Annotated in this window: 98 protein-coding genes, 2 pseudogenes and 1 riboswitch (1 of these 101 running past the window's edge); of the genes and pseudogenes, 38 read left to right on the forward strand and 62 right to left on the reverse strand. The window is 71.8% G+C overall.

Features of this window, described 5'->3' with window-relative positions:
- The first annotated feature begins 562 nt into the window (after positions 1-562).
- Entirely contained in the window at positions 563-1,012 is a 450-nt protein-coding gene (locus tag AB0P24_RS00005; protein WP_365789356.1) for a PTS glucose transporter subunit IIA, read from the forward strand.
- A 111-nt stretch (positions 1,013-1,123) separates the two neighbouring features.
- A complete protein-coding gene (gene ptsP / locus AB0P24_RS00010; protein WP_365790132.1) occupies positions 1,124-2,794 on the forward strand; it encodes a phosphoenolpyruvate--protein phosphotransferase in 1,671 nt (556 codons plus the stop codon).
- A gap of 69 nt (positions 2,795-2,863) precedes the next feature.
- Here ptsP and AB0P24_RS00015 read toward each other — a convergent pair whose 3' ends face one another.
- Together AB0P24_RS00015 and AB0P24_RS00020 are read right to left on the reverse strand one after the other, a co-directional pair.
- Positions 2,864-3,757 (reverse strand): hypothetical protein, encoded by an 894-nt coding sequence (locus AB0P24_RS00015; protein WP_365789358.1) that lies wholly within the window; start codon positions 3,755-3,757, stop codon positions 2,864-2,866.
- Positions 3,758-3,779: 22 nt separating this feature from the next.
- Entirely contained in the window at positions 3,780-4,988 is a 1,209-nt protein-coding gene (locus AB0P24_RS00020) for an MFS transporter (protein ID WP_365789360.1), read from the reverse strand.
- Between the two features lie 111 nt (positions 4,989-5,099).
- Here AB0P24_RS00020 and AB0P24_RS00025 point away from each other — a divergent pair, with 111 nt between their 5' ends.
- Positions 5,100-6,419 (forward strand): aminotransferase class I/II-fold pyridoxal phosphate-dependent enzyme, encoded by a 1,320-nt coding sequence (locus AB0P24_RS00025; RefSeq protein WP_365789362.1) that lies wholly within the window; start codon positions 5,100-5,102, stop codon positions 6,417-6,419.
- Between the two features lie 18 nt (positions 6,420-6,437).
- On the opposite strand, the gene AB0P24_RS00030 is transcribed toward AB0P24_RS00025, so the two are convergent.
- Positions 6,438-8,405 carry an acetoacetate--CoA ligase gene (locus AB0P24_RS00030; protein ID WP_365789364.1) on the reverse strand — a complete coding sequence of 656 codons (1,968 nt, stop codon included), beginning with the start codon at positions 8,403-8,405 and terminating at the stop codon, positions 6,438-6,440.
- 213 nt (positions 8,406-8,618) lie between these two features.
- On the opposite strand from AB0P24_RS00030, the gene AB0P24_RS00035 reads away from it, so the two are divergent.
- Positions 8,619-10,979 carry a glycoside hydrolase family 31 protein gene (locus AB0P24_RS00035; protein ID WP_365789366.1) on the forward strand — a complete coding sequence of 787 codons (2,361 nt, stop codon included), beginning with the start codon at positions 8,619-8,621 and terminating at the stop codon, positions 10,977-10,979.
- A gap of 10 nt (positions 10,980-10,989) precedes the next feature.
- On the opposite strand, the gene AB0P24_RS00040 is transcribed toward AB0P24_RS00035, so the two are convergent.
- On the reverse strand, positions 10,990-11,523 hold the full coding sequence (locus AB0P24_RS00040) for an NUDIX domain-containing protein (RefSeq protein WP_365789368.1): 534 nt from the start codon (positions 11,521-11,523) through the stop codon (positions 10,990-10,992).
- Between the two features lie 199 nt (positions 11,524-11,722).
- Between AB0P24_RS00040 and AB0P24_RS00045 the strand changes: the two genes are divergently transcribed.
- The 5 genes and pseudogenes from AB0P24_RS00045 to glpK all read left to right on the forward strand — a co-directional run bounded on the left by AB0P24_RS00045 (position 11,723) and on the right by glpK (position 16,241).
- On the forward strand, positions 11,723-12,169 hold the full coding sequence (locus AB0P24_RS00045) for a zinc ribbon domain-containing protein (protein ID WP_365789370.1): 447 nt from the start codon (positions 11,723-11,725) through the stop codon (positions 12,167-12,169).
- Positions 12,166-13,356 (forward strand): lipid-transfer protein, encoded by a 1,191-nt coding sequence (locus AB0P24_RS00050; protein ID WP_365789372.1) that lies wholly within the window; start codon positions 12,166-12,168, stop codon positions 13,354-13,356. The genes AB0P24_RS00045 and AB0P24_RS00050 overlap by 4 nt, the downstream gene beginning before the upstream one ends.
- Before the next feature lie 15 nt (positions 13,357-13,371).
- A pseudogene (locus AB0P24_RS00055) lies at positions 13,372-13,602 on the forward strand (diguanylate cyclase); the annotation flags it as partial.
- A gap of 327 nt (positions 13,603-13,929) precedes the next feature.
- Positions 13,930-14,667, forward strand: a complete 738-nt coding sequence (locus tag AB0P24_RS00060) for an MIP/aquaporin family protein (RefSeq protein WP_365789374.1) — start codon at positions 13,930-13,932, stop codon at positions 14,665-14,667.
- A 56-nt stretch (positions 14,668-14,723) separates the two neighbouring features.
- The gene (gene glpK / locus AB0P24_RS00065; RefSeq protein WP_365789376.1) at positions 14,724-16,241 is read left to right on the forward strand and encodes a glycerol kinase GlpK; all 1,518 of its coding nucleotides are present in this window, start codon (positions 14,724-14,726) and stop codon (positions 16,239-16,241) included.
- Positions 16,242-16,299: 58 nt separating this feature from the next.
- Here the strand turns inward: glpK and AB0P24_RS00070 are convergent, their stop codons facing one another.
- Genes AB0P24_RS00070 through AB0P24_RS00090 form a run of 5 tightly spaced genes read right to left on the reverse strand, consistent with a single transcriptional unit; the run spans position 16,300 to position 24,216 of the window.
- Entirely contained in the window at positions 16,300-16,905 is a 606-nt protein-coding gene (locus tag AB0P24_RS00070; protein ID WP_365789378.1) for an ATP/GTP-binding protein, read from the reverse strand.
- On the reverse strand, positions 16,886-20,521 hold the full coding sequence (locus tag AB0P24_RS00075) for a hydantoinase B/oxoprolinase family protein (RefSeq protein WP_365789380.1): 3,636 nt from the start codon (positions 20,519-20,521) through the stop codon (positions 16,886-16,888). The genes AB0P24_RS00070 and AB0P24_RS00075 overlap by 20 nt, the downstream gene beginning before the upstream one ends.
- Before the next feature lie 24 nt (positions 20,522-20,545).
- Positions 20,546-20,941 (reverse strand): DUF742 domain-containing protein, encoded by a 396-nt coding sequence (locus tag AB0P24_RS00080; RefSeq protein ID WP_365789382.1) that lies wholly within the window; start codon positions 20,939-20,941, stop codon positions 20,546-20,548.
- A 9-nt stretch (positions 20,942-20,950) separates the two neighbouring features.
- A complete protein-coding gene (locus tag AB0P24_RS00085) occupies positions 20,951-21,385 on the reverse strand; it encodes a roadblock/LC7 domain-containing protein (protein WP_365789385.1) in 435 nt (144 codons plus the stop codon).
- Entirely contained in the window at positions 21,382-24,216 is a 2,835-nt protein-coding gene (locus tag AB0P24_RS00090; protein ID WP_365789387.1) for a nitrate- and nitrite sensing domain-containing protein, read from the reverse strand. Before AB0P24_RS00090 ends, AB0P24_RS00085 begins: the two co-directional genes overlap by 4 nt.
- Positions 24,217-24,647: 431 nt before the next feature.
- Between AB0P24_RS00090 and AB0P24_RS00095 the strand changes: the two genes are divergently transcribed.
- Positions 24,648-25,130, forward strand: coding sequence for a hypothetical protein (locus AB0P24_RS00095; RefSeq protein WP_365789389.1), 483 nt, complete (start codon positions 24,648-24,650; stop codon positions 25,128-25,130).
- Between the two features lie 32 nt (positions 25,131-25,162).
- Here AB0P24_RS00095 and AB0P24_RS00100 read toward each other — a convergent pair whose 3' ends face one another.
- The 4 genes from AB0P24_RS00100 to AB0P24_RS00115 form a co-directional block, all read right to left on the reverse strand.
- The gene (locus AB0P24_RS00100) at positions 25,163-29,758 is read right to left on the reverse strand and encodes a hypothetical protein (RefSeq protein WP_365789391.1); all 4,596 of its coding nucleotides are present in this window, start codon (positions 29,756-29,758) and stop codon (positions 25,163-25,165) included.
- 40 nt (positions 29,759-29,798) lie between these two features.
- Entirely contained in the window at positions 29,799-30,668 is an 870-nt protein-coding gene (locus AB0P24_RS00105; RefSeq protein ID WP_365789393.1) for a hypothetical protein, read from the reverse strand.
- Between the two features lie 130 nt (positions 30,669-30,798).
- Positions 30,799-32,328, reverse strand: coding sequence for a hypothetical protein (locus tag AB0P24_RS00110; protein WP_365789395.1), 1,530 nt, complete (start codon positions 32,326-32,328; stop codon positions 30,799-30,801).
- 160 nt (positions 32,329-32,488) lie between these two features.
- Positions 32,489-33,184, reverse strand: a complete 696-nt coding sequence (locus AB0P24_RS00115; protein ID WP_365789397.1) for a GntR family transcriptional regulator — start codon at positions 33,182-33,184, stop codon at positions 32,489-32,491.
- 185 nt (positions 33,185-33,369) lie between these two features.
- On the opposite strand from AB0P24_RS00115, the gene AB0P24_RS00120 reads away from it, so the two are divergent.
- The 5 genes from AB0P24_RS00120 (at position 33,370) to AB0P24_RS00140 (ending at position 37,864) form a co-directional block, all read left to right on the forward strand.
- Positions 33,370-34,689, forward strand: coding sequence for an MFS transporter (locus AB0P24_RS00120; RefSeq protein ID WP_365789399.1), 1,320 nt, complete (start codon positions 33,370-33,372; stop codon positions 34,687-34,689).
- Positions 34,686-35,534: a putative hydro-lyase gene (locus AB0P24_RS00125; protein WP_365789401.1), complete on the forward strand. Its 849-nt coding sequence runs from the start codon at positions 34,686-34,688 to the stop codon at positions 35,532-35,534. The genes AB0P24_RS00120 and AB0P24_RS00125 overlap by 4 nt, the downstream gene beginning before the upstream one ends.
- Before the next feature lie 19 nt (positions 35,535-35,553).
- The gene (locus AB0P24_RS00130) at positions 35,554-36,312 is read left to right on the forward strand and encodes a 5-oxoprolinase subunit PxpA (RefSeq protein ID WP_365789403.1); all 759 of its coding nucleotides are present in this window, start codon (positions 35,554-35,556) and stop codon (positions 36,310-36,312) included.
- Between the two features lie 68 nt (positions 36,313-36,380).
- Positions 36,381-36,998: an allophanate hydrolase subunit 1 gene (locus AB0P24_RS00135; protein ID WP_365790134.1), complete on the forward strand. Its 618-nt coding sequence runs from the start codon at positions 36,381-36,383 to the stop codon at positions 36,996-36,998.
- A complete protein-coding gene (locus AB0P24_RS00140; RefSeq protein ID WP_365789405.1) occupies positions 36,995-37,864 on the forward strand; it encodes a biotin-dependent carboxyltransferase family protein in 870 nt (289 codons plus the stop codon). The genes AB0P24_RS00135 and AB0P24_RS00140 overlap by 4 nt, the downstream gene beginning before the upstream one ends.
- A 71-nt stretch (positions 37,865-37,935) precedes the next feature.
- On the opposite strand, the gene AB0P24_RS00145 is transcribed toward AB0P24_RS00140, so the two are convergent.
- From AB0P24_RS00145 to AB0P24_RS00165, 5 genes are all read right to left on the reverse strand, one after another.
- Positions 37,936-38,787 carry an SGNH/GDSL hydrolase family protein gene (locus AB0P24_RS00145; protein WP_365789407.1) on the reverse strand — a complete coding sequence of 284 codons (852 nt, stop codon included), beginning with the start codon at positions 38,785-38,787 and terminating at the stop codon, positions 37,936-37,938.
- Positions 38,784-39,989 (reverse strand): glycosyltransferase, encoded by a 1,206-nt coding sequence (locus tag AB0P24_RS00150; protein WP_365789409.1) that lies wholly within the window; start codon positions 39,987-39,989, stop codon positions 38,784-38,786. Before AB0P24_RS00150 ends, AB0P24_RS00145 begins: the two co-directional genes overlap by 4 nt.
- On the reverse strand, positions 39,986-41,116 hold the full coding sequence (locus AB0P24_RS00155; protein WP_365789411.1) for a glycosyltransferase family 1 protein: 1,131 nt from the start codon (positions 41,114-41,116) through the stop codon (positions 39,986-39,988). Before AB0P24_RS00155 ends, AB0P24_RS00150 begins: the two co-directional genes overlap by 4 nt.
- A 296-nt stretch (positions 41,117-41,412) precedes the next feature.
- A complete protein-coding gene (locus AB0P24_RS00160; protein ID WP_365789413.1) occupies positions 41,413-42,831 on the reverse strand; it encodes a HEAT repeat domain-containing protein in 1,419 nt (472 codons plus the stop codon).
- Positions 42,832-43,132: 301 nt separating this feature from the next.
- On the reverse strand, positions 43,133-43,525 hold the full coding sequence (locus tag AB0P24_RS00165) for an ankyrin repeat domain-containing protein (protein ID WP_365789415.1): 393 nt from the start codon (positions 43,523-43,525) through the stop codon (positions 43,133-43,135).
- A gap of 340 nt (positions 43,526-43,865) precedes the next feature.
- Here AB0P24_RS00165 and AB0P24_RS00170 point away from each other — a divergent pair, with 340 nt between their 5' ends.
- Positions 43,866-44,060 carry a hypothetical protein gene (locus tag AB0P24_RS00170; protein WP_365789417.1) on the forward strand — a complete coding sequence of 65 codons (195 nt, stop codon included), beginning with the start codon at positions 43,866-43,868 and terminating at the stop codon, positions 44,058-44,060.
- Between the two features lie 37 nt (positions 44,061-44,097).
- Positions 44,098-45,654: a hypothetical protein gene (locus tag AB0P24_RS00175; protein WP_365789419.1), complete on the forward strand. Its 1,557-nt coding sequence runs from the start codon at positions 44,098-44,100 to the stop codon at positions 45,652-45,654.
- A gap of 138 nt (positions 45,655-45,792) precedes the next feature.
- Here AB0P24_RS00175 and AB0P24_RS00180 read toward each other — a convergent pair whose 3' ends face one another.
- Positions 45,793-47,295, reverse strand: a complete 1,503-nt coding sequence (locus AB0P24_RS00180) for a PLP-dependent aminotransferase family protein (RefSeq protein ID WP_365789422.1) — start codon at positions 47,293-47,295, stop codon at positions 45,793-45,795.
- A gap of 101 nt (positions 47,296-47,396) precedes the next feature.
- On the opposite strand from AB0P24_RS00180, the gene AB0P24_RS00185 reads away from it, so the two are divergent.
- From AB0P24_RS00185 to AB0P24_RS00200, 4 genes are all read left to right on the forward strand, one after another.
- The gene (locus tag AB0P24_RS00185; protein WP_365789424.1) at positions 47,397-48,050 is read left to right on the forward strand and encodes a hypothetical protein; all 654 of its coding nucleotides are present in this window, start codon (positions 47,397-47,399) and stop codon (positions 48,048-48,050) included.
- A complete protein-coding gene (locus tag AB0P24_RS00190) occupies positions 48,047-48,814 on the forward strand; it encodes a glycerophosphodiester phosphodiesterase (RefSeq protein ID WP_365789426.1) in 768 nt (255 codons plus the stop codon). The genes AB0P24_RS00185 and AB0P24_RS00190 overlap by 4 nt, the downstream gene beginning before the upstream one ends.
- Positions 48,815-48,853: 39 nt before the next feature.
- On the forward strand, positions 48,854-50,200 hold the full coding sequence (locus AB0P24_RS00195) for an MFS transporter (RefSeq protein ID WP_365789428.1): 1,347 nt from the start codon (positions 48,854-48,856) through the stop codon (positions 50,198-50,200).
- Between the two features lie 255 nt (positions 50,201-50,455).
- On the forward strand, positions 50,456-50,830 hold the full coding sequence (locus AB0P24_RS00200; RefSeq protein WP_003977404.1) for an RNA polymerase-binding protein RbpA: 375 nt from the start codon (positions 50,456-50,458) through the stop codon (positions 50,828-50,830).
- 97 nt (positions 50,831-50,927) lie between these two features.
- Here the strand turns inward: AB0P24_RS00200 and fxsA are convergent, their stop codons facing one another.
- The 4 genes from fxsA to AB0P24_RS00220 form a co-directional block, all read right to left on the reverse strand.
- Positions 50,928-51,491: an FxsA family membrane protein gene (fxsA, locus tag AB0P24_RS00205; RefSeq protein WP_365789430.1), complete on the reverse strand. Its 564-nt coding sequence runs from the start codon at positions 51,489-51,491 to the stop codon at positions 50,928-50,930.
- 78 nt (positions 51,492-51,569) lie between these two features.
- The gene (locus tag AB0P24_RS00210) at positions 51,570-52,364 is read right to left on the reverse strand and encodes a polyprenol monophosphomannose synthase (protein WP_365789432.1); all 795 of its coding nucleotides are present in this window, start codon (positions 52,362-52,364) and stop codon (positions 51,570-51,572) included.
- Between the two features lie 627 nt (positions 52,365-52,991).
- Positions 52,992-54,596, reverse strand: coding sequence for an amidohydrolase (locus AB0P24_RS00215; RefSeq protein ID WP_365789434.1), 1,605 nt, complete (start codon positions 54,594-54,596; stop codon positions 52,992-52,994).
- A gap of 160 nt (positions 54,597-54,756) precedes the next feature.
- The gene (locus AB0P24_RS00220) at positions 54,757-55,197 is read right to left on the reverse strand and encodes an Lrp/AsnC family transcriptional regulator (protein WP_053759891.1); all 441 of its coding nucleotides are present in this window, start codon (positions 55,195-55,197) and stop codon (positions 54,757-54,759) included.
- 267 nt (positions 55,198-55,464) lie between these two features.
- On the opposite strand from AB0P24_RS00220, the gene AB0P24_RS00225 reads away from it, so the two are divergent.
- On the forward strand, positions 55,465-55,923 hold the full coding sequence (locus AB0P24_RS00225) for a hypothetical protein (protein WP_365789437.1): 459 nt from the start codon (positions 55,465-55,467) through the stop codon (positions 55,921-55,923).
- 602 nt (positions 55,924-56,525) lie between these two features.
- On the opposite strand, the gene AB0P24_RS00230 is transcribed toward AB0P24_RS00225, so the two are convergent.
- The 7 genes from AB0P24_RS00230 to AB0P24_RS00260 all read right to left on the reverse strand — a co-directional run bounded on the left by AB0P24_RS00230 (position 56,526) and on the right by AB0P24_RS00260 (position 63,209).
- Positions 56,526-57,698 carry an acyl-CoA dehydrogenase family protein gene (locus AB0P24_RS00230; RefSeq protein ID WP_365789439.1) on the reverse strand — a complete coding sequence of 391 codons (1,173 nt, stop codon included), beginning with the start codon at positions 57,696-57,698 and terminating at the stop codon, positions 56,526-56,528.
- A 272-nt stretch (positions 57,699-57,970) separates the two neighbouring features.
- Positions 57,971-58,096, reverse strand: coding sequence for a hypothetical protein (locus AB0P24_RS00235; RefSeq protein ID WP_365789441.1), 126 nt, complete (start codon positions 58,094-58,096; stop codon positions 57,971-57,973).
- 41 nt (positions 58,097-58,137) lie between these two features.
- Positions 58,138-58,797, reverse strand: coding sequence for a TetR/AcrR family transcriptional regulator (locus AB0P24_RS00240; RefSeq protein WP_365789443.1), 660 nt, complete (start codon positions 58,795-58,797; stop codon positions 58,138-58,140).
- Positions 58,798-58,862: 65 nt separating this feature from the next.
- Complete coding sequence (locus AB0P24_RS00245; protein WP_308310962.1) at positions 58,863-59,003, reverse strand: SCO1431 family membrane protein; 141 nt, start codon at positions 59,001-59,003, stop codon at positions 58,863-58,865.
- Positions 59,004-59,099: 96 nt separating this feature from the next.
- Positions 59,100-60,524, reverse strand: a complete 1,425-nt coding sequence (locus AB0P24_RS00250; protein ID WP_365789445.1) for a peptidase C39 family protein — start codon at positions 60,522-60,524, stop codon at positions 59,100-59,102.
- Positions 60,525-60,724: 200 nt separating this feature from the next.
- Positions 60,725-62,179: an amino acid permease gene (locus AB0P24_RS00255; RefSeq protein WP_365790136.1), complete on the reverse strand. Its 1,455-nt coding sequence runs from the start codon at positions 62,177-62,179 to the stop codon at positions 60,725-60,727.
- A 79-nt stretch (positions 62,180-62,258) separates the two neighbouring features.
- The gene (locus tag AB0P24_RS00260) at positions 62,259-63,209 is read right to left on the reverse strand and encodes a hypothetical protein (RefSeq protein WP_365789447.1); all 951 of its coding nucleotides are present in this window, start codon (positions 63,207-63,209) and stop codon (positions 62,259-62,261) included.
- A 247-nt stretch (positions 63,210-63,456) separates the two neighbouring features.
- On the opposite strand from AB0P24_RS00260, the gene AB0P24_RS00265 reads away from it, so the two are divergent.
- Positions 63,457-64,059 carry a hypothetical protein gene (locus AB0P24_RS00265; protein WP_365790138.1) on the forward strand — a complete coding sequence of 201 codons (603 nt, stop codon included), beginning with the start codon at positions 63,457-63,459 and terminating at the stop codon, positions 64,057-64,059.
- Between the two features lie 448 nt (positions 64,060-64,507).
- A complete protein-coding gene (locus tag AB0P24_RS00270; RefSeq protein WP_365789449.1) occupies positions 64,508-66,373 on the forward strand; it encodes an AAA family ATPase in 1,866 nt (621 codons plus the stop codon).
- Positions 66,374-66,557: 184 nt separating this feature from the next.
- Here AB0P24_RS00270 and AB0P24_RS00275 read toward each other — a convergent pair whose 3' ends face one another.
- From AB0P24_RS00275 to AB0P24_RS00320, 10 genes are all read right to left on the reverse strand, one after another.
- On the reverse strand, positions 66,558-67,646 hold the full coding sequence (locus tag AB0P24_RS00275; protein ID WP_365789451.1) for a hemolysin family protein: 1,089 nt from the start codon (positions 67,644-67,646) through the stop codon (positions 66,558-66,560).
- On the reverse strand, positions 67,643-68,971 hold the full coding sequence (locus AB0P24_RS00280) for a hemolysin family protein (protein WP_365789453.1): 1,329 nt from the start codon (positions 68,969-68,971) through the stop codon (positions 67,643-67,645). Before AB0P24_RS00280 ends, AB0P24_RS00275 begins: the two co-directional genes overlap by 4 nt.
- Positions 68,972-69,228: 257 nt before the next feature.
- On the reverse strand, positions 69,229-69,684 hold the full coding sequence (locus tag AB0P24_RS00285; protein ID WP_365789456.1) for a PH domain-containing protein: 456 nt from the start codon (positions 69,682-69,684) through the stop codon (positions 69,229-69,231).
- Between the two features lie 14 nt (positions 69,685-69,698).
- Complete coding sequence (gene hisG, locus AB0P24_RS00290; RefSeq protein ID WP_365789458.1) at positions 69,699-70,547, reverse strand: ATP phosphoribosyltransferase; 849 nt, start codon at positions 70,545-70,547, stop codon at positions 69,699-69,701.
- A gap of 58 nt (positions 70,548-70,605) precedes the next feature.
- Entirely contained in the window at positions 70,606-70,878 is a 273-nt protein-coding gene (locus AB0P24_RS00295; protein ID WP_016434182.1) for a phosphoribosyl-ATP diphosphatase, read from the reverse strand.
- A gap of 34 nt (positions 70,879-70,912) precedes the next feature.
- On the reverse strand, positions 70,913-71,398 hold the full coding sequence (ribH, locus tag AB0P24_RS00300) for a 6,7-dimethyl-8-ribityllumazine synthase (RefSeq protein WP_365789460.1): 486 nt from the start codon (positions 71,396-71,398) through the stop codon (positions 70,913-70,915).
- Between the two features lie 72 nt (positions 71,399-71,470).
- Positions 71,471-72,814, reverse strand: coding sequence for a bifunctional 3,4-dihydroxy-2-butanone-4-phosphate synthase/GTP cyclohydrolase II (locus tag AB0P24_RS00305; protein WP_365789463.1), 1,344 nt, complete (start codon positions 72,812-72,814; stop codon positions 71,471-71,473).
- Positions 72,811-73,461: a nicotinamide riboside transporter PnuC gene (gene pnuC / locus AB0P24_RS00310; RefSeq protein ID WP_365789465.1), complete on the reverse strand. Its 651-nt coding sequence runs from the start codon at positions 73,459-73,461 to the stop codon at positions 72,811-72,813. Before pnuC ends, AB0P24_RS00305 begins: the two co-directional genes overlap by 4 nt.
- A complete protein-coding gene (locus AB0P24_RS00315; protein ID WP_365789467.1) occupies positions 73,458-74,063 on the reverse strand; it encodes a riboflavin synthase in 606 nt (201 codons plus the stop codon). The genes pnuC and AB0P24_RS00315 overlap by 4 nt, the downstream gene beginning before the upstream one ends.
- A 156-nt stretch (positions 74,064-74,219) precedes the next feature.
- Positions 74,220-74,350: riboswitch (FMN riboswitch) on the reverse strand.
- Between the two features lie 273 nt (positions 74,351-74,623).
- Positions 74,624-75,949 (reverse strand): ROK family transcriptional regulator, encoded by a 1,326-nt coding sequence (locus tag AB0P24_RS00320; RefSeq protein ID WP_365789469.1) that lies wholly within the window; start codon positions 75,947-75,949, stop codon positions 74,624-74,626.
- 121 nt (positions 75,950-76,070) lie between these two features.
- Here AB0P24_RS00320 and AB0P24_RS00325 point away from each other — a divergent pair, with 121 nt between their 5' ends.
- Positions 76,071-77,285 (forward strand): MFS transporter, encoded by a 1,215-nt coding sequence (locus AB0P24_RS00325; protein ID WP_365789471.1) that lies wholly within the window; start codon positions 76,071-76,073, stop codon positions 77,283-77,285.
- Here the strand turns inward: AB0P24_RS00325 and AB0P24_RS00330 are convergent.
- Entirely contained in the window at positions 77,245-77,703 is a 459-nt protein-coding gene (locus AB0P24_RS00330; RefSeq protein WP_365789473.1) for a thioesterase family protein, read from the reverse strand. The two genes, AB0P24_RS00325 and AB0P24_RS00330, sit on opposite strands and share 41 nt — an antisense overlap.
- A gap of 86 nt (positions 77,704-77,789) precedes the next feature.
- Positions 77,790-78,263: pseudogene (locus AB0P24_RS00335) on the reverse strand (alginate lyase family protein); the annotation flags it as partial.
- 156 nt (positions 78,264-78,419) lie between these two features.
- On the opposite strand from AB0P24_RS00335, the gene AB0P24_RS00340 reads away from it, so the two are divergent.
- The 3 genes from AB0P24_RS00340 to AB0P24_RS00350 all read left to right on the forward strand — a co-directional run bounded on the left by AB0P24_RS00340 (position 78,420) and on the right by AB0P24_RS00350 (position 81,633).
- Positions 78,420-79,799, forward strand: coding sequence for a solute carrier family 23 protein (locus AB0P24_RS00340; RefSeq protein ID WP_365789475.1), 1,380 nt, complete (start codon positions 78,420-78,422; stop codon positions 79,797-79,799).
- Between the two features lie 123 nt (positions 79,800-79,922).
- Positions 79,923-80,609: a DUF5995 family protein gene (locus AB0P24_RS00345; RefSeq protein ID WP_365789477.1), complete on the forward strand. Its 687-nt coding sequence runs from the start codon at positions 79,923-79,925 to the stop codon at positions 80,607-80,609.
- 94 nt (positions 80,610-80,703) lie between these two features.
- Positions 80,704-81,633, forward strand: coding sequence for an LLM class F420-dependent oxidoreductase (locus tag AB0P24_RS00350; RefSeq protein WP_365789479.1), 930 nt, complete (start codon positions 80,704-80,706; stop codon positions 81,631-81,633).
- A gap of 30 nt (positions 81,634-81,663) precedes the next feature.
- Here AB0P24_RS00350 and AB0P24_RS00355 read toward each other — a convergent pair whose 3' ends face one another.
- The 7 genes from AB0P24_RS00355 to AB0P24_RS00385 all read right to left on the reverse strand — a co-directional run bounded on the left by AB0P24_RS00355 (position 81,664) and on the right by AB0P24_RS00385 (position 89,993).
- Positions 81,664-83,376 carry an NAD(P)/FAD-dependent oxidoreductase gene (locus AB0P24_RS00355; protein ID WP_365789481.1) on the reverse strand — a complete coding sequence of 571 codons (1,713 nt, stop codon included), beginning with the start codon at positions 83,374-83,376 and terminating at the stop codon, positions 81,664-81,666.
- A gap of 66 nt (positions 83,377-83,442) precedes the next feature.
- Positions 83,443-84,231 (reverse strand): carbon-nitrogen hydrolase family protein, encoded by a 789-nt coding sequence (locus AB0P24_RS00360; protein ID WP_365789483.1) that lies wholly within the window; start codon positions 84,229-84,231, stop codon positions 83,443-83,445.
- 261 nt (positions 84,232-84,492) lie between these two features.
- A complete protein-coding gene (locus AB0P24_RS00365; protein ID WP_365789485.1) occupies positions 84,493-85,968 on the reverse strand; it encodes an HAD-IA family hydrolase in 1,476 nt (491 codons plus the stop codon).
- A 94-nt stretch (positions 85,969-86,062) separates the two neighbouring features.
- Entirely contained in the window at positions 86,063-87,127 is a 1,065-nt protein-coding gene (locus AB0P24_RS00370; protein WP_365789487.1) for an ABC transporter ATP-binding protein, read from the reverse strand.
- Between the two features lie 6 nt (positions 87,128-87,133).
- A complete protein-coding gene (locus AB0P24_RS00375; protein ID WP_365789489.1) occupies positions 87,134-87,952 on the reverse strand; it encodes an ABC transporter permease subunit in 819 nt (272 codons plus the stop codon).
- Positions 87,937-88,836, reverse strand: coding sequence for an ABC transporter permease (locus AB0P24_RS00380; protein ID WP_365789491.1), 900 nt, complete (start codon positions 88,834-88,836; stop codon positions 87,937-87,939). The genes AB0P24_RS00375 and AB0P24_RS00380 overlap by 16 nt, the downstream gene beginning before the upstream one ends.
- Complete coding sequence (locus AB0P24_RS00385) at positions 88,833-89,993, reverse strand: extracellular solute-binding protein (RefSeq protein WP_365789493.1); 1,161 nt, start codon at positions 89,991-89,993, stop codon at positions 88,833-88,835. The genes AB0P24_RS00380 and AB0P24_RS00385 overlap by 4 nt, the downstream gene beginning before the upstream one ends.
- Positions 89,994-90,229: 236 nt before the next feature.
- Here AB0P24_RS00385 and AB0P24_RS00390 point away from each other — a divergent pair, with 236 nt between their 5' ends.
- The gene (locus AB0P24_RS00390; RefSeq protein WP_365789495.1) at positions 90,230-90,970 is read left to right on the forward strand and encodes a GntR family transcriptional regulator; all 741 of its coding nucleotides are present in this window, start codon (positions 90,230-90,232) and stop codon (positions 90,968-90,970) included.
- 179 nt (positions 90,971-91,149) lie between these two features.
- Here the strand turns inward: AB0P24_RS00390 and AB0P24_RS00395 are convergent, their stop codons facing one another.
- The 3 genes from AB0P24_RS00395 to AB0P24_RS00405 form a co-directional block, all read right to left on the reverse strand.
- The gene (locus AB0P24_RS00395; RefSeq protein ID WP_046726552.1) at positions 91,150-91,602 is read right to left on the reverse strand and encodes an Lrp/AsnC family transcriptional regulator; all 453 of its coding nucleotides are present in this window, start codon (positions 91,600-91,602) and stop codon (positions 91,150-91,152) included.
- Positions 91,603-91,760: 158 nt separating this feature from the next.
- Positions 91,761-93,203 (reverse strand): GuaB1 family IMP dehydrogenase-related protein, encoded by a 1,443-nt coding sequence (locus tag AB0P24_RS00400; RefSeq protein WP_365789497.1) that lies wholly within the window; start codon positions 93,201-93,203, stop codon positions 91,761-91,763.
- A 228-nt stretch (positions 93,204-93,431) separates the two neighbouring features.
- Positions 93,432-94,397 (reverse strand): Dyp-type peroxidase, encoded by a 966-nt coding sequence (locus AB0P24_RS00405; RefSeq protein WP_365789499.1) that lies wholly within the window; start codon positions 94,395-94,397, stop codon positions 93,432-93,434.
- A gap of 299 nt (positions 94,398-94,696) precedes the next feature.
- Between AB0P24_RS00405 and AB0P24_RS00410 the strand changes: the two genes are divergently transcribed.
- Together AB0P24_RS00410 and AB0P24_RS00415 are read left to right on the forward strand one after the other, a co-directional pair.
- Positions 94,697-96,004, forward strand: a complete 1,308-nt coding sequence (locus AB0P24_RS00410; RefSeq protein WP_365789501.1) for an MFS transporter — start codon at positions 94,697-94,699, stop codon at positions 96,002-96,004.
- Positions 96,005-96,059: 55 nt separating this feature from the next.
- Complete coding sequence (locus AB0P24_RS00415) at positions 96,060-96,650, forward strand: TetR/AcrR family transcriptional regulator (RefSeq protein ID WP_365789503.1); 591 nt, start codon at positions 96,060-96,062, stop codon at positions 96,648-96,650.
- An 80-nt stretch (positions 96,651-96,730) separates the two neighbouring features.
- Here the strand turns inward: AB0P24_RS00415 and AB0P24_RS00420 are convergent, their stop codons facing one another.
- From AB0P24_RS00420 to AB0P24_RS00430, 3 genes are all read right to left on the reverse strand, one after another.
- Complete coding sequence (locus AB0P24_RS00420) at positions 96,731-97,774, reverse strand: sugar-binding domain-containing protein (protein ID WP_365789505.1); 1,044 nt, start codon at positions 97,772-97,774, stop codon at positions 96,731-96,733.
- Between the two features lie 78 nt (positions 97,775-97,852).
- Positions 97,853-98,539 (reverse strand): ribulose-phosphate 3-epimerase, encoded by a 687-nt coding sequence (gene rpe / locus AB0P24_RS00425; protein WP_365789507.1) that lies wholly within the window; start codon positions 98,537-98,539, stop codon positions 97,853-97,855.
- A gap of 89 nt (positions 98,540-98,628) precedes the next feature.
- Positions 98,629-98,973 carry a hypothetical protein gene (locus tag AB0P24_RS00430; protein ID WP_365789509.1) on the reverse strand — a complete coding sequence of 115 codons (345 nt, stop codon included), beginning with the start codon at positions 98,971-98,973 and terminating at the stop codon, positions 98,629-98,631.
- Positions 98,974-99,072: 99 nt separating this feature from the next.
- Between AB0P24_RS00430 and AB0P24_RS00435 the strand changes: the two genes are divergently transcribed.
- Positions 99,073-99,666 carry a CGNR zinc finger domain-containing protein gene (locus AB0P24_RS00435; protein ID WP_365789511.1) on the forward strand — a complete coding sequence of 198 codons (594 nt, stop codon included), beginning with the start codon at positions 99,073-99,075 and terminating at the stop codon, positions 99,664-99,666.
- 33 nt (positions 99,667-99,699) lie between these two features.
- On the opposite strand, the gene AB0P24_RS00440 is transcribed toward AB0P24_RS00435, so the two are convergent.
- Entirely contained in the window at positions 99,700-100,548 is an 849-nt protein-coding gene (locus AB0P24_RS00440) for an MBL fold metallo-hydrolase (protein ID WP_365789513.1), read from the reverse strand.
- Positions 100,549-100,768: 220 nt separating this feature from the next.
- Here AB0P24_RS00440 and AB0P24_RS00445 point away from each other — a divergent pair, with 220 nt between their 5' ends.
- On the forward strand, positions 100,769-101,944 hold the full coding sequence (locus AB0P24_RS00445; protein WP_365789515.1) for an alpha/beta hydrolase: 1,176 nt from the start codon (positions 100,769-100,771) through the stop codon (positions 101,942-101,944).
- 2 nt (positions 101,945-101,946) lie between these two features.
- On the forward strand, positions 101,947-102,864 hold the full coding sequence (locus tag AB0P24_RS00450) for an alpha/beta fold hydrolase (RefSeq protein ID WP_365789517.1): 918 nt from the start codon (positions 101,947-101,949) through the stop codon (positions 102,862-102,864).
- A 177-nt stretch (positions 102,865-103,041) separates the two neighbouring features.
- Here AB0P24_RS00450 and AB0P24_RS00455 read toward each other — a convergent pair whose 3' ends face one another.
- The 4 genes from AB0P24_RS00455 to AB0P24_RS00470 form a co-directional block, all read right to left on the reverse strand.
- Positions 103,042-104,313, reverse strand: a complete 1,272-nt coding sequence (locus tag AB0P24_RS00455) for an aldehyde dehydrogenase family protein (RefSeq protein ID WP_365789519.1) — start codon at positions 104,311-104,313, stop codon at positions 103,042-103,044.
- Positions 104,314-104,555: 242 nt separating this feature from the next.
- A complete protein-coding gene (locus AB0P24_RS00460; protein ID WP_365789521.1) occupies positions 104,556-105,017 on the reverse strand; it encodes an alcohol dehydrogenase catalytic domain-containing protein in 462 nt (153 codons plus the stop codon).
- A 290-nt stretch (positions 105,018-105,307) separates the two neighbouring features.
- Complete coding sequence (locus AB0P24_RS00465) at positions 105,308-106,117, reverse strand: SDR family oxidoreductase (RefSeq protein ID WP_365789522.1); 810 nt, start codon at positions 106,115-106,117, stop codon at positions 105,308-105,310.
- Between the two features lie 198 nt (positions 106,118-106,315).
- Positions 106,316-107,737: an aldehyde dehydrogenase family protein gene (locus tag AB0P24_RS00470; protein WP_365789524.1), complete on the reverse strand. Its 1,422-nt coding sequence runs from the start codon at positions 107,735-107,737 to the stop codon at positions 106,316-106,318.
- Between the two features lie 159 nt (positions 107,738-107,896).
- On the opposite strand from AB0P24_RS00470, the gene AB0P24_RS00475 reads away from it, so the two are divergent.
- On the forward strand, positions 107,897-108,517 hold the full coding sequence (locus AB0P24_RS00475) for a TetR/AcrR family transcriptional regulator (RefSeq protein WP_365789526.1): 621 nt from the start codon (positions 107,897-107,899) through the stop codon (positions 108,515-108,517).
- Positions 108,518-108,908: 391 nt separating this feature from the next.
- Here the strand turns inward: AB0P24_RS00475 and AB0P24_RS00480 are convergent, their stop codons facing one another.
- Positions 108,909-109,853, reverse strand: a complete 945-nt coding sequence (locus AB0P24_RS00480) for an alpha/beta hydrolase (protein ID WP_365789528.1) — start codon at positions 109,851-109,853, stop codon at positions 108,909-108,911.
- Between the two features lie 570 nt (positions 109,854-110,423).
- Here AB0P24_RS00480 and AB0P24_RS00485 point away from each other — a divergent pair.
- Positions 110,424-110,585: a hypothetical protein gene (locus tag AB0P24_RS00485; protein ID WP_365789530.1), complete on the forward strand. Its 162-nt coding sequence runs from the start codon at positions 110,424-110,426 to the stop codon at positions 110,583-110,585.
- Here AB0P24_RS00485 and AB0P24_RS00490 read toward each other — a convergent pair.
- A complete protein-coding gene (locus AB0P24_RS00490; protein WP_365789532.1) occupies positions 110,558-111,169 on the reverse strand; it encodes a CGNR zinc finger domain-containing protein in 612 nt (203 codons plus the stop codon). The two genes, AB0P24_RS00485 and AB0P24_RS00490, sit on opposite strands and share 28 nt — an antisense overlap.
- 957 nt (positions 111,170-112,126) lie before the next feature.
- Here AB0P24_RS00490 and AB0P24_RS00495 point away from each other — a divergent pair.
- Positions 112,127-112,915, forward strand: a complete 789-nt coding sequence (locus AB0P24_RS00495; RefSeq protein WP_365789534.1) for an enoyl-CoA hydratase/isomerase family protein — start codon at positions 112,127-112,129, stop codon at positions 112,913-112,915.
- 36 nt (positions 112,916-112,951) lie between these two features.
- Positions 112,952-113,378, forward strand: partial view of a flavin reductase family protein gene (locus AB0P24_RS00500; RefSeq protein WP_365789536.1) — the 5' portion only. The gene runs 290 nt beyond the window's last position; 427 of the gene's 717 nt are visible here — the first part of the coding sequence; the start codon lies at positions 112,952-112,954; its stop codon lies beyond the right edge, outside the window.

Raw genomic sequence — 113,378 nt, forward strand, 5'->3', positions numbered from 1 at the left:
CTGAGCCAGGATCAAACTCTCCGTGAATGCTTTTCACGGGAGCGGAACAGCCGGAGGAATAATCCGACCGTTCACAGCGTCCTCGCTGTAATTTTCTTCAAAGGAACCTCGACCATCGGAATGTTTCCGACGGACGGGGTATCAACATATCTGGCGTTGACTTTTGGCACGCTGTTGAGTTCTCAAGGAACGGTCGCTTCCTTTGTACTCACCCTCTCGGGCTTTCCTCCGGGCTTCCCTTCGGTGTTCCAAACTCTATCAGCGTTTTTCCGTCCCTCTGACCACCGTCCCGCAGGCACACGGAAGGCGATCCCGAGTTGGGATCTGACAAGTTTGGATGCTGCCGGGTGGCGACGCCTTGCGCACCGCCTCACCTCAAGCAGGGGTACGACTGTACACGGAGCGTCGGAGGCCTTGCAAATCCAATAGACTGGTGGTCTAGACCACTTGCTGGTAGCTTCCCATGCGGAACCGCCACTTCATTTGACATACGCTGCTGCTCAGTGCCGTCCGGAACAGGCAGTGACGGCCCGTACGCAGCCCCACTTCTGGGAGGCTTCCCATGACCACCGTGACGTCCCCGCTAGCAGGACGTGCCATCGGACTGGCCGCGGTGCCGGATCCGGTCTTCGCCGGGGCCATGGTCGGCCCGGGCACCGCCATCGACCCTGTGCGTGAGCCTTCCGTGGTGGTGGCGCCCGTGGACGGAGTCGTCGTCTCTCTGCACCCGCACGCGTTCGTCGTGGTCGACGGCAGCGGTCACGGCGTCCTCACCCACCTCGGTATCGACACGGTGCAGCTCAACGGGCAGGGTTTCGAGTTGCTCGTCAACAAGGGCGACACCGTGAGCCGCGGGCAGCCCATGGTGCGCTGGAACCCGGCCGAGGTCGAGGCCGCCGGCAAGTCACCGGTGTGCCCCGTCGTAGCCCTGGAGGCCACGGCCGACCTGCTCTCCGACATCCGTGAGGACGGTGACGTGAAGGCCGGCGACACCCTCTTCACCTGGAACTGATTTCGTTCCGGACCGACGACCCCGCCACCGTGCCGTTGTACGACGGAGCAGGCGGCGACCATGACAACCACCGCGGCGGCGGGACCCGCCGCACTATCGGAGACGGGTGAGATGGAGACAACGCTGCGAGGCGTCGGCGTGAGCCACGGTGTGGCGATCGGCGAGGTTCGGCACATGGGAACAGCGGTGCTGGAGCCGCCTGCCAAGCAGATCCCCGCCGAAGAGGCGGAGCGGGAGCAGGGGCGGGCCCGGCAGGCCGTGGACGCCGTGGCCGCCGACCTGATGGCGCGCGGCAACCTGGCGGGCGGCGAGGCCCAGGCGGTGCTCGAGGCGCAGGCCATGATGGCGCAGGACCCCGAGCTGATGTCCGACGTGGACCGACGGATCGCCGTCGGCAGCACCGCCGAGCGTGCCGTGTACGACGCGTTCGCGGCGTACCGCGAGCTGCTGGCCGGAGCGGGCGAGTACCTCGCCGGCCGGGTGGCCGATCTGGACGATGTGCGGAATCGTATCGTCGCCCGGCTGCTGGGCGTTCCGATGCCGGGTGTCCCGGACAGTGACGAGCCGTACGTGTTGGTGGCGCGGGATCTGGCGCCGGCGGACACGGCGCTGCTCGACCCGGCTCTGGTGCTCGGTTTCGTGACCGAGGAGGGCGGGCCGACGAGCCACAGCGCGATCCTGGCGCGGGCGCTCGGTGTGCCGGCCGTGGTGGCGCTGCCGGGTGCCGGGGAGCTCGCCGAGGGCACCGTGGTCGCCGTCGACGGCAGCACCGGTGACATCTTCGTGAACCCGAGTGCGGAGAGGAAGGCGGCGCTGCGGGCGGCGGCCGCCGAGCGGAAGGCGGCGCTGGCTGCCTCGACCGGCCCGGGTGCGACCGCGGACGGGCACAAGGTGCCGCTGCTGGCCAACGTGGGCGGGCCCGCGGATGTGCCGGCCGCGGTGGAGGCCGGTGCCGAGGGCGTCGGTCTGTTCCGTACCGAGTTCCTGTTTCTGGACGACAGCAAGCGTGCTCCTTCCGAAGAGAAGCAGGTCGAGGCCTACCGTCAGGTGCTGGAGGCGTTCCCGGAGGGCCGGGTCGTCGTGCGGGTGCTGGACGCGGGTGCGGACAAACCGCTGGACTTCCTGACGCCGGCGGACGAGCCGAACCCGGCGCTTGGCGTGCGTGGTCTGCGGACGCTGCTCGACCACCCCGAGGTGCTGCGCACCCAGCTGACGGCGTTGGCGAAGGCGGCCGAGGGGCTGCCCGTCCACCTTGAGGTCATGGCACCGATGGTGGCGGACCGCGCCGACGCGAAGGCGTTCGCGGACGCCTGCCGGGAGGCGGGGCTGCGGGCCAAGTTCGGTGCGATGGTGGAGATTCCGTCGGCCGCGTTGCGGGCGCGCTCGATCCTCCAGGAGGTCGAGTTCCTGTCGCTGGGGACGAACGACCTGGCGCAGTACACGTTCGCCGCGGACCGTCAGGTGGGTGCGGTGTCCCGGCTGCAGGATCCGTGGCAGCCCGCGCTGCTGGACCTGGTCGCGCTGTCGGCGGAGGCGGCGCAGGCCGAGGGCAAGAGCTGTGGCGTGTGTGGTGAGGCCGCGTCGGATCCGCTGCTGGCCTGTGTGCTGACGGGTCTGGGTGTCACCTCCCTCTCCATGGGTGCGGCGTCGATTCCTTATGTCCGGGCGATGCTGGCCAAGTACACGCTGGCCCAGTGCGAGCGGGCGGCGGCGGCCGCGCGTGCCACGGACAGTGCGGAGGAGGCCCGCGTGGCGGCGCAGGCGGTGCTGTCCGGCGAGTAGTCGGCCGCGGCTGTGATCGGCTGTCTTTCCAGGGGCGCTCCACCGACGGGTGGGGCGCCCCTGGTGGTTTCAGTGGTGGTGCCCCGGGGCCGCCTCCTGGTCGCCGAGGTCGGGCGGTGCGCAGTAGTCGACGTCCGATTCCGGTGCGATGAGGTCTCCGGACTCGACGTCGGTGCAGTACGCGTCGAAGACCTCGCCGGCGGTGAGGGGGGCGAGGTTGTTGCCGCGCAGTCGCCAGCCGTAGACGCGGTCGGGGCTGGCGGGGGCGCTGGTGCGCATGACGAGTCCGCCGGGGCTGTTGGTGGCGAGGCCGAGGGCGAGGACGCTGGTGAATTCGAGGGCTTCGGCCTCGTCGAGGTCGGTGGTGCCCTCGCTGTTCTGGTCGGCGTGCAGGACGGTGACGAGGGTTTCGGGTGGTCCGGAGACGCTGCACACGAGGTGCCGGTTGCCCGCCGGGGCGGTCTCGAGGATGCGGGTCAGGAGGTGGGAGGCGCGGGTGAACGCGGCGCGTCCGACGTCCTCGCCGCAGGTGGGGCAGGGGCCGAGGCGGGCGAGGAGGGTGCTGGCGTACTCCCAGGTGGCCTGGCGTACCGCCTCGTCGACGAGGGCGGGGACGAGGTCGGTGAGGGGGCGGCCGTCGTACGGGACGGTGGCGCCGGTGGCCGCGAGGCGGGCGGTGAAGCGGGTGCGGCTGGCCGGGTTGTCCGGGTCGAGCCCGGTGGATGTGCAGAACTCGGCGTATTCCTCGGGGTCGAACAGGGCGAGTGTGGTGTGGGTGCCCTCGGCGGCGCGGGTCCTGAGGAGGGCCTCGATCTGACGGAGGTAGGTGAGGTGGTCGTCGAAGGTGAAGGTGCGGTAGCGCCGCATGGCGCGGAAGTCGTGTTCGTCGGTCAGCAGGCCGATGGTGCCCGCGATCTCGCGGCGCAGGACGCGTCGCATGGTCCGGTGGTCGGTGTGCGCCATGGTTCCCCCTGTGTGCGGTGGATCAATGCTCACTCACAGTAACCGGCGCCACTGACAATGCTCGGTGTGGAAGCCTGCCGCGGACCTGGCGGTGCTGAACTGCGCAGGTCAGGGCGATGAAGGTACCGAATGCGGCCCAGCCGAGCGGTCCGGTGGCGATGGCGGCGGTGACGGCGAGTGGGCCGATGCTGCGCTGGGCGGACTGGGCGAGTCCGTGGACCCCGAGGTAGGCGCCCTGGGCGGTGTCGGGTGCGAGGGCGACCGAAAGCTCCCAGGAGACGGTGGCGTGGAGCATCTCGGCGACGGTGAAGGCGGCGGCCGCGGCGGTGAGCAGGAGGCTGGCCGTGACGGTTCCGCCGGCGGCGGAGAGTGCCATGGTGAGGCCGCCGAGGGCGAACGCGGCGGAGAGCGGGACGAGGAGCCGGCGGGCGGCTTGGCTGGTGGTGCCGAAGCGGGCCAGGGGGACTTGGAGTGTCACCACCATCACGTTGTTGAGGACGAGCAGCAGCGGTGCCAGGCCGTGCGGTATGCGGTCGCCGTGGGCGATCCAGAGCGGCAGGCCGACCTTGAAGACGGCGTCGTCGAGGAAGAGGACGGTGTCGGTGGCGACGTACGCCAGGTAGGCGCGGTCGCGCCAGGGGTTGGCCGGTCTCGCGGTCTTCGGCCCGGCCTTCCAGTCGGCCACGACCCGGGAGGGCGATGGGGGTTCGCCGCAGCGCAGGGTGAGGAGTGCGGCCGCGACGAAGGAGAGACCGTCGCCCGCCAGGAGCCAGCGGTAGGCCGTGGTGGTGCCGAGGGCCAGGGCCGCGGCTGCGGCGAGGCCGCCGAGGGCCCAGCCCGCGTTGGCGATGGTGCGGTTGAGGGCCTGGTAGCGGACGCGGTCGGGCCCGGCGACGCGGGTGGCGTAGAGCTTGGTGAGGACGTTGGCCGCGCGGTCGCCGAGGGCGCCGACCGAGGAGACGGCGAGCAGCAGGGTGTAGTCGTCGGTGGTGAGCAGGGCGAAGGAGGCGAGGGCGCGCAGGAGTTGGAGTGCGATCAGCAGGCGGGTGAGGGGCAGTCGGTCGGCGATGCGGCCGCCCAGTGGGGCTCCGGCGATGCCGATGGCGCCCGATACGGCGGCGAGGGTGCCGACCTCGGCGAGGGAGAGTCCGGAGACGTAGGTGAAGTACAGGACGGAGACCGAGGCCCACAGACCGCTGCCGACGCGGTCCACCAGGGCGACGGCGAGCATTCCGCGTCCGTCGCGGCCTCCGGGTACACGTCCGAGCCGTGCGGTCGCACCTGGCTTGGTCTTCACTGCTCCCCCTTGCCGTCAATTATGTATTGATACATACTTGTCAACGTGGTAATACAATATGGGATCACCGGTACGACGGCCAAGGGGATTGCCGCGTCCGTGGAACGGGGCGTGGCGGAGGGCGCGTTGGCCCCGGAGGCGGCGCTGCCACCGGTGCGGCGGCTGGCGGACGAGCTGGGGGTGAGTCCGGGGACGGTCGCCACGGCGTACAAGGAACTGCGGCGGCGCGGGATCGTCGTCACGCGCGGGCGGGGCGGCACCGTGGTGGCGCCGGTTCCGGCGGTGGCCTCCCGGCGGCCGCCCAGGGTTCCCGAAGGGCTCCGGGATCTGGCCGGCGGGCATCCCGATCCCGCGCTGCTGCCCGGCCTGGTGCCGCCCTCGCGGCTCTCCCCCGGTGTCCGGTCGCACCGTTCGGCGCCGCGGCTCGCGCGGCTGGAGGAAGCCGTACGCGGCTGGCTGGGCCCGGACGGCGTGCCGGTGGAGCACGTGACGTTCGCGCACGGTGCCCTGGATCTGATCGGCCGGCTGCTGTCCGTGGAGTTGCGCCCCGGTGACACCGTCGCCGTGGAGGATCCCGGGTACCACCATCTGCTCGACCTCGTCCCGGCGTTGGGGCTGCGGACCGTGCCGGTGGCGGTGGACGACGAGGGGATGCGTCCGGACGCCCTGCGCACGGCGCTGCGCGCGGGTGTGCGGGCCGTGGTGTGCAGCCCCAGGGCGCAGAACCCGTACGGCGGCTGCTTCTCGGCGGCCCGCAGGGACGACCTCGTCGGGCTGCTGCGGGAGGAACCCGACGTCCTGGTGGTCGAGGACGATCACGCGTCCCGGGTGACCGACACCCCGCTGCGTTCGCTGACCGCCGCGGGACTCGCGCGCTGGGTGCATGTGCGCTCGGTGAGCAAGTTCCTGGGCACCGACCTGAGATGGGCGGCGGCCGCATGCGATCCGGTCACGCTGGCCCGGCACGACGGACTGCTGCTCCTGACCTCGGGCTGGGTCAGCCACCTGTTGCAGGAGACGGTGTACGGCCTGATGACGGACGTGGACACGCGCGCGTTGATGGCACGCGCGCGTGCGGCCTACGTACTGCGCCGCGAGACGCTGGCCGGGGAGCTGGCCCGACACGGGATCGCCTCGCACGGGGCGAGCGGGATGAACCTGTGGGTGCCGGTGCGGGACGAGTCGGCCGTGGTCAATGGCCTGCGGTCGTACGGCTGGTGGGTGGCGGCGGGGGCGCGTTTCCGGTTGTCGGCGGAGCCGGGCGTGCGGATCACGACCGCCGGGCTGGAGCCGGCCGACGCGGCGCGGCTGGCCTCGGACTTCGCCGCCGTCCTGGGCGAGTCCGAGGCCACCTACGGCGGATGAGCGCGGCGCTCGGGGAGGTCAGGCGCGCTTGCGGGCCAGGTCCTCGAAGTAGCTCAGCAGGTCGAGGTTGTCGATGGAGCCGGGATTGACGGCCTTCTCCAGGGGCGCTCCCTGGAGAAGGCGCTTGACGGGGACCTCGATGCGCTTTCCGGTGAGGGTGTGCGGGACGCCGGGGACCTCGATGATCTCGTCGGGGACGTGCCGGGGCGAGAGCTGTTCGCGGATGGCCTGCTTGATGCGGTTCAGCAGGGCCTCGTCGAGGACCGCGCCCGGTGCCAGGTGGACGAAGAGGGGCATCCAGTAGCCGCCGTCGGGCTGCTCGACACCGATGACGAGGGACTCCCTGATCTCGGGGAGGCGCTCGACGACCTCGTAGATGTCCGCCGAGCCCATCCGCACGCCCTGGCGGTTGAGCGTGGAGTCGGAGCGGCCGTGGATGATCACCGAGCCGCGTGCGGTGACGGTGATCCAGTCGCCGTGGCGCCACACACCGGGGTAGGTGTCGAAGTAGCTCTCGTGGTAGCGGCTGCCGTCGGGGTCGTTCCAGAAGCTGATCGGCATGGACGGCATGGGGTTGGCGACGACCAGTTCGCCCACTTCGTCGATGACGGGGTTTCCGGCCGGGTCCCAGGCCTGGAGGTCGGTGCCGAGCCCGGGTGCCTGCAGTTCGCCGGTGTACACGGGGAGGGTGGGTACGGCGCCCGCGAAGCAGGAGCACACGTCGGTGCCGCCGCTGACGGAGGCGATCCAGAGGTCGTCGCGGACCTCGTCGTGCAGCCAGCGGAAGCCGTCGGGGGGCAGCGGGGAGCCGGTGGTGGCGACGCACTTCACCCGGGAGAGGTCGTAGTCGCGGGAGGGGTGCACGCCGGCCTTGCGGCAGGCCATCACGTATGCGGCGGAGGTGCCGTAGAGGGTGGCTCCGGTGCGCTCGGCGACACGCCACTGGGCGCCGGTGTCGGGATAGCCGGGGCTGCCGTCGTACAGGACGATCGTGGTGCCCGTGAGGAGGCCGGAGACGAGGAAGTTCCACATCATCCAGCCCGTCGAGGTGTACCAGAAGAAACGGTCCGCTGGGCCCAGGTCGCAGTGCAGGCCGAGCTGTTTGAGGTGTTCGACCAGGATGCCGCCCTGGGACTGGACGATGGCCTTGGGCAGGCCGGTGGTGCCGGAGGAGTAGAGCACCCACAGAGGGTGGTCGAACGGAACCTGCTCGAATTCCGGCTCGGCGTCGGCGGAGGTCAGGGCCGACCACTCCAGGGCGCCTTCGGGGGCGGGGGTGGCGAGCAGCGGGATGTGGACGACGGCGCGCAGGGTGGGCAGTTCGCGGCGGAGTTCGGCGACGATCTCCCGGCGGTCGTGTTGCCTGCCGCCGTAGCGGTAGCCGTCCACGGTGAACAGGACGACGGGTTCCACCTGCTGGAAGCGGTCCAGGACGCTGCGGGCGCCGAAGTCGGGGGCGCACGAGGTCCAGACGGCGCCCACGGCCGCGGTGGCGAGGAGGGCGACCACGGCCTGCGGGATGTTCGGGAGGTAGCCGCTGACGCGGTCGCCGGGGCGGACGCCGAGGCCGCGGAGTTCCGCGGCCAGGGAGCCCACCTGACGGCGCAGCTCGGCCCAGGTGACCGGGCTGGGTTCGTGGGTCTCGTCGACGTACAGGAGGGCGGGTTCGTCCGCGCGGGTGGCGGCGGCGCGCAGGGCGTGCTCGGCGTAGTTCAGCCTCGCGCCGGGGAACCACTCGGCGCCGGGCATGGCACGGTCACCGAGCACGCGCGCGTAGGGCGTCGAGAACCGCACGTCGAAGTACTCCGTGACGGCCTTCCAGAAGGTGTCGAGGTGGTCGACGGACCAGCGGTGCAGGGCCGGGTACCCGCCGTCGGCGGGGGCCCCGTGGTGTTCCGCCGCCCAGGACTGGAAGCTGGTGATGCGTGCCTGGGCGATCCGCTGTGGATCGGGCCGCCAGAGCGGCTGGGGGACGGCGGTCGACATGGGGCGGCTCCCGGACTTCTGCGCTGGTGTGCGTGGGACGCGCACGGGCTGGGGTGTGCGCATGACGCGGCTGACAGGGACGATGCCATGTGATCGACTTCTACACCAGGGCGCGCTCCACATAGTCCGTGTCGTGAAGATGTGGTCCCGGCACGGGTGAACGGCAGTTGAACGGCACGCGCGTGTGGAGCGCTGAGTGGCAGGGTGAGCAGCATGGACGGTCGTGACCTGGTGCGTTCGGTAAGAGTGGTCGGTTCGGGTAAGGCGGCTCAGGGGTTGCGCACCGTACGGGCGGCGTGGCGCAGGCGGCGGATCGACGCCGCCGGGCTGCCCGCCCGGGGCGCGGAGCGGGCCCGGGTGCCGGGGCCGGTGCAGGGCGCGGAGCCGGGGCCGGGCGGTGGTGTGATCCGGTTCAGCCGGTCCGAGCTGCGGATAACGGTCGCCGTGAACGGGGCTGTCTTCTGGGGCTGGGACGGGGCCGGTCCCGAGCCCTCGTACGCCCTCGCGGGGCGCTGCCCGGAGCCGGATCCGCGGGCGGTCCTGGAACCGGACACGAACGGCGGCTGGCGGGTCGTGGCGGAGCGGGTGACGGTCAGCGTCTCGCGGCACGGGGCGGTGGAGGTGTGCACGCCCGGTGGCGTGATGCTGCGCAGGGATCTGCCGCCGCGCTGGTGGGAGCCGGTCGGCGGGGGTCCGGCGCGCTGGGTGCAGCGGTCGCAGGTGGCCGCGGACGCGCGGTTCTTCGGGCTGGGCGGGCGTGCCTCGGGGCCGCGGCTGCGGGACGGTACGTACCGGCTGTGGAACACCGATCCCGGCCGTGCCTTCGGGCCCGGTGACGATCCCCTCTACATCACCATGCCGGTCCTGCTGGTGGTGGCGGACGCGGCGGCACATCTGGTGTTCCACGACAGTTCGTGGGACGGGTCCGTGACGCTTCTGGAGGGCGAGGAGGGTGCCGGTTCCGGGCACGACCGGGCCGGGCGCTGTGAGCTGCGGATGGAGGGCGGTCCGCTGCGCTGCTGGGTGATGGCCGGCACCCCCGCGCGCGTGCTGCACACATGGGCCTCGCTCACGGGTGCGCCCGCGCTGCCGCCGGCGTGGGCGCTGGGCCACCACCACGCGCGCTGGGGTTTCGGCAGCGAGCAGGAGGTGCGGCGGATCGTCGAGGGTTACCAGGAGCGCGGCCTGCCGCTGGACGCCGTGCATCTGGACATCGACCACTACGACGCCCACCAGGTGTTCACCGTCGATCACGAGCGCTTCCCGAAGCTGCCGACGCTGGCCGAGGAACTGCGGCGGGACGGCATCCGGCTGGTGTCGATCGTCGATCCGGCGGTGAAGGCCGAGCGGGGCAACGCGGTCCACGACAGCGGGACGGTGGTCGACGCCTTCGTCCGTGACGCGTCAGGGCGGACGGTGGAGGGGGTGGGATGGCCCGGTGAGACGGTTTTCCCCGACTTCACCGACGCGCGCGTGCGCTCGTGGTGGGGCGGGCTGTACGAGGAACGGCTCACGCTGGGCTTCGCCGGTTTCTGGCACGACATGAACGAGCCCACGTCCTTCAGCGCCTTCGGCGAGTCGACGTTGCCGCGTTCGGCCCGGCACGCCCTGGAGGGGCGGGGCGGCGATCACCGGGAGGCGCACAACGTCTACGCGCTCTGCATGGCGCGGGCGGCCTACGGGGCGCTGCGCGAACTCGAGCCCAAGGAGCGGCCTTTCCTGTTCTCCCGCTCGGGCTGGGCCGGTATGCAGCGCTATGGGGGTGCGTGGTCCGGTGACGTCGCCACCGGCTGGCCGGGGCTGCGCGCGTCGCTGTCGCTGGTCCTGGGGCTCGGGTTGTGCGGGGTGCCGTACTCGGGGCCGGACGTGGGCGGTTTCGACGGGACTCCGTCACCGGAGCTGTTTCTGCGCTGGTTCCAGCTGGGCGCTTACCTTCCGCTGTTCCGTACGCACGCGAGCATGCGGGCGGGGCGCCGGGAGCCGTGGGAGTTCGGGGCCGAGGTGCTGGAGCACGCGCGCGTGGCGCTTCTCGAACGACGGCGTCTGCTGCCGTACTTCATGACGCTGGCGCATCTGGCCCGGCGCACCGGAGCGCCGTATGTGCGGCCGGTGTGGTGGAGTGCGCCGGAGGACCGGGCGCTGCGCGACTGCGAGGACGCGTTCCTGCTGGGCGATGCCCTGCTGGTGGCTCCGGTGTTGGATCCGGGTGCCGACCGGCGTGCGGTGCGGCTGCCCCGCGGGCGCTGGTACGACACGGTGACCGAGCAGGCGTACGAGGGGCCGGGGAAGGTGCTCGTCGATGCCCCGCTGTCGCGGATCCCGGTGCTGGCACGCGCGGGTGCCGTCCTGCCCGTGCGGGACGAGGACGGCGGGACGCGGCTGGAGGTGTGGGCGCCCGTCCGGGGGCGGACGGGACGCGGGCTGGTCGTGCTTGACACGGGCGACGGCTGGGACGAGCCGGAGGTCGAGCGTTACGTCGCCCGCTGGGAGGGCCGGCGGGTGGTCGTCCGGCGCGAGGACGAGAGCGGCGTGAGCGAGCCGTCCCGTCCCGTCCGAATCAGGGGACTTGGATGAGCCGGAGGGCTCAGTAGCGGCCCTCGAACCACGCGCGTACGGCCACGCTGTGCAACGGAAAGGCGAGCTCCTCGGGGCGGCGCAGCAGGTGCCAGCCCTCCGTCTCGTCGGTCGCGCCCGACGGCGGAAGGCCTTCGGCCGGGCGTTCCGGGAGGAGCCCGAACAGCAGCAGGTGCCCGTCGGGTGAGCTCATGGCGTCGACGAGCCGTACGTCGCGGGCGGTCGCGTCGATGCCCGTCTCCTCCTTGAGCTCGCGGACGGCGGCGTGCCGCCAGTCCTCGCGGTCGTCGACGTAGCCGCCGGGCAGCGCGACGCCGCCGCGCGCGGGGGCCACGGCGCGAGTGATGACGACCAGGGCGGTGCCCTTCGTGTCGTAGACGGGCTGAAGGGCGATCGCCACCGGCAGCGGGTTGCGGTAGGCGACGTGGCCGCAGGCCGGGCAGGTGCGGGGCCAGCCGGAGAGTCCCTCTCCGTAGGCCGCTCCGCAGCTCGAACAGTGCGAGCCCGGAGTGGAGTTGGCAATTGGGTGCGGATTTTCGGACACGCGCGGACTTTATCCGATCAGGAGAGCGACGTCTTACGGGCAGGGGAAGGCCTCATTCCGGAAGTGAACCGACATCTGGCGACCTGACACCGGGAGAACCGGGAGCCGGGCGGTGCGGTCCGCCGGCGCGGCCTGCCCAATTCCGGCGGCCCGTGACACACTTCTGACGTTCCGTCAGATCGGTTGCCCTGGAGGAGCTTTGTCGCGTACACGTACGCCGGCGGTCGCCGGCTGGTTCACCGGCGAGGGGGACGGATTCCGGCTGCTGGGGACCCGCTGTGCGGCCTGCGCCTCGGTCTTCTTCCCGCGCGAGGACGTCCACTGCCGCAACCCCGGGTGCGCGGGCGGCGAACTGGAGGAGGTCCCGCTCTCCCGGCGCGGACGGATCTGGTCGTACACCGACAGCAGGTACCGCCCTCCGTCACCCTATGTGAGCGACCCGGAACTTCCGTGGGAGCCGTACGCGTTGATCGCTGTGGAGCTGGAGTCCGAGCGGATCGTGGTGCTGGGACAGGCGGTTCCCGGGATCACCGCCGCGGATCTGGCGGTGGGCATGGCGGTCGAGGTCGTCCCCGGAGTTCTGGGCGAGGACGCGGAAACGACCTGGACGACCTGGCACTGGCGGCCGGCGGGGGTGACGGCATGACGGCGGACGTGGCGGTGCTCGGCGTGGGCATGCACCCCTGGGGCAAGTGGGGGCGCGGCTTCGTCGAGTACGGGACGGCGGCGGCCCGCGCGGCGCTCGCGGACGCCGGACTCGAATGGCGGGACATCGGCTCGATCGTGGGCGCGGACACGGTGCGTGGCGGATATCCCGGCTATGTGGCGGGCGCGACCTTCGCCAAGGCGCTGGGCTGGCAGGGCGCGCGGGTCGCGAGCGTGTACGCGGCGTGCGCGTCCGGGGCCCAGGCGGTGGCCGCGGCGCGGGCCCAGATCCTGGCGGGCCTCGCGGACGTGGTGCTCGTGGTGGGCGCGGACGCGGCGCCCAAGGGCTTCTTCCGGCCCGCCGGAGGAGACCGGCCGGAGGATCCCGACTGGCTGCGCTTCCGGCTGCTGGGGGCGACGAATCCGACGTACTTCGGGCTGTACGCGCGTCGCCGGATGGCGGTGTTCGGGGACACCACCGAGGACTTCGCCCTGGTCAAGGTGAAGAACGCGGCTCTGGGGGCGCTCAATCCGTACGCCCGCTACCGCAAGCGGGTCACCGCCGAGGAGGTCGCCGCCTCGCAGGTGGTCGCCGATCCGCTGCGGCTGCTGGACATCTGCGCCACCTCCGACGGCGGGGCCGCGCTGGTGCTGTCCAGCCTGGAATTCGCGCGCCGGCACGGGGCGGCGCGACCGGTGCGGATCCGCGCGGTGTCCACGGTCACGCCCCGCTATCCGAGCACGGTGCTGGACCTGCCGGACATCGCCACCGACTCCGCGGCGGCGGTGGCACCGTCACCGGAACCCTTCCGGGCGTCGATCGCACGCGCCGCCTACGAGGAGGCGGGCATCGGCCCCGAGGAACTGTCGCTCGCCGAGGTGTACGACCTGTCCACCGCGCTGGAGTTGCAGTGGTACGAGGATCTGGGGCTGTGCGGTGCGGGCGAGGCGGCGAAGCTGCTGCGCGAGGGCGCCACGGCCCTGGGCGGCCGGATACCGGTCAACGCCAGCGGCGGGCTCGCGTCCTTCGGTGAGGCGGTGCCGGCCCAGGCGATCGCCCAGGTCTGCGAGCTGACGTGGCAGTTGCGGGACGCGGCGGGAGACCGGCAGGTGGCGCACGCGCGCGTGGGGATCACGGCCAATCAGGGGCTGTTCGGCCACGGCTCGTCCGTGATAGCGGTGCGCTGACGGGACGCGTGTGACAGCACAGGGTGCCGTCCCGTCACGCTGTCCCTGGCCACCGTCGTGCGCGGTCCGGGCGGTGTGGCCGACCACCGGCAGGCGGCCGCGTGTCCGGCGCCGCTCAAGAAGGCCGCCAAGGCGCCGCGCGGGGCGAGCTGGGTGCCGGGGCGGGCGGGACTGCCGGGGCACGAGATCCGGCGCGGCTCGGGCGCGTACCCGGCACAGGACGGGTACGCGGCGGCGGAGCCGTGACAGCTGTCTCCCGGTGGGTCGCCTTTCATCGTCGCCGTCAGTTGCCGTCAGTTGCCGTCAGCGTCCTTGACGGCCCCCGAGTGCCGGTGAAAACTTCCGGTGTCGGTCGACATCGCCGTACATTCTCGGCGTATCCAGGCACTGCGCCATGGGCCGCTCCTGTCTCGAGGCCCGTTCCCCCATGGGCGATTCGGCTGCCACGGCACGCTCGTCACAGACGCCGGGCGGGGCGCGGGACCTTCCCTGCCTTCGGCTGACGTCGCCAAGGGAACCGTTCCTGCTCAATGTGCCGGGGCCGATCCCCCGGCCAGCGCCCTAGGAGCCGCCATGAGCAACGGAGACATCTTCGTCGGCGAAGTCATCGGTACGGCCATCCTGATCCTGTTCGGTGCCGGTGTCTGCGCCGCGGTCACCCTCAGGCACTCCAAGGCCAGGGCGGCGGGGTGGGTGGTGATCGCGTTCGGCTGGGGATTCGGTGTCCTCGCCGGCGCCTACACCGCCGCCCCGCTCTCCGGCGGGCAGCTGAACCCCGCCGTCACCATCGGCATCGCCGTCGACACCGGCGTGTGGGGCAAGGTCTGGGTCTACCTGCTCGGGCAGTTCGTCGGCGCGGTGCTCGGGGCCGCGCTGACCTACCTGGTCTACCTGGCCCAGTTCCAGGCCAATGTGCGCGACGAGGAGTCGGGAGAGGAGCCGACGCCGACGCTCGGCATCTTCTCCACCATCCCGGAGATCCGGAATCCGGTCGCCAACCTCATCACCGAGATCATCGCGACGATCGCGCTCGTCCTGCCGATCCTCGCGTTCGGACTGACCAAGGGGCTCGGCGAGTCCGGCACCACCGTGCTGATCGTCTCGCTGCTCGTCGTCGGCATCGGGCTGTCGCTCGGCGGCCCCACCGGCTACGCCATCAACCCGACGCGCGATCTCGGCCCCCGGATCGTGCACACCTTCCTGCCGATCCCCAACAAGGGCACCTCGGACTGGGGTTACGCCTGGATCCCGGTCGCCGGCCCATTGATCGGCGGGGCGCTCGCGGGCGTCATCTACAACGTGGCCTTCTGACTCGGCGCGGCCCTCCCATCCACGCAGCCTTCCGACCCAGCGACCAAGGGGTAGCCATGACGGACACCGCCGAGAAGTACGTCGTCGCGATCGACCAGGGCACCACGTCGAGCCGCTGCATCATCTTCGACCACGGCGGCGCGATCGTCGCCGTCGACCAGCGCGAGCACCGCCAGATCTTCCCCAAGCCGGGCTGGGTGGAGCACGACGCCACCGAGATCTGGTCCAAGGTGCAGGCCGTGGTGGCCGGTGCGCTCGCCAACGCGGGTCTGCGTCCCGGCCAGTTGAGCGCGCTGGGCATCACCAACCAGCGCGAGACGACCGTCCTGTGGGACCGCGTCACCGGCAAACCGGTGCACAACGCGATCGTCTGGCAGGACACCCGCACCGCGGCCCTGTGCCACGAACTCGGCGGCAGCGACGGCCAGGACCGCTTCCGCGAGCCGACCGGACTGCCCCTGGCCAGCTACTTCTCCGGCCCCAAGGCGGCCTGGCTGCTGGACAACGTCCCCGGGTTGCGGGACCGGGCCGAGCGCGGTGAGATCGCCTTCGGGACCATCGACTCCTGGCTGATCTGGAACCTCACCGGGGGCACCGACGGCGGCCGGCACGTCACCGACGTCACCAACGCCGGGCGCACCATGCTGATGAACCTGGAGACCCTCCAGTGGGACCCGGCCATCCTCGCCGCGATGAACATCCCCAAGGTGGTCCTGCCCGAGATCAGGTCGTCCGCCGAGGTGTACGGCACCGCCGTCGGCCAGCTCGCCGGGGTGCCGGTGGCGTCCGCGCTGGGCGACCAGCAGGCCGCGGTCTTCGGACAGGCCTGCTACGACGTCGGCACGGCGAAGAACACCTACGGGACGGGCAGCTTCCTGCTGCTCAACACCGGCAACCGGCCGGTGCCGTCCAAGAGCGGACTGCTGACGACGATGGGCTACAAGATCGGCGACGAGGCGCCGGTGTACTGCCTGGAGGGTTCGATCGCCATAACGGGCGCGCTCGTCCAGTGGTTCCGCGACCAGCTCGGCATCATCCGGACCGCCGACGAGATCGAGACACTGGCGGCGAGCGTCGACGACAACGGCGGTGCCTACATCGTGCCCGCGTTCTCCGGCCTGTTCGCGCCCTACTGGCGTGCGGACGCGCGCGGGGTCGTCACCGGGCTCACCCGGTACGTCACCAAGGCGCACCTCGCCCGGGCGGTGCTCGAGGCGACGAGCTGGCAGACGCGGGAGGTCGTGGACGCCATGTACCAGGACTCCGGCGTGCGGATCACCACCCTGAAGGTGGACGGCGGCATGACCGGGAACAACCTCCTGATGCAGCACCAGGCCGACGTCCTCGGGGTACCGGTGATCCGCCCCCGGGTGTCCGAGACGACCTGTCTGGGCGCCGCCTACGCGGCCGGCCTGGCCACCGGCGTGTGGAACGACCTGGACGAGCTCAAGTCCCACTGGCGCAAGGACGTGGAGTGGACGCCCGCCATGGCGGCCTCGGTGCGCGAACGGGAGTACGCGAACTGGCGCAAGGCGGTGGAGAAGAGCTTCGGCTGGCTGGAGGACGGCGTGTAACCGCCCCGGACCACGGCCCGTACCCCGGTCGGCGGGGGTACGGGCCGTGCGCCGCCGTTCAGGTGGTGACGGCCTGCCGGTGACCCGCCGTGTACGCCATCGCGTGCTGGACGACGCCGATGAGCACCGCCTTGACCGACTCGCGGTCCCGGGCGTCGCAGAGCACGACCGGTACGTCCGGGTCGAGGTCGAGGGCCTTGCGGACGGCCTCCACCGGGTACCGAGCCGCGTCCTCGAAGCAGTTGACGCCCACGAGGAAGGGTATGGAACGCCGCTCGAAGTAGTCGACGGCGGCGAAGCAGTCCTCCAGGCGGCGCGTGTCGGCGAGCACGACCGCGCCCAGCGCGCCCTCGGCCAGCTCGTCCCACATGAACCAGAACCGCTCCTGGCCGGGGGTGCCGAACAAGTACAGGACCAGGTTCTCGCGCAGGGTGATGCGGCCGAAGTCCATGGCGACGGTGGTGGTGTGCTTGCCCTCGACGCCGGAGGTGTCGTCGACGGGTCGCCCGGCCTCGGTGAGCAGTTCCTCGGTGCGCAACGGCCTGATCTCGCTGACCGCGCCGACCAGGGTCGTCTTGCCCACGCCGAAACCGCCGGCCACGAGGATCTTGAGCGTGACGGGCTCGACCGGGGGCTTGCCGCGCTCAGATCGCCCGAAGATCATCGTTTTCTTCTCCTGCTTGATGGGGTCGTTGAGGGGATCGGGTGCCGGGTGACGGGCGTCCATAGCCGCCGCCACCCGGGGTTTCGATGACGAGTACGTCGTCGGGGCCGACGTCCGCGGCATCGCTGCCGCCGAGTTCGGTGACCGTGCCGTCGGCCCGCTCCACCCGGTTGGCACCGAGCGCACCGGGCTCGCCGCCGGCCATGCCGTACGGCGGCACACGGCGGTGCTGGGAGAGGGTGGAGACAGTCATGGGTTCGAGGAAGCGGACGCGGCGGACCGCGCCGTCCCCGCCGTGCCAGCGGCCCGCGCCGCCGCTGCCCGGCCGTACGGCGAACTCGTCGAGACGGACGGGCAGCCGCCACTCCAGGACCTCCGGGTCGGTGAGCCGGGAGTTGGTCATGTGGGTCTGTACGACACTCGCACCGTGGAAGCCGTCGCCGGCACCGGATCCGGAGGCGACGGTCTCGTAGTACTGGTGGCGTTCGTTGCCGAAGGTGACGTTGTTCATGGTCCCGGAGCCCTCGGCCTGGACGCCGAGCGCCGCGTAGAGGGCACCGGTGATGGCCTGGGAGGTCTCGACGTTGCCCGCGACGACGGCGGCCGGCGGTTCGGGGGCGAGCATGGAACCGGGCGGCACAACGATGTCGAGGGGGCGCAGGCAGCCGTCGTTGAGCGGGATGTCGTCGGCGACGAGGGTGCGGAAGACGTAGAGCACGGCCGCGTTGACGACGGCGAACGGGGCGTTGAAGTTGGTGCTGAGCTGGGCGGAGGTGCCGGTGAAGTCGACGGTGGCGCGCCGCTTGTCGCGGTCCACGCGCACGCGTACCCGGATGACGGCGCCGGAATCGGTCTCGTAGGCGTACGCGCCGTCGTCGAGGGCGTCGATGACCCGGCGGACCGCTTCCTCGGCGTTGTCCTGGACGTGCCGCATGTAGGCCTGGACGACGTCCAGACCGAACTCCTCGATCATCCGGCCCACTTCGTCGACGCCCTTGTGGTTGGCTGCGATCTGGGCTCGCAGGTCGGCGAGGTTGGTGGGAATGTTCCGGGAGGGATGGCGGGCCTCGGCGAGCAGCCGGTGCGTCTCGGCCTCCCGGAACCGGCCGTTCTCGGTGAGCAGCCAGTTGTCGAAGAGGACGCCCTCCTCGTCGATGGTGCGGCTGTTCGCGGGCATCGAGCCCGGGGCGATGCCGCCGATCTCGGCGTGGTGGCCGCGGGAGGCGACATAGAAGAGGATCCGGTCACCCTGCGTGGTGAAGACCGGCGTGATCACGGTGACGTCGGGGAGGTGGGTGCCGCCGTGGTAGGGGTCGTTGACGGCGTAGGTGTCGCCGGGGCGCATCGAGGTGCCGCGGCGCTGGATGACCTCTTTGACGCTGGTGCCCATGGAGCCCAGGTGGACGGGGATGTGCGGGGCGTTGGCCACCAGGTTCCCGTCCGGGTCGAACAGGGCGCAGGAGAAGTCCAGACGCTCCTTGATGTTGACGGACTGGGCCGTCGACTCCAGGCGGGCGCCCATCTGTTCGGCGATCGACATGAAGAGGTTGTTGAACACCTCAAGTAGAACCGGGTCGGCTTTCGTGTCGAGATCGGAACTCTGCGTGACTGCCGCGCGTTCCATGACCAGATGCCCGTCGTCGCCCGCCGCGGCCCGCCAGCCGTCGTCGACGACGGTCGTGGCACCGGCCTCGGTGATGATCGCGGGGCCGGTGACGGATTCGCCGGGGGGCAGGTCCTCGCGGCGGTGAAGGGGTACGTCGCACCAGGTGCCGCCGGTGTGGAGGCGGACGGTCCGCGGGGCGGCGGGGGTGCCCTCGTAAGGGGCGAGGGCGGAGAGATCGGGGGGTTGGGTGATGCCGGTGGCTTCCACGGAGAGGGCTTCCACGACGACCGGGCGGTCGAGCGTGAAGGAGTACGTGGCGCGATGACGTTCTTCGAAGGCGTGTTTCATCGCGTCGGGCTCGGTGAGCTCGACGGTGAGGGTGGTGTCGGTACCGTCGTAGCGGAGCTGGGCGCGGCGGGTGACTTCGACGCGGTCCTCGGGTACGTCCTCGGCGAGGAGTTCGGCGCGGGCCGCGGCCTCCAGGTCGTCGGCGGTCTTGCGGATGCCGGCCATGGCGGCGGGCTCCAGGGGCGCTTCGACGGACTGTTCGCGCATGGCGGTGGTGTCGGCGAGCCCGATCCCGAGCGCGGACAGGACGCCGGCCATGGGCGGCACCAGGACGGTGCGGATGCCGAGCGAGTCGGCGACCATGCAGGCATGCTGCCCGCCGGCCCCGCCGAAGGTGGTGAGGGCGTAGCGGGTGACATCGTGGCCCTTCTGGACGGAGATCCGCTTCACGGCGTTGGCGATGTTGGCCACGGCGATGCTCAGGTAGCCCTCGGCGACCTGCTCGGGGGTGCGGTCGTCGCCGGTCTGCTCGCGGATCTCCCGGGCGAGCTCGGTGAAGCGGTCGCGGACCAGGGCGGCGTCCAGCGGCTGGTCCCCGTCCGGCCCGAACACGTGGGGGAAGTGGGCCGGCTGGATACGGCCGAGCATCACGTTGGCGTCGGTGACGGCCAGCGGCCCGCCGCCCCGGTAGCAGGCCGGGCCGGGGTCTGCGCCGGCCGATTCCGGGCCGACGCGGTAGCGGGAGCCGTCGAAGTGCAGCACCGAGCCGCCGCCCGCCGCGACGGTGTGGATGTCCAGCATGGGGGCGCGCAGCCGGACGCCCGCGATCTGCGTGGTGAAGACCCGTTCGTAGCCGCCCGCGAAGTGGGAGACGTCGGTGGAGGTGCCGCCCATGTCGAAGCCGATGACCCGGTCGAAGCCGGCGAGCTGCGACATCCGGGCCATGCCGACGATCCCGCCGGCCGGCCCGGAGAGCACGGCGTCCTTGCCGCGGAACTGCCCGGCCTCGGCGAGCCCGCCGTTGGACTGCATGAACATCAGCCGCACGCCTTCGAGTTCGTCGGCGACATGGCGGACGTAACGGCGCAGCACAGGCGACAGGTAGGCGTCGACGACGGCGGTGTCGCCGCGCGGGACAAGCTTCATCAGCGGGCTGACCTCGCTCGACAGCGAGATCTGCGGAAAGCCGGTACGGGCGGCCAACTCTCCGATCGCCTGCTCGTGGGCGGGGTACAGGTGGCTGTGCATGCAGACGACGGCGACGGCGCGGATCCCGTCGTCGTATGCCTCCCGAAGCGGGCCCGCCAGGGCGTCCAGGTCGGGTGCGCGCAGCACGGTGCCGTCGGCGGCGACGCGCTCGTCGGCCTCGACCACCCGTTCGTACAGCAGCTCCGGCAGTTCGATGCGGCGGGCGAAGATGCGGGGGCGGTTCTGGTAGGCGATGCGCAGGGCGTCGCGGAAGCCGCGCGTGATGACGAGGAGAGTGCGCTCGCCCTTCCGTTCGAGAAGGGCGTTGGTGGCGACCGTGGTGCCCATCCGGACGGCGTCGACGGGGGCACCGGAGCCGTCGAGGAGCTCGTGCACGGCGGCCACGGCCGCGTCGGAGTATCGCGCGGGGTTGTCGGAGAGCAGTTTGTGAGTGAGCAGGCGGCCGTCCGGGCGCCGCGCGACGACATCGGTGAAGGTACCGCCACGGTCGACCCAGAACTGCCAGCCTGTCACGTCACTACTCCGCTTCCGCGCCGGTCACAGCGCCCGGAGGCCGTTGATCACGTCGCGCAGAATACTCTCGTCCACCAGCTCGGCCGGGGGCACCGGCCGATGGACATGGACGAGTTCTCCGTCGACGAGGTCGCCGATGAGGACCCGGACCACGCCGATCGGCAGGTCGAGTTCCGAAGCCAGTTCGGCGACCGACTGCGGGGCGTCGCGGCAGAGCTCCACGATGTCCACATGCTCCGGGGACAGCGTCCGGTCGTCCTCCGGGTCGTCGACGTGCGGCTCCGTGACGACCACCGCGATCAGGTCGAGCCGGTGCTGGGCCGCACTGGTGGTGCGGCCCCGTGTCATGGCGTACGGACGGACGACCGGTCCGGCCTCGTCGTCGAACCAGTGACTTCTTCCCTGACCGTCTCCGCTCATGTCATCCCACTACCCGCCCGAGGGCAGATCGGTGCGCGGAGCGGACCCCAGATGTACGCCGACCCGCTTGACCAGGAGCGTCATCTCGTACGCGACCTGGCCGACGTCGGAGTCGGCGTCGGAGAGGACGGCGAGGCAGCTGCCGTCGCCGGCGGCCGTGACGAACAGGAAGGCGTCGTCGAGCTCGACGACGGTCTGCCGGACGCTGCCCGCCTCGAAGTGGCGGCCCACGCCCTTGGCAAGGCTGTGGAAGCCGGAGGCCACGGCGGCCAGGTGCTCGCTGTCCTCTCTGGCGAGGTCCTTGGAGACACCGATGGGCAGGCCGTCGCCGGAGAGCACGACGGCCTTGCGGATGCTGGCGACCCGGTCCACGAGGTCGTCCAGCAGCCAGTTCAGCTCGCCCTTGTTCGTCGCCGTGTGGCCGGTCGCCTTCGGATCGGTCATCGACCGTCTCCCTTTGTCGTTCCTTGTGCTGTGCTGTTCCGGGAACCGTCGTCCGCGCCGTTCTCCGCACGGCCGCGCTGCCAGCCGCGCTGGAGCGAGGCCATGCGGCTGCGGACCTCGTCGGCGTCACGCTCGGCGGGGTCCGGCTCGCGCGCGGCGGGTGATGCGGGTTCCTGTCGCAGCTGTGGGGCCAGGTTGGCCTGCCGTACCCGCCTGGGCAGCGGCCGGGTGCCGGACGCGGCCCCCGGGGGTGTGCTGCCGAGGGGCGGGACGGAGTCGTCGGTGCCGCTGCCGGAGGCGGTCGCGGAGCGGCGGGAGCGCCGGGGCAGGGCGGAGGATGCGGAAGGATCGTCCGGGCCGTCGGCCTGGGGCGCCGGGCGTTGCTCGACGCGGTCGGCCGAGCCGATGGCGCGGTGCGAGGACGGGTCGGTGCGGCGGCGGGAGGGCAGCGGGGCGAGTCCGCCCGGTTCGGGGGCGCCCTGGTCCGCCCGGTCCCGCTCGTCCGGGTCGACGCGGCGGAAGCGCTGCTCGGTGACGGGCTTGCCGTGCGAGCTGACCAGCTTGGGCGTACGCCGTGCGGGCAGCGGGGCGGGACCGCCCGGGTGCTCGTCCCCGAAGCCGCCGGCGCTCTCCCGGGCCGGCTGATGGAGTTCGGTCACGGCGGGGGTGCCGGCCTCGTCGGCGCGGGCGAGGGAGCGGCGGGGGTGGAACAGCCCGCCGCGCTCGCTGTCGTCGTCGGTGAGGGCGCCCGGGAATTCGTCCAGCGCGTCCAGGTCGACGGGGGCCTCCAGCTCGACCGGTCCGTCCAGCAGCGCGGCCGGCAGCCCGGGCCGCTCTCCCAGCGCCTGGGCCGGTGAGGCGGCGCGGCTCACCTCGGGTTCGGTCTCCCTGGCCGCGCGGCCGCGGTCGAGGCGGAAGCCGACGCCATTGGTGTCGGGGACGTCGTCGGTCAGCAGCACGTCGGGGATGAAGACGACGGCGGTGGTGCCCCCGTACGGGGACGGCTGGAGCGAGACGCGGACGTTCTGGCGCTGGGCGAGGCGGCTGACCACGAACAGGCCGAGCCGGTCGGTGTCGGAGAGCTCGAACTCGGGCGTCTCGGCGAGCCGCAGGTTGGCTTCCAGGAGCGCCTCCGCCGCCATGCCCAGACCCCGGTCGTGGATCTCCAGGGTGAAGCCGTTGGCGACGCGTTCACCGAGGACCTGCACGGCGGTGTGCGGCGGCGAGAACACCGTGGCGTTCTCCAGGAGTTCGGCCACGAGGTGGGTGAGGTCGGCCACGGCCGGGCCGGTCACGGCGACGCGCGGCAGGCGGCGGACCTCGACGCGCTCGTAGTCCTCGACCTCGGCCACGGCGGCGCGCACCACGTCCATCAGCTGGACGGGCCGGCGCCACTGCCGGGAGGGAGCGGCGCCGGAGAGGATGACCAGGCCCTCCGCGTGCCGGCGCATCCGCGTGGTGAGGTGGTCGAGACGGAAGAGGTCGGCGAGTTCGTCGGTGTCCTCGGTCCTGCGCTCCATGGTGTCGAGCAGGGTGAGCTGCTTGTGCAGCAGGACCTGGCTGCGGCGGGCGAGGTTGACGAAGACCTCGGAGACGCCGGCACGCAGCTCGGCCTGTTTGACGGCGGCCTCCACGGCTGCGCGCTGAAGGGTGTTGAGGGCCTGGCCGACCTCGCCGATCTCGTTCTTGTCGTACTCCAGGCGCGGGACCTCGGTCTCCACGTCGACCTTTTCGCCCGCGGACAGCCGGCGCATCACGCTCGGCAGCCGGACCCCGGACGCGTCGTGCGCGTCCGTGCGCAGCAGCCGCAGGTCGCGGATGAGGCCGCGTCCGACCCGGACCGACACGACCAGCGAGAACAGCACGGCGACCAGGCCGAGGACTCCGACCACGGCCGCCTGGACGATCACGTCGACGGCGACGGGCCGGAAGCGGTCCCGGAAGCGATCGCTGACCTGGTCGTCGAGGGTTCGCAGGTCGGAGAGCACATTGCCCGCGGTGGTGTCCCAGCTCTTCGCGCTGACGTCGTTCGGCATGCCGGACCCGCGCCCGACGACGGACTTCTCGGCGGCCAGCAGCGGGGCGCTGGTGGCGCTTGTCCAGAAGCGGTCGAAGCGGTCGTGTTCGGCGGCCGGCAGCAGCGGGAGGCTCATGCCGTACAGGAGGGTGCGCTGGGCGATGAGGTCGGAGATCTCGCGGGTCTCCTCGCGGGAGACCTTCCCGACCACCAGGGCGGAGCCGAGCAGGGCGTCCTCGCGGGAGACGAGCTCGCGGGCGCGGCTGATGTTGACGAGGGCGCGGACCTGCTTGTCCATCTCGACGTCGTCGATTCCGTCGAGGGCACCGAGCAGCGTGTAGCAGGGGTCGACGACGGCGTTGTAGAGGTCGAGGGCCTCGGCACGGTCCACGGTGCCCTGCTCGACGCTGCGGCGCAGGGGCTGGATGCCGTCGAGGCCGTCGAGTTCGGCGGTGAGACGTTCGCTGTCGTCGGCGTCCAGGCCGTCGCGGACGTGCTGTTCCTTCGCGTTCTTGCGCAGTTGGGCCACGGCACGGTCGGTGGCGGCACGCGTGCGGTTCAGGGCGGTGAGCGCGTCGGAGGCCCGCGGGTCGGCGAGATAGACCAGAGTCTGCCGGCGTTCCTGCTGGAGGGCGCGGACCGTGTCCTCGGTGGGGTAGTTGAGGTCCTCGACGATCGACGACACCTGGAACATGTGGGTGACTTCACGTCCCGTGAGCACGGCCGCGAAGCCCCAGACGGCCGTCAGCGACACCAGCGGCACGAGAAGCAGCGCCACGATCTTCCGGCGGATCGACTTCCCGCGAAAGCGCATGGCCTCCCCCAGCTCGACCCCCGTCGGGCGGGGGTACACATGTACGTCAACAAACGGCGCGAGCCTACTACCGTCACAGGGATAACTCGAAGAACTGTCCGGACGGTGAACTTCCGCCCAGGGGCCCGGACATGGCGGCGACAGGATGAGTTGTCCGGGCATTGCGGGAGATTGCCACCACGATCGCGGCGACTTCACGCGAGGGAGGCGGGAGCGGCACGAAGGATCAGTTGGCCGGAATTTTTCCCCGGTTGGGAATCATCGGGCGAGTTCGTTCGTCCTTGTAGACGGGTGGTGGGTGCGGATTCGGCCGCAGCAGGCGCATCTCGCGTCCGGGCGGCGTAAAACAGCGCAAGCCGGGCAGCCACTGGGGAGCCGGGGTCATCGGACACCGGTGCGAGGGCTTGCCGGCGGTGGGGAGTGACACGTTGATGGGGACGGCTGAGCGGCGCCTGGCGCCCGAGGACGGTGGGGACGGTGGTACGGCGGCGCGCTCGGCGGCGCGGCAACGGCAGCCTCAGTACCGGCCGTTGTGGGTCGAGGAGCCTGCCAAGCGGTACCGGATGCCGGATCCGGTGCGGACGGCGGCGGTGCGGGCGGTGATCATCATCGCTGTCACGCTGACGCTGGCCATGGTGGCGTTCTTCTGCACGATGGCGCAGTCCTGGCTGGCGTTCCCGATGGTGATCAGCAGCGTGGCGAGCACGGTGGTGGCCACCTGGAGCGCGGTCGACGTCCTGGTGACACGCCAGGTGTGGAACCAGCGCAACGGCGTGCTCTCGGAGCCGAGCAGCACGGCCCGCACGCTCCGCCGCGAGCGGCGCGCGGCCCGGCGGCAGGAGCGGGCCGCCGAGCGCGAGCAGGAGCGGATACGGCGGCGGGGCGGCCAGGCCGGGCAGCTGACGCACCCCTGAGACCACCGCCGCAGCCGGCGGGGACGGGCCCGTCAGACGGACGGCTTCTTGAACATCCGGGTGGCGGTGATCTCGCTGTGCACGGCCTCTCCCGCTCGCGGCTGCTGCGGCAGCCCCGGCCGGAGATGCTCCTCCACGCTGATGTACTTCAGGCCGGCCCGCAGGTCCGCGTCGTTGCGCAGCCGGATGACCAGCGGGAACTCGGCCAGCGCTGTCGTGTCGAACAACCCGGTCGTGTACAGCAGTTGCACGCCCAGCGCGTCCGACACGGCCCGCTGAAGCTCCAGCAGGTACGTCGCGTTGGCGCGCCCGATGGGGTTGTCGAGGAACAGCGTCCCCGCGTGCCGGTGCTTGTCCCGGCCCCGGTCGTTGGACCGCAGTGCGGCCATCGTGCAGTACAGGGCGATGGCCGCGGTGAGCAGCTGCCCGCCGGAGAACACGTCCCCCATCTGTCCCACCGGCACCCGCTCGGCGCGCAGTACCGCGTCCGGCTTGAGGATCTCGACGGCGACACCCTTCGGCTGAAGCGCGGCCGCGACTCCCCTCAGCAGCAGGGACATGCCGTCCCGCCGCAGATCGGAGTTCTTCTTCACGGCGGCCCGGGTCGCCTCGTCGACGACCTCGCCGAGCCGCTCGGTGAGGGTGGCCTGGTCGGGCTCCTCGAAGCGGATGCGGAGGAACTCCTGCCCGGACCACTCGCCGAGCCCCTCGGGCAGCCGGGAGAGCCGCTGCGCCGAGCGCAGGGTCGCGAGCGCGGACTCGACGAGCCCCCGCAGCCGGTCGACGATCGAGTCCCGGTTCCGTTCCAGCTGGGCCAGTTCGTCGGTCAGCACCCGCAGCCGGGGCGCGAAGGCGTCAGCCCACTTCTGGGCGTGCTCGGGCAGCGCGGAGGCGGGCAGTTCCCGGATCTGCTGACGCGCGGGGGTCCGCACCGCCTCGTACCGCGTGGCGTTGGCGTGCCGTACCAGGACATCGCTCGCCTCGCGGACGGTGGCCTCGGCGGTGGACAGGTCACCGGCGCAGCCGCGCAGTGACCTGCGGGCCTCGGCGGCGGAGTGCCGGGCCTCCTCCAGGCCGCCCGGGTACGGCTCGGGCTCTTCCTGCTCCTCGTCGGCGGTGTGCTCGCGCAGCAGGTCGCGGAGCATGGCGGCGATCTCCTCGAAGCCGCCCGCCGCGTCCTCGGCGGCGCGGTGCGCGTCCAGCAGCTCGGCGTGCGCCGCCCGGGCCTGGGCCAACGCCTCGGTGCGTGCGGCCAGTTCGGCCGTCGCCGTGCGCAGCAGCGCCTGTGCGTGCTCGGCGTCGCGCGGCTGAAGCTCCTCGGGCAGTTCGGTGTGCGCCTCGCCGTCCTCGGGGGCGTGCCGCTCTGCCTCGCCGCGGAGCCGCCCGAGCTGCTCGCTCGCGGTGGACATGCGGGTCTCCAGGAGCTGCACCAGTTCCTCCGCGCGGGCGGCGGCGGCCTGCCGGGACGGCCCGTCGGAGCCGTCGGGCGACTGGAGCAGCTGCTCCGCGCGGGTGCGGACCTTGTTGCTGAGCCGCTCCAGTTCCGCGAGCGCGGCGCTCTCGTCGCTCTCCGAGCGGGCCTGCTCGGCACGCAGGTCGGCGCCGACGCCGACCTTCTCGTACACCTGCGAGGCGGCCCGGTAGGCCTCGCGCAGGGCGGGCAGCGAGGACTTGAGGGCGTCCTCGTCGGTCTCGGGCACGTCGTCGGGGGCGCCGGCGATCTCGGAGCGCTCGGCACGCAGCGCGCGGGCGGTGCGGCGGGCGTCGTCGGCGGCGCGCTGGGCGCCGCGCCGGTCCTCGTCGGCGGCGCGGGCGCGCTCCAGGCAGGACTGGGCGCGGGCCTCCGACTCGGTTGCCTCGTCGGCGAGTTCGCGCAGACTGACCTGCCAGCCGGCTCGCTCTCGCAGCCGGAACGCGAGGCCGGCGAGGGCGTCGGCGGCGCGCCGGGCCTTCTGGGCCTTCTCCTGTCGTTCGTCGCGCACCTGCGCGGACTCGGCGGCGGCCTCCTCGGCCTCCGCCCGCACCGTCCGCGCCTCGGCGAGTTCGGCCTCGGACTCCTCGGCGAACCCCCGTGCGTCCCGGGCCTCCCGCGCCAGCTCCACGAGCCGCCCGGCCGGGCAGCCGGTACGCCAGGAGGCGAGCCGGGCGGCCAGCTCGCGATCCTTGCCGAGCCGGGCGGCGAGGGTGCGGATCTCCTCGTCCCGCTCGGCGGCCCGCGCGCGCAGGGCCTGCCGCTCCTCGTCGGCGGCGTGCTCGTCGTGCATGGCCGGGTTCGGCGGTACGAGGAAGACGTCGCCCGGGGTGGCGTCGGCGGCCGGGGGCGGCGCGAGCAGGGCGGCGGCGGTGCCGACGGCCACGGCGGAGCGCGGCAGCAGGGCCGCCTCACCGAGTGCCTCGCGGGCGCGGGCGTGCGTGTCGGGGTCGGTGATGATGACACCGTCGACGAGTTCGGGGCGGGCGGCGAGCACGCGCGCGTGGTCGGCGGGGTCGACGGCCTGGGCGAGGTAGCGCCAGCCGGGCAGTGCCGGGATGCCGTGCTCGCCGAGGAACTCGACGGTGGCGAGGACGTCGGGGCCGGGCGGCAGCAGCCCGCCGTCGCCCAGGGCGCCGAGGATCCGGGAGTCGTCGGCGGCGGCGGTCCGCAGCTCGAACAGCTGCCGCTCGGCGGATTGGACGGCGTCGTCGAGCAGCTCCCGCAACTCGTCGGCGAACCGGTCGAGTTCCTCAGGGGTGAGTGTGTCGTCGCCGCCCTCGCGGCGGGGCCGCGGAACGGTCGTACGGGAGGCGGTGAGGCCCAGCAGCTCGGTGAGCCGCTCTTCGGCCGCCAGGGCTTCGGCGAGCCGCTTCTCGGCGTCGTACGTCCGCTCGGCCGCAGTCGCCGCGTCCGCGGCGCGGGCCGCGGTGAGTTCGGCGCGGGACTCGGCGGAGGCGGCCTCACGCGCATGCTCGGCCGCCCGGCGGGAGGCCTCACGGGCGGTGTCCCAGGCGGCCACGGCCGTCTTCTCGGCGTCGCTCGCCGCGAGGGCCGCCCTGGCCGGGTCGGCGTCCGGGGCGCTGTCGTCGAGCCAGCCCGCGCGGACCGCCTCCGCGGTCTCCTGCTCGACCTCGCCGAGCCGCTGGCGCAGGTGCCCGGCCTCGCTGCGGGCGCGCTGTGCCTCGGTGGCGGCCGAGGTCGAGTCCCGGTACGCGGTGTCGCTGACCTCCTGGAGCGCGGCGGACCGCTCCTCCTCCTCGTTGGCGAGGTGCTCGGCGCGCTCGGCGGCCGCGTGCAGCGCCCGTACGAGCTCGACGGCGGCTCTGGCACGGGCGGCGAGGGCGGGGGCCGCGTCCCGCTCGGCCTCCTGGATGGCGGCGGCCACGCGCGCGACGCGGTCGGCGGCGGCACGGTGGCGCAGCACGGCCTCGGCGGCCTGCCAGGCGGAGTGCAGGGTCCGCGCGTCGGCCAGCTCGCGCTTCTGCGCGGCGGCGGACTTCTCGCCGGCGGCCAGCGCCAGGGAGGCGTGCCGGTAGGCGAGTTCGGCGGCGATCAGCGCGCTGCGCTCGCGGGCGCCCTCGGAGTGCGTGACGGCGGAGGCGGCGGCCGTGACCTGCTCGGCGAGGTCGGCGGCGCGGATCCGCTCCCGCACGCCCCGCGCGGACAACCGCCGCGCCAGCGTCCGGGTGCGGCGCTCGGCGCCCGTGTGGATCTCACGTGCCCGTGCCCGTGTCTCCGCGGCCTCCACGATCCGGCCGAGCAGGTCCACCGACCCGGCGGTGAAGTCGCGTTCGGCGATCAGCTCGGCGCGCCGCCCCAGCTTGTTGCCGAAGCCGCCGACCAGGTCGGCGAGTCCGTCGGTGTCCCGGGTGTCGGTCACGGCCCGCAGCAGCAGGTCGGTGAAGTCGGAGTCCTTCTTCACCGCGAACAGGCCGGCGGCCTCGCCCTCGTCCGCGTTCATCTCGCGCTGGTAGCGGAAGAGTTCCGGGTCGAGGCCCAGGTCGCCGAGGTGCTCGATCCAGCGGTCGTGGATCTCCTCCCAGTGCACCTCCAGATGCGGGTACGCCTTGCCGGCCTCGGTGATGGCGTCCCGGAAGCCCTTCATGGTCCGCCGCCGCCCCTGTGCCCCGGAGGCGCCCTCCACGGGGGGCCGTACGGCGGTGGACTCGGCGACCGGCAGGTTGTCCAGCGACAGCCCCGGGCCCGGCCGGAACGAGTACCAGGCCTCGGCGAACTTCCGCGGGTCGTTGGAGACCTGCCGGCCCCGCCACTCGCTCACCTTGCCGACGACCACGCACTCGCCGGTGAGCGTGTGCTGCCACTCCAGGGCGACATGCCCGCAGTCGTCGGCGAGCAGGAACTTCCGCAGCACACCCGAGCTCGCCCCACCGAGGGTGTTCCTGTGCCCGGGCAGCATCACCGAGAAGATCAGTTTGAGCAGCACCGACTTGCCGCCGCCGTTCTCCAGGAAGAGCACGCCGGCCGGCGCGGGCCGGCGCGGCGGGCCGACCGGCTCCTCTTCGAAGAACTCCGCCTGGGTGGGGGCGGGGTCGGGCACGGGCTCGCCGACACCCCGCAGGTCCAGCACCGTGTCGGCGTAGCGCGCACCGGCGGGCCCGATGGAGTAGAGGCGGACCCGGGACAGCTCGTACATGGCGGACTCTCGTAAGACGTGGGAAAAGGGTGGTGACGGCTCAGGAGTGGAACGGCAGGCCGGCGTCGGCGACCAGGTCCAGGTCCTCGGTGTCGGTGGCGGGCAGCAGGCTGGCCGTGCCGTCGGTGACGGGGACGACGCCGAGTTCCAGCAGTTCGGCCATGGCGGCGCTGCCGGCCATGTCCCGGACCTGGAGCTGGTAGCGGGCCGTCGTGCGGTACGTACCGCCCTGGTCGTCGCCGGTGCGCTGGAGGAACCCGGAGTCGGTGAGGAAGGCGACCGCCTTGCCGATGATGCCGGTGGTGGAACCGGCCAGCCGGCGGGCGTCCTTGGTGGCGCCGGTCGCGCTGCGTCTGGCCCAGATCCGCCAGGCGGCCTCCAGACCGGGCGCGTCGGTGGCCGGGTCGGTGTTCTCCCCCGCCTCCTCGGCCCGCTCCTCCAGCCTCCGGCAGGCCTGTCGGACGAAGGCGTCGACGCCGTTGACCGTGATCCGCCCGACGTAGCCGTCGTCGGCGAGGTCCTCGGGGCGCGGGAACGCCAGCGCGGCGACGGCGAGATGGGCGAGCCCGTGCAGGAACCGGTCGCTGCCGTCCGCCGACGTACGACGCGCGTAGTCGCCCATGCGAACGGCGAACACCGAGTCCTCGGCGGCGGTCACGGCCATCCCCGCGCGGGGCGACACCTCCAGCACCACCAGCCCCAGTCCGGCGGCGACGGCATCGGCGAGCCGCGCGAACGGGGGGTCCTCCCGGTACCGCCGCAGCAGCTCGGTGTACTCCTGATCACGCGCGGGCTGCACCTTGGGCTGCAGCCCGAAGGCGACGAGCCGAGCCGCGTCGGCGGCATCGGCGGGCGTGACGGCAGCGTGAGCCGTCCCGGCAGACGCCTCAGCCTCGACGTACTCGCTCACAACGACAACTCCCTCATCTTGAGAACAGGGGGGTGGGCGACTCCCTCAGGGGCGCGGGGCTGTGGTGAATCTGCGGCTACCGCCGCGTGGGCGCGACCAGCCCCCGCCGGCCCGCACCCGGCACACGACATCACGCGGCCTCGGTCCGGTCCGCAGCCATCCCCACCGCATCCAGCAGAGCCGTCCCGACGATCAGATCGGCACCCCCGAAGCCCGGGTCGTCCAACTCCGTACCGTCGTCCACCGCGAACAGCAGCTTCTCCTCACCCTGCCGGTAGGCGGTGCCCACGGGCGGGCTGGCGGCGTGCACGGCCAGCAAGGCGACCAGGTAGGCCAGATCCTCGCCCCCCACCCGCCGCGCCTCGGCCAGCAACCCCGACAACCGACGCGGCGCGTCGGCCGGAAGATCGAGCAACCGCATGGCGTCGGCCAGCTGCTCCTCGCTGAACCGGCTGTCGTCCGGTGTGGCGACGAGGTCCGGCTCCGGCATCTCCGCACCCAGGTGCTCCCGCTCGGCCGGCGGCGTCAGCAGTATGTCGACGAGGTCGCCCATCCGCACCGACACCGGCGTCCGCAGCCCGGTCCCGTGCGCGAAGAACGCCCCCGTCACCCGGCTCGCCTGCTCCAGCGGCAACGGCAGCAGCGGCGCCAGGAGGTGCCCGTACAGGTCTGTCCCCGACGTCGTCATGGGCGTCGCGAACGCCTGCCGGTCCTGCTCCGCGCGGAACAGCGGCCCGGCCTCCAGCAGCCGCGACTGCAACTGGGTGTGCCGGCGGATGCAGTCCTTGACGATGTCGACGAGCTCGGCGGCGCGCCGCTTGTTCTCCGGCTCCTCGGTCTCGTCGCGGGCCTTGCGGATGTTGGTGAGGATCGCGTTCTCGTGCCGGTACCGGTCGGCGACGTGGTCCAGGGCCTCGGCGATCATGTCGGGGACGGCGTTGAGCCAGTCCACCGCGCGGACATTGCGCCGGGTGGCCTCCAGGGCCCGGCGCAGGCTCTCCGAGTACTGCACGGTCCGGTAGCGGGCCTGCTCCGCGGCGAGCTGGGCGTCGGCGAGCCGGCCGCGGTTGATCAGCACCTCCAGCTTGACCTCGGCGGCGATCTGGGCGCTGGTGACGTCCGTGTCAAGGGCGCCGACGAGGACGTTGACCGCCTCGTCGGTGGTGCGGAGGTACACCGTGCCGCCGGGGCCCGGCACCTCCTCGATGAGTTTGAAGTCGTAGTCCCGGCGGACGTAGGACCCGTCCGGCGCGAAGGTGCCGTACACCGCGCGGAAGCCGCGGTCGACGCTGCCGACGTTGATCAGGTTCTCCAGGACCCAGCGGGCCACGCGCTCGTGCTCGGCGACGGGGCGGTGCGGGGTCTGGGCGGAGATGCGCGGGATCAGCCGGGCGACGATCTGCTCGTGGTCGGCCCCGGTGTCGAAGTCCATGTTCAGGGTGACCAGGTCGATGGCGGAGAGGGCCACCTCGGCCATGCCGTACACCGAGTACTCGCCGGCCAGGTTCGCCTTGCGCGCGTCGAGGTCGTGCAGCGGTGCCGTGCAGGCGAGCGCCCGCAGCCGCCGCGCCAGCCCCTCGTCGGCGGCCGGGCCCGGGGCCGGGCGCGGCCCCGCGCTGAGCTGGGGCGGAACGCTGTCCGTCGATGCAGGCGAAGTCACGGTGCACAGACTAGGTCCTGGGTCTGACATCGGCCCAAATGACGCGGGTGGCTCCGCCGGAGGGGCCGAGGCTCCCGCGCGTCGCAGTTCGGGTGCGGGCCGGGGCGGGCCGGTCGCGCCCACGCGGCGGTGGCCGCAGATTCACCACAGCCCCGCGCCCCTACGGGGTGCTGTCCACCCGGCGCCGGTACACCTCCACCACCCGTTCCAAGGAGTCTGTGAGGTACGTCTCCAGCAGGCGCTCGGCCTCGCGCCTGTCGCCGCGCCGCAGCGACTCCAGGATCTCCCGGTTGCGAGCCAGGTACGGCCCGTGCAGGGCGTTCGGGTCGTCGACCACGTGGAAGGCGAGGCGGAGTTCCGCGAAGACGCTGCGCATCAGTTCGTCGGTGCGTTCGCTGCCGGCCAGGGTGACCAGTTCCCGGTGGAAGTGGATGTTGGCCGTACCCACTGCTTTCCAGTCATCCGCGGTGGCCGCCGACTGCCCCTCGGCGACCGCCGCGGACAGGGCCTCCAGGGCGTACGGCGGCTCACCGAGGCCGCGTACGACGGCGCACTCGACGAGGGCGCGGGTGCGGTAGATGTCCTCGACGTCCTCGACGGTCAGGACCCGGACGAAGACCCCCCGGTTGAGTTCGTGGACCAGCAGGCGCTCGTGGGTGAGCAGCCGGAACGCCTCGCGCAGGGTGTTGCGGGAGACGCCGAGCGCGCCGCCGATGCCGTCCTCGGACAGGCGGGTGCCTGGCGGGAAATAGCCCTCGGCGATACGGCTTCTGAGGATGTCGGAGACCCGTTCGGCGGTGCTCGTCCGCCCGAGGAGGGCGCGGTCGTCGGCCAGTCCCGTCAGCTGCTCTGCCATGCCCGGAATTCAACCGCAGACACGGGAACGAAACAACGCGGGTATTGAAGGATCGTTGAACGATCCCCTACGGTGCTCATCATGCTCACCGCGGGACACCCCTCGGTGAGCCACCCGGTACGACCCTTCGCACGGCCCGCACTGCTCAGTCCCCGCACCCTTCGTCCCTCAACTGCGAGGTGCCCATGAGCACGACTCCTCCACCGCAGGCCCTCACCTCCGACGCCCGCCCGGGCAGGGGTGAACGCACCGCCGAGGACGGCGCGTTCGGCTGGCTGCGCGCCCTCGGCCCGCAAGGCCGACGCGCGTTCGCCGGTGCTTTCGGGGGATACGCCCTGGATTCCTACGACTACTTCACCCTGCCGCTGAGCATGGTCGCGCTCGCGGCGTACTTCGGTCTGAACAGCGGTCAGACCGGCCTGTTCACCACCGTCACCCTGGTGGTCTCCGCCGTGGGCGGCGCCGCGGCGGGCGTGTTCGCGGACCGGGTCGGCCGGGTCCGCGCGCTGATGATCACCGTGGTGACCTACGCGGTCTTCACGGTCGCCTGCGGCTTCGCTCCCAATTACGAGACGCTGCTCGTCTTCCGTGCTCTGCAGGGCCTCGGTTTCGGCGGCGAGTGGGCGGTCGGTGCGATCCTGGTCGCCGAGTACGCGAGCGCCCGCCACCGGGGCCGCACACTGGGCGCGGTCCAGAGTTCCTGGGCCGTCGGCTGGGCTCTCGCCGCGATCGTGTACACGCTGGTCTTCTCGTTCGCCGGCGACGACCTGGCCTGGCGGGTGATGTTCTGGACCGGCGCGCTGCCCGCGCTCCTCGTGGTGTGGCTGCGCCGCCGGGTGCACGACGCCCCGCAGGCGGTCGCGGCACGCGAACAGAGCCCGCGGCGCGGCTCGTTCGTCGCCATCTTCCGGCCGGGCACGGCCGAGGCGCCCGGGCTGCTGCGCACCACGGTCTTCGCGGGCCTGCTGTCCACGGGTGTCCAGGGCGGCTACTACACGCTGGCGACCTGGATCCCGACCTACCTCAAGACCGAGCGCGGGCTGTCGGTGGTGGGCACCGGCGGCTATCTGACCTTCCTCATCTCGGGAGCCTTCCTCGGCTATCTGACCGGCGGCCACCTCACCGACCGGCTGGGCCGACGCCGCAACATCTGGCTGTTCGCGGTGCTGTCGGCGGTCTGCGTGCTGGCGTACGCGAACATCCCCGGCGGCGCCGACACGCTGCTCCTGGTGCTCGGTTTCCCGCTCGGCTTCTGCATGTCGGCCATCTTCAGCGGCTTCGGTTCGTACCTGAGCGAGCTGTACCCGACGGCGGTGCGCGGCACCGGGCAGGGCTTCACGTACAACGCGGGCCGCGCGGTGGGCGCGGTCTTCCCGACCCTGGTGGGCTTCCTGGCCGACAGCTGGGGCGTGGGCGGCGCGCTGGTCTTCGGCGCGGCGGGCTACGCACTGGCGGCCCTGGCCCTGTTCGGACTGCCGGAGACGCGCGGGAAGGAACTGGCGTGAACCGTACGGAAGATCACCCGCTCACCGTGGCCGCGCACGACCTTCCCGTCACCCTCGTCGACGAGCACGCGCACGCGTGGAGCCCGAGAAGTGCCCGGGCCCGCTTCCGGGAGGGCCTCGCGGGCCCCACGGCCGGGGTCGCGGCCGGTCACACGCAGGCCAACCTGATCTCGGTGCCCGCCGACTGGGCGTACGACATGCTGCTGTTCTGCCAGCGCAATCCGAAGGCCTGCCCGGTGCTCGACGTCACCGACGCCGGCGCGACCGGCACGGAACTCGCGGAGGGCGCGGACCTCCGTACCGACCTGCCGCGCTACCGGGTGTGGCGGGACGGGCAACTGGTGGACGAGCCGACCGACGTGCGCGCCTACTGGCGGGACGATCTGGTGTCGTTCCTGCTCGGGTGCAGTTTCACGTTCGAGTGGGCGCTGGCCGGGGCCGGGGTGCCGATCCGCCATGTCGAGCAGGGCCGGAACGTGCCCATGTACGTGACCAGCAGGCAGTGCCGTCCGGCGGGACGCCTGCGGGGGCCGATGGTGGTGTCCATGCGCCCGGTGCCGCCGCGGCATCTGTCGACCGCGATCCGGGAGAGCAGTCTGCTCCCGGCGGTGCACGGCGGCCCCGTGCACTGCGGCGATCCCTCGGCGCTCGGCATCGACGACCTGAGCCGGCCCGACTTCGGCGACCCGGTGGACGCGGACCCGGACGACATCCCGGTGTTCTGGGCGTGCGGGGTGACCCCGCAGGCGGCGGTGACGGCCTCCCGGCCGCCGTTCGCCATCACGCACGCGCCGGGCCAGATGTTCATCAGCGACGCCCGCGACGAGCAGTACCGCGTGGCCTGACAGGAGAGACAGCGCATCCATGACCTCGATCGACCTGAACGCCGACCTCGGCGAGGGCTTCGGCCGCTGGCGGCTCACCGACGACGAACAGTTGCTCTCCGTCGTGACCAGCGCCAATGTGGCCTGCGGCTTCCACGCGGGGGACGCGGCCACCATGCGGCGGGTGTGCGAGCTGGCAGCCGAGCGCGGGGTGACGATCGGCGCCCAGGTGTCCTACCGGGACCTGGCGGGGTTCGGGCGGCGCGCGATGGACGTGCCGCCCGCCGAGCTGACGGCCGAGGTGGCCTACCAGATCGGCGCCCTCGAGGTCTTCGCCCGTGCCGCCGGCGCGCGTGTGGCGTACGTGAAGCCGCACGGCGCGCTCTACAACCGGGTCGTGCACGACGAGGAGCAGGCCGCCGCGGTGGTCGACGGCGTGCTCCTCGCGGACGCCTCGCTGCCTGTTCTGGGGCTTCCCGGTTCCCGGCTGCTCGCGCTGGCGGAGAAGGCGGGGTTGCGGGCCGTCACGGAGGCCTTCGCGGACCGCGCCTACACCGACGAGGGCACGCTGGTCCCGCGCGGGCGCGAGGGCGCGGTGGTGAGCGACCCGGAGGCGGTGGTGGAGCGCTCGGTGGAACTGGCGAGCTCCGGCGCGGTCACCTCGCACTCCGGCACGCGCGTCGTCGTACGCGCCCGCTCGCTCTGTCTGCACGGCGACACCCCGGGCGCCGTGGAACTGGCGCGCAGGGTACGTGCGCGGCTCGCCGCGGCGGGCGTGACCGTGGCGGCCTTCGCATGAACACCAGCACCAGCACCAGCACCAACGTGAACGTGAACGTGAACACGAGCCCGCAGTCGGCCACGCCCATGACGATCCACCCGGTCGGCGACGACGCCCTGCTCATCGAGGTCGGCTCCGGCGCGGAGGCGCAGGCCCTGCACGCCGAGTTGCTGCGCCGTCGCACGGAGGGCGCGCTGACGGTGCGCGAGATCGTGCCCGCCGCCCGCACGGTCCTGCTGGACGGCCTCGACGACCCGGCTCGCCGGGCCACCGAACTGGCTGCCACCGTGCTCCCTCCCGCTCCCCCACGCGCGCGTGCCGTGATCGACCTGCCCGTGCGCTACGACGGCCCGGATCTCGCCGAGGTCGCCGCCCACTGGCGGGTGGCCGAGCGGGAGGTGGCCCGGATTCACGCGGCGACCGAGTTCACGGTCGCCTTCTGCGGCTTCGTGCCCGGCTTCGGCTACCTCACCGGGCTCCCGGCCCGCTACGAGGTGCCGCGCCGTGCGACTCCGCGGACCGCGGTACCCGCGGGCGCGGTGGCGCTGGCCGGGCCGTACACCGGTGTGTACCCGCGGTCCTCGCCGGGCGGCTGGCAGCTGATCGGGACGACGGACGCGGTGCTGTGGGACCACGCGCGCGTGCCGGCCGCCCTGCTGGCGCCCGGGACGCACGTGCGGTTCGTGCCGGTGGGGGACGTATGACCGACCGCGCGCTCGTCGTCGTACGGGCCGGTGCGCTGACCACCGTGCAGGACCGGGGCCGGCCCGGGTACGCGCATCTGGGGGTGCCGCGCTCCGGGGCGCTGGACGCGCCCGCCGCGGCGCTGGTCAACCGGCTGGTCGGCAACGCACCGGGGGCGGCCGTTCTGGAGACGACGCTCAACGGGTGTGCCGTGCGGCCGCGTTCGACCGTCGTGGTGGCGGTCGGCGGTGCGCCGTGCCCGGTCACCGTGGGCGGGCGTCCGGCGGCCTGGGGCGCGCCCGTCGTGGTTCCGGCCGGGGAACTGCTGGACGTGGGAACGGCCCGCTCCGGCGTACGGAGCTATGTGGCCGTCTCGGGCGGGATCGCCGTGGAGCCGGTGCTGGGCAGCCGGGCCACGGATCTGCTCTCCGGGCTCGGTCCCGCTCCGCTGGCGGACGGCGCGGTGCTGCCGCTCGGCACACCGGTGGGCCCGCACGCGCGCGCGGACGTCGTACCGCAGCCGTCTCCGCCGGCGGAACTGGTGCTGCGGGTGACGCTCGGCCCACGGGCCGACTGGTTCACACCGGCGGCCGTCCGGGCGTTCACCTCGCGCGCGTACCGCGTGTCGTCGGCGAGCAACCGCATCGGGCTGCGCACGGATGGCCCCGCCCTGGAGCGGGCCCGTCCCGGTGAACTCCTCAGCGAGGGCATGGTCCTCGGCGCCGTCCAGGTACCGCCGGACGGCCGTCCGGTGGTGTTCCTGGCCGACCATCCGACCACCGGCGGCTATCCGGTGATCGCGGTGGTCCGCGCCGCCGACCTCCCGGCGGCGGCCCAGGCCGTCCCGGGCATCCCGGTCCGCTTCGTGGGCGTACGCCGTCGCTGAGCTGCCTGCACCTGCGCTACCCCTGCCCAGGAAGCGCCGTACACCGCCGCCGAACCGCCGCGGCGGCCTCCTCACGCGGCGTCGGCGGGCCGCTCCGGGGGCTGGAGAGCGGCCAGCGCGGCGGAGACCGCGGCCGACGCGCTCAGGTCCAGACGGGCGCTGGTGCCCCTGCGGCGGTGCCGCATCTCGTCGACGGCCAGCCGCAGCAGCTGGGGCAGCAGGTCCCGGCAGCGCCTGATCACCCAGGCGGTGCCGGCCGTGGCCAGCCACAGGAGACTCGCCTTCGTCGTCGGCGGCGGGAACTCGGGCTCCGGGGACGGCGCCGTCCCCGGAGCCATGCCCAGCGGGGCGAGCAGGGCGTGGAAGCGGACGGCGAGCTGCCGGTGTCCGCGCTCTCCCGGGTGCAGCCGGTCCGCGCTCCACATGGCGCGGTCGGTGAGCCAGGCGCCCTCCGCCGCGTGCAGATGGACCGCCCCGTACCGTTCGGACAGGGCGTGCACCACCATGTTGACCGCGCGCCCCCGGCGGGCCAGCGGGCGGGACAGGGCGCCGGGGAGGCCCCACATCGAACCGGGGTCGGGCAGGCACGCCGTGAGCAGGGTCGCGCCCTGCGCGGTCAGGGCGGCGTAGACCTTGTCGAGCCGTTCGGCCACCGCGTGGATGTCGAAGGTGCAGCGCAGGGTGTCGTTGACGCCGATGACGACGGCGACGATGTCGGGACGCAGTTCCAGCGCGACCGGGGTCTGGCGTTCCAGCACGTCCCGGGTCTGCGCGCCGCTGACCGCGAGGTTGGTGAACTCCACGTCCTGCACGGCGAGTCCGCCGGCCAGCAGCGCGGCCCAGCCGCGCCACCCGTCGCCGGCGGGGTCGCCCACGCCCTCGGTCAGCGAGTCCCCGAGCGCCACGAAGCGAACGGCTCTCATGCCACGCCCTCCGGCACGACACGACGGACCGGTGCCGTCGTTCCGTTCTCGTCACGGCGGCACAGCACCGGCGCCTCGTGCGCGGCCAGGAACGCCTCCACGGCCGTTCCCCAGCCGAAGCACTCCGCACGCGCGCGTGCCGTTTCCCGGCGCTCGGCGGCGGGCCGCTCAAGGAGCGTCTCCACGGCGTCGGCGAACGCCTCGCCGCGGTCGGCCGCGGTGGCCCCCGCGGATCCGATCACCTCGGGCAGCGCGGAGGAGGCGCTGGCGACCACGGGTGTCCCGCAGGCCATGGCCTCCAGGGCGGCGAGCCCGAAGGTCTCCGCGGGTCCGGGGGCCAGCGCGACGTCCGCGGACGCCTGCAGCGCGCCCAGGCTGTCCCGGTCGGCGACATGCCCCAGGAAGGTCACCGGCAGCCTGCGCTCCCGCACCCGCTGTTCCAGACGCTCCCGCAGCGGCCCGTCCCCGGCGACGACCAGGATCACCCGGCGGCCGCGCCGGACCAGCGCCTCCAGGGCGTCGACGGCGGTGCCGGGCCGTTTCTCCACGGACAGCCGGGAGCACATGACGAGCAGTACCTCGTCCTCGCGCGCGTACCGGGCCCGCAGGTCGAGGTCGCGCAGCGCGGGGTGGCGGCCCACCAGGTCGACGCCCAGCGGGGCGCGTACGACGTTGCGCGCGCCGATGCGGATGAACTCGCGCTCGGCGAACTCGGTGGTGCACACCACGCGCGCGTACGAGTGCGCCGTACGGATGTTGAGGGCGTCGGCGGTGCGCCGGGACATGTTCTCGGACATGCCCCAGGTGCGCAGGACTCCGTCGGCCGTCTCGTGGGAGACCATCACGGCGGGGACCCGGGCGCGCCGGGCCCAGCGGCCGGTCCAGCGCAGGGTGGTGCGGTCGGACACCTCCAGGCGGTCCGGGGCGAGGTGCTCCAGGAGGCTCTGGACCCGTTTCTTGTCGACGAGGACGCGGTAACCGCCGGTGCCGGGCAGCAGCGGGCCGGGCAGCGTGATGACCCGGCCCTGCTCCTCGTACCGGTCCGAGTAGCGCTCGCCCGGCACGATCAGGACCGAGTCGTGGCCTGCCGCCACGAAGCCCTTGCCGAGCTCGCGCAGCGCGGTGCGCAGGCCGCCGGAGGCGGGGGCGACGAAGTTGGCCAGCCGGACGATGCGCAGCGGTCCCGACGAGGTGGCGCTCATGCCGCCACCACCGGCCGGCGTGCCGCGAGCACGTCCTCGTAGTGGCCGATCAGCTGGTCGCCGACCGCGGCCCAGGTGCGGCCCTCGACCGTGGTCCGCGCGGCCAGGCCGAACGCGGCCCGCATCCCGGCGTCGGCGACGAGGGAGGCCACGGCCGCCCGTACGGCACCGGCGTCGCGCGGCGGGACCAGGAACCCGGTGCGGCCGTGGTCGACCAGGTCGATCGGGCCGCCGACGGCGGGCGCGACGACCGGGACACCGCTGGCCATGGCCTCCTGGACGGTCTGGCAGAACGTCTCGAAGGGGCCGGTGTGGGCGAAGACGTCGAAGGAGGCGAAGATCCGGGCGAGGTCGTCGCCGGTGCGGCGGCCGAGGAAGACCGCGCCGGGCAGCGCCTCGGTGAGGTGGGCCTGAGCGGGCCCGTCACCCACGATCACCACCTTCACGCCCTCCAGGCCGCAGACCCCGGCGAGGAGTTCCACCTGCTTCTCGGGGGCGAGACGGCCGACGTAGCCGACGATCACCTCGCCGTTCGGGGCGATCTCGCGGCGCAGCGCCTGGTCGCGGAACTCGGGACGGAAGCGGACGGTGTCCACTCCGCGCTGCCACAGCTGGATCCGGGGGACGCCGTGCGCCTCCAGGTCGCTGATCGAGGCGGTGGACGGAGCGAGGGTGCGGTCGGCCGCGCCGTGGACGGACCGGATCCGCCGCCAGGCGGCCGCCTCGCCGGCACCGACGTAGGTCCGGGCGTATCCGGCCAGGTCGGTCTGGTAGACGGCGACGGCCGGGATGCCGAGCCGGGCGGCGGCGGCCATGCCGCGGACGCCGAGGATGAAGGGGCTGGCCAGGTGCACCACGTCGGGTCGGTGCTCGATCAGTGCGGCGGCGAGCTTGCGGCTGGGGAGGGCCACCCGGACCTGGGGATAGCCCGGGAGCGGAAGGGAGGGGACGTGGACGACAGGGCAGGGCGCGGCGGCCGCGGCGAGCCTGTTGCCGGGGGCGGGGGCCGGAGCGACGACGAGGGGAGCGTGACCGCGATCGACGAGGTGTCGGGCGGTCTGGAGCGCGCAGTGGGCCACGCCGTTCACATCGGGGGGAAAGGATTCGGTCACGATGACGACACGCATACCGGTGTTGTCGCCGCGCTGGACGTGGCCGCGTCAAAGTGGATCTTTCCGGCTGTTAAACGTCCCATGAGCGTTGCCTCGCACACCCGAGCGGGCCAGCCGGCGGCCATGCCCGGCCGGCCTGCCGGTCACCGGTTGTTCACCCGGCGGGCAGTCGTCCGCGCAGGGAACGTGTGCGGGATCCCCGGGGTTCCCGCGGCTCGGTGGTTCCCGCGGCTCGGTGGTTCCCGCGGCTCGGTGGTTCCCGCGGCTCAGGTGGTTCCCGTTGGGGAGGGGTGGTCCGCCGCAGTGGCATGTCACATGGCGGCCGTGTCCGGTCCGATGCGGCTGCGTACGGCCGTCTGCACCTCCGCCTCCTCGGCGGGGTCGGCGGCGAGCCGGCGGAGCTGTTGGACGACCCGGGCGTCAGCGGTCTCGGCATGCCGGGCGGCGAGTTCACGGGTGGTCTCCTCGCAGTCCCACAGGCATTCGACGGCGAAGCCGGTGGCGAAGGAGGGGTCGGTGGCAGCCAGCGCGCGGGCGGCGCGGCCGCGCAGGTGGGACGAGGCGGTCTCGCGGTAGACGTGGCGCAGGACGGGCGCGGCACAGACGATGCCGAGGCGTCCGGTGCCGTCGACGAGGGTCCACAGGGTCGGCGCGTCGGGGCCTTCGCCGCGGACGGCTTCCCGCAGCGCGGCGAGGACCAGTTCGCTGTCCTGGGTCCCGCCCCGGCAGGCCAGCATCCGGCCGGCGGCGGCGCCGAGGGCGTCGGGCCGCCGGGCCCAGCCGCGGGCGCGCTCGACGGCGGCGATACTGCGCATCCGTTCGAAGGCGTCGACGGCGGCCTCCACGACGGTGGCCGTGCCCTCGGCCACCGCGACCTCGATCAGGTTCAGCGCGTCGGGGTCGTTGCTGTCGGCTAGGTAGCGCAGCGCGGTGCAGCGGGCTCCGTCGGTGCCGTCCTTGGCGGCCTGGAGAATCTCCGGCCGGTCCTCGGGTCCGGCGACGGCGACCAGACAACGGGCGGCCGGCACATGGAGGGCCGCGCCCCGCTCGACGCCCTGCTGGGCCCACTCGAAGACGGCCCGCACGCTCCACCCCGGGCGGGGCCCGGCAGGTCGCATCTGGCGCTGCCAGCGGTCGAAACAGCCGGTCTCCTGCGCGGCACGCACGCGCGTGGCGATCGGTTCGCGGGGATCCTCGGCCCACAGCCGCCAGGGCCGTGGCTCGAACGCGTCCCGTACGGCGGCGGCCAGCTCGGCCTCGCCCTCCGCGTCCGTGGTGAAGCGCGCGAGCACCGGTGCGGCGAGGGCGCGCAGACCTTCGTCGTCGTCGCGCAGCGCCAGTTCGTCCAGGGCCCAGGCCCAGTTCGAGCCGGTGGCGGCGTACCTGCGCAGCAGTTCGAGCGCGTCCTGCCTGCCGTAGGACGCGAGGTGCCCGAGCACGGCCAGCGCGAGGCCGGTGCGGGACTCCTCGGTGTCAAGGATGTCCTCGGCGTCGAAGAGGTGCGCCTCGATGGCGTCCAGCTCGCCGTGCAGGTCGAGGTAGAGCCGGGCGTAGTACAGGGAGCGGTTCTCCACCTGCCAGTCGTGGCGGGGGTCGCGGAGCACACAGTGGTTCAGCGCCGCGAGCGCTTCGGCGCGCGGGGCTGTGAGCGCGTGCAGCGTGCCGTCGCCGCGGCCCCGCTGAAGCAGGCCGAGCAGCGTACCGCTGGGCGCTATGACCGGATCGAACATGGGAAACAGCCTCACATCAAGCGTCGACGCAACCGGAGAACACGCATTACCTGGCCGCGTGACACAACGTCGGAGCGCCCGCCGTCTCTTGCTTGCTGTAGACCATTTCTCTCTGCCTCTCGTCAGTGGCCCATGCGGGCCGCATCACGGCCCGCGCGGTGCGGCAACACCTGCCCAGCCATCGCGTCCGTGAATCACGACGTCATGATGACTCGGCACTTCGACCTGCCGCGACCGAAATTTCGGCGGCCCTGTACCGCCTCCCCCGTTTTGTGTGTTTTAGCTGGTCAGAGCAGATGGGTCAGGAGGTGCCGAACAGTTCCAGAACCTCCGCCTTGCCGAACATGCGTGCGGTGTCGACGGCCGACGGAGTGCCCGCCGCCGGGTCCGCGCCGGCCTCCACCAGCACCTCGACCACTTCCGTCTCGCCCTTGAAGACCGCTCCGGCGAGTGGGGTCTGGCCTCGGTCGTTGACCCGGTTCGCCTCGGCGCCCCGGGTGAGCAGCTCGCGCACCGCCCCGGCGTGGCCGTGATAGGCGGCGAGCATCACGAGGGAGTCGCCGCGGTCGTTGGTGAGGTTGGCCGGAACGCCCGCGTCGAGGTACGCCACGAGCGCTTCGGTCCGCCCCTGCCGGGCCAGATCGAAGATCTTGGTCGCCAGCTCCACGACCTCGGGGTCGGGGGCTTCGCTCATCGGCCGGACCGCCTCTCCTGTGCGCTGCGGGGACTTGCGTGGACTGAGGGAGCGTACGGCAACGGGCGGACCGTGGGGCCGTACGGGTGAATCGCCAGCGTACTGGCACAGGGTGAACATGACCGGTTCCGCCCGAGGTAAAGATCACCACAGCCACGCCGAACGATCGCATTCCCGCACCGGAAGACGACCGACCCGGTCATCACGATTCAAGGGCGAATCCGCCAATCGGGTGAAATTCCTACCATTTCACCCGATTGCACCTTTAATCGTATGGATACCTTCTGTGATCCTGGAAGAACTCATGGTGACTGTCCCCTTCGACACCAGGAGATCTCAAATGATCCTCTCCATCTCAGGCGTCATCGTGCTCGGCATCATCGTCTTCCTCTTCTTCCGCAAGGACGGGCTGAAGCCGTCGCACGCCACGGCCTCGGCACTCTTCGGCTTCTATCTCGCCAGCACGGCCATCGCGCCGAGCATCAAGGCAGGCGGCGAGAGCCTGGCGAGCCTGCTCGGCGGCATCAAGTTCTGACCCCGCTCCCGCCCGTACGCACCATGAGGAGACAGCAGTGGCCCGGCGCTCTCTTCCCCGCATTCTGAGCAACGGCAGCGCGCAGCTCGTCCGGAGCCGGGAGCTGGCCCGGACGGCCGCCGACAGCGCCACCGACGTCCTCCACCCGCTCATCACCGTGACCCGCGGGCTGAGCAGGCTGGCCTCGGCCGGGCGGCGCAGGTGGGCGCAGACCCCGAAGGACAGGCGTGGGCCACTGCTGTTCCTGGCGGCCTCGGTCGTCCTGGTCGTGGCGCTGGTGCCCTACGGACCACTGCTCGCCGTCATCACCCTGATGGCGGCGAGCGCCTGGCAGGGCCGAGACCGCAACCCGCCCCCGCCCACGGGCCCCGACGAGTCGCAGACCCAGCGGCTCCAGTCCCTGTACGAGGCCCTGGTGCCGTACTTCTCGGCCGCCGAGGACCCGGCGCCGCTGTACGCACACGGCGGGGAGTGGGAGAAGGCCTTCCTCTCCCACGAGTTCGACGACGCGGGCCGCCTCGGCCAGCTCCTGCTCCGCTATCCCCCGTACTTCCCGGACGGCGAGCCCGAGGCCCGCGCGCGGATCGAGCACCTGCTCACCGCGAAGTCCGGGCGCGGCCGCGAGTACCACTTCGCGTGGGACGAGGAGGGCAACCGGCTCACGGTGACCGTCCTCGCCCCGCTGCCCACCGACATCGCCGCCCAGCGCTTCGTCACCGCGCCGGGCGAGACCGTCCTCGGGTTCACCGACCCCAGCGAGGTCCAGCGCACGCTCCCGCTCGCCTACGGAGACGAGCAGCGTGACGTGCCGCCGGTCGTCTGGCGCACCGGCGCCCGTTCCACCGAGCCGCACCTGCTGGTGCTGGGCCGCCCCGGCAGCGGCGTCTCGACCCTGGTGCGCTCCATCGCCCTACAGGCCCTCCAGCACGGCGACGTCCTCGTCGTCGAGGGCGGCGGCACCGGCGAGTACCTGTGCCTCGCCGGCCGGGACGGGGTCCTCGCCGTGGAGTGCGCTCTCGCCGGGGCGCTGGCCAGCCTGGAGTGGGCCGCGAACGAGACGGAGCGGCGGCTCATCGCGCTCAACCGCGCGCGCCAGGCGGGCCACCCGCCGCCGGACGACTGCCGGCGGCCCCTGTGGATCCTCCTCGACCGCCCGAGCGCCTTCGTCCACCTGGCCTCGACGAACGGCCACCAGGACCCCCAGGCCCTCCTCCAGGTCCCCCTCCGGCACGGCCGCGCGGCGAACGTCACCGTGGTGGTCGCCGAACAGCTCGACAGCGCGGACGCGTTGAGCGAGGCGGTACGGCAGCACACGCGCGCGCGTGTCGTGCTGGGACCGGCGCTGCCGGACGAGCTGACGGCGGCGCTGGGAGCTCCGCCGCACACGACACCGCTGGCCCAGGTGCCGCCGGGGCGGGGCTATGCGCGGCTGGGGCACGGGCCGGTCCTGCGACTTCAGGTGCCGGCGACTCCGGATCCGTACGACGACGCGACGAGCGAGGTGGACCGGGAGGCGGTGCTGGCCTTGCTGCCGCCGCGGAGTGAGGTGGTGGAGCAGGCGGCGCCTTTGGAGGCTGCGGTCGCTGAGGGCTGAGGTGAGGCGTGGCGGCGCTCACCGGCGCTTGCGGGGTGCCTACCCCCGGAGGGGGTACCCCCAGTGCCCGCCCGTGCAGCCCTGCGGCACGCCTGCCCGCAGCCGCGCAGGACACGGCAGCGGAAGCACCACGCCCCGCTACGCCACAAACGTCCGCGGTGCCTCCGCGCTCCCCCCGCTCACCCCCGACTCCACCATCCGCGCCGCTGCGGCCAAGCGCGTCGCCGCCTCCTCGGCCACCGCTCCCCCCACGGTGAACGGAAGGCGCACATAGCCCTCGAAGGCCCCGTCCACCCCGAAGCGCGGTCCCGACGGCACGCGTACCCCCACCCGCTCCCCCGCCTCCGCCAGCCGCGAGCCGGACAGGCCCCCGGCCCGGACCCAGAGCGTCAGGCCGCCCTTCGGCACCTCGAACTCCCAGCTCGGCAGCTCCCGGCGTACCGCGCTCACCAGGGCGTCCCGGTTCTCGCGGGCCTGGGTCCGGCGCAGTTCGACAGCCTGCGCCCAGCCCCCCGTGCTGAACAGCCAGTTCACCGCGAGCTGCTCCAGCACGGGCGTGCCCAGGTCGGCGTAGGCCCGCGCGGCGACCAGACTGCGGATCACGTCGGGAGCCGCCCGTACCCAGCCGATCCGCATGCCCGCCCAGAACGCCTTGCTGGCCGAGCCGACGGTGATGACGGTGGAGCCCGCCGGGTCGAAGCCGCAGACCGGGCGGGGCATCTCCACGTCGTCGTCCAGCCACAGCTCGCTCATCGTCTCGTCGGCGACCAGCACCGTGCCCGCCGAGCGGGCCGCGTCCACCAGCCGGCGCCGCTGGTCGTCGTCGGCGAGGGCCCCGGTGGGGTTGTGGAAGTCGGCGACGACATAGGCGATCCGGGGCGCCGCCTCCCGCAAGACCTGGCGCCAGCGGTCCAGGTCCCAGCCGCCCAGCCCCTCGGCCATCGCCACCGGCACCAGGCGGGCGCCCGCCTCCCGCATCAGCTGGAGGATGTTGGCGTACGACGGCGACTCGACGGCGATGCGCTCGCCGCGGCCGCCGAAGAGATGACAGATCGCGTCGATGGCGCCCATCGCACCGGTCGTAACCATGATCTGCTCGGGCATGGTGGGAATCCCGCGCGCCGTGTAGCGCTCGGCGATCATCGAGCGGAGGACGGGGAGCCCGGCCGGATAGTCGCCGTGGGTGTGGGCGTACGGCGGGAGTTCCTCCAGGGCACCCTGGACGGCACGGGTCAGCCACGGCTCGGGGGCCGGCAGCGCGGCGCAGCCCAGGTCGATCACCGAGCCGAGCGCCTCGGGAGGCAGGGGTTCCAGGCCGCGCGCCGGGAGCGGGTTGCCCGCCGGGACCGCGGTCCAGCTTCCCGCGCCCCGGCGGGACTCCAGGAAGCCCTCCGCGCGCAGCGCCTCGTACGCCGCCGCCACCGTCGTACGGCTGACGGACAGCGCGAGGGCCAGTTCACGTTCGGCCGGCAGCCGGGCGGCGACCGGGACACGACCCTCCAGGACCAGCAGCCGGATGCCGTCGGCGAGGGCGCGATAGGCGGGCGGACGGCGGGTGCCGGGGCCGGCCGGGCGGTCCTGCTGCGAGTTGAGCAGCCGGGCGAGCTGCGCGGGCCCCACCGCCGAGGTCCACTGCGCCATGAGAATCAGTCCACCTTCCCCGAATTGGCCATGGATGCCATTTCCTTCCAAGCCACAGAGTGGCACGGGTCAGGCCACCTTTACCACCAGGGGGGTATCCCTTGTCCGCACAAGACCGTCTCGGGCGGCGGTTGGTCCAGCTCTATACGGGGCTCACGCTGTACGGCGTGAGTTCCGCGCTCCTCGTCGAGGCGGGCCTGGGGCTGGAGCCCTGGGGCGTGCTGCACCAGGGGCTCGCCGAGCACACCGGGCTGGGCATCGGCACGGTGTCGATCATCGTGGGGGCGGCCGTACTGCTCCTGTGGATCCCGCTGCGCCAGCGGCCGGGCCTCGGCACGGTCTCCAACGTCTTCGTCATCGGCCTCGCCATGAACGCCGCACTCGCCGTCGTCCCCCAGGCGCATGCGTTCGCCGTGCGGATTCCGCTGATGGCGGCCGGCATCGTGCTCAACGGGGCGGCGACCGGCCTGTACATCGCGGCGAGCTTCGGGCCCGGCCCCCGGGACGGTCTGATGACGGGGCTGCACCGGCGTACCGGCCGTTCGATCCGGCTCATCCGTACGGCGATCGAGGTCGCGGTGGTCGTCACCGGCTTCGCCCTCGGCGGGACCGTCGGCGTCGGCACCCTGCTCTACGCCGTGTCCATCGGCCCGCTCGCACAGCTGTTCCTGAAGGTGTTCGCCGTCCCGGTGGCATCCGGCCGCAGCACGGTCGTTGCCGCGGGGTCACCCGAGCACGCGATACTGCGTCGGTGAGCACGCCGACCCGCCACCCGTACCTGGACCACCCCGGCCCCATCGCGTTCGCCCATCGAGGCGGAGCCGCGGACGGCCTGGAGAACACCGTCACGCAGTTCCGGCGCGCGGTCGAACTCGGCTACCGGTACATCGAGACCGATGTGCACGCCACGGCGGACGGCAGGCTCGTCGCCTTCCACGACGACACCCTCGACCGGGTCACCGACGGGGCCGGCCGGATCGCCGACCTGCCGTGGGAGGACGTACGGCACGCGCGCGTGGCGGGCCGCGAGCCGCTCCCCCTCTTCGAGGAACTGCTCGAGGAATTCCCGGAGGTCCGCTGGAACGTGGACGCCAAGGCGGAGCCGGCCCTGCGGCCGCTCCTCGATCTGATCGCGAGGACGGACTCCTACGACCGGGTGTGCGTGGGGTCGTTCTCGGAGGCGCGGGTGCTGCGGGCGCAGCGGCTGGCCGGGCCGCGCCTCGCCACCTCGTTCGGCACCCGCGGCGTGGTCGGGCTGCGGCTGCGCTCCTGGGGACTGCCCGCGGCGGTGCGCCGGTCGGCGGTCGCGGCCCAGGTGCCCGAGTCCCAGTCGGGGGTCCCGGTGGTCGACCGGCGCTTCGTGCGCGCCGCCCACGCGCGCGGGCTGCACGTCCACGTGTGGACCGTCAACGAGCCCGAGCGGATGCACCGTCTGCTGGACCTGGGTGTCGATGGCATCATGACCGATCACATCGACACGTTGCGCGAGGTCATGCAGAAGCGCGGCGTCTGGTTCTGAGGCGCGGGCGGCACCGCTGCGGGAGAGGCGAGGGCACGGGTGGGCACCGAAACCGTGCGGACGGGGGTCTTCGACGAGGCCACCGGGCTGCGGCGCGAACAGCGCGGCTGGTACTTCTACGACTGGGCGTGCTCGGTCTACTCGACGAGCGTCCTCACCGTGTTCCTCGGCCCGTACCTCACGTCGGTCGCCGACCACGCGGCGGACGCCGGCGGCTATGTGCATCCGCTCGGCATCCCGGTCCGGGCAGGCTCCTTCTTCGCCTACTCGGTCTCCCTGTCGGTGGTCCTCGCGGTCGTCCTGATGCCCCTGGTGGGCAGCGCGGCCGACCGCACCGGCCGCAAGAAGCAGCTGCTCGGCGTGGCCGCGTACACCGGGGCCGCGGCGACGACCGGCATGTTCTTCCTGGACGGCGACCGCTATCTGCTCGGCGGGCTGCTGCTGGTCGTCGCGAACGCCGCCCAGTCCGTCGCCCTGATGCTCTACAACTCCTACCTGCCCCAGATCGCCCCGCCCGAGGAACGCGACACCATCTCCTCCCGGGGCTGGGCCTTCGGCTACGCCTCCGGTTCCCTGGTGCTGATCGTCAACCTGGTCCTCTACTCCGCGCACGACTCCTTCGGTCTCTCCGAGACGGAAGCGGTCCGCGTCTGCCTGGCCGCGGCGGGCCTGTGGTGGGGCGCCTTCACCCTCATACCGCTGCGGCGGCTGCGCGACCGGGGCGGCAGGGCGGCCGAGGCGACGGCACCGGGACTGCGCCAACTCGCGGCGACCGCCCGGGACATGCGCCGCCATCCGCTGACGCTCTCCTTCCTGCTGGCGTACCTCATCTACAACGACGGCATCCAGACCGTGATCTCCCAGGCGTCGGTCTACGGCTCCGAGGAGCTCGGGCTCGGCCAGTCGACGCTCATCGGCGCCGTCCTGCTGGTGCAGGTGCTGGCCGTGGCGGGCGCCCTGACGATGGGCCGGCTGGCCAGGACGTACGGGGCGAAACGCACGATCCTGGGATCGCTGGTGGCGTGGACGGTGACGCTGTCGGCCGGGTACTTCCTGCCGGCCGGGGCACCGGCGTGGTTCTTCGTCCTGGCGGCCGCCATCGGCCTCGTCCTCGGCGGCAGCCAGGCCCTGTCCCGCTCCCTGTTCTCCCATCTCGTACCGCCCGGAAAAGAAGCCGAGTACTTCGCGGCGTACGAGATGAGCGATCGGGGGATGAGCTGGCTGGGACCGCTGCTGTTCGGGATCACCTACCAGCTGAGCGGGAGCTACCGCTCGGCGATCATCTCGCTGGTGGCCTTCTTCGTCATCGGGTTCGCGCTGCTCGCGCGCGTGCCGGTGCGACGGGCGATCGGCGAGGCCGGCAACCCGGTCCCGCAGAAGATTTAGCGTTCAACGCGGAAGGGCGGTAGTGTACGCGTTTGGCCTGCCAGGCGTACCGTTACTGCGCGTCAAAGAAGCTGAAACGCTGGGTGACATCTGTTAGTAGATGTGACAAACCGGGCGCCGGTGGGTACAACAAGGGGCGGCTACGACGGCGACGCATGACCCGGAACGGGAATCTTTACCGCCGACCGGACGTTGACCGGATGACGACGACAGCGACACCTGTCCTGTGGGCGACAAGCCCGGGAGGCACGATTCATGAGTGAGCGAGCTCTTCGCGGTACGCGCCTCGTGGTGACCAGCTACGAGACGGACCGCGGTATCGACCTGGCCCCGCGCCAGGCCGTGGAGTACGCATGCGAGAAGGGGCATCGTTTCGAGATGCCCTTCTCGGTCGAGGCGGAGATCCCGCCGGAGTGGGAGTGCAAGGTCTGCGGGGCCCAGGCACTCCTCGTGGACGGCGACGGCCCTGAGGAAAAGAAGGCCAAGCCCGCGCGTACCCACTGGGACATGCTGATGGAGCGGCGCACCCGTGAGGAACTCGAAGAGGTCCTTGAGGAGCGTCTGGCGGTTCTGCGTTCCGGGGCGATGAACATCGCGGTTCACCCCAGGGACAGCCGCAAGTCCGCATAGCTCCGTGTAACGGAAGCCGACATAACAACCGAGGGCGCCGTACGTTCACAGAACGTACGGCGCCCTCGGTTTTCGGCGTCACCGCGTCTTTTCGGCCTCACCGTGTCAACGGCGGCCGTTCTCCCGACGGCTCGTCCCCCGGCTCGGGGCCGTCGTGGCGGATGACCTCGCCCTGGACGACCTTTCCGTCCGGGCGGTGCATGCGGGCCTGCTGGAAGGCGTTGCCCAGGGTGCCGGGGGCGGCGGCGCGGAGTCTGCGCTCGACGGTGCGCTCCACGAGGCGGGAGACCGCCTTCTGGACCGGCGGCAGCAGGAGCAGCAGGCCGAGGGCGTCGGAGACCAGACCGGGGATCATGAGGAGCAGGCCGCCCAGCATCATCAGGCCGTTGCCGCCGCCGCGCTCCGGGGAGCCGCCGCGCTGGATCGCCTCGTTGAGACTGCGGAAGGCGCGCCGGCCGGCGCGCTTGACGACCACGGAGCCGGCGACGAAGCCCGCCACCAGCAGCAGGAACACGGTCATGCCACCCGCCGCTCCCGCGACCACCGTCAGCAGCCAGATCTCCAGCACCAGCCACGCCGCGAGACCCAGCGGCAGGTATCTGCCGAGCCGTGACCGCCGGGGCCGGGTGGTGTACGAAGTGGTCTGCGCGCCAGTCGTCATGCCCCCAGTGTGCCTGGGCCCGGCTCAGCGCGGCATAAGTGGATGATCAACCGTGACTGTGCGGTTCCGAGGCGTCCGCTAGGAGGGCTTGCCCTTGCCGGTCACCCTGCTCAGCCGCTCGGTGACGCCCCACGAGGTGACCCGCCACAGCGCCTCGACCAGGATGTCGCGGCTCATCTTGGAATCGCCGAACTCGCGCTCGACGAAGGTGATGGGCACCTCGACGACCTGGAAGCCGGCCTTGACCGCGCGGCGGGCCAGGTCCACCTGGAAGCAGTAACCCTGCGAGGCGACCTCGTCGAGGCCCAGGCCCTCCAGGGTCTCGCGGCGGAAGGCGCGGTAGCCGCCGGTGATGTCCCGGAGCGGGAGATCGAGCGCGAGCCGGGAGTACAGGGAGCCGCCGCGGGAGATGAACTCACGGGACTTCGGCCAGTTGACCACCCGGCCGCCGGGCACCCAGCGGGAGCCGAGCACCAGGTCGGCGCCCTTCAGCGCGGTCAGCAGCCGGGGCAGCTCCTCCGGCTGGTGGGAGCCGTCGGCGTCCATCTCGACGAGCACGCCGTAGCCGTTGTCCATGCCCCAGCGGAAGCCGGCGAGGTAGGCGGCGCCGAGGCCTTCCTTGCCCTTGCGGTGCAGCACCTGGACGTGGTCGTCCGCGGCGGCCAGTTCGTCGGCGAGCTTGCCCGTGCCGTCGGGGCTGTTGTCGTCCGCCACCAGCACGTGCGCCTCGGGGACGGCCTGGCGCACCCGGCCTACGATGGACTTGATGTTCTCCGACTCGTTGTACGTGGGAATGATCACCAAGGCCGTGCCGAGCGGGCCGAACCGCCTCCCCTGGGCCTGTGCTGCGAGGGTCCCGTCGCCGTCGTTCACTGCTGCCCCTTCATGTCGTACGCAGGGGACCACCATAGTGGCCACGGCCTGCACCGACGTGACAGCTCGTTCGTATGGTGGTGTCGATTCCGCAAGAACGGGGTAAGGATGCCCGTTTCGGGTACCTGTCATCCGCGCTTTCGCCATCGTGTTCCCCCGCGGCGCCCCTTTGTTCCCCCGCGAGGCGACTCTTCTCCTGCGGATGGGGGCCCGGCGCCCTTCGGGCCGACCTGGGACCCGCTGGCTGCGGGTCGACCGAAAGCCGTTGTCTACTGAGCGTCCGGGCCCCACCCGGGTCACACCTCCCGACCGGCCGGAACGTCCCCTCGTCGGCGCGGGCGCTGAGCCTGGCTCCCAGTGGCGGTGCCCCGGTGCGGCACACCGTCCCTGACCCAGCGGCGCTGCGACGAGTGCGCGAACTGTTCCCCGGTCGGGCGTCCGGTGGTGGACTTGGCCGAACCTACCGGCCCGCTGCCGCTGGCTGTCAACAGCCGTTTGACCTGCGGAAACGATCACAAACCCCTGGTCAGCGCGGAGGATGCGCAGGTCGCGCGACGGGGCGGCGGCCGTCGATCACGGCCGCGCCACCCCGGGAGATCACTCGCCCGGCCGTACGAATGCGGCGGGTCACTCGCCCGGTCGTACGAACACGGTCCGGCCGCCCACCACGGTGCGCAGGCAGACCGGCAGCTCGCGGCCCGGGGTCAGGTCGGGCAGGCCGGGGGTGCCGGAGCGCGGGTCGGTGGACCAGCGGGCGACCCGGTCGTCCGGCGCCTGCACCACCAGTTCGTCGGTGCGCCAGACCGCGTAGTCGGCGGGCGCGCCCGGGACCAGCGCGCCCGCGTCGTCACGGCCGATCGCCCGCCAGCCGCCCCGCGTGTGCGCGGTGAAGGCGGCGCGGACCGAGACCCGGTGCTCGGGCGTGTGGTGGAAGGCGGCGGCCCGCACGGTTCCCCAGGGATCGAGCGGGGTGACCGGGCTGTCGGAGCCGAAGGCGAGCGGGACCCCGGCCCTGAGGAGGGCGGCGAACGGGTTGAGGGTGCGGGCCCGCTCGGTGCCGAGCCGCTGGGCGTACATGCCGTCCTCGCCACCCCAGAGCGCGTCGAAGGCAGGCTGTACAGAGGCGATCAGGCCGAGTTCGGCGAAGGCGGCGACGTGCTCGGGCGTGAGCATCTCGGCGTGCTCCACGCGGTGCCGGGCGGCGCGGACACGGGCCGGGCCGACCTTCTCGGCGGCGGCGCGCACGCCTGCCACGACGGCGGTCACGGCGGCGTCGCCGATGGCGTGGAATCCGGCCTGCAGACCGGCCTCGGTGCAGGCGACGACATGGGCGGCGACGGCGTCCGCGTCCAGGTAGGCGGCGCCGGTGTGGCCGGCATCGGCGTACGGCTCGTGCAGACAGGCGGTGTGGGAGCCGAGGGCGCCGTCGACGAACAGGTCGCCGGCGGCGCCCAGCGCGCCCAGCTCGCGCGCCTTCTCGGCGTTCTCCTCGGCCCAGTAGCCGACGACCCGGGGTCCGGGCACCTCGGCGGCGAGCCGCAGCAGCCCGGTGAAGTCGTCCTCGGAGGAGATCTTCGGGCCGCCGCACTCGTGCACGGTGCCGATACCGAGGGAGGCCGCGTGCGCGAGGGCGGTGCGCTGGGCCTCGGCACGCTGGGCGGGCGTCACGGCCGCGAACGCGGCGGCGCGTACGGCGTGGTGGGCGTCGCCGGTGAGCGGGGCGTCCGCGCCCGGGACGGCGCCCGGGACCAGGTCCAGCAGGGCCGTGGTGACGGCCGCCGAGTGGACGTCGATACGGGAGAGGTAGAGCGGGCGTCCGCCGGTGGCCGCGTCCAACTCGGCGCGGGTCGGCGGGCGGCCCCCGGACCAGCGGGCGGCGTCCCAGCCGTGCCCGAGCAGGACCCGGTCGTCCGGGCGGGCGGCGGCGAAGTCCCGTACCAGCGCCAGGGCGGCGTCCAGGGAGCCGGCGCCGGACAGGTCGAGGCCGGTCAGTGCGAGGCCGGTGGACGTGGTGTGGACATGGGCGTCCGTGAAGGCGGGGGTGACCAGTGCCCCGTCCAGGTCGACGACCTCGTCGACGCCGTCCGCGAAGGCGTCGGCGGCGCCCTCCGAACCGACCCAGGCGACCTGACCGCGCTCCACGACCATCGCGGTCGCGAACGGGTCGGCGGGACTGTGCACCTCGCCGCGGCGAAGGAGGACGGTCTGGGGCTCGGGGGCGCGCTCACTCATGGGGAACAGTTTCACCCCTGCCGCCGACGACCCTGGACAGGGGGCGTCCCGAACGTGCCCCTCAGGGGCGCGGGACTGTGGTCGTACGCGGCTCCGCGGTGCGGGGGCGACCGGCAACAGAGCACCCGAGGGCGACGAACGGCCGGAAGCTCGACGGCGCTCAGATCCTCGGCGGCCTCGCCTCGTACGGCGTCGACAGCACCACCGTCGTCCGTGTCGACACGCCCGCCAGGCCGCGCAGCCGTGCCAGCAGTTCCTCCAGCTCGTGCGGGGTCGCCACGCGCACCTTGAGGATGTAGTTCTCGTCGCCCGCCACGCTGTGGCACGCCTCGATCTCGGGGACGCCGGCCAGGCGGTCCGCGATGTCGTCGGGGGCGCTGGGATCGAACGGTTTCACCGAGATGAACGCCGTCATGGGCAGCCCCACGGCCTCCGGGTCGACGACCGCGGCATAGCCGCGGATGACGCCACGCTGTTCCAGCCTGCGCACCCGCTGGTGCACGGCCGACGTGGACAGACCCGTGGCCTTGCCCAGGTCCGTGTAGCTCATCCGCCCGTCCTTGACGAGCAGCTGCACGATTTGACGGTCCAGCTCCTCCATGGCGCAAAAACTACAGTGCGCCCGATCTCCTCGGGTAGCTCAGCGGCCCAGGTCATGGCCGGTTCGTGATCTCGGAGGGAGTGGGCTGTGAGCCGCCTGAGGGACAAATCCACCGCAGCGGGCACCTGCGCTCGGCATGTGACGAACGCCACAGCCCTGGAGCGGGCTCCGTGATGCCCTCGTGATTACCGCCGAGACCGGGCGGGAAGTGCTTGCTGTGGTCGAGGCCGCAGTGCCGTAACGGCCCAGCCCGAGGGGGAGTTACCCATGCAGAGTCTTAAGCGTCCTGGTCGTACCGTGCCCAAGCGCCCGGAGTTGGTGGTCGAGCCTGAGCCGGAGGGCGTCGAATCCGACCTCTACGAGGCCGAGGAGCTGGACGCCTATGACACCTTCGAGATGTTCCGGGTGATCTGCCCGGACTGCGCGCAGTCGATCGCGCTGCTGGCGGACGAGGAGTTCCTGCCGGAGCACGCGCTGTGCGCCTCGCCGTGGAACCCGTTCGGCCTCACGGTCTGCGCCGGTACGGGCCGAGCGGCGGCCGACGCCACGTCCGCGGACGAGTCGGTCGAGCCGCTGGAGCAGGACACCGCCCTCCTGCTCACCCTCCCGCAGGGTCTGGACTGGCGGACGCAGCCCTTCTCGCACGTCGGCGGCCCGAGTTCGCGCCCGATGCGCGTACCGGCGATGCGCCCCGGCGGCGCACTCGCCAGCCGTCAGGCCGCCTGAGTCACCGCACCGCACCCCCGTAGCCGTCCCGCACCATGGCGCGCAGACCGCCGTGGTGCAGGATCAGCGTGTCCGGATCCGCCGGCCACCTGTCGGCAGGCGACGCGCAGCACGACGATCGCGTGCCGCAGGGCGGCGCACAGGGTGCAGGAGCCACGTCCCGCGGGGTGCGGCCGGTCGGGCTCGCGTCCTGGAAGAAGCGGTGCAGGCCTTGCCGAAGTCCTTCCAGGCCTGCTGCCGTACGTCCGCGTTCCCGGGGGCCGACGACGGTCCGGCCGACGGTACGCCAGGAGGCGGGCGCAGGCCGGATCCGGCACCGGACGTGCGTGAACTCACGCGCGATTCGGTGGACCGGTGACCGGGGCGGCCGCCCCGGCGTTGGCCAGGTATGACGACCACCTACACCGCCCTCGGCCGTCAGCGCCGGATCTTCGTCCCCCCGCCCTCGGCATCGCTTCCGCCGCCCCCGCCGCAGGATCCGCCCATCTACCGCGATCTGATGCGGATCTGGGCGGACCGGGGCCGTGCCCTGCCGGGCCGCCACGACCCGGAGTGGGTCAGGCTGGCGGCTCCGACGGTCGCACGCGGGCAGTTCAGCGACCTCAGCGACTTTCCGGTCCCGCCACATGACGGGCGATGACCATCCGCTGGATCTGGTTGGTGCCCTCCACGATCTGCAGGACCTTGGCCTCGCGCATGTAGCGCTCCACCGGGAAGTCCGCGGTGTAGCCGTACCCGCCGAGTATCTGGACGGCGTCGGTGGTCACCTTCATCGCGGTGTCGGTGCAGTAGAGCTTGGCCATGGCGGCCTGCTTGGCGAACGGCCGGCCCGCGTCGCGCAGCCGGGCCGCCGCCAGGTAGAGGGCCCGGCCGGCCTCGATCTGGGTGGCCATGTCGGCGATCATGAAGCGCAGGCCCTGGAAGTCGGAGATGGGGTGCCCGAACTGCCGTCGCCCGGTGGCGTAGCCGACCGCCTCGTCCAGGGCCGCCTGGGCCAGGCCGATCGCGCAGGCCGCGATGCCGAGCCGCCCGGAGTCCAGAGCGGCCAGGGCGATGGCGAAGCCCTGGCCCTCCTCGCCCAGGCGCCGCTCGTCGGGGACGCGCACGTCGTCGAAGTGGACCTGGGCGGTGGGCGAGCCCTTCATGCCCATCTTCTTCTCGGGGACCGCGCCGCTCAGCCCCTCGGCGTCACCGGGGACCAGGAAGGCGGTGATCCCGTGCGAGCCCTCGGCGCCGGTGCGGGCCATGACCGTGTAGAAGTCGGCGATGCCGCCGTGCGTGATCCAGGCCTTGGTGCCGTTGATCACCCACTCGTCGCCCTCCCGGACCGCCTTCGTGCGCAGGGAGGCGGCGTCGGAGCCCGAGGCAGGCTCGGAGAGGCAGTAGGCGCCGAGCAGGCCGCCGCCGAGCATCGCGGGCAGGTGCTCGACCTGCTGCTGCTTGGTGCCGTAGGCGGCGAGCGCGTAGCTCGCGAGGGTGTGCACGCTGACGCCGAGGCCGACGGTCAGACGGGCCGCGGCCAGCTCCTCCAGGACCTGGAGGTAGACCTCGTAGGGCTGGTCACCCCCGCCGTACTCGGAGTCGTACACCAGGCCGAGCAGGCCTGATTCCGAGAGCAGGGTGAAGACCTCGCGCGGGAAGCGCCCGGCGTCCTCCTCCTCGGCCGCCTTCGGCGCGATCTCGCGGTGCGCGATCTCACGGACCAGCGCGAGCAGGTCCCTCGCCTCGTCCGTGGGCAGTTGACGCTCCACCGGCTGCGGGTCGCGGTCGGGCATGGCGTCGCTCTCCTCCCTGTCGGGCAGCGGCGGCGACGGCCCGCGGGATAGGGGCGCCTCCGCCGTCGTGCGGGTGCGGCCGCCGTCGGTGTTCCGGGTCTCGGAAGCTGCTGACCTGCGGCTGCGCAGTGAGTATGCCCGATCGGGGACCTCCCGTCACCAGTTAACGACCGCTTACTTCAGGAATTCCAGGACAACATTCGAAACCCGCGAAATTGGTCCGAACCATTGACTCGACCGGTCTAGTCCTCCTAGGGTTCATGACCAACGCTTTACCGCGCCCACGCCCATCGGCGCGCGTTCCCCGGCAACCCGGGCCGTCCGCCCTGCTCCGGCATCCCGACGGCGAACCACCGCACCTCGGCGACCATCGCGACCATCGCGACCATCGCGACCATCGCGACCAGGACGGCCTACAGGAACCTCCGCCCCGTCCGCGTCAGGCGCCCCGGCGGGCCGGGGCCGGGGCGCGGTAGGCCGGGTCCAGTTCCTCGATGGCGCGCAGGGTGCCGCCGAGCGTCTTGACCAGCAGTTCGCACAGGGTCTCGCGGGAGAGTACGGGCCGGTCGATCCAGTCGAGGGTGGCGCCCTCCACGCTGCACAGCCAGGCGAGCAGGCCCGCCCTGGCGAGCGGGGCGATGTCGGTGCGGCCGTAGGCGCCCTCGGCTATGGTCGCGATGATCGCCTCGCGCACGCCGTCCCGGATGGCGTGCACCTCGGCGTCGAAGCCGACGCCGCCGCTGACGATCGTGCGGTACGCGGCCTGATGGTGCTCGGCGTAGCGCAGATAGCCGTCGATGGTCCGGTGGACGCGGTCCACCTGGGGCAGCTCCAGGCCGCTCGCGGCGAAGGTGACCAGGCCGGCGACGGAGTCCTGGATGATCGCCAGGTAGTAGCCGCGCTTCGACTGGAAGTAGTAGTAGATCAGCCCTTTGGCGACATGCGCCTGCCTCGCGATGTCGTCCATGGAGAGCGCGTCGTACGAGGTGTCGGCGAACAACTTCCGTCCGATGGCGATGAGTTCAGCACGACGAGCCACGGAACGCTCGGTGCCGCGCGCCCGGGGACGGGCGGCGGCACGTTGTTGACTAATATTCAATTTCGACCCTGGTCTCAACGGGCTGCGGGACATCCGCAGTATGTCAGTTCAGGTCGTGGGACAGGTCACAGCAAGCCGAGTTGGGTCACCAACATGGCGATGACCACGACGAGAGTCCAGCCCATCACGTGTTCCAGAACCTTCGGGCCGTCGTCCTTGGGGCCGCCGGTACGGGCCCGGGCGGCGGTGGCGGAGTGCGTGGTCATGGCGTCCACGATGCCATTGCTTGCGGCTTTTGCGACGGAGAGCTTGGTCACAGGAGAGCGGCCCCCGGGCCTCCCGGGGGCCGCTCTCCTGCCCGGTCAGCGCACGCCGACCGCCGCGAGCGCCTTGAGCTGGGCCGGGGCCGGGCAGGAGGGGAAGTACAGGTAGCAGACACCACCGGTGCCGGAGACGACCTTGCCACTGGCGTTGTACCGCTTGGTCCGCAGCCAGATGTTCTCGAACTCCCGCCGCAGGTAGACCCGCCGGACCGCGTCGTCGTCGGCCGAGAACGGGTCGTTGGCGATCACATCGCCGTCCGCGGTGAAGCCGATCACGGTCATCAGGTGCCCGGAGGTGCCGTAACCGGCCCCGGTCAGCTCGCTCGCCAGGAACGACTGTGACGTGATGACCGGAATGCCGGCCGCGATCAGGGTCTCCAGGTCGGTGAGCGAGGCCAGTCGCGTTATCACGCCCTGGAGGTTCCTGTACGTCGACGCGTAGGCGGCGTTGAACGGCCAGTTGCCGCACCCCGCGTACTGGTAGTCGTAGGTGTGGCGGGCCGCGTAGCAGACCTGCGGGTCGGTGTAGGACGGGTCGACCCAGGCCAGCTGCTCGGGGGTGAGCCGGCCGCCCCAGTACTCGACGATCATCTGCGAGGAGGTGGGGCTGCACCAGGCCTCGCCGCCGTTGTCGTACTCGGGGTACTGACCCTTGTGGATCTCCTGGGAGTAGCGCGGGACCTTGAGTTCCTGGGCCAGGCCCGGGGTGGAGGCGGGGACGGTGAAGCGGTCCGGGATGTCGGAGCCCATGGCGCCGAGCCGCCAGACGGTCGGGGTGAGCCTGGTGCCCGGCTTGCGGTAGAGGGTCAGGCGCAGCTGGTAGGAGGTGAGACGCAGGCCCGTGGTGGCGTCGTCGACGGCGAAGGTGTCGGTCCAGATGGTGCTCTTGCCGTCGGTCTGGCCGTCCACCGAGGTCCGCTTGATGTCCTGGTCGCCGGCCGCCCAGCGGCCCATCACGTACCAGGGGGTGTCGGTGCCGTCGGAGTAGGTGCCGTGCAGTTCGACCTGGATCCAGGTGCCGGCCGGGGTGTCCGCGTTCCAGGAGGCGATGGTCTCGGTGGCGGGGACGGCGAGCCGGTGCACCGGGCCGGTCCAGGTGGCGTACTCCCAGGCGGCGGTGGTGCCGGTGTGGGGGTCGGTGTAGGAGGTGGTGCCGGCCGGGGTGCCGATCACCACGCCGGGCCGGTCTCCGGCGACGGCCCTGGCGCCCTTGGCGGTGCCGGTCCGCCAGTCGCTGTAGGTCGTCCAGGAACGGTAGTCGATCGGACGGGTTCCGTCCCGGCCGTGGCCGGTATGGCCGTTCCCGGCCCGGCGGGTCTCGGTCCGGGCGGTCTCGTCGGTGTCGGTCTCCGAGGCTGCGGCCGCCGGCACCGCGGGGACCACGTTCTGGGCGACGGCCGCGGCCGCGACGGAGGCGGCGGCTGCCAGAACGGTTCTGCGGGACGGTTGTTCGGCTCTGCTCATGGGTGGAGGACCCCCAGGTGTGCGCGTCACGGCTGATCCGGAGCAAGGGCTGTGCGCCAACTATGGAGCAGGCGCCATGCCCCTGCCAGCACTTCCGCCCATGCCGCGCCCACCAATATTGGTCTCGTCCGCCGAAAGGGCCCCGGCGTGGTCGCCGGGGTCCCTTTTGGACGGCTCGGACCGGATCCGTCCGGACCGGCTCAGATCAGATCCATCGCGGCGACTTCGTCGGGACGGCCGTAGCTGACCGGGCCCTGGAAGCGCCGGCGGGCGGTGGCGAACCACCAGACCGTGGCCACGACCAGGACGGCGGCCAGGGCGATCGGCGCGTAGTTGAAGGAGTCGACGGTGATCGGTGAGGCCTGCGGGAGCATGAACAGGACGCTGCTGAGCAGGATCCAGGTCACCGCCAGCCAGCCGACCGCCCTGCTCCAGCGGCCCAGGTTCCAGGGACCCGGCTGGAAGTCGTCGCCCAGGCGCAGCCGCAGGAACACCGGGACGGCGTAGGCGAGGAACAGGCCGACGACGTTGACGCTGACGATCGCGGTGAACGCGGTGTGCGACCACCAGCCGGGCACCACCAGGGCGAGCGAGCAGGCCACCGCGAGCCACACGGCCTTCACGGGGGTCCGGGTACGGGGCGAGACCGAGTGCCACAGGCGGGAGCCGGGCATGGCGCCGTCCCGGGAGAAGGCGAAGATCTGCCGGGTGTTGCTGGTGAGGTTGGCGAGGCCGCAGAAGAGCATGGCGCCGATGACGACGAGCAGCATCGCCTTGGCCCAGCCCATGCCGAGGCCGTCGATGAGGATCTGGACGGGCGGCGCGGAGGAGCTCGCCACCTTGGCGTAGTCGCCGATGCTGTACACCAGCGCGAGCATCAGGATCAGGCCGGTGACCGCCGAATAGCCGATGGAACGGATGATCCCTCTGGGGGCGTTGACGGTCGCCTGGACGGTTTCCTCGGACATGTGGAAGCTGCCGTCGAAGCCGGTGAAGGTCCAACTGGTGACCAGGAGCCCGAGCAGGCCGCCGTAAAGGCCGTTCGTGAAACCGGTGTTGTTCACGAAATGCGTCACGAAGGACGCCGACTGATGGTGGTCGGGCATCACGATCAGTGTGCTCACGATCACCACGAGTCCGATCAGCAGCCACCAGACGGAAATCCGGTTCAGGAGGGCGACGAGCTGGACGGTGTAGGTGTTGGCGAGCCCCTGGACCGCGATGATCAGGGCCGTGATCAGGACCGTCTGGTGGGCGGTCGGGGTGTACGAGGGCCACTGCAGGGCGATGAACGCCTGGATGAAGGTGGCCGCCGCGTATCCGGTGGCGGCCGTGCCGCCGATCTGGCCCACGAAGTTCAGCCAGCCCGTGTACCAGGACCAGGCACCCTTGTGCCGTTTGGCGAGTTTACCGGCGGAGAAATACAGGGCGCCGCTCGTCGGATAGGCGGAGGCGACTTCCGCCATGGCCGCGCCGATGCACAGCACCATCACGCAGACCCCGATCCAGCCGAACACGAGAATGCGGGGTCCGCCCGCGTTCATACCGAATCCGAAGGAGGAGAAAATCCCGGAGAGGATATTGATGATGGTGAAAGAGATGGCGAAATTGTCGAACGCCTGGAATCGGCGGGTGAGTTTCCGCGGATAACCCATCGCGTGCAGGGTCGCGTCGTCGTCGAGCGTGACGGGGTCCGCTGTGCGTTCTGACACGTGCCGACCTTTCTCTGGGACTCTAGGAGGGGATGGGCAGGCCGCAGGCGCGGCGGGCCCGGGAGAGCTGGTCGGCCGGTTCACCGAAGACGCTCCAGGGCATGCGTGTGGCGTACGGGCCCATGGCCGTGAAGATCGCCCGGGCCTCGAACACGCACCGGGCCATGACCAGCGCGTGTGCGAGGTAGGCCAGGTCGAGCACCGGGGTGAAGCGGTATCCGGCCACCGTGGGCAGCCAGTTGCGGTAGACCGACAACGCGGTGTTGCGCCACTGGGGCTGCTCCCAGACCCGCTCGGCGAGCAACTGGGTGGGGTTGTGGCTCTCCACCAGGGCGACCAGCGGCAGCAGCCGCAGCGCGGAGCCGGCGGGGGCCCGCTGGGCGAGGAAGGCGGCGACGTCCCAGGCGGCGTTGACCGAACCGCCGTACCGGGTGAAGAAGAAGGCCAGGAAGCGGTGGTGGGCCTCGCGGTGCCAGGGGTCGAGGGTGAGGGTGTGCGCGAACAGCCGCCAGGGTCCGGGCGGGGAGGTCAGCAGGCCGCCGGGGGCGGGGTCGTGCGGGCGGTGCAGCCGGGCCATGGCCAGCTTGGCGGCCCAGGGCGTGGGGTCGGCGGGGTTCATGGCGCTGGCCCGGTCGCAGGCGGCGAGGGCGATCCGCTCCAGCGCCTCGGCCCGCTCGTCATGGGCGTCGGCGGCCCGGATCGCCCGCTGCACGGCCACCCGGGCCCACATCAGCGCGGACTCCGCGCCCGGCTCCTCGGCCAGCCATCGCTCCACCAGATCGGTGCCGGCCGCCTCGGAGGCGAGGACCAGGGAGCGGTGGGCGCGCAGGGCGAAGTCGGCACGCGTCTCGACCAGAGCCTCACGGGCACTCAGATATCTTCCGGCGCGCACGTCCACACATACGCTCGCGAGCAAGCGGTCATCGGCCGCCGGATGCCATATGTACTGCCCCTCGAATAACTCCGCGGTCATCTTCCCCTGTCCGTCCCCGTTCGACGCGTGCACGCTAAAGACACCCTACTCAGGGCCGGGCGGACCGGAAACGCACGAGATCGACATATCGGTCAGCCGGTCGGAAATATCAATGGGGGCTCCGGAGAACGGCCCGAAATTAGTTCAAGCCGATACTTTCCCGGGGCCCGCGAACGCCCGCTATGCGCCGCACTACTAGAATGTTTCCGGAAAACACCCCACACCGCAGCACACCTCGGGAACGGCCATTCACCAGCTCGCCTCCGCACTCCGGGCCCTGCCGCCCTCCTGCGGCCCGGTCCGCCTCGTCGGCGTCGACGGGCATGCCGGGTCCGGAAAGACCACGTTCGCCGGGCAGTTGGCCGTCGCCCTGGGCGGGGCGCCGGTGCTGCACCTCGACGACATCGCCAGCCACCGGGAACTGTTCGCCTGGACCGGCCGGCTCCTGACCCAGGTGATCGAGCCGCTCGGCCAGGGCGGAACGGCGCACTACTCCCCCTACGACTGGCACACCCGCCGCTTCGGCCCGCCCCGCCCGCTGCCGCCGGCCCCGGTGATCCTCGTCGAGGGCGTCGGCGCCGGGCGCCGGGCACTGCGCCCCTTTCTGGCGCGGCTGCTGTGGATGGAGCTGCCGCGCGAGGAGTCCTGGACGCGTGGCAGGGCACGGGACGGCGCGGAACAACGGGACTTCTGGGCCGAGTGGGTCAGGGCGGAACACGAACACTTCTGCGAGGACCCCTCGCGGCCCTACGCCGATCTTCTGGTGACACAGTCACGGAAGGGATACGAGGTACTGCCGGGGCCGGCGAGCACGGCTGGACCGGACCAGGTTGTCACCCACCGTGACTGACCGTCCGCTGTGTGCTGAACTCGTGAAGACGCGACTCCAAGAAGTTGCCCGAGTACCTCAACTCTGCTTGACCCGGGGACCGTACAGGACTTACGTTTTCAAGAAGCGGACGCTCGAAGCCGCCACAGAGACGCGAAGCCCCCGGTTGTTCCCCCGTGATCGGGGGCTTCGTTCTGCCCTTTACCCCTTTTGTGTGCGCCGCGCGCGTCCTGCCGTTCACCCTCGGTCACCGACCCGTGTGCGCCCTCTCTGCGTCCACCTCGCCAAACGGCCTGTGCGCCACCCTTCGGCGGGCGGTGGAACCGCAGGTACGATGCCCTCGGTGCGACCTTCGAACGGCTGCTTCGCGCACCTGCAACTCCGGTCCGCGGCACAGCGGTTCGACCAACGGCGGCCATCGGGGGGAGCCCGGGGGCCAACCACGGGGGCACGGTTTGTGGGGGACGTGATGGATTTCGGCACGCAGGGCCCCGAGGCCCCGGCCGACCTCGCCTGGCTGCGAGGCGTGGACGCCTACACCATGGGTGCCTATCCGCAGGCGGAGGAGGAGTTCCGCACCGCGGTGCGGAACGATCCCGGGATGGCCGACGCCTGGCTGGGGCTGCACGCGCTGCGCGTCGACACGACGACCGCGCTGCTCAGGATGTTCCGGCACCGGGACCGCTTCGGCGAGCAGCGGGGCCGGCATCGGCGCACCCTCAACTCCTGGTACTGGCTGGGCTGGTGGGTGCAGCCGGTCCTGGAGAGCCCGCGCGATCTGCTGCTTGCCCATGCTTCCCACTGGCTGGACGGCCGGCACGTCCCGGAACTCGACCGGGCCCTCGCCGGGCTCCCGCCCGTGGACGCCGACGCCCAGGTGCGCTTCCTGCACGCCTGCCGGGCCTACCTGGTCAAGGACTGGGAGCAGCTGGTACGGCACACCGACCCGCTCCTGGACGACCCCATGCTCGGCATCGAGGCGGGCCTGTTCGGCGGCATGGCCCGGGTCCGCCTCGAAATGTACGGGCAGGCCGAACCCCACCTGTCCGCCGCGCTGATGCGCTGCCGCAGCGAGCAGCCGCAGCGCAAGGAGCTGCGCTACTGGCTGGCCCGAGCGCACGAGGGCACCGGCCGCAGCGCCGCCGCGCTCCCCCTCTACCGGGCCGTGCACCGCGTCGACCCCGCCTTCATGGACACCTCCGCGCGGCTGGCCGCGATAGCCGAGGGCGACGGGTACGACGACGAGACGGCCGACCTCGCGGCGATCACCCTCGCCGGAGCCGGACAGGACGTCGTGGACGGGCCGGACACGCTCGATCCGCTCTTCGGCACCGAGGGGCGCGATCTGCGGCTCGGGGAGGCGGAACCGCCGGCCGGGGCGATGCCGTCGGTGATCGATCCGGCGGTGCGCGCGAAGGCCGTGCCGTCGCCCCCGCTGCCGACCGGACCGACCGACCCCGCGTTACTTGAGGAGGCGCTCGCCGAACTGGAGCGCATGGTCGGCCTTGAGCCCGTGAAGCGACAGGTCAAGGCGCTGTCCGCGCAGTTGAACATGGCCCGGTTGCGGGCCGGGCAGGGGCTGCCGGTGCAGCCGCCGAAACGCCACTTCGTGTTCTCCGGACCGTCCGGGACCGGGAAGACCACCGTCGCCCGGATCCTCGGGCGGGTCTTCTACGCGCTGGGGCTGCTGGGCGGGGACCACCTCGTGGAAGCGCAGCGGGCCGATCTGGTCGGCGAGTATCTGGGCCAGACCGCGGTGAAGGCGAACGAACTGATCGACTCCGCGATCGGCGGGGTGCTCTTCGTCGACGAGGCCTACTCCCTCTCCAACTCCGGCTACGGCAAGGGGGACGCGTACGGCGACGAGGCGCTGCAGGTGCTGCTGAAACGGGCCGAGGACAACCGCGACCACCTGGTGGTGATCCTGGCCGGCTACCCGGAGGGCATGGACCGCCTGCTGGCCGCCAACCCGGGGCTCTCCTCGCGCTTCACGACCCGCGTGGACTTTCCCTCCTACCGCCCCCTCGAACTGACCTCGATCGGCGAGGTGCTGGCCGCCGAGAACGGGGACGCGTGGGACGAGGAGGCGCTGGAGGAGCTGCGGTCGATCGCCGGGCACGTGGTCGACCAGGGCTGGATCGACGAGCTGGGCAACGGCCGCTTCCTGCGGACGCTGTACGAGAAGAGCTGTGCGTACCGGGATCTGCGGTTGTCCGCGTATCCCGGGGTGCTGACGCGGGACGATCTGGCGACCTTGCGGTTGCCGGATCTGATGCAGGCGTACGGGGAGGTGCTGTCGGGCAGGGGGCCGCAGGATCCGGCGGCCGGGATGTAGGTGCGGGCGGATGGGGGCTGGGGCCCGGGGTGGGGACGCTCACCGGCGCTGGCCGGGCGCCGCCCGCGCCCACCCGTGCCGCCCCAGCGGCACGACTGCCCGCGGCAAGGGAGACGTAGCGCCCCGTCAGGGGCGCGGGGAACTGCGCGACCAGCCCCCACCGGCCCGCAGCTCCCCACAGTGCTCAGCCCACCGTCACTTCTTCCGGTTCCCCGCTCACCCTCGGCTCCGGAGCCCGCGGCGGTGTCGGCCGTTCCCGGTGTGCCGGGTCCGTGACCTCGCCCACCAGAAGCTCCAGGACGTCCTCCAGCGTGGCCAGCCCCAGCACCCTGCCGTTCGCGTCGGCCACCTGGGCCAGGTGGGTCGCCGCCCGGCGCATCACCGTCAGCGCGTCGTCGAGGGGCAGCTCCGCTCGCAGTGTCGTCATCGGCCGCCACATCTGCTGCGGTACCGCCCGGTCCGAGTCCTCCAGGTCGAGGACGTCCTTCACGTGCACGTAGCCCATGAAGGCACCGGACTCGGCGGCCACCGGGAAGCGGGAGTAGCCGGTGCGTGCGGTCAGCTCGACGATCTGCCCCGGGGTGACCGACGGCGGGACCGTGATCAGGGACTCGCGTCGCAGGAGCACGTCCGTCACCGGGCGGGAGCCCAGTTCCAGCGCGTCCTCCAGGCGCTCCTGCTCCTCGGGGGCGAGGAGACCGGCCTGGCCGGAGTCCTCCAGGAGCCGGTTGAGCTGCTCGCTGGTGACGACGGCCTCGACCTCGTCCTTCGGCTCGACCCGGAACAGCTTCAGGATGCCCTGGGCGCAGGCGCCGAGGGCGACGGTGATCGGCCGGCAGACGCGGGCGAACGCCACCAGGCCGGGACTCAGCCACAGCGCCGCCTTCTCCGGTGCCGCCATCGCCAGGTTCTTCGGCACCATCTCGCCGATGACCAGGTGGAAGAAGACCACCGCGGCCAGCGCGATGACATAACCCAGCGGGTGGATCATGCCGTCGGGCAGGTGGACGGCCTCGAACAGCGGCTCCAGCAGGTGGGCCACCGTCGGTTCGGCCACCGCGCCCAGCGTCAGCGAGCAGACGGTGATGCCGAACTGGGCCGCGGCCATCATCTGCGGGAGACGTTCCAGGCCGTAGATGACCTGGCGGGCCCGGGCCGTGCCCAGGGGTTCGATCTGGCTGCGGCGGACCGAGACGAGGGCGAACTCGGCGCCCACGAAGAAGCCGTTGGCCAGGACCAGCAGCGCGGCGAAGACCAGTTGGAGGACGCTCATCGGGCGGCCTCCGCGACGGCGGGGGCGGTGCGGACCAGGCGGACCCGTTCCGCGCGGTAGTGGCCGACCCGGCGCACCGACAGCCGCCAGCCGGGCAGTTCCGCGCGGTCGCCGGGCGCCGGGATACGGCCGAGGAGATCGGCGACCAGGCCCGCGACCGTTTCGTACGGGCCTTCCGGCACGTCCAGGCCTATCCGCTGGAGGATGTCGACCCGGACGCTGCCGTCGACGTCCCAGGCGGGCCTGCCGTCCTGGGAGGGGACGGCGGCGAGTTCCGGGGCGTCCGGGCTGTCGTGCTCGTCACGGACCTCGCCGACGAGCTCCTCGACGATGTCCTCCAGGGTGACCACGCCCGCCGTACCGCCGTACTCGTCCACGACGACCGCGATGGGCTGCTCGGAGCGCAGCCGGGCGAGGAGGGGCTGGACCGGGAGGGTCTCGGGGACGAGCAGGGCCTGCCGGGCGATCCGGCTGACCGGGGTGTGCAGGCGTTCGTGCACGGGGACCGCCAGCGCGTCCTTGAGGTGGGCCATGCCGACGATCTCGTCGATCTTCTCCCGGTAGACCGGGAAGCGGGACAGGCCGGTGGCCCGGGTGAGGTTGACGACGTCCTCGGCGGTCGCCGTGTCCTGGAGCGCGCTGACCTTCACCCGGGGGGTCATGACGTGCTGGGCGGTCAGCTCGCCCAGCGACAGGGTGCGGACGAACAGGTCGGCCGTGTCCTGTTCCAGCGCGCCGGCCTGGGCGGAGTGCCGGGCCAGGGAGACCAGCTCGCCGGGGGTGCGGGCGGAGGCCAGCTCATCGGCGGGTTCGACGCCGAGGGCGCGGACGAGCCGGTTGGCGACCGTGTTCAGCGCGGCGATCACCGGGCGGAACAGGCGGGAGAAGCGGGCCTGCGGGCCGGCGACGAAGCGCGCGACCTGGAGGGGCTTGGAGACCGCCCAGTTCTTGGGTACGAGCTCGCCGATCACCATCTGGATCGCCGAGGCGAGCAGCATGCCGACCACGACGGCGATACCGGAGACGGCGCCGTCGGGCAGGCCGATCGCGGTCAGCGGGCCGTGCAGCAGCGCGGCCAGTGACGGCTCCGCGAGCATGCCGACGACGAGGGAGGTGATGGTGATGCCGAGCTGGGTGCCGGAGAGCTGGAAGGACAGCTCCTTCAGCGACTCGACGACCGTACGGGCGCGCTTGTCGCCGTCGGCGGCGGCCTTCTCGGCCTCGGGCCGCTCCACGGTCACCAGGCCGAACTCGGCGGCCACGAAGAAGCCGTTGGCGAGGATGAGCAGGAACGCGGCTGCCAGGAGCAGCAGGGGGGTGGTCATGATGCCGCCGCCTCCGAAGCCTCGCGGACTGCGGAAAAGCGGTCCGCGGTATGTCGGGAGGGGGCGGCGCAGGTACTACAGGACGATCCGTCCATCGCCGGAGAGGGTCACTCCTCGGGTAGCAGGAACCCCTGTGCGCCGGGCGCGCGACAGGGGCGGAGGCGGGACGTGAAAAAGCCTCCGCCAACAGATTAATCAAGACAGGGGCCGGTGCGGCAGGGGCGACGGCCCTCGGACGACCCCGAAGTTGCGTGATTTCAGCCCTGATGCTGTTCGGGGTCGTGGACCGCGTGGGCCTCGGCGAGGGCGCGCAGGGCCTTGGCGTCGGCGATCGCGCGCTGCTTGGCGACGCCCGGCTGGATGCCGAGAGCGGGCAGGCTGGTGCCGTCGCTGAGGTCGAGGAACACCCACGGGTCACCCGGGCGGAGGTTCACCTGGAGGATCTCCGCCCACTCCAGGCGCCGCTTGCCGGCGATGTTGACGACGGTCACCCCGGACTCGTCGGCGACCACCTTCACCCGGGCCAGCTGGGCCAGCCCCCAGAAGATCAGCGCGCCGGTGACGACGAAGCTGAGCTTCTCCCCCGGGCCGAGCTGCTCCAGGAGCAGCGCGACCCCGGATATGGTGGCGAAGATCGCGACACCCGCGGTGAGCAGGATCGCGCGGGTGTGGCCCGGCCGGAAGGTGACGGGCAGCGAAGGAATCTCGGACATCTCGCGCGGCCCCCTCAGAGGCGGCAGGCGTGGATGGCCGTGGTCAGGATCGCGCGGGCGCCGATGTCGTACAGGTCGTCCATGATCCGCTGCGCGTCCTTGGTGGGGACCATGGCGCGCACGGCGACCCAGCCCTCGTTGTGCAGCGGGGAGACGGTCGGCGACTCCAGACCCGGGGTGAGGGCGACGGCCTTCTCCAGCTGCTCGACCCGGCAGTCGTAGTCCATCATCACGTACGTCCGGGCGACCAGGACGCCCTGGAGGCGGCGCAGGAACTGCTGGACCTTGGGCTCCTCGGCGTCGGCGCCGGTGCGGCGGACGACGATCGCCTCGGACTTCATGATCGGCTCGCCGAAGACCTCCAGACCGGCGTTGCGCAGGCTGGTGCCGGTCTCCACGACGTCGGCGATGACCTCGGCGACGCCCAGCTCGATCGCGGTCTCCACGGCGCCGTCGAGGTGGACGACGGAGGCGTCGACGCCGTTGTCCGCGAGGTGCCCCGCGACGATCCCCTCGTAGGAGGTGGCGACCGTCTTGCCCTTGAGGTCCGCCAGGCCGTTCGCCTCGCCGGGCCTGGCGGCGAAGCGGAAGGTGGAGCGGGCGAAGCCGAGCGGCAGGATCTCCTCGGCGTTGGCGCCCGAGTCGACGAGCAGGTCGCGCCCGGTGACGCCGATGTCGAGGCGGCCGGAGGAGACGTAGATCGCGATGTCGCGGGGGCGGAGGTAGAAGAACTCGACGTCGTTGACCGGGTCGACGATGCGCAGTTCCTTGGACTCCCGGCGCTGCCGGTAGCCGGCCTCATGCAGCATGTCCGCCGCAGGGCCTGAGAGGGAACCCTTGTTGGGGACGGCGATGCGCAGCATGAGGTCGGCTTCCTTCGCTTCGAAAGAGGGCTGAAGAGGGGGTGTCCAAAACGGGTTCTTACAGGTGGGCGTAGACGTCGTCCAGCGAGATGCCGCGGGCGACCATCATCACCTGGACGTGGTAGAGCAGCTGCGAGATCTCCTCGGCGGCCGCTTCCTTGCCCTCGTGCTCCGCGGCCATCCAGACCTCGGCGGCCTCCTCGACGACCTTCTTGCCGATGGCATGGACCCCCTTGCCGACCAGCTCGGCGGTGCGGGAGGTGGCGGGGTCGCCGTGGGCGGCCTTGTGCTGGAGCTCGGTGAAGAGCTCCTCGAAAGTCTTCTTGGACATGGTGAGCGCCAGACTACGCCAAACGCCGCCTCGCTCAGTGCCAGGGTTCGGATACTGAGCGGAGGGTGGCCGCGGTCGCCACCGCCGCCGTCACCGCCTCGTGGCCCTTGTCCTCGTGGGAGCCTTCGAGGCCCGCGCGGTCCAGGGCCTGCTCCTCGTCGTCGCAGGTGAGCACGCCGAAGCCGACCGGGACCCCGGTCTCCACGGAGACCTGGGTGAGACCCTGGGTGACGCCCTGGCACACGTACTCGAAATGCGGAGTGCCGCCGCGGATGACGACGCCGAGGGCCACGATCGCGTCGTAACCGCGCCCGGCGAGGGCCTTGGCGGTGACCGGGAGCTCCCAGCTGCCGGGGACCCGGAGCAGGGTCGGCTCGTCGATCCCCAGGTCGCGCAGGGCGCGCAGGGCGCCGTCCACCAGACCGTCCATCACCTTCTCGTGCCACTGGGACGCGATGACGGCGACCCGCAGGTCGCTGACATTGCGTACGGACAGTTCAGGTGCACCCTTGCCGCTCACGTCTCTCCTCAGTGCTGTTTCTCTGCTGGTGGCCGCGGGGCCACGGTTGCCGGTGGCCGGGGGCGGCCACGGTTACTGGTTCACGCAGGTGGCCACGGCCGGGGTGTCCAGCCAGGGCAGGTCGTGGCCCATCCGGTCCCGCTTGGTACGCAGGTAGCGGAGGTTGTGCTCGCCCGCCTGCACGGGCATCGGCTCGCGTCCGCTGATCTTGAGGCCGTGGCTCAGCAGCGCGTCGCTCTTGTCGGGGTTGTTGGTCATCAGCCGGACGCTGTGCACCCCGAGGTCGGCCAGGATCTGGGCGCCGGCGCCGTAGTCACGGGCGTCGGCGGGCAGGCCGAGTTCGAGGTTGGCGTCGAGGGTGTCGCGGCCGCGCTCCTGGAGTTCGTACGCGCGCAGCTTGGACAGCAGTCCGATGCCCCGCCCCTCGTGTCCGCGCAGGTAGACGACGATGCCCCGGCCCTCGTCCTGGATGCGCTCCAGGGCCTCGTCGAGCTGGGGGCCGCAGTCGCAGCGGGCGGAGCCGAAGACGTCCCCGGTGAGGCACTCGGAGTGGACCCGGACCAGGACGTCCTCGCCGTCGCCGATCTCGCCGTGGACCAGGGCGACGTGCTCGACGCCGTCGGTGGTGGAGCGGTAGCCGTACGCCGTGAAGGTGCCGTGCCTGGTGGGCAGGTTGACCTCGGCCTCGCGGCGGACGGTCGGCTCGGCGGCCCGGCGGTAGGTGATCAGGTCCGCGATGGAGATGATCGTCAGGCCGTGCCTGCGGGCGAACGGGATCAGCTCCGGGAGGCGGAGCATCCGGCCGTCCTCACCGGCGATCTCCACGATGGCACCGGCCGGGCGCAGGCCCGCGAGGCGGGCCAGGTCGACGGCGGCCTCGGTGTGGCCGTTGCGGACCAGGACGCCGCCGGGCCGGGCGCGCAGCGGGAAGACGTGGCCGGGGCGGACCAGGTCCGTCGGCTCCGCCTGGCCGCTCGCCAGCAGCCGGAGCGTGGTGGCGCGGTCGGCGGCCGAGATACCGGTGGTGACGCCGTGCGCGGCGGAGGCGTCCACGGAGATCGTGAACGCGGTCTTCATGGACTCGGTGTTGGCACCGACCATCTGCGGCAGTTCGAGCCGGTCCAGTTCCTCGCCCTCCATGGGGGCGCAGATCAGGCCGCGGCACTCGCTCATCATGAACGCGACGATGTCGGGGGTGATCTTCTCGGCGGCGATGACGAGGTCGCCCTCGTTCTCGCGGTCCTCGTCGTCGACGACCACGATGGGACGGCCGGCCGCGATGTCGGCGATGGCCTGCTCGACCGGGTCGAGGGTGAGGTCGTCGACGGCGTCGGTGCTGTAGAGGACGGGCGGGACGGGAGGCACGGCGCGAAGCGCCTCGTCCGGGGTGGCGGCGGGCGACGGGAGGGCGGTCATGCGGGTGCTCCTTCCAGGGCGGGCCGCGAGCCCTGGCGGGAGCGCAGCCACCAGTCGCGCATGCCCCACAGGACGAGCGCGCCGTAGATGACGTAGATGAAGCCGGAGAAGGCGTAGCCGTTGGCGAAGTTGAGGGGGACGCCGACGACGTCGACCAGGAGCCAGGCGATCCAGAACTCGACCATGCCGCGGGCCTGGGCGTACATGGCGACGACGGTGCCGACGAAGATGTAGGCGTCCGGCCAGGGGTCCCAGGACAGGGACGGGTAGGCCTTGAAGAGCAGGGCGACGGCGACCGTGCCGACGGCCGCGGCGGCGATCATCGCGCCGCGCTCCCGCCAGGTGGCGAACCGCGGGACGATGTGGCCGTCCCCGCCGTCCTCGGTCCGGCCCTGGTCGCGGTTCCACCGCCACCAGCCGTACGCGGCGACCGCCATGACGACGACCTGCTTGCCGGCGCTGCCGGCGAGGTGCCCGTAGAAGGCGATGAACAGGACCAGGCCGGAGAGGAACTGCACCGGCCAGGTGAGCAGCGAGCGGCGCCAGCCGAGGGCGAGGGTGATCAGGCCGAGGATGTTGCCGATCATGTCCGACCAGATGATGTGCTGGCCGAGGAGGGTGAACGCCTGGGAGTTCAGCCAGTTCACCGGCCCGCTCCCTGCGTGTTGGCGAGCAGGCGCTCCACGTACTTGGCGACGACGTCGACCTCCAGGTTGACCGGGTCGCCGGGCTGCTTGTGGCCGAGGGTGGTGAGGCCGAGGGTGGTGGGGATGAGGCTGACGGTGAAGTAGTCGGGGCCCGCCTCGACGACGGTGAGGCTGATGCCGTCGACGGTGATGGAGCCCTTCTCGACGACATAGCGGGCGAGGTCGGCCGGGAGGGAGACCTTGACGATCTCCCAGTTCTCGGAGGGCGTGCGCGCCAGCACCTGTCCGGTGCCGTCGACGTGGCCCTGCACGATGTGGCCGCCGAGGCGGGAGCCGACCGCGGTGGGGCGTTCGAGGTTGACCCGGGAGCCGACGCCCAGGGCGCCGAGGGAGGAACGCTTGAGGGTCTCCGCCATGACGTCGGCGGTGAACTCGTCGCCCTCGTGCTCCACCACGGTCAGACAGACGCCGTTCACGGCGATGGAGTCGCCGTGCTGTGCGCCCTCGGTCACTACGGGGCCACGGAGCCGGAAACGGGAGGCGTCGCCGAGGTTCTCGACGGCGGTGACCTCACCCAGTTCTTCGACGATTCCGGTGAACACTTCCCGGGTCCTCCTGCCTCAACGGGGCACGGACTCCGGGGCCTGTCGACGAACGACAGAAGGGACGGACGATCACACCGAGGGCGACGCCGAGAAGTTCCCGCCCGCTGAGGACAAGACCACATACGGCGGCGCGCACACCTGCATGCTCGCCCGCCGCGCACTGCCTCCCATCCGGACTTTAACCGTCGGTCCAGGAATTCCACCTGGTCAACCGGCCGCTGGAAGCGGACGGGTCGCGGACTGTAACCGCCGGTTCGGAGTTTCACCGACCCCGGAGTGCGCTGCTTCTGGTACACGGCCAGTGTGCCACGCCCGGTCGCGGTCCATGTGGAGGAACCGTGTGGGGTGCCTCACAGCTCGTGTCGCTGGACTTCCCAGAGGGGTCGCCATGTGCCCAACCGGCGCCCGGACCAGGACTCTTGACTCTGATTCACATCCATTGACCCAGCTGGTCTAGTCCTTTTATGGTTCGGACGGACCCGGTGACGGTGACGACGGCCCTTGCCCGTCGCCGGGCCCACCCCACCCGGGCGGGCCGTCCCGGCACACGGCGCGGATCAGCGCTCCGGTGCCGCGAACAGTTCGTCCTGGGCGCGCTCCCGCGCGGTCAGCAGCGCCCCGCGCAGCACGGCCGAACCGCCCAGCGCGCTCGCCCGCACCTCGGTGGCCAGCGGCGACATACGGCGGAGCCGCGCCTCGACCCGCGCGGCGAGGGCGGCGCCCCCGGCAGAGCCGCTCTCACCGCCGAGAACCACACAGCCCGGGTCCAGGACGGCGACGACGGCGGCCACACCGACGGCGACGCGGTCGGCGAGGGCGTCCAGGAAGCGGGGGGCGCGTTCCGCGCAGAGCGCCGGGCCGGGTCGCGGGTCGGCTGCGGGTCGGTCGACCGCGGGACCGTCGTGACTCGACGCGCCCCCGCGGCGGAGCCGCACATCGCCGCGGCCCGCGCCCCGTTGGGGCGCGATGGGGTCGCCGCCCGCCGTCAGGCGCGCCGCCTCCTCGACCAAGCGGTGGGCGGACAGGTCTCCCGGTCCTGCACCGTGCTCCCGCGCCAGTGCCACGATCGCGGCCGCTCCCACCAGTGAGTGGTAACCCCCGGAGCAGTCGGTCGCCGACGGCAGTACGGCCGTGCCCGGCACCGGCAGGAAGCCGATCTCGCCCGTGCCGCCGGAGGCGCCCCGGCGCAGCCCGCCGTCCAGGACGACGGCGGCGCCGCAGCTGTCCCCCAGCCAGAGCAGGACGAAGGTGTCGCGGTCCCGGGCGACGCCCTCCCGCTGCTCGGCGAGGGCGGCCAGGTTGGTCTCGTTCTCGACACCGACCCGGGCCTGCGGGAACCGCGACTGGAGGGCGGCGACGAGCCGGCGGTGCCAGGCGGGCAGGCCGGCCGAGTCGCGGAGCTCACCGGTGGCCGGGTCGACGAGCCCGGGCGCACCGATGCCCACGGTGTGCAGTCGCTCCCCGTCCCCGGGCACCCCCGCCTCCTTCACCGCCCGCTCCACCAGCCCCGTCGCCTGCTCGACCGCCGCCGCCTCCCCCGCCTGAGGGGCGACCGGCACCGACCCGTCGGCCAGCACCCGCCCCACCAGGTCGGAGACCAGCACCGAGACACTCTCGGTGCGTACGTCGAGGGCGGCCAGGTACGCGCGGTCGGCGACGAGGCCGTACAGCCGGGCGTTCGGCCCCCGGCGCTGCTCGCCCGACTCGCCGACCACCGTGATCAGGCCGGACGCGGTGAGCCGTTCGACGAGGTCGGCGACGGTCGGCCGGGACAGCCCGGTCAGCTGTTTCAACTGCCCTGCCGTCAGCGGGCCTTCCTCCTGGAGCAGGGTCAGCGCGAGCCGGTCGTTGATGGCCCGGGCGGTGCTCGGTGATGCGGGCATGGCGGGCATCCTCCCAGATCCGTATGGCCCAGGACGGCCACATGCTCCCTATCTATCAGGAAGGGTCCCTGATAGTTTACGCCGGGCAGCGGGGCGGCACCCGGCCGGGGAGGGCAGGACGATGAAGGACATGGGTCAGGCGCAGCACGAGGTGAAACGCGCGCGGTACGCCGTCGCGGCCGTGTTCACCGTGCACGGTGCCGTCACCGGCTCGTTCGCCACCCGGGTGCCGTGGGTCCAGGACCATGCCTCGCTCAGCCCCGGCCGGTTGGGCTTCGCGCTCGCGTTCACGGCGTTCGGCGCCTCGTGCGCGATGCCGCTGGCGGGCAGGATCAGCCACCGCTTCGGCAGCCGTACGGCGCTGCGCGGCCTGATCGCGATGTGGACGCTGTCGCTGATCCTGCCGTCGCTGGCGACCAACCTGTATCTGCTGTGCCTGGCGATGTTCGTGTACGGCGCGAGCGCGGGCATGGCGGACGTCGTGATGAACGCGCTCGGCGTGGAGATCGAACGGCGGCTCGACAGGTCGGTCATGTCAGGGCTGCACGGCATGTGGAGCGCGGGCACCCTGATCGGCTCGGCCGCGGGCACCCTCGCCGCGCACCTGGGCACCGACGCGCGCGTGCACTTCGCCCTGGCCGCGGCCGTGCTCACCGTGCTCGGCGTACTGACGGCCGGCTTCGTCCTGGACGTCCAGGCCGCCGAGGACGAGGAGCCGCCGCCACGGTTCACGCTGCCGCCCCGGTCGGCGCTGCTGATCGGCACGGTGGGTTTCTGCGCGGTGTTCGCGGAGGGGGCGAGTCTGGACTGGTCGGCGGTGTTCCTGCGGGACCGGATGGACAGCTCGGCCGGGCTCGCGGCGGCCACCACCACCGGGTTCATGCTGGCCATGGCGGTGGCCCGGATCGGCGGGGACGCGGTGGTGAACCGTTTCGGCGCGGTCCGTACCGTGCGCGCCGGAGGCGTGCTCGCCGCGTTCGGCGGGCTGCTGGTGGTCCTGGCCGGGCAGCCCGCGGTGGCGATGACCGGGTTCGCGTTGCTGGGCCTCGGCATCGCGGTCGTCGTACCGCTGTGCTTCGCGGCGGCCGGGCACGCCGGGCCGAACCCGAGTCAGGCGATCGCCGGTGTGGCGACGATCACCTACACCTCGGGCCTGATCGCGCCCGGCCTGATCGGCGGCATCGCCCAGGCGACCAGCCTGGTGGTGTCGTTCTGCCTGGTCACGGCGCTGACCCTGGGGCTGGTGGCGTTCGCGGGCGTGCTGCGCGCCGGGGCGCGGGGCTCGCGCGCGGAGGTCAGCCCCGAGGCCGCAGCAGTTCCCGGCCCACGGCCCTGAACGGCTCGCTCCACGGCGCGGGGCGCAGGGTGGCCGCGTCCAGCCGGACGAGCACCCGGGTGCCCTGTGCGTAGGTGGTCGCGCCGTCGGGCGAGCAGAAGCGGAAGCCGTAGGTCAGGCCGGAGGTGCCGAGCCGTTCCAGCCAGAGGTGGACGGCGTAGGTGCCCGGCCTGGTGACCGGCGCCTCGTAGCTGATCAGCAGCTCCTTGACCACGTTGCAGGCGTCTCCGGCGGCGGCCCAGTCGCCGTCGAAGCGGATGCCGTGCCCCTGCCAGAGCTCCGTCCAGGCCCGCTCGACCAGCAGCGGGTAGCGGGCGTTGTGCAGCATCCCGAGCGCGTCGAGGTCGTCGAAGTGGACGCTGACCGGCAGCAGGCGGCCGTAGGGGAGGGCGGGGGCGGGCGGGGCTTCGGCGGTCACGGGTGGGGCTCCTGAGCTTGGGACGAAGCGGTGGGGACACTCCATCCTAAGCGGATGCTCAGCAGCCCCGGTCGGGAAGGGGCTGGTCAGCCCGCTGTCGAGTCCAGCTGCTCGGCCGCGGGCCGCGGCGCCCAGAGGTCACCGCCGGGCGGCGCCTCCAGCCGCCGTACCGCCTGCCGGGCCGCCGTGTCGCCGGCGTCGGCCACCGCGTGCACGACGTCGCTCGCCGCGCAGCGGTGGAACTCCGGCTCCGGGTAGGGCAAGGCGGCCGCCCCGGTCGCGGACGGCAGCAGGTAGTCGACGGCCTTGAACGGGCTCTGGCCGTCCGGCCCCCGATAGGCCCACTGGTTCACGCCGACATGCCGGCCGACGGCCGCGAGCCGGGTGCGGGCGACCAGGCCGAAGGCCGAGTAGTGCCGGCTTCTGGTGCGGGCCGGCTCCTGCGGCTGACTGCCGTCCGCCGCGACCTGCGGGTCGATCCGCCGGGCCCGCGCGTCCAGCACGGTCTTCCTGGCCAGCGCCTTGTCACCGGTCGCGTAGGCGAGGGCGGCCAGCTGCATTCGGGGGCCTTCGCCAGCCACTCATCGAGCACTCCGAGCAACCCGAAATCAAATATGTGAACTCAGTTCATGAGTGGGACCGCGTGAGCGTAGAACCACGAGACAGCCGGGACAATGGTCCGGACCGTCTTCACGTACAAGGAAAGTGAAACCCCCATGGATCTCGGCGTGCGCTGGAAACTGCACGGCGACGGGCGCACGCCCGCGCCCGGAGCGGTGGTACGCCCCGACGAACGGCTCTCCTGGCCGCGCACGATCGGGCTCGGCGCCCAGCATGTGGTCGCCATGTTCGGCGCGTCGTTCGTCGCCCCGGTTTTGATGGGTCTGAATCCCAACCTCGCGATCATGATGTCCGGCGTCGCGACGGTGATCTTCCTGCTGGCGACGCGTGGCCGGGTCCCCAGCTACCTGGGCTGCTCGCTGTCCTTCGTCGGAGTGACCGCCGTCATCCGCGCGCAGGGCGGCACCAGCGCCACCGTGACCGGCGCGATCCTGGTGGTCGGCGCCGTGCTGTTCCTGATCGGGCTGGCCGTCCAGCGCTTCGGCGCCCGGATCATCCACGCCGCGATGCCGCCGATCGTCACCGGCGCGGTGGTGATGCTGATCGGCTTCAACCTCGCGCCGGTCACCGCCTCCACCTACTGGCCGCAGGACCAGTGGACGGCTCTGCTGGTGATGACGTTCACCGGTCTGGCCGTCGTCTGTCTGCGAGGATTCTGGTCCCGCATCGCGATCTTCCTGGGCCTCGTCTTCGGATACGTCCTCTCCTGGGCCCTGGACCGCGTCTTCGGCCGGATCCACTCCCTGAGCCCGAGCGGCAAGGTCACCGACCACTGGCGCCTGGACCTCTCCGGCGTCGGCAGGGCCGACTGGATCGGGCTGCCGTCCTTCCACGGCCCGTCCTTCCAGTGGTCGGCGATCCTGGTCGCGCTGCCCGTGGTCATCGCCCTGGTCGCCGAGAACACCGGGCACGTCAAGGCGGTCGGCGAGATGACCGGCGACCCGCTGGACGACAAGCTGGGCACGGCGATCTCGGCCGACGGCGTCGCCTCGATGCTCTCCACCGCCGTGGGCGGCCCGCCCAACACCACCTACTCCGAGAACATCGGCGTGATGGCCGCGACCCGTGTCTACTCCACCGCCGCCTACTGGGCCGCCGCCGGCTTCGCGCTGCTCTTCGGCGTCTGCCCCAAGTTCGGGGCGGTCGTCGCCGCGATCCCGGGCGGGGTCCTCGGCGGCATCACGGTGATCCTCTACGGCATGATCGGCCTGCTCGGCGCCCAGATCTGGCTGCACGCCGGGGTCGATCTGCGCAACCCGCTGAACCTGGTCCCGGCGTCCGCCGGCATCATCATCGGCGTCGGCAACGTCAGCATGAAGTTCACCGACACCTTCTCCCTCAGCGGCATCGCCCTCGGCACCCTGGTGGTCATCATCGGCTACCACACCCTGCGTGCCATGGCCCCGGCCCACCTCAAGGGCCAGGAACCGCTCCTCGACGAGGGCACCAGCTCCTACGACGACACCCGTCCGTAGGCAGGCATCGCCCCCTCCCGCCCGGCGCGCCCGCCCTCCCCTCCGGCGGGTCCGTTCCCTCGTTCCGGGGAAGCGCCGGGCCCGTCGCCGCGCGGGCCGGGCCGGGGCTGGGACGCTTCCCCCATGGCGCAGTCGCAACACCTCACCGCTCCGGTCGGCACCGTCGTCTCCCGGATGCGCGCCCTGGACGCGGAGCTGCCCGAGCGGGACGGGATCGCGGTCTTCAACCGGGTGTATCTCGCCGTCACGGAGGAGGTGGAACGGCGCCTGGACGCGGGCGGGTTCACGGACCCCGGGGCCGCGGCCACCCTCGACGTGCGGTTCGCCGAGCGCTACCTGGCCGCCGTGGCAGCGGAGGCCACCGGCCGCCGGCCCCCGGCCTGCTGGCGGCCGTTGTTCCAGTTCCGCCGCCATCCCGGGGTCCGCCCACTACAGTTCGCGCTGGCCGGCATCAACGCGCACATCGGGCACGACCTGGCGCTGGCCGTGGTCGACGCCTGCCGTACGCTCGGCTGCGAACCGGCCGATCTGGAGGACGAGTTCGACCGCGTCGGCGACCTGCTCGTCTCGCTGGAGGAGCGCATCCGCGAGGATCTGATGCCGGGGCCCGACCTGCTCCAGATCGCCGATCCGCTGACCCATCTGCTCGGTTCCTGGAGCCTGGAGCGGGCCCGGGACGCGACCTGGTCGGCGGCCAGAGCCCTGTGGGCGCTGCGCAGGTTCGAGGACCTGGTCGAGGAGTTCACCGAGCGGCTGGACGCGGCCGTGGGCCTGGCGGGCCGGATGCTGCTCACGCCGCTGGGCGACTGAGGTGGCCGGATCCGGTCGGCCGCGAGCCGTGATCGGAATCCCGGCCGACCGCCGTACGTTCACGGCAGGCACCCGACTGCAAAGGAGCACCGGTATGACCGTCCGGCTCGGCCTCTCGCTTCCCCAGATGCGGCAGTACTCCCTCGGCACCGACGTCCCCGACGTGGCACGCGCCGCCGAACGGATCGGCTACGAGAGCCTGTGGGTCTTCGAGCGTGCGCTGTTCCCGGAGCCCGCCACCCAGGGGCTGTACGGCATGGAAGGGGTTCCCTGGCCCGACAACTACCGGGGCGTGGCCGACCCGCTGGTCACGCTCACCCTCGCCGCCGCGGCCACCGAGCGGGCCCGGCTGGGCAGCAGCGTGCTGGTGGCGCCTCTGCACAACCCCTTCCAACTGGCCAAGTCCCTGGCCTCGCTGGACGCGGCGAGCGGCGGCCGGGTGGTGGCGGGCCTGGGCACCGGCTGGTCCCTCGACGAGTACGCGGCGGCCGGTGTCCGGCCGTTCGAGGAGCGCGGCCGGGTGCTCGACGAGATCATCGACGTGTGCCGGGCGGTATGGGGCCCGGACCCCGTGCGCTACGACGGGCGGATCACGAAGATCGCCTCCGCCGTGGTCGGCCCCAAGCCCGCCCGGCCGATCCCGATCATGCTGGGCGCGCACGGCAGGAAGGCCCTGCGCCGGCTGGTCGACCACGCGGACGGCTGGCTGCCCGTCGGCATGGGCCCCGAGCAGCTCGCCACGCAGTGGCAGGAGTTGCGGGACCTGGCGGCCGAGCGCGGCCGGAAGGAACCGATCCAGACGGTCGTGCGGGTCAACGCCGTGTACACGCCCAAGGCCTACGACGGCTCCGACCGCCGCCCCTTCCAGGGCAGCGTCGACCAGATCGTCGAGGACCTCGTGGCCCACGCGGCGGTCGGCCTGGAGGAGATCCTCATCGACCTCCAGACCACCCCGCGCGACGCCCGGGAACTCAAGGACGTCGCCGCCGAGGTGTACGAGAAGGCGCGGGCGGCCGGGGTCTAGTCGGTCCTCGACCGGTCAGTCCTCGACCGGTCAGTCCTCGGGGAGCTCGACCGGTGCGATCTCGTCGTAGACGTCACCGGGGCCGGGGTTGGCCGGGTCGGTCGTTCCGCCGAAGTGGTGCATGACGCCCCAGACCGCGTTCAGCGCGGTCTGGACGGCGCCCTCGGCCCAGCCCGCCGTCCAGGAGATGTCGTCGCCGGCGAGGAAGATGCCCCGCTTGTCGGCCGGCAGCCGGTCCTGCATGAAGTGCGTGAACAGGCGCCGCTGGTAGCGGTAGTGGCCCGGCAGGTTGGCCTTGAACGCGCCCATGAAATAGGGCTCGTTCTCCCAGGACACGGTCACCGGGTTGCCGATGACGTGCTTCCTGATGTCGACCTTCGGGTAGATCTCGCCGAGTGACTTCAGCATCACCTCCATCCGCTCGTGCGCGGACAGCGGCAGCCACTTCAGGCTGTCGTCGCACCAGGTGTAGGAGAGGCAGATGACGGCGGGCCGGTCCGGGCCGTCGTCGAGGAGGTAGGTGCCGCGCGTCATCCGGTCGGTGAGCGTCATCGACATGACGTCCCGGCCCGTCGGATTTCCCTTCTCGTCGACGGCCTTGTCCAGCCAGAACGGCCGGTCCACCGGCACGAACAGCTTCGAGGACTCCATGTAGTGGGTGCGCTCGATCGCGGTCCAGTGGTCGATCGGGAAGAGCGAGTCGTCGCAAGCGATCTTGGAGAGCAGCATCCACGACTGGGCGGTGAAGACCGCCGCCTGGTAGGTGCGGATGTCGCCGTCGGCGTCCGTCACGGTGATCCGGTTGCCGGTGGTGCGGTGCAGCCGGGTCACGGCGGGGCGGGGCGCGCCGTTCTCGTGCAGGGTCGCGAGCGAGGTCCCGTACCCCCAGTGCACGATCTTCTCCGGCTCGCGCTCCCAGAGCCGGAGCGGCAGCTGCTGGGAGCCGCCGACGATGCCGCGGTGGTGGTCGTCCGCCTCCGTGTAGACGACCCGCAGGATCTCCAGGATGGAGTTGGGGAAGTCGGTGTCCCAGCCGCCCGTTCCGAAGCCGACCTGGCCGAAGATCTCGCGGTGCCGGAAGGACCTGAAGGCCTCGGAGTCGCAGAGGAAGCCGTAGAAGGTCTGGTTGTCGAGCTTCTCGACGAGCTTCGCCCAGATCTCCCGGATGCGCGGCACGTCCCGCTCGCGCATGGCGCGGTTCATGTCGGAGAAGTCGGCGCCCTCCTCCAGGCACTTGTTCCAGGCGTCGGCGACGTCCCGGTAGACCTGCGGGAGATCGTCGATCGTCTCGGCGTAGTGCGACTCGCCCTTGAGGTCGACGACAGTCGAAGGGGTCGCCTCCGCGAGGGGGTTGGGGAACGGGCGGGTCTCCAGGCCCACCAGGTCGATGTAGTGCTGGAGGGCGGTGGAGGACGGCGGGAACCGCATCGCGCCCATCTCGGCTCTCAGCGAGGGGTCGCAGCCCTCGAAGCCGACGGTCCGCAGCCGGCCGCCGATCCTGTCGGCCTCGTACACGACGGGCTTCAGGCCCATCTTCATCAGCTCGTAGGCGGCCACGATGCCGGACAGGCCACCGCCGATGACGGCGACCTCGGTGCCGTGCTCGGTCGCCGGGATCTGGCCGAGGCCCGCCGGATGGGCGAGGAAGTCGTCGTAGGCGTACGGGAAGTCCGGGCCGAACATGGTGATCGGCGGCTGCTGCTCGTCGGCGTGCTCGACGGCGTTGGGCACCGTGGACGTCATGGGGTACGGACTCCTTGCGGAAAGCTGGAAGAAGAGCGGAGAACGAGAGAAGAGCGGGGGGAGAGGTCAGATCAGGGACCCGTAGAGGCCGGGGCGGCGGTCCTTCAGATACGGGTTCGCCTCGCGGGAGGCGGCGAGGAGGGCGGGGTCGAGGTCGGCGAGGACGAGTTCCTCACCGCGACCGGCGCGGGCGCGGGCGACCCCGTCGGGTCCGGCCAGCGCGGAGAGCCCGAAGAACTCGAACTCCCCTTCCTGGCCGACGCGGTTGGCGTACGCCACGTACATCTGGTTCTCCCAGGCCCGCACCGGGACCAGGGACTCGGCGACGAGCTCGAACGGGTGCATGTTCGCCGTCGGGACCAGCAGCAGGTCGGTGCCGGCCAGGGCGTGGGCGCGGACGAGTTCCGGGAACTCCACGTCGTAGCAGATCATGATCCCGACGGTGAGGCCGTTCAGCTCCGCCTGGACGACCGGCTGGTCGCCCGCGGTGAAGTGGTCCTGCTCGAAGCCGCCGAAGAGGTGGGACTTGCGGTAGTTCGCGAGCCGGGTCCCGTCGGCGGAGATCAGCTGGGCGGAGTTGTGGACGCGGTCGCCGTCGCGCTCCGGGTAGCCGTAGGCGACGGCCAGGCCGTGCCGGCGGGCCAGCTCGGCGATCGCGTCCGCGCTGTCGCCGCCGGCGGGCTCGGCGAGGCGGGCGATGTCGTCGCCGATCGCGTAGCCGGTCAGGAACATCTCCGGGGCGACGAGCAGCGCGGCGCCCGCGGCGGCGGCCCGGCCGGCGGCGGCGTCGAGCACCTTGAGGTTCTCGGCGGTCGAGCCGGGGCGGCCGGAGCTCTGGAGCAGGGCGGTGCGCATGCGGGTCCTCACCGGGTACGAAAGGGGGTCTGTGGGCCATTTAGACCGTAAGGTCGGCGGGCCGGGCCGGACAAGAAGGAGCCGTTGCGTGCCGGTGGGCGGTTCGTTGCGTGCGGCGGGGGTACGGCGGCGATTCGTTGCGCGGGGCACGGGTCCCGCGGCCGCTCCACGATCTCCTTCGGCGGCCCGGGGGCGGCGGCGGGGCCGGCCGGTGCCACCCGGCGCGGCGGGTCGGTCCGTACCAGGCCGGCCTCCCCCTGGTCAGAGCTCCACGGCGAACACGGTGACGACGGCCGCGTGGTCGGAGGGCCAGTCGTTGCCCGCCACTTCGGGCCAGGGCACCGGGTCTCCGGTGACCCAGGTCCGGGAGTCGAGCACGCGCAGCCCCCTGTGCAGCACGTAGTCGATCCGGTCCTGCGGTTCGGGCCGCCCGCTGCCGTCCTCGTGGACGGGGTGGATCGGCGACCAGGTGTGGCCGGGCGCGGCGGCCGGGTCCGGGTGCGCCTCCCGGTAGGAGTCACGGAACCCGGCCTCCTCCGCGGCCCTGGTCACCGGCCACCGGACCGCCGGCCAGTCCAGGTGGGACGGGCAGTTGAAGTCCCCCATGAGCACCACGGGCACCTCTGGGTCCCCGATCCGCCGCAGGGCCTGCCTCATCTGTTCGAGCCGCACCTCCTCGTGGGCGATCAGCTCGTCGGCGCCCAGCCCGTCGAAGTGGAACTCGTAGGGCCCGTACGGCGTGTAGTGCAGGTGCGCGGTCCAGATCTCGACCTCGCGGCCGGGGCGCAACGCGATCCGCACCCCGGCGGCTCCGTAGAAGCCGACGTCCGGGTCGCCGAGGCGGGCGGTGACCGGGAAGCGGCTGATGATCCCGAGGTTCTCGCCCGCCGTGTGGTGGTGCCAGCCCAGGGCGTCGGCGAGCTCCCGCGCGCTGGTCCCGGCGGTCTCCTGGAGGCCGACGACGTCCGCGCCCGCGTCCATGATGGCCTTGACCTGCTTGGCCCGGTGGTCGTCGACCGGGCTGCCGCCGAGCCACAGGTTCCAGGACATCACGCGGAGTTCCGGTGCGGCCATCTCGCTCAGCTCCCTCGGGGTGACCCCGACCAGCGTGTCACGGACGGTCCGGCCGGGCGCGCCGCCGATCGGGGCGAGCGAGGGCACGGCCAGCACGGCACATCCGGCGGCCTCGGCGGAGGCGACCCCGGTCTCGGTGTCCTCGACGGCGACACAGGCCGCCGGGTCGACGCCGAGGGCGCGGCAGGCTGCCAGGTACGGGTCGGGGGCGGGCTTGGTGCGGCCGGTGTCGTCAGCGGTGACGGAGACGGCGAACCGGTCTGGGCCGAGGGCGTCGAGGACGAGGTCGGCGACCGCGCGTGGGGACGCGGTGACCAGGGCGGTGGGGACGCCGGCCGCGGCCAGCGCGTCCAGCAGGTCGAGGGCGCCGGGGCGGGGCACGATGCCGGTGCGGACGCGGTCCGCGAACTCCCGGTGCAGGCCGGCCGCCAGAGCCGCGGCCGGCCTGCCCGTGGCGGCGGCGAGCCAGTCGGCGGTGTGCTCCACCGGTCGGCCGAGCACCTCGGGTTCGTCGGCCTCGGTGAGCGGCCGCCCGGCGACCTGTTCCACCGCCTCCCACCACAGTCGCTCGGTGTCGACGAGCGTTCCGTCCATGTCGAACAGGACAGCCCAGGGCGGGCGGGCCGGGACCTGGGTGTGCGGGAGTCGTGGGTGGGGGGTCACGTCGTCGTCGTTCCTCACTGCCGGCCTGTGGACGCGCTACGGGCTGGTACCCACACTGCCGGCTGGTAGATGCGCTGCTGGCTTGGTGGAGGCGCTACTTCGGGGCGCGTTCCGCCACGAGCACCGGCCGCTCGGGCAGCGACACGCTCACGGCTGATCCGGCGCCCAGCTCGGCGGCCTCGTGGGCGGGCAGGTCGGCCTTGGCCTCGGTACCGTCGGCCAGCCGTACGGTGACCCGGACGACGGCGCCCAGGAAGGCGGTGGCGACGACGGTGGCCGTACCGGCGCCGTCCGCGCGCACCCGGACCGCCTCCGGCCGCACGAGCACGTCGACCTCGCCCGCGCCCGGCGCCTGCCCGTCGGCCGGCAGCCGCTGCCCGAGCACCTCGACCGAGCCGTCCTTGACCGTCCCCGGGATCCGGCTCATCGTGCCGACGAACTCGGCGACGAAGGCGGTGGCCGGGCGGCCGTACAGCTCGGCGGGTTCGGCGCACTGTTCGAGCCGCCCGGCGCGCATCACGGCGACCCGGTCGGCGATGGACAGCGCCTCCTCCTGATCGTGCGTCACGAACAGCGTGGTGATGCCCAGTTCCCGCTGGAGCCGGCGGATCTCCTCGCGGAGGCTGAGCCGGACCTTGGCGTCCAGGGCGGACAGCGGCTCGTCGAGGAGGAGCACGCGGGGGCGCAGGGCCAGGGCGCGGGCCAGCGCGACGCGCTGCTGCTGGCCGCCGGAGAGCTGGTGCGGGAACCGCTCCCCCTTGTCGCCGAGCCCGACCAGCTCCAGCAACTCGGCGGCCCGCGCCCGCCGTTCACTCGTGCGCACCTTGCGCATCCGCATGCCGAAGGCCACGTTGTCCACGGCGTTCAGATGCGGGAAGAGGCTGTACGACTGGAAGACCATCCCGGCGTCACGGCGGTGCGCCGGGACCCGGGTGACGTCCTCGCCGTCCACCAGCACGGCGCCGGAGTCGGGGTGTTCGAACCCGGCGAGCATGCGCAGCGCGGTGGTCTTGCCGCAGCCGGACGGGCCGAGCAGGGCGAGGAACTCGCCCTGCTGAACGGTCAGGTCGAGGCCGTCGAGGGCGACGGTGGCGCCGAACTCGCGTCGCAGCGACCGGAACTCGACGGTGGCGGCCTTCTCAAAGGTGGCGGTGGTCATGGTGTCTCATCCCCGGGAGGAAGCGGTACGGTCACGGCCGCCGACACCGGCGAGCGCGAGGAGCAGGGCCCAGGTCACCAGGAGACTGAGCACGGAGACGGCGACGGACATCTGGGCCTGCGAGCCGCCGACGTCGTAGATCCACACGGCGAAGGGCTCGAAGCCGAGCAGCCGGGCCACGGTGAACTCGCCGAGCACCAGGGCCAGCGTGAGGAAGGCCGCGTTGAGCAGCGCCCCCCGCAGGTTGGGCAGGACGGCGCGGACGAGGGCCTGCGGCCAGTTGGCGCCGCAGCTGCGGGCGGCCTCGACGAGGGTGCGCACGTCGATCGCGCGCAGTCCGGCGTCCAGGGCGCGGTAGACGAAGGGCAGCGCCATCACGACGTAGGCGAGGACCAGGACGACCGGGAAGCTCGGGTTCTGGATGGCGACGAAGGTCTCGAAGAGCGGGGTCCGGGAGAGGTGGTCCGGCCCCCACTTGAGCACGCTCGCGATGCCGGCGACGAACGCGATCGGCGGCACCACCAGCGGCAGCGAGCAGACGATCTCGACCACGGGGCGCAGCCTGGGCGCGCTGAGCCGCAGGGCGACCACGGCGGGCACCGTCAGCAGCAGCACGACGGCGATGGTGGCGACCGCCAGCTCCAGTGAGAGCAACAGGCTGGACACGAACCCGTCGGCGGACAGGATCTGGGTGTAGGCGTCGAAGGTGACGCCCTGGCCGGGCACGTCCACCGTGAAGAGGACGGAGGCGCCCAGCGGGACCAGGAAGTAGAGGGCGGCCAGGCCGAGGACGGCCCAGCGCCAGGGGGTCAGGCGTCGAGCCATCGGGCGCTCCGTCGTTGCAGGGGCAGGTACACGGCCATCACCACGCCGGCCACCAGCACCATGTCCAGGCTCAGGGCGAGGGCCACGTTCTCCTGGCCCACCAGGACGTTGCCGGAGAGCGCGTCGGCGATCTGCAGGGTGACCAGCGGGACCGCGCTGCCGACCATCGCGGCGGCGGTGGCGTAGGCGGCGAAGGCGCTGCCGAAGAGCAGCACGAGCCCGCCGAGCAGCGAGGGCGCGAGCACGGGCAGGGCCACGAACCGCCAGTACTGCACGCCGGTGGCGCCGTTGTTGAGCGCGGCCTCCCGCCACTGCGCCCGCAGCCCGTCCAGTGCCGGGGTGATGGTGAGGACCATCAGCGGAATCAGGAAGTACAGGTAGACCAGTACGAGCCCCCAGAAGCTGTACAGGTCCCAGCCGTGGTCCGCGAGGTGCAGGCGCACGGTCAGCACACCGGCGTTGCCGAGAGTGGCCACGAAGGCGAACGCCAGCGGCACGCCGCCGAAGTTGGCGAGCACACCGGAGGCGGTGAGCACGGCCTCCCGCAGCGCCCGGGAGCGCGAGCTGACGACGGCCTGCGCGAGCGGCAGCCCGACGACGGCGCCGATCAGGGCGGAGAGCGCGGACAACTTCACGCTGCCGACGAGAGCGGTGAGGTACGGCCCCTGGAGGGAGTCGGTGAGGTTGCGCCCGGTGTACGAGGAGACCCCGCTCGTCGGGTCCTTGACCGTGAAGGCGCCGTTCAGCATGGCCACGGCCGGCAGCCCGAAGGCGACGGCCGTGAAGACGAGGAGCGGGACGACGGCGATCCAGCCGGGGGCGCGGCGCCGCCGCTTCTGGGAAGCGGCGGACGCCACGTCGGCCCGCGTGAGCGTGGCCGTCATCCGGAGACGGCCTTCGACCAGCCCGTCGTGAGCACCGTCTTGGCCTTGTCCTGCTGGGCCTCGGTCGGGAAGGCGGGCGTGCCGGTGACCGCGGGCAGCTTGGCCGCGGCGGTCTTGTCCAGGGTGCCGGCCTTCTCCATGGCGGACATCAGGACCGGACGCGCGTACCCCTTGAGCCACAGGTTCTGGCCCTCGGTGCTGTACAGGTACTCCTGCCACAGGCGGGCGGCCGCCGGGTGCGGGGCGTCCTTGTTGATGGCCTGGGAGTAGTACTGGGCGTACTGGCCGTCGCTCGGGATCGACACCTTCCAGTCCACGCCCTTGGACTTGAACTCGTCGGCGTATCCGGCGTTCAGGTAGTCCCAGTCGATGGAGATGGGCGTCTCGCCCTTCTCGACGGTGGCCGGGGTGGACTCCACGGGCGTGTAGTTGCCGTTCTTCTTCAGCTTGGCGAAGAAGTCCAGACCCGGCTGGATGTCGTCGAAGGAGCCCTTGTCGGCGAGCGCCGCCGCGTAGACGCCGCCGAACGCCGAGCCGGACTTGGTCGGGTTGCCGTTGAGGGCGACCTGGCCCTTGTACTGCGGCTTGAGCAGGTCGGCGAAGGTGGTCGGGCAGGTCTTGACCCGCTTCGCGTCGCAGCCGATGGAGATGTAGCCGCCGTAGTCGTTGTACCAGCGGGCCTGCGCGTCCTTCTGGCCCTCGGGGATGTCGGAGTACGAGGTCACCTTGTAGGGCGCGAGCAGCCCCTGCTGGGCGGCGCTGAGCGCGAACGAGGAGCCGAGGTCGAGCACGTCCGGGGCCCGGTCCTGCCCCTTCCTCGACGTCACGGCGTTGATCTCGTCCTGGCTGGATCCGTCGGGGCTCTCGTCCTCGATCTTGATGCCGTACTTCTTCTGGAAGCCGTCGATGATGGCGCCGTAGTTCGCCCAGTCGCGGGGCACGGCGATGATGTGCAGCGTGCCCTCCTTCTTGGCGGCGGCGATCAGCTTGTCCATGCCACCGAGGTCGGCGGCGGAGGTGGCGGTGGCGGCGCTCTTGCCACCGGAGGTGGTGGACGACGCGTTGTCGGGAGCGGCACCGCAGCCGCTCAGGGCGAGCGCGGCTACGGCGGCGAGGGAGCCGCCGAGGAGGGCGGTTCTCGGCAGGGACACGGTCACGGTCTCTCCAGGGAGTACACACGAGGGTGAGTGGCGCTGTGGGCGGCGCCGAGTAAACTTGTCTGAACAAGTTGGCCCCAGTACGCCCGGCGTGGGTGTCGGGAACGTGAACGCCGCATAAATCCTGAACCCCAATTCCCTGCACAATCCTGGCCTGTTCCGCGCTGACACGAATCACTCGGGAACGTCGATTAGGCTGGTCACGCTGTGCACAGCGGCCTACTCAGAGGGGAAGCATGACGGCGCGACACGAGGAGATCGCCGACGAACTGCGGCGCGCCATCGACCGCGAGGAGTACACCGTCGGCAGTCGGCTGCCCTCGGAGACGGAACTCGCCGCGGAGTACGGCGTCTCCCGCGGCACGGTCCGCCAGGCGGTCGCCGCACTCACCGCCGAGGGGCTGATCGGCTCCCGCCAGGGCGCCCGCCGAGTGGTGCTGGCCAGCCGCCGCAGCCAGAGCTTCGCGGAGCTGCGCAGCTTCGCGCAGTGGGCGCGGGCGATGGGCCGCGAGGCGACGGGGCGGGTGGTCTCCCAGGGATACCGGCCGGCCACACAGGAGGACGCCGTTCGCCTCCAGCTCGGCATCGGTACGCCCGTGCTGCATGTCCTGCGGGTACGCGGGCTGGACGGCGAACCGGTGTTGCTGGAGCGCACGGTGTACGCGGACTGGATCTCTCCGGTGGTGGAGGCGATAGAGCCGGAGTGCCCCTCGGTCACGCAGCGCCTGTACGAGGACAAGGGGCTGGTCTTCGCGTACGGCGAGCACGTCATAGACGCGGTGGCGGCGGGGGCACAGGACGCCGGGCTGCTCGGCATCCGCCGGACCAGCCCGCTGCTGCGGGTGCGGCGGGTGACGACGACGCGGGAGGGGCGGCCGGTGGAGTGGTCCGACGACCGCTACCGGTCGGATGCGGTGAGCTTCAGTGTGCACAACTCCATCGGGAACAACGCGTTGGCGAGGAAGACCGCCGAGTAGAGGTGGCCGGGGGCGCGGTGGTGTGCCGGGTGCGGGCCGGTGGGGCTTGTTCGCGCAGTTCCCCGCGCCCCTTCAGGGCGCGGTACCACCGCCGGCCCAGGGGCGCGGGGAACTGCGCGACCAGCCACGAACCACCCGCACCCGGCACACCACCGCACCCCCCGGCCCCTCCCCCGCTCTCACCCCGGCGCCCCCGAGGAGAACCTCCTCAGCAGGGGCGACAGCACCAGTACCGACTTGGTCCGCTCCACGAACGGCTCCCCCGCGATCCGCTCCAGCACCCTCTCGAAGTGCCGCATGTCCGACGCGAAGACCTGCACGACCGCGTCGGCCTCCCCGGTGACGGTCGACGCGGCCACCACCTCCTGGTAGCGCTCCAGCCCCCGCTGGATGGTCTCCGGCGAGGTGTTGCGCCGGCAGTAGATCTCGACGAACCCCTCCGTCTCCCAGCCGAGGGCCGCCGGATCGACCCGTACGGTGAATCCGGTGATCGCCCCGGTGGCGCGCAGCCGGTCCACGCGCCGTTTGACGGCAGGCGCGGACAGGCCGACCAGTTGCCCGATGTCCGCGTAGGAGCGGCGGGCGTCCTCGGCGAGGGCGTGCACGATGCGTTCGTCGAGATCGTTCAGCAAGGGGTTGTTCTGCTCTCAGGTCATGCAGGACGGGACCGGCGCTGGCCGTACACGAAGTAGAACACGAGCCCGAGGCCGTCCAGGAGCGGGCGGCGCCCCGGCAGGGGCGCGGGGACCCGCGCGACAGGCCTCGACGGACCCGCACCGGACCGCGGCGGCTAGCTCCAGCTCGCGTGCAGCGGCTTGCCCTCCGCGTACCCCGCCGCGCTCTGGATCCCCACGATCGCCTTCTCGGCGAACTCCTCCAGCGACCCCGCACCCGCGTACGTGCACGACGACCGCACACCCGCGATGATCGAGTCGATCAGGTCCTCCACACCCGGCCGGGCCGGGTCGAGGTACATCCGGGACGTGGAGATGCCCTCCTCGAAGAGGGCCTTGCGGGCCCGGTCGTAGGCCGACTCGTCCGACGTGCGGTTGCGCACCGCCCGCGCCGAGGCCATGCCGAACGACTCCTTGTACAGCCGCCCGTCGGCGGCCTGCTGGAGGTCGCCCGGGGACTCGTAGGTGCCCGCGAACCAGGAGCCGATCATCACGTTGGCCGCACCGGCGGCCAGCGCCATGGCGACGTCACGGGGGTGCCGGACACCCCCGTCGGCCCAGACGTGCTTGCCGTACTTCCTCGCCTCGGCGGCGCACTCCAGGACCGCCGAGAACTGCGGCCGGCCGACGCCGGTCATCATGCGGGTGGTGCACATGGCACCCGGGCCCACGCCGACCTTGATGATGTCCGCGCCGGCGTCGAGGAGGTCCTTGACCCCTTCCGCGGAGACGATGTTGCCGGCCGCGATCGGGACGTCCGGGTCGAGGCCGCGGACCAGCTTGATCGCGCTGATCATCGACTCCTGATGGCCGTGCGCGGTGTCGATGACGAGCGTGTCGACGCCCGCGTCGAGCAACTGCTTGGCCTTGTCCGCGAAGTCCCCGTTGATCCCGACGGCGGCGGCGATGCGCAGCCTGCCCCTGGCGTCGGTCGCCGGGGTGTACAGGGTGGCGCGCAGGGCGCCCTTGCGGGTGAGGATGCCGGCCAGCTTGCCGTCCCGGTCGACCGCCGGGGCGTAGCGGCGGTTGGCGGCGTCCAGCTTGTTGAAGGCCTCGCGGGGGTCGATGTCCGCGTCGAGGAGCAGCAGGTCGCGGGACATGACCTCGGTGAGCTGGGTGAACCGGTCGACGCCGGTCAGGTCCCGGTCGGTGACGACGCCGACGGGACGGCCGTCCTCGTCGACGACGACACCCGCGTTGTGCGCCCGCTTCGGCAGCAGGGCGAGGGCGTCGGCGACGGTCTGGTGCGGGGCCAGCACGATCGGGGTGTCCAGCACCAGGTGGCGGCTCTTGACCCAGGTGATGACATCGGTGACCACGTCGATCGGGATGTCCTGGGGGATCACGACGAGTCCGCCGCGCCGGGCCACCGTCTCGGCCATCCGCCGGCCCGCGATCGCGGTCATGTTGGCGACGACCAGCGGGATGGTGGTGCCGGTGCCGTCCGGCGAGTTGAGGTCCACGCCCTGACGCGAGCCGACCGCGGAGCGGCTCGGCACCATGAACACGTCGTCGTACGTCAGGTCGTACGCGGGCTGGATGTCGTTGAGGAAACGCACGTGCCGCACATCCCAGTCGATCAGAGGTGACCCCCGGACCGGCCGGCCAAGGGGAAAGCACGTACTTCATTCTCCCATGCGGACCCCTGCGTCATGCCCGGGACGAACGTCCAGCCAGGTCAGGACCTCCTTGGAGGAACCTCCAGGGACACTGCGGGCCGTCCGGTCGGGGTCCGGTAGCGCGCAGGACGCTCGCCCGCAGGCCGATCGCGTGCGCGGACACCGGTGTCACCGTCCCCGCTCGCCGGCTTCGGGAAGCGCGGGCAGGTCGTCCAGGAAGTCGTCGGAGGGCACGAAGAAGAGCGTGCCGGTGAGCGCGGTGGAGAAGTCGAGGATCCGGTCGTGGGCGGCGTCCGGGGTGCCGAGGAACATGTTGCGCAGCATGTGCTCGATGACGTCCGGGGTCCGGGCGTACCCGATGAAGTAGGTGCCGAACTCACCGCTGCCGGGGCTGCCGAACGGCATGTTGTCCCGCAGGATCTGCTGTTCCTCGCCGTCGGGTCCGGTGATCGTGTTCAGGCCCACGTGGGAGGCCGGCTCCGCCAGTTCGAGGTTGGTGGCCTTCGTACGCCCGATGATCCGCTCCTGCGCCTCCACGGGCAGCGCGTTCCAGGCGTCGAGGTCGTGGACGTACTTCTGTACGACCACGTAGCTGCCGCCGGCGTGGCCGGGATCCTCCCCGCCGATCAGGACGGCCCGGCGGGCGGCGGCGCCCACCGGGTTCTCGGTGCCGTCGACGAAGCCCAGCAGGTCGCGGGCGTCGAGGTACTTGAAGCCCTGCACCTCGTCCTCGACGGTCACCGCGTCGCGCAGCCGGTGCATGATCTCGGCGGCGAGCCCGAAGCACAGGTCGAACCGGGTGGCCCGGATGTGCAGCAGGAGGTCGCCGGGGGTGGCGACCGCGGTGTGCCGGGGGCCCTCCAGCGGCCGGAAGGGGTGCAGGTCCGCCGGGCGGGGGTGGTCGAACAGGCGGTCCCAGGCGGCGGAGCCGACCCCGGCCACACAGCTCAGCGCGGCTTCCGGGGCGCCGAACCCGAAACTGCGCTCCAGCGCGCGGAGATCGCCCAGCACCTCCCGCGCCGTCCGCTCGCCGCCGGGGCGGACGGTGAGCACCAGGAAGATCGCGGCGGTGGTCAACGGACCGAGCACCGGCTGCGGTTCGGCTCCCGGCACGGACTGGGGTTCAGTGGTCAACGCGTCCTCCCGATGCGATCGGCACATGGCCTGTCGTACACATACTCGGGGTTGGCGGCGGCCAGTCGATGGAGACGCTCCATGCGGAGGCATGGAGATTGTCGGAAAAAAAGATCTCGGTCTCACATGAAGAGGCGAGAGCCTCCGCCCGAGTGCGCGGAACTCCCCGAAGAAACTTTCACCCGGCGGAATAGACAGACCTGTCCATGGGGTTGACCAGGCCAGCTAGACAGACAGGTCTACTCACCAAGGACCTCCGAACCGACGGTCTTCGGGCCCGTCCCCGCGAAGGATCTCCGATGAACCACCCAGCACCGCACGAGCGGACCGACCGCACCAGGGCATCACGCAGGCCGATCCCGCCGCGTGCGGCGTTCTACCTGCTCGCCTCCGTCATCGTCTCCTTCCTCGCCGCCTCCAGCGCGCCCACCCCGCTCTACGCGACCTACCAGGCCGAATGGGGCTTCACCTCGATCACCACCACGGTCGTCTTCGGCGTCTACGCGATCGCCGTCCTCTCCGGCCTGCTGGTCCTCGGCAAGCTGTCCGACCACGTCGGCCGCCGCCCGGTCCTGATCACCGCGATCGCCGCCCAGGCAGCCGCGATGCTGCTGTTCTCCACCGCCGGAGGCGTCGGCGAACTGCTCGTCGCCCGCGTCGTCCAGGGCCTGTCCACCGGCGCCGCGCTCGGCGCGGTCGGCGCCGCGATGATGGACATCAACCGTTCCCGCGGCACCGTGGCGAACGCCTTCGCCCCCGGTCTCGGCACCGCGACGGGCTCGCTGGTCAGCGGATTCGTGGTGCAGTATCTGCCCGCGCCGACCCACACGATCTACCTCGGCCTGCTGGCCGTGTTCGCGGCCCAGGCGGTCGCCGTCGCCCTGATCGACGAGACCGTCACCAAGGAGCCGGGCGCCCTGGCCAGCCTGGTCCCCGAGATCCGGCTGCCCCGCACGGTCCGTGGCGCGGCCCTCTCCGCGGCACCCGTCATCTTCGCCGTCTGGGCGCTCGCCGGGTTCTACGGCTCGCTCGGCCCCGCCCTGATCCGCACCCTGGTCGGCTCCACCTCCGCCGTCTGGGGCGGCCTCGGCCTCTTCGTCCTCGCGGTCGTCTCGGCCGCCTCGGTCCTCGCCCTGCGCACGTCCCGGGCCACGACCGTGATGTACACCGGCATCGGCGCACTCATCGCCGGGGTGGCCCTGACCCTGGTGGCCGTGGACCTGAGCGCACCGACGCTGTTCTTCCTCGGCACGGCCGCCGCCGGCGTCGGCTTCGGCAGCGGCTTCCAGGGCGGCATCCGCACCGTGCTGCCGCTGGCCAGGCCCCACGAGAGCTCGGGCGTGCTGTCCCTGCTGTTCATGGTCGCCTACCTCGGCATGGGCGTCCCCGCGGTCGCCGCCGGCGCGCTGGTGGTGCACGGGGGCGGGCTGGTCCCGACCTCCGAGGAGTACGGCGCGGTGGTCATCGCCCTGGCGCTGCTGGCCCTGGCCGCCCTGCTGCTGCGCGGCAGGCCGCAGACCGGGCCCGGGGTGCTGGTGGCCTCCGGCGGCCCGCAGACGGTGCCGGTCCGCACGGAGCAGACAGAGCACGTCAACCAGGCGCGATGACTGAGTAGACCGGTCTGGTCAGCCGTAGACTGGAGATGTCGGGAAGGTGAGTGGCATGACGAAGACGTTGACCGCCGCCAAGGCCCCTACGGCCCGGGAGCGGCTGCTCTCGGCGGCGAACGAGCTGTTCTACGCGGAGGGCGTGCAGACGGTCGGCATCGACCGGATCATCGAGCACGCCGGGGTCGCCAAGGCCTCGCTGTACAACACCTTCGGCGGCAAGGAACAGCTCATCCGTGCCTACCTCGACTCCCGGCACGCCCGGGTGACCGAGCGGCTGCTGCGCGCCGTCGCGGGCGCCGACACCCCGCGGGACCGGCTGCTGGCCGTCTTCGACGCGCAGGCCGAGCTCTTCACCGAGCAGAACTACCACGGGTGCGCCTTCGTGGCGGCCAGCGCCGAGGCCAAGCACGGCAGCGCCATCGAGGAGGCCTCCGACGCCTCTCGCGCCTGGGTCCGGACCCTGTTCACCGACCTCGCCCGGGACGCCGGCGCCCCGGATCCCGAGGGCCTCGCCCGCCGGCTGCACCTGCTGTACGACGGGGGTGGGGTGTCCGCGCGGATGGACCGTGACCCTTCGGTGGGCGCGGTCGCCCGGGAGGCGGCCGCCGCCCTGATCGACGCGGCACTGCCGACCGGGTCCTGAGAGCCGTTTCCCCGGCGGGTCCGCCGGTCCGCCGCGGCAGCGTTGTCACCCCGGCTGCCGCGGCGCCGCCGCGGTCGCGGTCAGGGGCCGTCCGGGTCCGCGCGGTTCAGCGCGGGCTTGGGGGTGGTGCCCGCCGTCATCAGGTAGTCGGCGGCCGAGGTGTCGGTGACGAGGCTCGTGACCAGCCCCGACCGCAGCACCGCGTCGATCGCGGCCGCCTTGCGCTGCCCGCCCGCGATCGCGACGACCTCGGGGATACGGCGCAACTGGTCGGCCTTGACCGTGATGCAGCGTTCCCCCAGGTCCCGTCCGACCCGGCGGCCCTCGGCGTCGAAGAGGTGCGCGGCCATCTCGGCGGCGACCCCCAGCGTGGCGTAGTGCGCGCGCTCCTCGTCGCTGAGCATGTCGTGCACCGTGGAGATACCGGGCTCCCAGGATCCGATGGAGACACAGGCGACCGTGACCTTGTCGAAGTACTCGAAGGCCCGGGCGATCCCGGTCTGGTTGCGCAGCGCGGCCGCGGTGGCCGCGTCGGGCAGCAGCATCGGCGCGTAGATGGGGTGGGCGTCGCCGCCGGACACCTGGGCGGCTCGCCGTACGGCCTCGACCGAGCCGCGCTCGGAGGTCCCCGCGTCGTACACACCGGTCAGCTGCACCACCGTGCACGGCGGCAGCCGGTCGAGCGCGGCCGCCATGTGGATGGTGGAGCGGCCCCAGGCGAGGCCGAGCACGTCCCCCTCGTTGACGAGTTCGCCGAGCAGGTCCGCGGCGACCTCGCCGAGGTTCTCGGGGTCGGGGGTCTCCTCCGCCTCGGCCGGGGACTCGACCACCACGGCATGCCTCAGGCCGTAGCGGGCGCGGAGCGCGTCCGAGCGCTCGGCGTCCAGTTCGGCCGGTACGCGGATCTCGATGCGTACGAGATCCCTTTCGAGGGCAGTCTCCAGTACCCGGGCCACTTTGAAGCGGCTGACGCCGAACTCCTCAGCGATCTGGATCTTGGACTTGCCTTCGAGATAGAAGCGGCGGGCCATGGCCGCCGCCTGCACCAGCTCTGCGGGTCCCATCCGCACGGCTGACCGGCCCGCCGACATACCCGACACGGCCATCTCCTCACTGCTGTTCACACTCTGGATACGCCGTTCATCCTTGCAGATCCGGCGCACTTGATCAGCCCTGATCGAAGCCGTTCACGTTCCCGTACCTCAGTGGTCGCACGCCCACGACGCCCGGGCGGTGGCCGCCTCCGCCTGCGTGCGTAGTGCACGTACCGCCTCTGCCGGGTCGTTTGCCCCGTACACCGCAGAACCTGCCACAAAAACGTCGGCTCCGGCGTCCGCGCACCGCTCGATCGTCGACGCGGAAACTCCACCGTCGACCTGGAGCCACAGTTCCAGTCCGTGCTTGCTGATCAACTCCCGGGTGCGGCGGATCTTGGGCAGCATGATGTCGAGGAACGCCTGACCGCCGAAGCCCGGCTCCACCGTCATGATCAGCAGCATGTCCAGCTCGGGGAGCAGGTCCTCGTAAGGCTCGATGGGCGTCGCGGGCTTGAGCGCCATGGAGGCGCGGGCGCCCTTCGCCCGGATCTCACGAGCGAGCCGGACCGGGGCGGCCGCCGCCTCCACGTGGAAGGTGACGGAGGAGGCACCCGCTTCGACGTACTGGGGTGCCCACCGGTCGGGGGCCTCGATCATCAGATGGCAGTCCAGCGGGGTGTCCGTAGCACGGGCCACGGACTCTACGACCGGCACACCGAGCGTGAGGTTGGGGACGAAGTGGTTGTCCATGACGTCGACGTGGAGCCAGTCGGCGCCTTCGACCGCCTTGGCCTCGTCCGCGAGGCGGGCGAAGTCGGCGGACAGGATACTGGGGTTGATCTGCACGGCCATGCCCCAAGCGTGCCATGTCCGGGCACGGATGTTCGCGCCGGTGCCGGCCGGGAAGCCCGCCTGAGCGGGCGGACCGCGGCCACTGCCGCTCAGGAGCGGCGCCGCTTCTTCTCCGTCAGCGCCCGGATGAGCTGCCCGGTGGCCGAGGTGTCCTGGTGAGTCAGGCCGAGAACGCGGATCTGGTCCTTCAGCAGGTCGGACAGGAGCTGGAGCGCCCGGTCCGTGCTGCTCCGCGCCATCAGCCCGGCGATGGCGAATCGCAGATCGCTCTCTTGTCGCGCCTGGCCGGCCTTGCCTGGCATGGCCGCGACGTCGAAGCGGTTTTTCAGCGTCCCGGGGTGGTCCCGGCCGAACGCGGCCACACGGATCGCGAGCCGCGTCGTCAGTGTGCCGGGATGGTTCGGCCCCAGCACCCGGGTCCGGTCGCCGAGCACTCTCCGGTGCGTCGAACGCACGGCATCGCCGTTAGGGTCCTTCTCGGTGACGATCCCGTTCTCCTCGCCAATGAGGACTGGAGCTAATAAGCTATGCCTATGTCTGAACTCGCGAGCGAGCGCTACACCGACCGCATCGCCACCGGACCGCTCGTCCTCGTCCAGGAGGTCCTGAACACTCGCGCCGCCGGCAAGCCCGCGCTCGCGGACCTGCTCTCGACGCCGGCTTCTGCGACGTCATGGCTCGCCGGCGCGCTGGACGAATGGAGTCGACGTACCGGGGCGGAGGCGCCGACGATCGAAGTCGACGAACCGGGGCTGGTGCGGCTTCAGCAGCTACGCGCGTCGCTGCAGATGACGGTGTCGGGTGCAGTGCGCGACACTCCGGTCCGATCCGCTCCGAAGGGGGTGAGCGGCGCGCTCGAGGTGCGGATCGACGCCGATGGCGTCTTCTCGCTGGCGCCGCACGGCAAGGACGTCCCGTGGGTCGTCGCGGCCGTGCTCAAAGAGATCACGAACGCCCGACTGACGGGTACCTGGCGTCGTCTGAAGATGTGCCGTAACCGGGTCTGCTCGGTCGCGTTCTACGACGGCACGAATCCCAACAACGGCGTCTGGCATGACGTGCGCATCTGCGGCAACGCCGTGAACCTGCGGGCCTCACGGCAGCGTCGGGCGGCCGCGCGCGCGTAGCGCGCCGCAGGCCGACCGACCACAGGCCACTGCTCAGCCCTTCGCCGCCCGGCAGGAGCCCCACAGCGCACCGGGATTGATACGCGACGGGTGGCGCTCCAGCATGTACTCGTACAGTTCGAGGGTGCTGCCGGTGCGACGCACCCCGCTGTTGAAATCAAGGATGTAACGGCGGGTCTCCTCGATGTGACGCGGATCGTCATCGGCGGCCGGATCCTTGTGCCCCGCGACGATCGCGGTCGGCGCCAGCGCCTCGACCGTGTCGAGAGCCCTCAGCCACTCGTCTCGCCCGTCCGCGTCCGACTGGGCCAGCATGAGGTGCACGTTGTTGTAGATCACGTCGCCTGCGACGACCAGCCCCAGGTCGGGAACGTGCAGGCAGGTGGTGTTGTCGCTGTCGGTGTGCCCCAGGCGGACCGGGCGGACCTCCGCCCCGCCCACAGTCAGGACCTCGTCCTCGAGCGGTTCGGCGAGTACGAGTCGCTCAGGGATCTGCTCGGGAAACCAGGCCCGCCAGACCGCCTTGAGGAGCTCGGGCGAGGACTGGTGGGCCATGTCCTCGACGACCTCGGGCAGCGCGACAGCGCGGGCACCGGGGTACCGCTGCAGAACGGCTCCAAGACCGAACCAGTGGTCCCCGTGGCCGTGCGTGACGTACACGCTCGTCACAGGGGCGGCGCGCTCGCCGAGCCACTGCAGCAGGCGCTCCGACTGGGCGATCGTGAAGAGCGGATCCACCAGCAGCGCCTCTCCCTCGTTCGAGATGAGAGTGCTCGACGTCGGCGACCAGCGGCGCTCGCCCTGATCGGGCGGCACGTCGGAGTTGGTGGTCGGCATGCCGTCCGCGATGTGCACTGCGTAGGTCAAGGCGTTCGACGTCATGGGTGGACTCCTCGGATTCTCGGGTGGGCGCTGCCGCTCTGGGCCGGAACGCGGAGTAAGCCGGAAGGTCCGGCCCTCATTCCGTCACTCACCGAGCGATGACATTGACGTAAGCATAGACCCTATGCTTACGTCATAGAGCTCGCGTCGGCCGAGAATCCCGAGAGCCACCGGCTCCGATTCGTCGCCGCAGGAGAGCGATCGTCAAAGGAGACACGAGATGAACAGCCCAGCGACGAAGGCACCGACCGCGGTGCTCGTCCACGGATACCTGGACGACGGCGCCATCTGGAACAGCGTCCGCACCGTCCTCGACGAGCGGACGATCCCCTCGGTCGCGTTCGAGCTCGCCGGCATGGGTACGCGCGCCTCGGATCAAGGGCCGTTCACACTCGCCCGCTGGGCCGACGACCTCGAGAACGTCGTGCGCGCGACGGAGGGCCCCGTCGTGCTCGTCGGCCACAGCCTGGGAAGCCAGATCGCCGAGCTCGTCGCCGCCCGCTTGACCGAGCAGGTGCGTTCGCTCGTCCTGGTCAACCCGATCCCGCTGGCGGGCACGCACCTGCCCCCGGAGCAGATCGCCCCCTTCCAGACACCGGATCTCGGACTCGACGCGCAGCGCGCCTTCCGCGGTGCGCTCGCCACCGCGTTCCCGGCCGAGGAAAATGACCGGCTCGCCCAAGTGGCGCTGCACGTCGCCCCGTCGACGATCTCCGACACGGCGACGGCATGGAACAACGGCCACCCGGACGGACAGCAGCCGAGCAGGTTCCACGGGAGCGTCACCGTCCTGCGCGGCGAGAACGACCCCTTCGTCACGGAAGAGATCGTCTCCGCGTATGTCGCGCCTCGCTTCCCCGGCGCCGCCTCGCAGACGATCGCCGGCGCGGGTCACTGGGCGCACGCCGAGAACCCGGCTGCGGTCGCCGCCGTCATCTGCACGGTCGTCGAGGAGAGCGCGTCGGACCCCGCCGACGGCCGCCCCGCCAAGGCCTGGACGAGCGCGTTCGAGCAGCGCACCGAGGAGTCCTTCGCGGCGGCGCTCTCCCCGAACGTGCGGATGGAGGCGAGCGCGCTCGCCAAGCCGCTGGAGCGCAAGGAGCAGGTCGAGGCCCTCATGGCCGGGGTGAGCTCCGTGTACGAACGGCTCGAGTTCGTCCGGAAGGTGCAGGACGGCCCGCGGACGTATCTGGAGTGGGAGGCCAGCGCGTTCGGTGGCTTCGAGATGAAGGGGATCACGATCCTCACGCGTGATGACGAAGGGCTCATCACGGAGATCGCCATCCACCACCGCCCCCTCGGCGCCGTGGTGCAGATCAACGCGAAGGTCGGGGCAGCCCTGACCGCGGCCGGCCTCATCCCCGCCGAGCACTTCAACTTCACGGAAGGCGAATGACCATGGCAGAACGCACCGACGTAGAGTTCACGGCGGACGGGGGCGTGACTCTGCGCGGCTGGCTCTACCTGCCGGACGCCGAGGGTCCGCACCCCGCGATCACGATGGCGCACGGATACGGCGGCAACCGGGAGATGGGCCTCGACCCGTACGCGCGCAAGTTCGCCGACGCCGGGTTCGTGGTGCTCGTCCACGATCACCGCACGTTCGGTGCGAGCGACGGCGAGCCCCGCAACGACGTCGACCCATGGCGTCAGATCGCGGACTGGCGCCGTGCGATCAGCTTCCTGGAGGCCCGGCCGGAGGTCGACGCGGACCGCATCGGGGTGTGGGGCACGAGCTTCGCGGGCGGTCATGCGATCGTGCTCGGGGCAACCGAGGTGCGGATCAAGTGTGTGGTGTCGCAGGTGCCCACCATCAGCGGATTCGAGCAGTGGCAGCGCAAGGTCCCGCCGGAGCGCATCGCCGCCTTCGAGCTCGCCCACGTCGAGGACGAACGCGCCCAGGCCGCCGGCGGTGAACCGCGGTACCAGACCTCCATCGGCGACGACCCTGCCGACCCGGCTCTCTTCAGCAGCCCGGACGCGTTGCAGTTCTACCGTGACCTCGTTCCGCCGGGTCGCTCGAACAACACGGTGACGATGCGCTCCAACCGGGCGTCGCGGCTCTATGAGCCGGGCCACTGGATCACTCGCGTCTCGCCCAAGCCGCTCATGATGATCGTCGAGACAGGTGAGACGGTGGTACCGGCCGACCTCCAAATCGCAGCTTTCGAGCGGGCGTTGTCCCCGAAGGAGCTGGTGCTGCTGCCCGGTGGACACTTCGACGCCTACAAGGTGCATTTCGAGGAGTCCAGTGGCGCCGCGCTGTCGTGGTTCCGCGCTCACCTCGACCCGGGCGCGGCCTCGGCCGGCTCGTGAAAAGGAGGCGGTTCCGGCTGCTGCCGGAACCGCCTTTCCGGGCGGGCGGCTGCCATCTCCCTCCCCGGCGGAGCGCTCCGGGTCGTGGCAGCCACGTTCACGCGCCACCTGGCACTATCGGCCGTGACATGGTCGCGGGCGGCGGCTGCTCCTCCTGGGGCGGTGCAGGTTGCCGGCTCACCTGTGCATGGACGCGGCGGGTCGCACGACGTACTGGCGCAGATACAGGTCGCGGTAGGTGACGGGGCCGCGCGGGCCGGGGACGCGGTCGATGTTGATGCCGGTTTCCGGCAGGCGCAGGAGCTTGAAGCCGTCGAGGAGGCGTGTGGTGGAGTTCCAGAAGACGCCTGCTCCACCATAGGTATCCATGAACCGGGCTGCGGTGTCCGGGTCGTGGGTGGCGATGGCGGCGGCCAGTCCGGAGGTCTCCTCATTGGCGATCCGTGCGGCTTGAACAGGTCCGTCCGCCTCGTCGATCGTCACCGTTGCCGCATGCTCGGAGTCCAGGGACCACTCATGACCGCGCGCGTGGGCGTGCGGCGGCAGTGATGCGGCGATACCCAGGTCTTCGAAGGTCTTCAGAATGCCCGGCAGCAGCTTGTCGTGGACAGCCCGGTCGATGAGAAGCAGATTGAGCCGGTTGCAGACGCCCAGCCGGTCCAGGCTGCTGGTGACCAGCTCGTGCACCAGCTTCTCGTCGGCGTCCCGAGCCACGTACAGCACTCCGCCGCCGTCCGCGTGGGCCAGCGTGCGCACACCGTGCCGGGCGGCCTCTCGGCCGAGTTCCCGGGTGCTGTCGCCGCTGCCGCGCAGGATGACCAGAGGGACGGTCTCGGGCAGCGACACCAGCGCGTAGGCCGCCGCCCGGTCCTCGCTCGGCACCAGCTGGATGGCGTCCGGGTTCAGTCCCGCGTCGGCGAGAGCGGGCGTGATCACGTGAGTGATCACGGCCTGGGAGGAGCGCAGGGCCGCCGAACCGGTGCGCAGCACGCCGCCGTTGCGGGACTTGAGGAACTGGGAGGCGACGTCGAGTGTCACATTCGGACGCGCCTCGAAGTTCGCGCCGATGACCCCCACCGGGCGGCGGCGCTCCAGCAGGACCAGGCCGTCGGGACGCTCCTCGAGGACCCTGTCCCGCGGCTCGTGCGGCACGTCCGCCAGCGTGTGCAATGCCACGGCCATGTCCTCAAGCCGCGGGCCGGTCAGCCGCAGGCGATCCTGCAGTGCCGCCGACATCCCGTTCGAGGCGGCCGATCTCAGGTCCTCCTGATTCGCCGCCGTCAGCACGTCGCGTGCCGTCCGCAGCCGCTCCGCCATGGCCCGCAGCGCGGTGTCGATCTCCACGTCCGACGCCCGGGCCAAGGCCGCCGAGCCCTGCGTCGCCCGGACTGCGCAGGCGTGAACCGCCTCCTGGACGGGGCGGGGCACGCTCATCGCGTTCGTGCTCACATCGGTCCCTTCACGGTCCAAGCGCAATGCACCACATTGAGGCGGCAGGAGGATCGTTCAACAATCCTCATGCAGGCCACTGTAAACCGCTCGGTTTCCTCATGCAAGGGCGGAAACAGTGGGGCACACCGCCAAAAAGTGACCACCGGCTTGAGCGTGACCCCGTTCTCGCTGTCCTCGAAGGCCTGGCTGATGCCCTCGAACGCGTAGTCGGATGTCGAGCGGGGCGGTCTCGGACACCTTCACGCGACGCTCCGCTCGGCGACGTTCGCGACGCCGGCGAAGGAGGACTGTCCGAAGAAGTGGGAGGAGACGGCGGAGCCGTCCCCGGCGCGGAAGGCCGTGCTGCCGTCCGGGCGAGCGCCACCGAAGTAACGCATGGCGAAGTCGGTGCAGTAGGCCGGGTGGCCGGAGTTGCAGCCGGCACACGCACCGCAGCTGGCGAAGCCGAGCACGGCACGGTCGCCGGGCGTGATGCCGGTGACCGCAGAGCCGACCTGCTCCACGATGCCCGCGCCCTCGTGGCCGAGTACCGCCGGAAGCGGCGTGGGGTACCACTGGTCGCGCACGATCGCGTCCGTGTGACAGACGCCGGTGGCGACCAGGCGCACCTGCACCTCGTCGGGACGGGGCTCGTCGATCTCGGCGTTCTCGATGACGAGCGGCTGTTCCCTGGCGGTCGCGAGGGCGGCCTTCACCTTCATGGTGGTTCCTTTCTGTGCACGATTCCCATGCGGGATCGGCTCGGTGACGGGCACGGCGAGCCAGGGGTAAGGGGGTTAGGCGGGCGCGGTGTTCGCGCGGGATGGTGCTCGTGTGACGACCGGTCGGCGTCGCCTGCGGGCAGGTCGAGGTCGCGCGGCCGAAGCAGAATTCGGGGCCCTTTACGGTCACCAGCGCGGTGCGCCGGGAAGGGCGATGGACGATGTCCGGCGCCGGCCGAAGGGCGAACAGGGGGCATCGTCCGTGCGATGTGACGGTGGTCCGAAGAGTGTCAGTGGCCAGGCCGGCTCGAGCGCATCTGCCACTGGGTCATGGCGCCGAAGGCCAGAACGGTGCCTCGGCGGGTGGCGAAGCGGGAGACGAGGGTGCTCAGCCAGTTGAACCTGCCGGAGACGACGCTGGGCGGCGGGTTGCGCCGGTCCAGCGCGCGCAGTGCGGTGGTGACCACTTGGCGCGGGGTCTGCATCCGGACCCCGCGGGCCATGTCATCGGAGCCGAGCGCGTCGAAGAACTCGGTGCGGGTCGGGCCCGGGGAGAGAGCGAGCACGCGCAGCCCGGTCCCTCGCGATTCCTGCCACAGCGCCTCGGTGAAACTCAGCACGAAGGCCTTGCTCGCCCCGTAGACCGCGGCGTTCGGCCAGGGCTGGTACCCGAGTGTGCTGGCGACGTTGACCAGGACGCCGGTCAGCTGGTCGATGAACGCCCTGGTGACGTCGACCAGGCCGGCCACGTTCAGGCCGATCTCCTGCTGGACGCGCTCCGGGTCCTCCTGGCGGAAGGGGGCATGCGTACCGAAGCCGGCGTTGTTGACGAGGCTGGTGACGGTGATCCCGCGTCGGGCCACCTCCTTGGCCAGCGCTTCGCCCGCGCCCGGCACGGTGAGGTCGAAAGGCACCGCCGTGGCGGTGACCCGGTACTTCGCGGACAGTTCGTCGGCCAGGGCCTCCAGCCGGTCCGCGCGGCGAGCGACCAGCACGAGGTTCGAGCCGCGCTCGGCGAGCCGGCGGGCGAACTCCGCGCCGAGTCCGGCACTCGCCCCGGTGATCAAGGTGGTCTGGGTGCGGTAGTCAATCCCGGTCATGGCGGTCGGGGACGCGGTGCCCTTGCGGGTACCCCTTCCCCTGCTCCTTTCAATCCTTGTGACGGTCGGAAACCGTCATCTGGTGCCGAGGCGGACCGGGAGGCCCGTCTCGGCGATGGTCGTGACGATGAGGGTCGTCATCCCTGGCTGCGGGGCGGATCACGTCGACCGCGCCCTGAGGCTCGGCTCCGCTCCGGCTCACGTGATGCGTCGCAGGATGCGGTCCTTGCGGCGGGTGTAGGGCGGATAGGTCACGCGCAGCGTGTCGGCCTGGAGCGGCTTGTCGAGGACGGACTTGATGTGACTGAAGGTGTCCAGGGAGTACGAGCCGTGGTAACGGCCCATGCCGCTCTCGCCGACACCGCCGAAGGGCAGACCTGGCACGGCGAGCTGGGCGGTCGGAACACCGAAGGCCAGGCCGCCGGAGGAGGTCTCCGCGGTGAGGCGCCGCTTGGAGCGCTTGGACGCGGTGAAGGCGTAGAGGGCCAGCGGCTTGTCCCGTCCGGTGATGAAGGCGATGGCGGCGTCCAGGTCGGGGACGCGGACGATGGGCAGGACGGGGCCGAAGATCTCGTCGCGCATCACCGGGGCGTCGGGGTCGACGTCGGCCAGCACGGTCGGGGCGATGTAGCGGGCGTCGCGGTCGTGGTCGCCGCCGACGACGGTCCGGCCGTCCTTCAGCAGTCCGGCCAGCCGGTCGAAGTGGCGCTCGTTGATGATGCGGCCGTAGTCATTGCTGCGGGCCGGATCGGTGCCGTACATCTCGCGGATCGCATCGCGCAGGTGCGCCCCTATCTCGGTGCCCGCCTCGCCTATCGCGAGCACGTAGTCGGGTGCGACGCAGGTCTGGCCCGCGTTCATGAACTTGCCCCAGGCGATGCGGCGGGCGGCCGTCGCGAGGTCGGCGCCCGGTTCGACGACGGCGGGGCTCTTGCCGCCCAGCTCCAGGGTGACCGGGGTGAGATGGCGGGCCGCGGCGGCCATGACGATGCGCCCCACCGCGCCGTTGCCGGTGTAGAAGATGTGGTCGAAGCGCTGTTCCAGCAGGGCGGTCGTCTCCGGCACGCCTCCCTCGACGACTACAACGGCCTGCGGGTCCAGGACCCGGGGCAGCCAGTGGGCGAGCACGGCCGAGGTCGCGGGAGCTACCTCGCTGGGCTTGAGGACCACGCTGTTGCCGGCGGCCAGCGCACCGATGACCGGCGCCAGCGCCAGATTGACCGGGTAGTTCCACGGGCTGATGACGAGCACGACGCCCAGCGGGTCACGCACGGTCCAGGCCCGGGACGGCATCAGCGACAGGGGCACGGAGACTCTGCCCGGGCGCAGCCACCGGTCGAGATGGCGCAGGGTGTGGTCGATCTCCCTGACGAGGAAGCCGATCTCCATCATGTGCGACTCGGTCGCGCTCTTGCCGAGGTCGGTGTGCAGCGCCTGCGCGAACACGTCCTCATGCTCCGTCAGCAGACGTCTCAACGCCTGCAGTTGCTGCTTGCGCCAGGCGACGGGCCTGGTGCGGCCGGTGTTGAACGTGGCCCGCAGTCGCGCGACGGTCTCCGCCGCAGAGGCCGCCGTAACGGCGATGTCCGGCTGACCGCCGATGGGTGCGTTGGTGTTCATACCCGGCAGCATATACGAAACGAAAGTCTTTCGTTTCGTTTGCTTGTATACTTGTCGTGTGACCTACCGCACCCTTGCTCAACGTTCCGTACGGCAGCCCGACCATCCAGTCCGCTCCGCCGCCCAGGAGCCCCGCCGGATCTCTTCGGGAGCCGCCTGATGACCGGGACGCAGGCACGCCGGGGGCGCCCCCGTGACGCCTCTCGTGACCGTGCGCTGCTGGACGCGACTCTGGCCGTCCTGACCGAGAGCGGTTACGGCGCGCTCACCACCGCCGCCGTCGCGGCCCGCGCCGGAGTGTCCACCGCGACTCTCTATCGGCGCTGGCCGTCCAAGGAGGTCATGGTCGTCGACGCCGCCGCTGCGTACGCCAAGGAACTGACGGCGCAGCCGGACACCGGCACACTCGAAGGCGACCTGCGTGCCCTGCTCCGGGACAAGGCAGCGTCTCTGACCGGCAGAGAAGGAGGGGTGCTGCGCACTCTGATCGGCGAGGCCGCGCACAGCCCCTCCCTGGCCGAGGCCCTCACGAACGCCTTCATGGTGCCCGTGCGCCAACGTATGGAGGAGATGACGCAACGTGCGGTGGACCGGGGCGAGATCCCGCCGGTGGAGCACGCCGACCTGGTCGGCGACCTGGTGATCGGCCCCATGATGAGCAGGTTCTTCCTCACCCCCCTTCCGCCGAGCGAGGTCGACGCCGCCACCGCGGCGGAGACCGCCGAGCGCATACTGCCCTTCCTCCTGCGCGCCCTCGGACACGAGAGGCACGGCACGTGACGAGCGAGAAGTAGCTGCCCGGACGGCAGGCCTTCGAGGAGGATCACCACGAGGGGGCCGACAGGCGGACGCACGGGGCGAGTGACGCGCGCACCCGCCGGGTCAGCGGCCTACCGAGGCGGCTGGTGCCGGCGGGCGCGGACGTCCGTGAGACGGCGACCCTCATCGCCCACGGGATGCTCATCAACTTCCTGATGGTGGGCCACCGCACACTCTTCGGCCGCCGCCCGAGCAGCGCTGCCGGCTCGTCGCCGACGACGCCGTAACGTCCGTCGGAACCATCCGCGCCAGGGTCTTCAGATGCGCCGCCGCATGCGGGTTCCCGGCCAGGGCCGTGCCCTTCGAGATGCGCGGTGCCAGGTCCGCCAAGAACTTCACGCAGAGTGACAGATCAGTCGTTCAGAAAGCTCAGGATGTGATCGGCAACCTGCTTGGGCTGTTCGAGGTGGAGGAAGTGTCCGGCACGGGGCACGACGACGCGTTCGAAGCCGTTCTTGAACACGGCGTCCATGCCGTCGCTCAGCTCCACGGACATGCAGTTGTCGTCGGCCCCGTGGAGGTAGAGCGACGGGACGGTGATGGCGCCGCTCGCCCGGGCTTCCAGGGCTCGTGTCGCCTCATCAGCGGGGGGCGAGAACAGCTGACGGTAGTAGCCGAGGGTCTCGGCCAGGACTCCTGGAGCACGGAAGGTGTCCTTGAGCGCGGCCCGCTCCGCATCCGGCAGTTCGTAGCCGGGCGACCACTCCTGCCAGAGCCGGTCGATGAAGGCGAAGTCGTTGAGCTCGACGGCCGGCTCCGCCAGGGCCGTCTGGAAGAAGAACATGTACCAGCTGCGTCGCTGCTGGTCGCCGTTGATGAGCCAGGCGGTTCGCAGTTGCGGGCCATGGGGAACCGCCATGCCGACAAGCTTGCGGACGCGGGTGGCGTCGAGGCTCGCCGCCGCGTACGCCGCCCGAGCACCGAGGTCGTGACCGATGAGATCTGCCCGATCACGCCCGAGCGCTTCGATCAGATTCAGAACGTCCTGCCCGGTCGCTGACGCGCGATAGGAGCCGTCAGGCGCCGCGCCGGCAGGCCAGTATCCGCGCTGCGCGGGGGCGACCGCCCAGTAGCCGTCCTCTGCGAGGCGGTCGAGAATCCCCACCCAGGAGCCGGCATGGTCGGGAAAACCGTGGAGGCACAGGACGAGCGGCCCGCTCCCGGCCTCCAGGATCGGAACCTCCAGTCCGCCTGCCTGGACCGTCCTGCGACGGATGCCGTCACCTGCGGAGGACCCACCTGTCGTCGAGTCCTTGCCGGACGGATGCGTCCGCGGTCGTTGTGTCTCTGGTGCCACGCGTTCAACCTCCAGGCCGCTTTCGCGGCGTCGCGAGCCGGCAGGCCCGCACCGAGCAGTGAGCCCTGATGTCTTCGAGCACGGCCACGGCGACGCCTCCCGGGTCGGCCGTGGGCGCGTCGAGACGCAGGGAGTCGGCCTGCGGCCGGAAAGCGGCCCTGGGGCGCTGTAGGGCGTGTCAGCGACCGGCCACGACAGAGCGGAGTGCCGCCTCGCGCAGTACCGCGCCACGTCTCCGCCGGAAACTCCCTTACGACGCAATAATCGTATGACTTTTACTCATTTCAACCCAACCGGATGTGATGTTCGCTACCCCCTCACCCTCTGACACTCCGGGCCCATCGCTGACCCAATCACGAAAGGAGCAAAATCACCATGCTAATTTCAAGGATGAGGACCCGTGTCACGGCCGACAGGCAACACGGCCGCCGACGTCCCCCAGCCGGACCGGACGAAAGCGTTCGACGCACAGTCCCAGGCCGGCTTCGGTGAGGCATTCGCCGCGGACATCGATCGCGCACGTGTCCGGAGTGGACCGCGGTGGCCCTGGGCGGACTGCACATGAAGGGCGTGACCGTTCGCGTGCGCGACGAACAGGACCGCATCGCGAGCGTGGCCGTCCATCACCGCTTCCTCGACGAGAGCCTCATACTCTCCGAGCGCGCCGGACAGCAGTTGCTTGATGCCCTCGACCCGGACGACTTCTACAACCCGGAGGTACGGACACGCTGACGGGCCCGGTGAGCGCGCAGGTTCTCAGGGTTGCCGCAGGTCTTGGTGGAGTGCCATACACCGCTGTTGTTGCGGGAGCGGTCGAAGAACGCCGTTGTGCAGCGCGTATTGCGGCAGATCTTGAGTCGGCGCCAGGTGTCCGCCTGCTGAGCCTGGAACACCTCCAGGAGCACCAGGGCGGCCACATACCGCCAGCCCTGGCCACGAGGCTCCAGGACAGCCCGTCCATTGCGGTCCATCCGCACGGCCGCCGCCGCGACATGAACGGCGGGCACAACGGTCTGCCCGTCGGCGTCCGCGCTGTCGTCGTTGCGTGAGGCGAGAAGCCGCCGCAACTCAGCACGCAGGCCGCGCAGTTCCTCGAGATCGCTCTCGGTGAGATGCACCGGTGCGGCAGTTTGCTCCCTCTCCTGCGCCCAGCAGTCCAGCGCCTGATCGACCCAGGCCTGTGCGTCGGCGAGGCCGTCCAGGAGATCGGCTGCCCGGGGTCGGCCGGCGGGAATGGTGTTGAGCAGGTCGTGCACGAGCGCCAGCCCGAGCGGCGCCGGATCGACCTCGTACCGCGTGGACGCGGACCACGCCATGGCCCTGCCTCCCTTTCGCTGACCGTTCGCCTCTACCGACATGACCGTGACCGTTTGGCCACTGACTCAGGGTACGACACCACTGCCCTCTTGAAGCGAAAGGAGCTAAAGGCGTAAGGTTCTTTCATCTTGATGGGCAACGCAGCCACACGAAGGGTGTCGTTCATGAACGCGTCCGGCCCCCGGAGCCCCCAGGAGGCTCGCCCTGCCGCCGAGGGACTGGGCGCCGCCGTACGGTCGTGCTTCCCGGCGCACGGGCTGCCGTCGTCGGCGGGGCAGACCGCCGGCCGCACCTGGAGCGCCCTGAAGCGGTCGCCACGCAGCTCGCACCCGGCCCTCACCATGACCCACGGCTACGGCGGAGCGGTCCGCGGATCCTGCCTTCTGCCGTTCGCCGAGCTCTTCGCCGAGGCGGGATTCACCGTGCTGCCGCACGAGCACCGCACCTTCGGCGCGCGTGACGGCGAACCGCGCCAGGACATGGACCCTCGGCAGCAGATCACCGGCCGGCGACGAGCCATCACCTGCCTGGAGAGCCGGCCCCAGGTCGACACCGCCGGGATCGAGCTGCGGGGCACCGGTCACGCCGGGCGGCCTCCCACTCGTCCTGGACGGGACCGGTCGCCGACTACGCGCCATCGTCGCCCAGGTGCCCACACACGCGGGCCGCAGTGGACTTCTCTGTCGACTACCAGGGCGGGCGGGCACCCCGGGTCTCCTCCACGCCCCTCCTCGTGATCGTCGGCAAGGACGACCACTCGCCCGCTCCGGCCTCGCGCTGACGGCCTACGAACGAGCCCTGGAACCTAAGCGGCCGACGCTCGCAGACGGCCGCCGCTTCGGCCCGTACAGCACGCGGTCCCCCATCGCCGCGCAGTCCGCACTGGACTGGCTCCGCGAGCACCCCACCTGACCGACGGCGAACCCGCCCGCACTGTCCCGAACCAAGGAAGTCCCATGTCCGTTCTCACCCACTCCCTAGACGGCGACGTCGCCACGATCGTCCTCGACAACCCCCCGCAGAACCGCTTCGCACCCGAGTTCACCCAGGAACTCAGCGACATCGTCGACGCCATCACCCGCAGCCCTGCCCGCGCCGTGGTACTGCGGGCCGAGGGACCCGACTTCAGTTACGGCGGCGACTTCCGCCCCTGGGTCGGCGCCGGCCTCACCAGCCTGCGGGCCGACTTCGACCAGGCCCTGGCCGTGATCAACCGGTTCGAACAGCTCCCGATCCCGGTCGTGGCCGCGGTGCAGGGGCTGTGCTACGGCGGCGGCTTCGAGCTCGCGCTGCGGGCCGACATCATCCTCGCCGGTGAAAGCGCCCGCTTCGGCCATCCCGAGCAGTCGCTCGGCATCGTCACCCTCCTCGGCGGAATTCACCGTGTCGCCGAACGGGCCGGCCGGGCCCGCGCCTACGAATGGGCACTGACCTCCGAGCAGGTACCTGCCACGGTCATGGCCGAGGCCGGCGTCATCAACCGCGTCGTCCCCGACGACGAACTCCACGCCGAGGCCGAGGCCTTCGCCCGCAAGATCGCCCAAGGCCCCACCCGGGCGCACGTGGTGCACAAGGCGCTCCTGCGCTCCTGGGCCACGGGCGGCATCCCGGCCGCCGACCAGCAGCTGTCCGACCTCGCCGTCCCGCTCTTCGAGACCGAGGACGTCAAGGACGGCCTGGTTTCCGCCGCCAAGGCCCTCAAGGAGGGACGCCCCCGCCCCGTACTGCCCTTCAAGGGCCGCTGACCCGCAACTCCCCCCACACTCACCAAGGGACACCACGTGATCATCGACTCCGCCGACCTGGACGCGAAGTCCGCCTACAAGCTGCTCATCGGCAGCGTCATCCCTCGCCCCATCGCCTGGGTGAGCACCCTGTCCACCGAAGGCGTGGGCAACCTGGCCCCCATCTCCTTCTTCACGGTCGTCGGGCGCAAGCCGCCCCGGATCTCGCTGTCGTTTCAGCCGCGCTCGGACGGGGCCACGCTCAAGGACAGCTTCGTCAACATCCGGGACACCGGCGAGTTCGTCACCAACATGGCCACCCTGCCGCAAATCGACGGGTTGAACCGAAGCGCGTTCGAGTTCGAGCCCGATGTCGACGAGTTCGACGCGGTCGGGCTGGAGAAGGTGCCGTCCGAAGCCGTTCGTCCGCCGCGTATCAAAGGGGCGCCCATCGCGTTCGAGTGCACCGTCGAGCACATCTTCT

Origin of the sequence: Streptomyces sp. NPDC086519 (assembly GCF_040686075.1) — a bacterium.
GTDB lineage: Bacteria > Actinomycetota > Actinomycetes > Streptomycetales > Streptomycetaceae > Streptomyces > Streptomyces shenzhenensis.

Excerpts from the sequence above, each read along its gene's own strand:
- AB0P24_RS00005 (WP_365789356.1), top strand. The coding sequence starts at position 563 with ATGACCACCGTGACGTCCCCGCTAGCAGGACGTGCCATCGGACTGGCC.
- ptsP (WP_365790132.1), top strand. The coding sequence starts at position 1,124 with ATGGAGACAACGCTGCGAGGCGTCGGCGTGAGCCACGGTGTGGCGATC.
- AB0P24_RS00015 (WP_365789358.1), bottom strand. The coding sequence starts at position 3,757 with ATGGCGCACACCGACCACCGGACCATGCGACGCGTCCTGCGCCGCGAG.
- AB0P24_RS00020 (WP_365789360.1), bottom strand. The coding sequence starts at position 4,988 with ATGCTCGCCGTCGCCCTGGTGGACCGCGTCGGCAGCGGTCTGTGGGCC.
- AB0P24_RS00030 (WP_365789364.1), bottom strand. The coding sequence starts at position 8,405 with ATGTCGACCGCCGTCCCCCAGCCGCTCTGGCGGCCCGATCCACAGCGG.
- AB0P24_RS00035 (WP_365789366.1), top strand. The coding sequence starts at position 8,619 with ATGGACGGTCGTGACCTGGTGCGTTCGGTAAGAGTGGTCGGTTCGGGT.
- AB0P24_RS00050 (WP_365789372.1), top strand. The coding sequence starts at position 12,166 with ATGACGGCGGACGTGGCGGTGCTCGGCGTGGGCATGCACCCCTGGGGC.
- AB0P24_RS00060 (WP_365789374.1), top strand. The coding sequence starts at position 13,930 with ATGAGCAACGGAGACATCTTCGTCGGCGAAGTCATCGGTACGGCCATC.
- glpK (WP_365789376.1), top strand. The coding sequence starts at position 14,724 with ATGACGGACACCGCCGAGAAGTACGTCGTCGCGATCGACCAGGGCACC.
- AB0P24_RS00070 (WP_365789378.1), bottom strand. The coding sequence starts at position 16,905 with ATGATCTTCGGGCGATCTGAGCGCGGCAAGCCCCCGGTCGAGCCCGTC.
- AB0P24_RS00080 (WP_365789382.1), bottom strand. The coding sequence starts at position 20,941 with ATGAGCGGAGACGGTCAGGGAAGAAGTCACTGGTTCGACGACGAGGCC.
- AB0P24_RS00085 (WP_365789385.1), bottom strand. The coding sequence starts at position 21,385 with ATGACCGATCCGAAGGCGACCGGCCACACGGCGACGAACAAGGGCGAG.
- AB0P24_RS00090 (WP_365789387.1), bottom strand. The coding sequence starts at position 24,216 with ATGCGCTTTCGCGGGAAGTCGATCCGCCGGAAGATCGTGGCGCTGCTT.
- AB0P24_RS00095 (WP_365789389.1), top strand. The coding sequence starts at position 24,648 with ATGGGGACGGCTGAGCGGCGCCTGGCGCCCGAGGACGGTGGGGACGGT.
- AB0P24_RS00100 (WP_365789391.1), bottom strand. The coding sequence starts at position 29,758 with ATGTACGAGCTGTCCCGGGTCCGCCTCTACTCCATCGGGCCCGCCGGT.
- AB0P24_RS00115 (WP_365789397.1), bottom strand. The coding sequence starts at position 33,184 with ATGGCAGAGCAGCTGACGGGACTGGCCGACGACCGCGCCCTCCTCGGG.
- AB0P24_RS00120 (WP_365789399.1), top strand. The coding sequence starts at position 33,370 with ATGAGCACGACTCCTCCACCGCAGGCCCTCACCTCCGACGCCCGCCCG.
- AB0P24_RS00130 (WP_365789403.1), top strand. The coding sequence starts at position 35,554 with ATGACCTCGATCGACCTGAACGCCGACCTCGGCGAGGGCTTCGGCCGC.
- AB0P24_RS00135 (WP_365790134.1), top strand. The coding sequence starts at position 36,381 with ATGACGATCCACCCGGTCGGCGACGACGCCCTGCTCATCGAGGTCGGC.
- AB0P24_RS00140 (WP_365789405.1), top strand. The coding sequence starts at position 36,995 with ATGACCGACCGCGCGCTCGTCGTCGTACGGGCCGGTGCGCTGACCACC.
- AB0P24_RS00145 (WP_365789407.1), bottom strand. The coding sequence starts at position 38,787 with ATGAGAGCCGTTCGCTTCGTGGCGCTCGGGGACTCGCTGACCGAGGGC.
- AB0P24_RS00150 (WP_365789409.1), bottom strand. The coding sequence starts at position 39,989 with ATGAGCGCCACCTCGTCGGGACCGCTGCGCATCGTCCGGCTGGCCAAC.
- AB0P24_RS00155 (WP_365789411.1), bottom strand. The coding sequence starts at position 41,116 with ATGCGTGTCGTCATCGTGACCGAATCCTTTCCCCCCGATGTGAACGGC.
- AB0P24_RS00160 (WP_365789413.1), bottom strand. The coding sequence starts at position 42,831 with ATGTTCGATCCGGTCATAGCGCCCAGCGGTACGCTGCTCGGCCTGCTT.
- AB0P24_RS00165 (WP_365789415.1), bottom strand. The coding sequence starts at position 43,525 with ATGAGCGAAGCCCCCGACCCCGAGGTCGTGGAGCTGGCGACCAAGATC.
- AB0P24_RS00170 (WP_365789417.1), top strand. The coding sequence starts at position 43,866 with ATGATCCTCTCCATCTCAGGCGTCATCGTGCTCGGCATCATCGTCTTC.
- AB0P24_RS00180 (WP_365789422.1), bottom strand. The coding sequence starts at position 47,295 with ATGGCGCAGTGGACCTCGGCGGTGGGGCCCGCGCAGCTCGCCCGGCTG.
- AB0P24_RS00200 (WP_003977404.1), top strand. The coding sequence starts at position 50,456 with ATGAGTGAGCGAGCTCTTCGCGGTACGCGCCTCGTGGTGACCAGCTAC.
- fxsA (WP_365789430.1), bottom strand. The coding sequence starts at position 51,491 with ATGACGACTGGCGCGCAGACCACTTCGTACACCACCCGGCCCCGGCGG.
- AB0P24_RS00215 (WP_365789434.1), bottom strand. The coding sequence starts at position 54,596 with ATGAGTGAGCGCGCCCCCGAGCCCCAGACCGTCCTCCTTCGCCGCGGC.
- AB0P24_RS00220 (WP_053759891.1), bottom strand. The coding sequence starts at position 55,197 with ATGGAGGAGCTGGACCGTCAAATCGTGCAGCTGCTCGTCAAGGACGGG.
- AB0P24_RS00225 (WP_365789437.1), top strand. The coding sequence starts at position 55,465 with ATGCAGAGTCTTAAGCGTCCTGGTCGTACCGTGCCCAAGCGCCCGGAG.
- AB0P24_RS00230 (WP_365789439.1), bottom strand. The coding sequence starts at position 57,698 with ATGCCCGACCGCGACCCGCAGCCGGTGGAGCGTCAACTGCCCACGGAC.
- AB0P24_RS00235 (WP_365789441.1), bottom strand. The coding sequence starts at position 58,096 with ATGGTCGCGATGGTCGCGATGGTCGCGATGGTCGCCGAGGTGCGGTGG.
- AB0P24_RS00245 (WP_308310962.1), bottom strand. The coding sequence starts at position 59,003 with ATGACCACGCACTCCGCCACCGCCGCCCGGGCCCGTACCGGCGGCCCC.
- AB0P24_RS00250 (WP_365789445.1), bottom strand. The coding sequence starts at position 60,524 with ATGAGCAGAGCCGAACAACCGTCCCGCAGAACCGTTCTGGCAGCCGCC.
- AB0P24_RS00255 (WP_365790136.1), bottom strand. The coding sequence starts at position 62,179 with ATGGGTTATCCGCGGAAACTCACCCGCCGATTCCAGGCGTTCGACAAT.
- AB0P24_RS00260 (WP_365789447.1), bottom strand. The coding sequence starts at position 63,209 with ATGACCGCGGAGTTATTCGAGGGGCAGTACATATGGCATCCGGCGGCC.
- AB0P24_RS00270 (WP_365789449.1), top strand. The coding sequence starts at position 64,508 with ATGGATTTCGGCACGCAGGGCCCCGAGGCCCCGGCCGACCTCGCCTGG.
- AB0P24_RS00275 (WP_365789451.1), bottom strand. The coding sequence starts at position 67,646 with ATGAGCGTCCTCCAACTGGTCTTCGCCGCGCTGCTGGTCCTGGCCAAC.
- AB0P24_RS00280 (WP_365789453.1), bottom strand. The coding sequence starts at position 68,971 with ATGACCACCCCCCTGCTGCTCCTGGCAGCCGCGTTCCTGCTCATCCTC.
- AB0P24_RS00285 (WP_365789456.1), bottom strand. The coding sequence starts at position 69,684 with ATGTCCGAGATTCCTTCGCTGCCCGTCACCTTCCGGCCGGGCCACACC.
- hisG (WP_365789458.1), bottom strand. The coding sequence starts at position 70,547 with ATGCTGCGCATCGCCGTCCCCAACAAGGGTTCCCTCTCAGGCCCTGCG.
- AB0P24_RS00295 (WP_016434182.1), bottom strand. The coding sequence starts at position 70,878 with ATGTCCAAGAAGACTTTCGAGGAGCTCTTCACCGAGCTCCAGCACAAG.
- AB0P24_RS00305 (WP_365789463.1), bottom strand. The coding sequence starts at position 72,814 with ATGACCGCCCTCCCGTCGCCCGCCGCCACCCCGGACGAGGCGCTTCGC.
- AB0P24_RS00320 (WP_365789469.1), bottom strand. The coding sequence starts at position 75,949 with ATGCCCGCATCACCGAGCACCGCCCGGGCCATCAACGACCGGCTCGCG.
- AB0P24_RS00325 (WP_365789471.1), top strand. The coding sequence starts at position 76,071 with ATGAAGGACATGGGTCAGGCGCAGCACGAGGTGAAACGCGCGCGGTAC.
- AB0P24_RS00340 (WP_365789475.1), top strand. The coding sequence starts at position 78,420 with ATGGATCTCGGCGTGCGCTGGAAACTGCACGGCGACGGGCGCACGCCC.
- AB0P24_RS00345 (WP_365789477.1), top strand. The coding sequence starts at position 79,923 with ATGGCGCAGTCGCAACACCTCACCGCTCCGGTCGGCACCGTCGTCTCC.
- AB0P24_RS00350 (WP_365789479.1), top strand. The coding sequence starts at position 80,704 with ATGACCGTCCGGCTCGGCCTCTCGCTTCCCCAGATGCGGCAGTACTCC.
- AB0P24_RS00355 (WP_365789481.1), bottom strand. The coding sequence starts at position 83,376 with ATGACGTCCACGGTGCCCAACGCCGTCGAGCACGCCGACGAGCAGCAG.
- AB0P24_RS00360 (WP_365789483.1), bottom strand. The coding sequence starts at position 84,231 with ATGCGCACCGCCCTGCTCCAGAGCTCCGGCCGCCCCGGCTCGACCGCC.
- AB0P24_RS00370 (WP_365789487.1), bottom strand. The coding sequence starts at position 87,127 with ATGACCACCGCCACCTTTGAGAAGGCCGCCACCGTCGAGTTCCGGTCG.
- AB0P24_RS00375 (WP_365789489.1), bottom strand. The coding sequence starts at position 87,952 with ATGGCTCGACGCCTGACCCCCTGGCGCTGGGCCGTCCTCGGCCTGGCC.
- AB0P24_RS00380 (WP_365789491.1), bottom strand. The coding sequence starts at position 88,836 with ATGACGGCCACGCTCACGCGGGCCGACGTGGCGTCCGCCGCTTCCCAG.
- AB0P24_RS00390 (WP_365789495.1), top strand. The coding sequence starts at position 90,230 with ATGACGGCGCGACACGAGGAGATCGCCGACGAACTGCGGCGCGCCATC.
- AB0P24_RS00410 (WP_365789501.1), top strand. The coding sequence starts at position 94,697 with ATGAACCACCCAGCACCGCACGAGCGGACCGACCGCACCAGGGCATCA.
- AB0P24_RS00415 (WP_365789503.1), top strand. The coding sequence starts at position 96,060 with ATGACGAAGACGTTGACCGCCGCCAAGGCCCCTACGGCCCGGGAGCGG.
- rpe (WP_365789507.1), bottom strand. The coding sequence starts at position 98,539 with ATGGCCGTGCAGATCAACCCCAGTATCCTGTCCGCCGACTTCGCCCGC.
- AB0P24_RS00435 (WP_365789511.1), top strand. The coding sequence starts at position 99,073 with ATGTCTGAACTCGCGAGCGAGCGCTACACCGACCGCATCGCCACCGGA.
- AB0P24_RS00440 (WP_365789513.1), bottom strand. The coding sequence starts at position 100,548 with ATGACGTCGAACGCCTTGACCTACGCAGTGCACATCGCGGACGGCATG.
- AB0P24_RS00445 (WP_365789515.1), top strand. The coding sequence starts at position 100,769 with ATGAACAGCCCAGCGACGAAGGCACCGACCGCGGTGCTCGTCCACGGA.
- AB0P24_RS00450 (WP_365789517.1), top strand. The coding sequence starts at position 101,947 with ATGGCAGAACGCACCGACGTAGAGTTCACGGCGGACGGGGGCGTGACT.
- AB0P24_RS00460 (WP_365789521.1), bottom strand. The coding sequence starts at position 105,017 with ATGAAGGTGAAGGCCGCCCTCGCGACCGCCAGGGAACAGCCGCTCGTC.
- AB0P24_RS00465 (WP_365789522.1), bottom strand. The coding sequence starts at position 106,117 with ATGACCGGGATTGACTACCGCACCCAGACCACCTTGATCACCGGGGCG.
- AB0P24_RS00470 (WP_365789524.1), bottom strand. The coding sequence starts at position 107,737 with ATGAACACCAACGCACCCATCGGCGGTCAGCCGGACATCGCCGTTACG.
- AB0P24_RS00475 (WP_365789526.1), top strand. The coding sequence starts at position 107,897 with ATGACCGGGACGCAGGCACGCCGGGGGCGCCCCCGTGACGCCTCTCGT.
- AB0P24_RS00490 (WP_365789532.1), bottom strand. The coding sequence starts at position 111,169 with ATGGCGTGGTCCGCGTCCACGCGGTACGAGGTCGATCCGGCGCCGCTC.
- AB0P24_RS00495 (WP_365789534.1), top strand. The coding sequence starts at position 112,127 with ATGTCCGTTCTCACCCACTCCCTAGACGGCGACGTCGCCACGATCGTC.